Below are 104829 nucleotides of genomic sequence, written 5' to 3'. Positions count from 1 at the left end.
GAGAGTTTGTAACACCCGAAGTCGGTGGGGTAACCTTTATGGAGCCAGCCGCCTAAGGTGGGACAGATGATTGGGGTGAAGTCGTAACAAGGTAGCCGTATCGGAAGGTGCGGCTGGATCACCTCCTTTCTATGGAGAATTGATGAACGCAGTTCATCAATAAACGTTGACTTGTTTTGTTTCGTTCAGTTTTGAGAGAACTATCTCTCAAGTTTAAATGTATGTTCTTTGAAAACTAGATAACAGTGTAGCTCATATTTTTTTAATTTTAGTTTGGTTAAGTTAGAAAGGGCGCACGGTGGATGCCTTGACACTAGGAGTCGATGAAGGACGGGACTAACGCCGATATGCTTCGGGGAGCTGTAAGTAAGCTTTGATCCGAAGATTTCCGAATGGGGAAACCCACTATACGTAATGGTATGGTATCCTTACCTGAATACATAGGGTATGGAAGACAGACCCAGGGAACTGAAACATCTAAGTACCTGGAGGAAGAGAAAGCAAATGCGATTTCCTGAGTAGCGGCGAGCGAAACGGAATCTAGCCCAAACCAAGAGGCTTGCCTCTTGGGGTTGTAGGACATTCTATACGGAGTTACAAAGGAACGAGGTAGACGAAGCGACCTGGAAAGGTCCGTCACAGAGGGTAATAACCCCGTAGTCGAAACTTCGTTCTCTCTTGAATGTATCCTGAGTACGGCGGAACACGTGAAATTCCGTCGGAATCTGGGAGGACCATCTCCCAAGGCTAAATACTCCCTAGTGATCGATAGTGAACCAGTACCGTGAGGGAAAGGTGAAAAGCACCCCGGAAGGGGAGTGAAAGAGATCCTGAAACCGTGTGCCTACAAATAGTCAGAGCCCGTTAATGGGTGATGGCGTGCCTTTTGTAGAATGAACCGGCGAGTTACGATCCCGTGCGAGGTTAAGCTGAAGAGGCGGAGCCGCAGCGAAAGCGAGTCTGAATAGGGCGTTTAGTACGTGGTCGTAGACCCGAAACCAGGTGATCTACCCATGTCCAGGGTGAAGTTCAGGTAACACTGAATGGAGGCCCGAACCCACGCACGTTGAAAAGTGCGGGGATGAGGTGTGGGTAGCGGAGAAATTCCAATCGAACCTGGAGATAGCTGGTTCTCCCCGAAATAGCTTTAGGGCTAGCCTTAAGTGTAAGAGTCTTGGAGGTAGAGCACTGATTGAACTAGGGGTCCTCATCGGATTACCGAATTCAGTCAAACTCCGAATGCCAATGACTTATCCTTAGGAGTCAGACTGCGAGTGATAAGATCCGTAGTCAAGAGGGAAACAGCCCAGATCGCCAGCTAAGGTCCCAAAGTGTGTATTAAGTGGAAAAGGATGTGGAGTTGCTTAGACAACTAGGATGTTGGCTCAGAAGCAGCCACCATTTAAAGAGTGCGTAATAGCTCACTAGTCGAGTGACTCTGCGCCGAAAATGTACCGGGGCTAAATACACCACCGAAGCTGCGAATTGATACCAATGGTATCAGTGGTAGGGGAGCGTTCTAAGTGCAGTGAAGTCAGACCGGAAGGACTGGTGGAGCGCTTAGAAGTGAGAATGCCGGTATGAGTAGCGAAAGACGGGTGAGAATCCCGTCCACCGAATGCCTAAGGTTTCCTGAGGAAGGCTCGTCCGCTCAGGGTTAGTCAGGACCTAAGCCGAGGCCGACAGGCGTAGGCGATGGACAACAGGTTGATATTCCTGTACCACCTCTTTATCGTTTGAGCAATGGAGGGACGCAGAAGGATAGAAGAAGCGTGCGATTGGTTGTGCACGTCCAAGCAGTTAGGCTGATAAGTAGGCAAATCCGCTTATCGTGAAGGCTGAGCTGTGATGGGGAAGCTCCTTATGGAGCGAAGTCTTTGATTCCCCGCTGCCAAGAAAAGCTTCTAGCGAGATAAAAGGTGCCTGTACCGCAAACCGACACAGGTAGGCGAGGAGAGAATCCTAAGGTGTGCGAGAGAACTCTGGTTAAGGAACTCGGCAAAATGACCCCGTAACTTCGGGAGAAGGGGTGCTTTCTTAACGGAAAGCCGCAGTGAATAGGCCCAAGCGACTGTTTAGCAAAAACACAGGTCTCTGCGAAGCCGTAAGGCGAAGTATAGGGGCTGACACCTGCCCGGTGCTGGAAGGTTAAGGAGAGGGGTTAGCGTAAGCGAAGCTCTGAACTGAAGCCCCAGTAAACGGCGGCCGTAACTATAACGGTCCTAAGGTAGCGAAATTCCTTGTCGGGTAAGTTCCGACCCGCACGAAAGGTGTAACGATTTGGGCACTGTCTCAACCAGAGACTCGGTGAAATTATAGTACCTGTGAAGATGCAGGTTACCCGCGACAGGACGGAAAGACCCCGTGGAGCTTTACTGTAGCCTGATATTGAATTTTGGTACAGTTTGTACAGGATAGGCGGGAGCCATTGAAACCGGAGCGCTAGCTTCGGTGGAGGCGCTGGTGGGATACCGCCCTGACTGTATTGAAATTCTAACCTACGGGTCTCATCGACCCGGGAGACAGTGTCAGGTGGGCAGTTTGACTGGGGCGGTCGCCTCCTAAAGTGTAACGGAGGCGCCCAAAGGTTCCCTCAGAATGGTTGGAAATCATTCGTAGAGTGCAAAGGCATAAGGGAGCTTGACTGCGAGACCTACAAGTCGAGCAGGGACGAAAGTCGGGCTTAGTGATCCGGTGGTTCCGCATGGAAGGGCCATCGCTCAACGGATAAAAGCTACCCCGGGGATAACAGGCTTATCTCCCCCAAGAGTCCACATCGACGGGGAGGTTTGGCACCTCGATGTCGGCTCATCGCATCCTGGGGCTGTAGTCGGTCCCAAGGGTTGGGCTGTTCGCCCATTAAAGCGGTACGCGAGCTGGGTTCAGAACGTCGTGAGACAGTTCGGTCCCTATCCGTCGTGGGCGCAGGAAATTTGAGAGGAGCTGTCCTTAGTACGAGAGGACCGGGATGGACGCACCGCTGGTGTACCAGTTGTTCTGCCAAGGGCATAGCTGGGTAGCTATGTGCGGAAGGGATAAGTGCTGAAAGCATCTAAGCATGAAGCCCCCCTCAAGATGAGATTTCCCATAGCGTAAGCTAGTAAGATCCCTGAAAGATGATCAGGTTGATAGGTTCGAGGTGGAAGCATGGTGACATGTGGAGCTGACGAATACTAATAGATCGAGGACTTAACCATATAATATGAAGCGCTGTTATCTAGTTTTGAAAGAATATAAAAAACTTATTGACTTTCAAAAGTAAATAAGTTATAATAATTCTTGTCTTAAATGAATACAGTCTGGTAATGATGGCAGAGAGGCCACACCCGTTCCCATACCGAACACGGAAGTTAAGCTCTCTAGCGCCGATGGTAGTTGGGACCTTGTCCCTGTGAGAGTAGGACGTTGCCAGGCAATTCGGAGGATTAGCTCAGCTGGGAGAGCACCTGCCTTACAAGCAGGGGGTCGGCGGTTCGATCCCGTCATCCTCCACCATTTAGCCGACTTAGCTCAATTGGTAGAGCAACTGACTTGTAATCAGTAGGTTGGGGGTTCAAGTCCTCTAGTCGGCACCAGTTTTTATTGCAAGAGCCATTAGCTCAGTTGGTAGAGCATCTGACTTTTAATCAGAGGGTCGAAGGTTCGAATCCTTCATGGCTCACCATTTTAATGGAATATGCGGGTGTGGCGGAATTGGCAGACGCACTAGACTTAGGATCTAGCGCCTTTGGCGTGGGGGTTCGACTCCCTTCACCCGCACTTTTAATAAAATAACTCAAACATGTCTTGCGGAAGTAGTTCAGTGGTAGAATACAACCTTGCCAAGGTTGGGGTCGCGGGTTCGAATCCCGTCTTCCGCTCCAATTTTCAGTATGACATGCCGGGGTGGCGGAACAGGCAGACGCACAGGACTTAAAATCCTGCGGTGGGTGACCACCGTGCGGGTTCGACCCCCGCCCTCGGCACCATATGCGCCCGTAGCTCAATTGGATAGAGCGTTTGACTACGGATCAAGAGGTTAGGGGTTCGACTCCTCTCGGGCGCGTTTTCTTTCGGGAAGTGGCTCAGCTTGGTAGAGCACCTGGTTTGGGACCAGGGGGTCGCAGGTTCAAATCCTGTCTTCCCGATACTTGTTTGGGGCCTTAGCTCAGCTGGGAGAGCGCCTGCCTTGCACGCAGGAGGTCAGCGGTTCGATCCCGCTAGGCTCCACCAAAAAAGTTCTTTGAAAACTGAACGAAACAAACAACGTAAACGTCAATTTTTATTTTTAGATGCTAGACAAACTAACTTTATTGGAGAGTTTGATCCTGGCTCAGGATGAACGCTGGCGGCGTGCCTAATACATGCAAGTCGAGCGAATGGATTAAGAGCTTGCTCTTATGAAGTTAGCGGCGGACGGGTGAGTAACACGTGGGTAACCTACCCATAAGACTGGGATAACTCCGGGAAACCGGGGCTAATACCGGATAATATTTTGAACTGCATAGTTCGAAATTGAAAGGCGGCTTCGGCTGTCACTTATGGATGGACCCGCGTCGCATTAGCTAGTTGGTGAGGTAACGGCTCACCAAGGCGACGATGCGTAGCCGACCTGAGAGGGTGATCGGCCACACTGGGACTGAGACACGGCCCAGACTCCTACGGGAGGCAGCAGTAGGGAATCTTCCGCAATGGACGAAAGTCTGACGGAGCAACGCCGCGTGAGTGATGAAGGCTTTCGGGTCGTAAAACTCTGTTGTTAGGGAAGAACAAGTGCTAGTTGAATAAGCTGGCACCTTGACGGTACCTAACCAGAAAGCCACGGCTAACTACGTGCCAGCAGCCGCGGTAATACGTAGGTGGCAAGCGTTATCCGGAATTATTGGGCGTAAAGCGCGCGCAGGTGGTTTCTTAAGTCTGATGTGAAAGCCCACGGCTCAACCGTGGAGGGTCATTGGAAACTGGGAGACTTGAGTGCAGAAGAGGAAAGTGGAATTCCATGTGTAGCGGTGAAATGCGTAGAGATATGGAGGAACACCAGTGGCGAAGGCGACTTTCTGGTCTGTAACTGACACTGAGGCGCGAAAGCGTGGGGAGCAAACAGGATTAGATACCCTGGTAGTCCACGCCGTAAACGATGAGTGCTAAGTGTTAGAGGGTTTCCGCCCTTTAGTGCTGAAGTTAACGCATTAAGCACTCCGCCTGGGGAGTACGGCCGCAAGGCTGAAACTCAAAGGAATTGACGGGGGCCCGCACAAGCGGTGGAGCATGTGGTTTAATTCGAAGCAACGCGAAGAACCTTACCAGGTCTTGACATCCTCTGAAAACTCTAGAGATAGAGCTTCTCCTTCGGGAGCAGAGTGACAGGTGGTGCATGGTTGTCGTCAGCTCGTGTCGTGAGATGTTGGGTTAAGTCCCGCAACGAGCGCAACCCTTGATCTTAGTTGCCATCATTAAGTTGGGCACTCTAAGGTGACTGCCGGTGACAAACCGGAGGAAGGTGGGGATGACGTCAAATCATCATGCCCCTTATGACCTGGGCTACACACGTGCTACAATGGACGGTACAAAGAGCTGCAAGACCGCGAGGTGGAGCTAATCTCATAAAACCGTTCTCAGTTCGGATTGTAGGCTGCAACTCGCCTACATGAAGCTGGAATCGCTAGTAATCGCGGATCAGCATGCCGCGGTGAATACGTTCCCGGGCCTTGTACACACCGCCCGTCACACCACGAGAGTTTGTAACACCCGAAGTCGGTGGGGTAACCTTTATGGAGCCAGCCGCCTAAGGTGGGACAGATGATTGGGGTGAAGTCGTAACAAGGTAGCCGTATCGGAAGGTGCGGCTGGATCACCTCCTTTCTATGGAGAATTGATGAACGCAGTTCATCAATAAACGTTGACTTGTTTTGTTTCGTTCAGTTTTGAGAGAACTATCTCTCAAGTTTAAATGTATGTTCTTTGAAAACTAGATAACAGTGTAGCTCATATTTTTTTAATTTTAGTTTGGTTAAGTTAGAAAGGGCGCACGGTGGATGCCTTGACACTAGGAGTCGATGAAGGACGGGACTAACGCCGATATGCTTCGGGGAGCTGTAAGTAAGCTTTGATCCGAAGATTTCCGAATGGGGAAACCCACTATACGTAATGGTATGGTATCCTTACCTGAATACATAGGGTATGGAAGACAGACCCAGGGAACTGAAACATCTAAGTACCTGGAGGAAGAGAAAGCAAATGCGATTTCCTGAGTAGCGGCGAGCGAAACGGAATCTAGCCCAAACCAAGAGGCTTGCCTCTTGGGGTTGTAGGACATTCTATACGGAGTTACAAAGGAACGAGGTAGACGAAGCGACCTGGAAAGGTCCGTCACAGAGGGTAATAACCCCGTAGTCGAAACTTCGTTCTCTCTTGAATGTATCCTGAGTACGGCGGAACACGTGAAATTCCGTCGGAATCTGGGAGGACCATCTCCCAAGGCTAAATACTCCCTAGTGATCGATAGTGAACCAGTACCGTGAGGGAAAGGTGAAAAGCACCCCGGAAGGGGAGTGAAAGAGATCCTGAAACCGTGTGCCTACAAATAGTCAGAGCCCGTTAATGGGTGATGGCGTGCCTTTTGTAGAATGAACCGGCGAGTTACGATCCCGTGCGAGGTTAAGCTGAAGAGGCGGAGCCGCAGCGAAAGCGAGTCTGAATAGGGCGTTTAGTACGTGGTCGTAGACCCGAAACCAGGTGATCTACCCATGTCCAGGGTGAAGTTCAGGTAACACTGAATGGAGGCCCGAACCCACGCACGTTGAAAAGTGCGGGGATGAGGTGTGGGTAGCGGAGAAATTCCAATCGAACCTGGAGATAGCTGGTTCTCCCCGAAATAGCTTTAGGGCTAGCCTTAAGTGTAAGAGTCTTGGAGGTAGAGCACTGATTGAACTAGGGGTCCTCATCGGATTACCGAATTCAGTCAAACTCCGAATGCCAATGACTTATCCTTAGGAGTCAGACTGCGAGTGATAAGATCCGTAGTCAAGAGGGAAACAGCCCAGATCGCCAGCTAAGGTCCCAAAGTGTGTATTAAGTGGAAAAGGATGTGGAGTTGCTTAGACAACTAGGATGTTGGCTCAGAAGCAGCCACCATTTAAAGAGTGCGTAATAGCTCACTAGTCGAGTGACTCTGCGCCGAAAATGTACCGGGGCTAAATACACCACCGAAGCTGCGAATTGATACCAATGGTATCAGTGGTAGGGGAGCGTTCTAAGTGCAGTGAAGTCAGACCGGAAGGACTGGTGGAGCGCTTAGAAGTGAGAATGCCGGTATGAGTAGCGAAAGACGGGTGAGAATCCCGTCCACCGAATGCCTAAGGTTTCCTGAGGAAGGCTCGTCCGCTCAGGGTTAGTCAGGACCTAAGCCGAGGCCGACAGGCGTAGGCGATGGACAACAGGTTGATATTCCTGTACCACCTCTTTATCGTTTGAGCAATGGAGGGACGCAGAAGGATAGAAGAAGCGTGCGATTGGTTGTGCACGTCCAAGCAGTTAGGCTGATAAGTAGGCAAATCCGCTTATCGTGAAGGCTGAGCTGTGATGGGGAAGCTCCTTATGGAGCGAAGTCTTTGATTCCCCGCTGCCAAGAAAAGCTTCTAGCGAGATAAAAGGTGCCTGTACCGCAAACCGACACAGGTAGGCGAGGAGAGAATCCTAAGGTGTGCGAGAGAACTCTGGTTAAGGAACTCGGCAAAATGACCCCGTAACTTCGGGAGAAGGGGTGCTTTCTTAACGGAAAGCCGCAGTGAATAGGCCCAAGCGACTGTTTAGCAAAAACACAGGTCTCTGCGAAGCCGTAAGGCGAAGTATAGGGGCTGACACCTGCCCGGTGCTGGAAGGTTAAGGAGAGGGGTTAGCGTAAGCGAAGCTCTGAACTGAAGCCCCAGTAAACGGCGGCCGTAACTATAACGGTCCTAAGGTAGCGAAATTCCTTGTCGGGTAAGTTCCGACCCGCACGAAAGGTGTAACGATTTGGGCACTGTCTCAACCAGAGACTCGGTGAAATTATAGTACCTGTGAAGATGCAGGTTACCCGCGACAGGACGGAAAGACCCCGTGGAGCTTTACTGTAGCCTGATATTGAATTTTGGTACAGTTTGTACAGGATAGGCGGGAGCCATTGAAACCGGAGCGCTAGCTTCGGTGGAGGCGCTGGTGGGATACCGCCCTGACTGTATTGAAATTCTAACCTACGGGTCTCATCGACCCGGGAGACAGTGTCAGGTGGGCAGTTTGACTGGGGCGGTCGCCTCCTAAAGTGTAACGGAGGCGCCCAAAGGTTCCCTCAGAATGGTTGGAAATCATTCGTAGAGTGCAAAGGCATAAGGGAGCTTGACTGCGAGACCTACAAGTCGAGCAGGGACGAAAGTCGGGCTTAGTGATCCGGTGGTTCCGCATGGAAGGGCCATCGCTCAACGGATAAAAGCTACCCCGGGGATAACAGGCTTATCTCCCCCAAGAGTCCACATCGACGGGGAGGTTTGGCACCTCGATGTCGGCTCATCGCATCCTGGGGCTGTAGTCGGTCCCAAGGGTTGGGCTGTTCGCCCATTAAAGCGGTACGCGAGCTGGGTTCAGAACGTCGTGAGACAGTTCGGTCCCTATCCGTCGTGGGCGCAGGAAATTTGAGAGGAGCTGTCCTTAGTACGAGAGGACCGGGATGGACGCACCGCTGGTGTACCAGTTGTTCTGCCAAGGGCATAGCTGGGTAGCTATGTGCGGAAGGGATAAGTGCTGAAAGCATCTAAGCATGAAGCCCCCCTCAAGATGAGATTTCCCATAGCGTAAGCTAGTAAGATCCCTGAAAGATGATCAGGTTGATAGGTTCGAGGTGGAAGCATGGTGACATGTGGAGCTGACGAATACTAATAGATCGAGGACTTAACCATATAATATGAAGCTAATGTTATCTAGTTTTGAAGGAATATACCTTCATCAGTTTGGTGATGATGGCAGAGAGGTCACACCCGTTCCCATACCGAACACGGAAGTTAAGCTCTCTAGCGCCGATGGTAGTTGGGACCTTGTCCCTGTGAGAGTAGGACGTCGCCAAGCAAAATAAAAACACAAGTCTTTTGACTTGTGTTTTTTCGTGTTTCTTTTTACAATTCATAGTAATTTAAAAAATCTTTACTTAAAGAATCGTCCTTTTGATTAAAGACAGGGAAATGTGGCTAGGATAGTGAATAAGCAAAAGAGTTGCAAATTTTTTTAATACGTATATAATTAAAGTCAAAGATAGTCAAAGTCAATAAAGGTGGCGGATAAATGAGAAATATATCTGATATCATTGAGAAATATCTAAAGCAAGTTATTGACTTAAGCAATAATAATGCGATTGAAATCAAGAGGAATGAGGTCGCTGATCGATTCGATTGTGTGCCGTCTCAAATCAACTATGTAATCAATACCCGTTTTACGTTAGAAAGAGGATTCGTAGTAGAAAGTAAACGAGGTGGAGGAGGTTACATTCGCATTATAAAAGTCAAACTGCATGATGATATAGACATTATTGATCAAATGCTTCATATGATTGATCATAGCGTTGCACAAGGAAATGCAGAAAGCATGATTATACGTTTAATAGAAGAGGGTATTATAACAAATCGTGAAGCTAAACTTATGTTAAGCGTACTAGATCGTTCTGTATTATTAATGGATGTTCCTTCTCGAGATGAACTTAGGGCTCGAATATTATGCGCAATGTTAAGAACACTGAAATATAAATAAATATAACTTTTGTTAAGAATGATAGCTAAGATAATGCAGTTTAATATTGTAGGGATTTTGAAAGATGACATGTGCTTTTACTAAATGGATTAAGGAAAGAGAACAATCTAGTAATGTATGAAAAGTATCATGAGATAGATCGTTCCTGTTGTAAAGGTGGGGGATAGCGATGACTTGTCAAAACTGTAATATAAGACCAGCAACTTTACATTATACAAAAGTAATCAACGGAAAAAAGGCGGAAGTTCATCTTTGCGAGCAATGTGCAGAACAAAGTGGCTATACGTCTTTCTTTCAATCACCGCAGTCTAATTTTTCATTCCATGACCTATTAGCCGGATTATTGCATAGTGAACCGGCAATGTTTGAAGAAGGGCAAGATGCATTTTCAAATACAAATATATCAAGATGTCCGAATTGTAAGATGACATATGAACAATTTACAAAAGTGGGACGCTTTGGATGTGCTTCTTGTTACGATACATTTAAGGGGCATTTAAAACCGTTGTTAAAACGTCTTCACGGTGGGCATACGGATCATTGTGGAAAAATTCCTGAACGTATAGAAGGAAATATCTACTTAAAGAAAGAATTAGATGAACTAAAACTCAATCTGAAACAATATGTACAGAAAGAGGAATTTGAGAAAGCGGCTGAAGTACGAGATAAAATTCGAGGTCTTGTAAATCAGCTTAGTGAGCATAGAGAGGGGGAATAGTTCTATGTCACTGGACAGAATCATGAATGAAGCGATTAGTCCATGGATGAAGGGAGATGGCCCTGATTCTGATATTGTTTTAAGTAGTCGAATTCGTTTGGCTCGTAATTTTAAAAAATATCAATTCTCTACTATGCAAAACGAGGAAGAAGCTAAGCAGATTCATGAGTTATTTAAGAAGAAGTTTATAAAAAAACCTGTAGAACCTTTTGGGGAGTTTGAACTATTAAAAATGAATGAATTAAATCCTCTTCAAAGGAGAGTTTTAGTTGAGAAGCATTTAATTAGTCCAAATCTTGCAGGAACAGAATACGGAGCATGCCTACTATCAGAAAGTGAACATATAAGTATCATGCTTAATGAAGAGGATCATGTTAGGATTCAGTGCCTATTTTCAGGTTTACAGTTATCAGAGGCGATTCAAAGTGCCAATCAAATAGATAATTGGATCGAGGAGCAGGTTGAATATGCTTTTGATGAATCGCTTGGATATATTACGAGTTGCCCCACTAACGTCGGTACAGGATTAAGGGCTTCGGTAATGATTCATTTGCCGGGACTGGTTTTAACGAAAAGAATTAACCGTATTATACAAGTAATTCAAAAATTAGGGTTAGTAGTAAGAGGAATATACGGTGAAGGTAGCGAAGCGTTAGGTAATATATTTCAAGTGTCAAATCAAATGACACTAGGGAAATCAGAAGAAGATATTATTGCAGATTTAAAGAGTGTCATTCAACAAATCATCCATCAAGAAAAAACGGCTAGAGAATTAATTGTACAAAATTCAAGCATTGAGCTTGAAGATAAAGTATATCGTTCTTACGGAATACTAGCTAACAGTCGTTTAATTCAATCTGCAGAAGCAGCCACTTGCTTATCAGATGTACGGCTTGGTATTGACTTAGGATATATACAAGGTATATCGAGAAATATTTTAACTGAGTTAATGGTTCTTACTCAGCCAGGCATTTTGCAACAATATGCAGGAGGACCTTTAGGACCAGAAGAAAGAGATTATCGAAGAGCAACCTTAATCCGTGAGCGATTACGAATTGAACAAAATTAAGCGCAAGTAGGAGGCGATTTCTATGATGTTTGGAAGATTTACAGAACGAGCACAGAAAGTATTAGCTTTATCTCAAGAGGAAGCAATTCGCATTGGGCATAATAATATTGGAACAGAACATATTTTACTTGGGCTTGTACGCGAAGGTGAAGGAATTGCAGCAAAAGCGTTAATTGCTCTTGGATTAAGTCCAGAGAAAGTTCAAAAAGAGGTAGAAGCATTAATTGGACGTGGAACGGAAGCTTCTCAAACAGTACATTACACACCTCGTGCTAAAAAAGTTATTGAGTTGTCTATGGACGAAGCTCGTAAGCTAGGCCATTCCTACGTTGGAACAGAACATATTTTACTTGGTTTAATCCGTGAAGGTGAAGGTGTAGCAGCACGCGTTTTAAATAATTTAGGTGTAAGCCTAAATAAAGCAAGACAACAAGTGTTACAACTCCTTGGAAGTAATGAAGCTAGTTCAGGTCACCAGGGTGGTTCATCAACAAATGCGAATACACCTACACTTGACAGTCTAGCACGTGATTTAACAGTTGTTGCACGTGAAAATCGTTTAGATCCTGTTATTGGACGTAGTAAAGAAATTCAACGTGTAATTGAAGTGTTAAGCCGTAGAACAAAAAACAATCCAGTATTAATTGGAGAACCTGGTGTAGGTAAGACAGCAATTGCGGAAGGATTAGCACAGCAAATTGTAAATAATGAAGTTCCTGAAACTTTAAGAGATAAGCGTGTTATGACATTAGATATGGGTACAGTTGTTGCTGGAACAAAATATCGTGGTGAATTTGAGGATCGTTTAAAGAAAGTGATGGATGAGATTCGCCAAGCTGGTAACATCATTCTATTTATTGATGAGCTTCATACGTTAATTGGTGCAGGCGGGGCGGAAGGTGCAATTGATGCATCGAATATTTTAAAACCATCTTTAGCACGTGGTGAATTACAATGTATTGGTGCAACAACTTTAGACGAATATCGTAAATATATTGAAAAGGATGCGGCATTAGAAAGACGTTTCCAACCAATTCATGTTGATGAACCAAACTTAGAAGAATCAGTTCAAATTTTAAAAGGTTTACGTGACCGTTATGAGGCGCATCACCGCGTATCTATTACAGATGATGCAATCGATGCGGCTGTAAAACTTTCAGATCGTTACATTACAGACCGTTTTTTACCTGATAAAGCAATCGATTTAATTGATGAGGCTGCATCAAAAGTGCGCTTACGTTCTTATACAACACCGCCAAACTTAAAAGAGCTTGAAGTGAAGCTTGAGGAAATTAGAAAAGAAAAAGATGCAGCTGTACAAAGCCAAGAATTTGAAAAAGCTGCTTCCTTACGTGATATGGAACAACGTTTACGTGAAAAGTTAGAAGATACAAAGCGTCAGTGGAAAGAGAAACAAGGACAAGAAAACTCAGAAGTAACAGTAGAAGATATTGCAAATGTCGTTTCCACATGGACACGTATTCCAGTTTCTAAACTTGCACAAACAGAGACAGATAAATTATTAAACTTGGAATCAATTTTACATGATCGTTTAATTGGGCAGGATGAAGCAGTTGTAGCTGTGGCAAAAGCTGTTCGTCGTGCGAGAGCGGGATTAAAAGATCCGAAACGTCCAATTGGCTCATTTATTTTCCTAGGACCTACTGGTGTAGGTAAAACAGAACTAGCAAGGGCATTAGCAGAATCTATGTTCGGTGATGAGGATGCAATGATCCGCATCGATATGTCTGAGTACATGGAAAAGCATTCTACTTCTCGTTTAGTTGGATCTCCTCCAGGATATGTTGGATATGAAGAAGGTGGACAATTAACAGAGAAAGTTCGTCGTAAGCCATATTCAGTTGTCTTATTAGATGAAGTAGAGAAAGCTCATCCTGATGTGTTTAATATTTTACTACAAGTATTAGAAGATGGCCGTTTAACAGATTCTAAAGGACGTACAGTTGATTTCCGTAATACAATTGTTATTATGACGTCTAATGTTGGTGCAGACGCATTAAAACGTAATAAACATCTTGGATTTAACGTACAAGATGAGAGCCGTGATTATTCAGATATGAAAGGTAAAGTAATGGATGAATTGAAAAAAGCATTTCGTCCAGAATTCTTAAACCGTATTGATGAAATTATCGTGTTCCATATGCTTGAGAAAAAACATATTCAAGAAATTGTAACTCTTATGGTGAATCAGTTAGTGAAACGCTTAAAAGAACAAGAGATTGAATTGCACTTAACAGAAGGAGCAATTTCAGCAATTGCTGATAAAGGATTTGATCGAGAGTACGGTGCTCGTCCGCTTCGTAGAGCAATTCAAAAACATGTAGAAGATAGACTATCAGAAGAACTGTTAAAAGGTGCTATTGAGAAAGGACAAAAAGTTATCTTTGATATAGAAGGAGAATCATTTGTCATTCATAGTGCGGAAAAGGTAAAATAAGTATAGACAAACAAAGAGGGCTACGCGATAGCCCTCTTTCTTGTACGAGAAGGATAAACGTTTGTAGATGAAAGTGAAGTGAACTATAAAAGATATGGCTAAAAAGAAAACAAAATTTACATGTCAAGAATGTGGTTATCAGTCGCCAAAATATATGGGGAAATGTCCTGGATGTGGTCAATGGAATACGCTTGTTGAAGAGATGGAACCAGTTGTATCATCAAGACGCCTTAATTATGCCAATGCAATTCAATCAGAAGTAACAAAACCAAGACGCTTAACAGAGGTAGAAACAAAGTCTGAGGCGCGTATTGAAACGAAATTTCAAGAGTTTAACCGTGTACTTGGTGGCGGGATTGTAGATGGATCTTTAGTACTTATTGGTGGAGACCCTGGGATTGGGAAATCAACATTGTTATTACAAATTTCATCGCAATTAGCAGATTCTTCATATGATGTACTATACATATCAGGTGAGGAGTCAGCAAAGCAGATCAAACTTCGTGCAGATCGTTTGCATGTAAAGGGTAGTAATCTATTTGTTGTAGCAGAGACTGATTTACAGAGAATTGCAGCGCACATTGAAGAGATGAATCCAGCTTTTGTTGTTATTGACTCCATTCAGACGATACATTTACCTGAAGTGACGTCAGCCCCAGGGAGTGTAACGCAAGTACGTGAATGTACAGCGGAATTAATGAAACTTGCAAAGACGAAAGGGATTCCTATTTTTATCGTCGGACATGTGACAAAAGAAGGGGCAATTGCAGGACCACGTATGCTAGAACATATGGTTGATGCAGTTCTTTACTTTGAAGGAGATCGTCACCATACATATCGTATTTTGCGAGCTGTGAAGAACCGTTTTGGTTCCACAAATGAAATGGGTATCTTTGAAATGAAGGAACTAGGTCTTGCAGAAGTACTAAATCCTTCTGAAATTTTCCTTGAGGAACGTCCAGTTGGAGTTGCAGGATCCACAGTGGTTGCTTCAATGGAAGGAACAAGACCGGTTTTAGTAGAAATACAAGCATTAATCTCCCCTACTAGTTTTGGAAATCCTCGAAGAATGGCGACGGGAATTGATCATAACCGCGTTTCACTTATTATGGCAGTGCTAGAAAAAAGAACAGGTTTATTGTTGCAAAATCAAGACGCATATTTAAAAGTTGCGGGTGGCTTGAAATTAGATGAACCAGCAATCGATCTAGCTGTCGCCTTAAGTATTGCTTCAAGTTTCAGAGATAAAGCTACTGCACCAGCCGATGCGGTAATAGGAGAAGTAGGCCTAACTGGAGAAATAAGAAGAGTATCAAGAATTGAACAACGTGTACAAGAAGCAGCGAAATTAGGATTTCAACGTGCTATTATTCCTAGAAAAAATTTGGGAGGATGGACAATTCCAGATGGGATTGAGGTAGTAGGTGTTTCTAATTTAGGAGAAGCGCTTCGTTTGACATTAGGAGGCTAGGCTATGGAGGAAAACAAGCAACGTGTCAAAAGTATGATTAATATTCTACAGCTTGTTGCCCCAGGAACACCACTACGCGAAGGGATAGATAACGTACTTCGTGCGCAAACTGGAGGGCTAATTGTTCTTGGGTATAATGAGCAGATTAAAAGTATTGTTGATGGAGGATTTCACATTAATTGTGCATTCTCACCGGCTAGTTTATATGAATTAGCAAAAATGGATGGGGCACTTATTTTAAATGAAACTGGGAGCAAAATTTTAATTGCAAATGCACAATTAGTTCCAGATCCATCCATTGATTCTATTGAAACAGGTATGCGTCACCGAACGGCAGAGCGTGTAGCAAAGCAGACGGCTAGCCTTGTTGTGGCTATTTCACAAAGACGTAACGTAATTACACTATATCAAGGGAACTTACGTTATACACTAAAAGATATAGGTGTAATTTTAACAAAGGCAAACCAAGCTATTCAAACGTTAGAAAAATATAAAGCTGTATGGAATGATGGGATTACGAATTTGGGCATTCTAGAATTTGAAGAGGTCGTTACAATGTCCGAGGTAGTTCACGTTTTACATAGTGTTGAAATGGTACTGCGTATTAAAAATGAAATAGTGAGCTACATTCATGAGTTAGGAACGGAAGGAAGGTTAATTCGTTTACAACTTACAGAATTACTAGCCGACTTAGAAGCAGAGGCAGCGTTATTAATTAAGGATTATTATCAAGAAAAAACGCAGGATCACCATCAAATTTTGAAAAAGTTACAAGATCTTGCAAATACACAGCTTTTAGAGGATAGCGATTTAGTTAAATTGCTCGGCTATCCAGGGCAAATGAGCTTAGAAGAAAGCGTGACACCGAGGGGATACCGAATCGCAAGCAAAATTTCTCGTGTTCCACCACTTATCATTGAAAATTTAATTAATCGATTTAAAACATTGCAAGGTGTTTGTCGTGCAACTATTAATGAATTGGATGATGTGGAAGGAATTGGGGAAGTTAGGGCGAAGAAAATACGAGAGGGCCTAAAAAGAATTCAAGAGCATCTCTATATGAGTAGACACAATTAAGAATATTACATTGATTCCATAATATAACGACACTAGAACATTTTTGTTATATGATATGGTATATTGGTAAATAAAACTATTTACAAAAAAACACGTCCGCTTTTGCATTCGGCGTTTTGATTAGCAAAACAATGGTTAATAATGAGTAGGAGGTGGTTGGATGTTAAAAAGGATCGTACAGCTCTTCTTTTTAGTGATCGGGGGAGCGTTAGGGATTTTTCTAATCCCAAAAGTTATTAATGTATTGGACGTTGGTGCTGTTCCTTTGCTTGAGGGATCGTACGTTCGTGCAATTATTGGTGCAATTATTTTATTTTTAACAACATTTTGGCTTGTGGATTATATTGTTCAACTTATTAAACATATCGAAGAAGCCCTTGTAAAGGCACCGGTAGCGGATGTTTTATTTGGTACATTAGGGTTGATCTCTGGTCTTATTGTTGCATATTTAATTTTGATACCAATTCGTGAATTCACGATTCCAGTCATTAGTACAGTATTACAAGTGTTCTTTACTCTTTTACTTGGTTATTTAGGATTCCAAGTAGGATTTAAAAAGAGAAATGAATTGCTAGGATTATTTACATTACCCCAGCGTGGAGGTAAGAAGAAAAACAATAGCGAGAACGAAGAGGTAGAGGTAGAAAAATCTACAACTCATTGGAAAATTCTCGATACAAGCGTAATTATTGATGGACGTATTGCGGATATTTGCCAAACGAAGTTTTTAGAAGGAACAATTGTGATTCCACAATTCGTATTAGAAGAGCTTCAGCATATTGCCGATTCTTCTGATGCTTTAAAGCGTAATCGTGGTCGCAGAGGATTAGACATTTTAAATCGTATTCAAAAAGAGCTACCAATTCCGGTGGAAATTTATGAAGGCGATTTTGAGGATATCCAAGAGGTGGATAGCAAGCTTGTAAAGTTAGCTAAAATCACTGGTGGAACTGTTGTAACAAATGATTTCAACTTAAACAAAGTTTCTGAATTACAAGGAGTAACAGTATTAAACATTAACGATTTAGCAAATGCAATTAAACCAGTCGTACTCCCTGGCGAAGAATTAAGTGTTTATGTTGTGAAAGATGGTAAAGAACAAAATCAAGGTGTGGCATATTTAGATGATGGCACGATGATTGTAGTAGAAGACGGTAGAGAATATGTCGGTTCGCAACTTAATGTACTAGTTACAAGTGTGTTGCAAACATCGGCTGGTCGTATGATTTTCGCAAAACGTAAATTATTAGAAAAAGCATTATAAGTAGAGGATTATTAATATGTATACGTTAATTATTCCAGCAGCGGGTCAAGGGAAACGGATGGGTGCTGGCAAAAACAAGTTGTTCTTACTTATAAATGGAGTACCTATCATTGTGCATACATTACGTGCTTTTGAAAAAGATAAAGCATGTAAACGTATTATCATGGCAATTAACGAAGAGGAACGCCCTTATTTTGAGGAGTTAATGCAGAAGTACCCGGTTGAAAAGCAGGTGCAATTTATTCAAGGCGGGGCCGAAAGACAAGATAGTGTGTATAATGCGCTTCAGTATGTGAGTGGTGTTGAATATGTTCTCGTACACGATGGTGCGCGCCCGTTCGTAACGAATAAGATGATGCAAGATGTATTAACTGCAGCAGAGAAATATGGTGCTTCCATTTGTGCGGTGCCAGTGAAGGATACCATTAAGAAAGTAGAACAGGGTGTTGTTGTTGAAACGGTAGAACGTTCTCAGCTTAAAGCGGTTCAAACGCCGCAAGGATTTTCTGTTCCTCTTTTATTAGAAGCTCATAGAAGTGCAAAGCAAAGTTGTTTTCTTGGTACAGATGACGCAAGTCTCGTAGAACGTGTAGGGAAGAAAGTAGGCGTAGTAGAGGGGAGTTACTATAATATTAAAGTGACGACTCCAGAGGACTTACTAATTGCTGAAAGTTTCCTTCATGTTCAGAAGAAATAGAAGTGATGGTATTATAGTAAAGAAAAGCTCGGCAGTTGCCGGGCTTTTCTTTATAGAGATAGCAATATAATATAGAATTCATAAAGTAGTTTAGATTGAGGAGGATGTAAAGAATGTTTCGAATTGGACAAGGTTTTGATGTACATGAATTTGCGGAAGGTAGACCGTTAATTATCGGTGGAATTACAATTCCTCATGAAAAAGGATTAATCGGTCACTCGGATGCAGATGTATTGTTACATACGATTGCTGACGCATGTCTAGGAGCAATTGCAGCAGGAGATATTGGAAAACATTTTCCCGATACAGATCCTGCCTTCAAAGATGCGGATTCAGCTGTATTGTTACAAAAGGTTTGGGAATTTGTGCGTGAACAAGGTTATGAGCTAGGGAACCTAGATTGTACAATTATTGCCCAAAAGCCAAAAATGGCACCGCATATTGAAAGCATGCGTAAACGCATTAGTGAACTATTAGAAACGTCTATTGATAATATTAATGTAAAGGCAACAACAACAGAAAAATTAGGATTTACAGGTAGAGAAGAAGGGATTGCTTCTCAAGCGGTTGTTTTATTACAGAAAAAATAGTGGTTTTTAATTCGTAAGATGGATAATCACGTTTTTTTGGTGTACAATTATAGAATGTGTTGACATTAAGATTGGAAGGTGTACCAACTATGGAAAAGCAAGTGAGAGTGCGCTATGCGCCAAGTCCAACAGGACACTTACATATCGGAAATGCGCGTACGGCATTATTTAATTATTTATTTGCTCGTCATCAAGATGGTAAGTTTATTATTCGTATTGAAGATACTGATGTGAAACGTAATGTTGCTGGTGGAGAAGAAAGCCAATTAAAATACTTGAAATGGCTCGGTATGGACTGGGATGAAGGTGTTGATGTTGGTGGTGAATTTGGACCATATCGTCAAACAGAGCGTTTAGATATTTATAAAAAATTATATAAAGATTTATTAGAGCGTGATTTAGCTTACAAATGTTATATGACAGAAGAAGAGCTAGAAGCAGAGCGTGAAGGTCAAATCGCTCGTGGTGAAACACCGCGTTATGCAGGAAACCACCGTGATTTAACTGAGGAGCAAATTAAAGGATTTGAGGCTGAAGGCCGTATTCCAAGTATTCGCTTCCGTGTGCCGGCTGATAGCGACTACACGTTTAAAGATCTCGTAAAAGATGAAGTTGCATTCCATTCAAATGATTTTGGTGATTTCGTTATCGTGAAAAAAGATGGAATTCCAACTTATAACTTTGCGGTAGCGGTAGATGATCACTTAATGGAGATTACACACGTACTTCGTGGTGATGATCATATTTCAAACACGCCAAAACAAATGATGATTTACGAAGCTTTCGGTTGGGATATCCCGAAGTTCGGTCATATGACTTTAATTGTAAACGAAAGCCGTAAAAAGCTAAGTAAGCGTGACGAATCTATTATTCAATTTATTGAGCAATATAAAGAGCTTGGATATCTTCCAGAAGCAATCTTTAACTTTATTGCATTACTAGGTTGGTCACCAGTAGGTGAAGAAGAAGTCTTCTCTCAAGATGAGTTCATCAAAATGTTTGATGCAGCTCGTTTATCAAAATCACCTGCATTATTTGATTCCCAAAAACTAAAATGGATGAACAACCAATATATGAAAAAACAAGATTTAGATACGGTTGTTGAACTAAGCTTACCGCATTTAGTGAAAGCGGGTCGCGTAGGTGAAAACTTAAGCGAACAAGAACAAGCGTGGGTTCGTGATGTAATTGCTTTATATCATGACCAAATGAGCTTTGGAGCTGAAATTGTAGAGCTTTCTGAAATGTTCTTTAAAGATCATGTTGATCATGAAGAAGAGGGACAAGAAGTATTGAAAGGTGAACAAGTACCTGAAGTACTTCGTGCATTTGCCGATCAATTAGAAGCTTTAGAAGCAATGGAGCCAGCGGCAGTTAAGGCGGCTATTAAAGCAGTTCAAAAAGAAACAGGACATAAAGGTAAAAACCTATTTATGCCAATCCGTGTTGCTACTACTGGACAAACACATGGTCCAGAGCTTCCTAACGCTATTGCTCTTCTTGGAAAAGAAAAAGTTTTAAATCGTATTCAAAAAGTAATTGGTTAACATTTTCTAGGTTTAGCAATATAATAAGTATATCTAAAATCTAATAAGGAAAAGCGACGAGAAGGAGAAGTAGAAAATCAGGCTTTTTACAGAGAGAACCACCCTTAGGCTGGAAGTGGTTTATAAGCGGATTTTTGAAATGCCCCTTCGAGTCTTCTGTTGAACAGCGAAGTATTTCGCGGAACGTCTTAGGGCGCAAAGTAAACAGAAGCGGTGTAAACCGTTATCATGGATGAGTTTGAGGCTTCTTTAGCCTAAACAGAGTGGAACCGCGCTTATAAGGCGTCTCTGTCTATATGACAGAGGCGTCTTTTTTTTATACCATGTAAATGGTGTGAGTATAAGTTTTATCCCCTTGTATAAAGATTTAGGGGGAAGTGGGGAGTTAGTTCACTCGAAAAAAGCAGCCCATAAAGGGGAGGGAACATCGATGTTTAAGAGGCTTCGGGAAGATATTGAAGTCGTTTTTGAACAGGATCCAGCGGCAAGAAGTTATTTCGAAGTCATTTTAACTTACTCTGGATTACATGCAGTTTGGGCCCATCGAATTGCACATGCTTTTTATAAAAGGAATTTTTTCTTTATGGCACGTTGGATTTCGCAAGTTAGCCGTTTTTTTACTGGCATTGAGATTCATCCAGGAGCAACTATTGGTCGTCGTTTTTTCATTGATCATGGAATGGGGGTTGTAATTGGAGAAACGTGTGAAATTGGCGAAAACGTAACCATTTATCAAGGTGTCACATTAGGTGGTACAGGTAAAGAAAAAGGAAAGAGGCACCCTACAATTCAGGATAATGTATTAATTGCAACAGGTGCTAAAGTACTAGGTTCTATTACTATTGGAGAGAATTCTAAAATTGGAGCAGGATCTGTCGTGTTAAAGGAAGTTCCTGCGCATTCTACAGTTGTAGGTATACCTGGCCGAGTCGTTATTCAAAATGGAGTAAAAATTGGTCAAGAATTAAATCATTCTGATCTTCCGGATCCGATTTTTGATAAATTAAAGGTTATGGAAGTAGAACTTGATAAATTGAGAAAGCAACTTGAAGTAAAGGTAGGAAGGAAGGATAAAAATGACTATTCACATTTATAATACGTTAACGCGTCAAAAAGAAGAGTTTATGCCATTAGAAGAAAATAAGGTAAAGATGTATGTGTGTGGACCTACAGTGTATAACTACATTCACATTGGGAATGCAAGACCACCTATGGTGTTTGATACAGTACGTCGTTACTTAGAATATAAAGGATATGATGTGCAGTATGTATCTAACTTTACTGACGTGGATGATAAATTAATTAAGGCGGCAAACGAATTAGGTGAAGATGTGCCAACAATTGCAGATCGTTTTGTTGAAGCTTACTTTGAAGATGTAACGGCACTAGGTTGCAAACATGCAACGGTTCATCCACGTGTAACGGAAAATATGGATATCATTATTGAATTTATTCAAGAACTTGTGAATAAAGGGTATGCATATGAATCAGAAGGTGATGTGTACTTTAAAACGAAAGAATTCGAAGGTTACGGTAAATTATCACATCAACCGATTGCAGACTTACGTCACGGTGCACGTATTGAAGTAGGAGAAAAGAAACAAGACCCTCTTGATTTTGCTTTATGGAAAGCTGCGAAAGAAGGAGAAATCTTCTGGGAAAGCCCTTGGGGGAAAGGACGCCCAGGGTGGCATATTGAATGCTCAGCAATGGCGCGTAAATATTTAGGGGATACAATTGATATTCATGCTGGTGGTCAAGATTTAGCATTTCCTCATCATGAAAATGAAATTGCGCAGTCTGAGGCGTTGACAGGAAAAACATTTGCACGTTATTGGATGCATAACGGATATATTAATATTAATAACGAGAAGATGTCTAAGTCGCTTGGAAACTTCATTTTAGTTCACGATATCATTAAACAATATGATCCACAGTTAATCAGGTTCTTTATGCTATCGGTACATTACCGTCACCCAATTAACTTTAGCGAGGATTTATTGCAAAGTACTAATAATGGACTAGAAAGAATTAAAACAGCTTACGGTAACTTAAAGCATCGTATGGAAAGTAGTACGGATTTAACGGACCATAATGAAAAATGGTTAGCTGAAATGGAAAAGTTCCAGGTTGCATTCGAAGAAGCGATGGATGATGATTTCAATACGGCTAATGCGATTACTGAATTATATAACGTAGCAAATCACGCAAATCAATATTTGTTAGAAGAACATACTTCTAAAGTTGTAATTGAAGCGTATGTAAAACAACTTGAAACATTATTTAGTATTTTAGGATTAGAATTAGCACAAGAAGAGTTGCTTGATGAAGAAATTGAAGCACTAATCCAAAAGCGTATTGAAGCTCGTCAAAATCGTGACTTCGCACTATCTGATCAAATTCGCGATGATTTAAAAGGACGTAATATTATTTTAGAAGATACCGCTCAAGGTACAAGATGGAAAAGAGGATAAGAATGATTGATGCAAAGCAATTGAACAGCTTAGCTTTAGCATATATGGGTGATGCGGTATATGAGCAATATATCCGCTATCACCTCCTTCAAAAGGGGACAGTTCGCCCTAATCAATTACATCGCTTAGGGACGGGCTTTGTTTCGGCAAAAGCACAGGCGAAAGTTGTTTATCATTTATTAGAAACGGCATTTTTGACAGAAGAGGAAGAGGCGGTATTAAGAAGAGGGCGTAATGCGAATTCGGGTACTGTTCCAAAAAATACAGATGTACAAACATATCGACACAGTACAGCCTTTGAAGCACTAATCGGTTATCATCACTTGTTGAATAATCGTGAAAGATTGGACGAGATTGTATATAAGGCGATTGACGTTTTGGAAGAAAAGGAAGGGAGCACATCATCATGAGTAGTGAATATATTATCGGACGTAACCCTGTAATTGAAGCTTTAAGAGCGGGGAGAGATATTAATAAAATTTTGGTAGCGGAAGGTGCTGCCAAAGGACAAGTGCAAATTGTACTAGCATTAGCAAAAGAGAATAAGGTTATTTTGCAACACGCACCAAAGAAGAAATTAGATCAATTGGTTGAGGGTAATCATCAAGGTGTAATTGCTCAAGTAGCTGCATATCAATATGCTGAGTTAGAGGATTTGTTTAAATTAGCAGAAAAACGCAATGAAGATCCGTTCTTCTTGATTTTAGATGAAATTGAAGACCCGCATAACTTAGGCTCTATTATGCGTACTGCGGATGCAACAGGGGCTCATGGGGTTATTATTCCAAAAAGAAGGGCTGTGGGGCTTACAGCGTCAGTTGCGAAAGCGTCGACTGGGGCAATTGAATATATTCCTGTTGCACGTGTAACAAATTTATCGCGTACAATTGATGAATTAAAAGAACGTGGACTTTGGATTGCTGGTACAGATGCCAAAGGGAAAACAGATTACCGTAATTTAGATGGTAATATGCCAATCGGACTAGTAATTGGTAGTGAAGGAAAAGGTATGAGTCGTATTATTGGTGAAAAGTGTGATTTCCTAATTACTTTACCGATGGTCGGTAAAGTTACATCCTTAAATGCTTCAGTAGCCGCAAGTTTGTTAATGTATGAGGTATATCGTAAACGTCACGAAATTGGTAAATAAAAAATGAACGATATTTTAATCGTTGACGGTTACAACATTATCGGGGCTTGGGGAGACTTGAAGAAACTGCGGGATGTAGATTTACAGTCATCAAGAGACGCACTTATTGATAAGATGGCGGATTATCAAGGGTATACAGGCACAAAGGTAATGATTGTCTTTGATGCCTATACAGTCTATGGTATTGAAAAAAAGATGAAACAATCACGGGTGGAAGTAATATTCACGAGAAAAAATCAAACTGCAGATGAAAAGATAGAACAACTTGCGATTGAGCTTAGAAATATAAATACACAAATATACGTTGCAACTTCGGATTATACGGAGCAATGGATTATATTTGCGCAAGGTGCACTTCGAAAATCTGCGCGTGAATTAGAGTTAGAAGTGCAAGCGATGGAACAACAAGTAAGAAGGTGTACAAAAGACACGAAAGAAAAGCAACCCGCCATGCGAAAGATATTTAGTGAAGATATTACAGAAAAATTAGAAAAATTAAGAAGAGGAGAGCGTTGAAGCATTGACGCTCTTTATCTTTTTACTGTATAATATTGCTAAATATATAGCGGTCGGAGGGATCAGGGTGGAAGCAGGCTTCGTAAGTGTAGGCGACGTTACATTTCGTGATTTAGAGGATGAGGCAATCGTTGAGTTAGTTCGAAAAGGTAATACTGACGCTCTAGAATATTTAATTCACAAATATAAGAACTTTGTTCGCGCGAAATCAAGATCTTATTTCTTGGTGGGTGCCGATCGAGAAGATATTGTTCAAGAAGGCATGATTGGATTGTTTAAAGCTATTCGTGATTATAAAGGGGACAAGCTGTCTTCGTTCAAAGCATTTGCTGAACTGTGTATCACTCGACAAATTATTACCGCTATTAAAACAGCAACAAGGCAAAAACATATTCCGTTAAATTCGTATGTGTCTTTAGATAAGCCAATTTACGATGAGGAATCTGATCGAACATTATTAGATGTTATTTCGGAATCGAAAGTAACTGATCCAGAAGAGATGATTATAAGTCAGGAAGAATATACAGACATAGAATCTAAAATATCTGAATTATTAAGCGATTTAGAAAGAAAAGTGCTCTCTTTATACTTAGATGGTCGTTCCTATCAAGAAATTTCAGAACAGTTAAACAGGCACGTGAAATCTATTGATAACGCATTGCAGCGTGTAAAAAGGAAATTAGAAAGATATATGGAGATGAGAGAGAGCACAACTTTAAATTCATAGCAAGTGCCGCAGGTGTAAAATAATTCACCTGTTTTCTTTTTGTTAAGAGAGTGAAAGTCATGACATTGACATTGTCTTTTGTTGTATGATACATTTTTAGGGACAATGTTACAAGGTTGGTGTAACTAATGAGGAAAAAAGTTGTACTCTCATGTGAAGAGTGTAAAAATCGAAACTACTCTACGATGAAAGATACGAGCTCAGTAGAGCGACTTGAGATAAAGAAGTTTTGTAAAACATGCAATAAGCATACAGTTCACAAAGAAACAAAATAAATAATTGAAATAATAAACTGGAGGTCCCGTAGATGCGTTTAACGAACTTTTTCGGCGATGTAGGTCGCGAAATGAAAAAAGTAAGTTGGCCTAAAAAAGATGAATTACTCCGATCAACAACGACTGTTATCGCGACAGTTGTGTTCTTTGCGATTTTCTTCGCAGTGGTTGATATGGGCATTTCTTCTTTAATTCGGTTAATTCTTGGTTAATTCTTGAATAAGAAGCACTTATCCATGATATAATGTTATTTATAAGAACTGTGTAAAAGCCCGGTGAACGGGTTTTTTCATTTGCGCAAAAAAATGTACGTCAGGGAGGGAAGGACGCTCGTCCTAAATGAATGGAAAAAAGTTGGTATGTTGTCCATACTTATTCTGGATATGAAAATAAAGTAAAAGCAAACCTAGAGAAACGTGTAGAATCAATGGGTATGCAAGATAAAATTTTCCGTGTTGTTGTCCCGGAAGAAGTAGAAGTAGAAATGAAAAATGGTAAAGAAAAAATAACGAAAAGAAAAGTGTTCCCAGGTTACGTATTAGTAGAACTAATCATGACTGATGATTCTTGGTATGTTGTTCGTAATACGCCAGGTGTAACAGGCTTTGTCGGTTCTTCTGGTTCAGGATCTAAACCATCGCCTCTATTAGAAGAGGAAGTTGTTACCATCATGAAGCATATGGGAATGGACAATGAAGTGGTTGATTTCGAATTTGAACTTCATGAAACAGTGCGTGTAAATGAGGGGCCATTCGCGGATTATACAGGTGCGATTGAAGAAATTGATGTGGAAAAGAAAAAAGTTAGCGTGCTTGTAGACATGTTCGGTCGCGAGACTCCGGTTGAACTTGATTTCCATCAAATTGAAAAATTATAAAATGAAACTTGAAATGAATTGTAAAAAGTGATAATATCTTTTAAGTCAGTACGTCTTCGGTAACGGAGACGTTTTTTGAAAAAGATTTTATCATTATGATAAAATATGAAGTGGGAGGGCAAATCACTGCCCAATTGACCACATCACGGACTTAAGGAGGTGTGTCTCGTGGCTAAAAAGGTAATTAAAATGGTAAAACTTCAGATTCCTGCAGGTAAAGCTAATCCAGCTCCGCCGGTTGGTCCAGCATTAGGACAAGCAGGTGTTAACATCATGGGCTTCTGTAAAGAGTTTAACGCTCGTACAGCTGATCAAGCTGGTCTTATCATCCCTGTTGAAATTACGGTATTTGAGGACCGTTCATTCACTTTCATTACTAAAACTCCTCCTGCTGCTGTTCTTCTTAAGAAAGTAGCTGGTATTGAGTCTGGTTCTGGTGAACCAAATCGTAATAAAGTGGCAACTGTTAAGCGTGATAAAGTACGCGAAATCGCTGAAACTAAAATGCCTGACCTAAACGCTGCTAGCGTAGAAGCTGCAATGCGTATGGTTGAAGGTACTGCGCGCAGTATGGGCATCGTTATCGAAGACTAATTCGATTTGTTTTTTGTAAAAAAGGTTGCGGGTCTGGAATTCCAATTCGCAACCTTTATTATCGTAAATGATCATCATTTTTAAATAAATGGATGGGCGCACATCCTCGGGGGTTCCCGGAATGAAGGCGTAAACGTGGGAGGTTATTCCGCTAAAACCACATTCAAGGAGGAAACAAACATGGCTAAAAGAGGTAAAAAGTACGTTGAAGCTGCGAAGCTTGTTGATCGTGCATCTGCTTACTCTGCAACAGAAGCAGTAGAATTAGTAAAGAAAACAAACACAGCTAAATTTGATGCAACTGTAGAAGCTGCATTCCGTTTAGGTGTTGACCCTAAGAAAGCTGACCAACAAATTCGTGGTGCAGTTGTTCTTCCACACGGTACTGGTAAAGTACAACGTGTATTAGTATTCGCTAAAGGCGAAAAAGCAAAAGAAGCTGAAGCTGCTGGCGCTGAATTCGTAGGCGATGCTGATTACATCGGTAAAATCCAAAAAGGTTGGTTTGATTTCGATGTAGTAGTAGCAACTCCTGACATGATGGGTGAAGTTGGTAAACTTGGTCGTGTATTAGGACCTAAAGGTTTAATGCCAAACCCTAAAACTGGAACAGTTACTTTCGATGTAACTAAAGCTGTTAACGAAATCAAAGCTGGTAAAGTTGAATACCGCGTTGATAAAGCTGGTAACATCCACGTTCCAATCGGTAAAGTATCTTTCGAAGATGCTAAATTAGTAGAAAACTTCAAAACAATTGCTGACACGCTACAAAAAGCTAAGCCAGCTGCTGCAAAAGGTACTTACATGAAGAACGCAACTGTTGCTTCTACAATGGGACCTGGCGTACGCGTAGACGTTTCTACACTTGCGTAAAAATTGGAAGTTGACTTCATAAAGAAGTTTTAATATAATCATTTATGTTGTGAATTTTAATAGTGTACCGTAGACAGTAGGAGTCGATTCGACTTAATTTCCTACCTAGGTGTTAATATACGAAGCGGAATCTTTTTTCTGTGACTATATGCCTCCATGTCTACAAGTTGGGCATGGAGGTTTTTAGTGCACTTTCGGTACATCTTCTATATAATCTACAGGAGGTGTAATAACATGAGCAAAGTAATCGAAACTAAACAACAAGTTGTAACTGAAATCGCTGAAAAACTTCGCGCGAGTAAATCTACAATTGTTGTTGACTACCGTGGTTTAACAGTTTCTGAAGCAACAGAATTACGTAAAAACTTACGTGAAGCTGGCGTTGAGTTCAAAGTTTACAAAAACTCTTTAACTCGTCGTGCTGCAGAGTCTGCTGAAATGGCTGAGTTAAACGAATTCTTAACAGGACCAAACGCAATCGCGTTCAGTAACGAGGATGTAGTTGCTCCTGCGAAAGTATTAAACGACTTCGCTAAAAATCATGAAGCTTTAGAAATTAAAGCGGGCGTAATCGAAGGTAAACTTGTAACACTTGATGAGGTTAAAGCTATCGCTACTCTTCCATCACGTGAAGGCTTACTTTCTATGCTTCTTAGCGTTCTTCAAGCTCCAATCCGTAACCTTGCACTTGCTACTAAAGCAGTTGCAGATCAAAAGGAAGAGCAAGGCGCTTAATTTTTTAAAAGATAATTACTTGTTATCTATAAAACAATACAAACCTATTTAAGGGAGGATATTTACAATGACTAAAGAACAAATCATTGAAGCAGTTAAATCTATGACTGTATTAGAACTTAACGACTTAGTAAAAGCTATCGAGGAAGAATTCGGCGTAACTGCTGCTGCTCCTGTAGCTGTAGCTGGTGGCGCTGGTGAAGCTGCTGCTGAGCAAACTGAATTTGACGTAGTACTTGCAAGTGCTGGCGCTCAAAAAATCAAAGTTATCAAAGCTGTACGTGAAATCACTGGTCTTGGCTTAAAAGAAGCTAAAGAATTAGTTGACAACACTCCAAAAGCAATCAAAGAAGGCGTTACTAAAGAGGAAGCTGAAGAAATGAAAGCTAAACTTGAAGAAGTTGGCGCTGCTGTAGAAGTTAAGTAATTAACTTTTGGTGCTTTAAAAAAAGCTCGCTCTTATGCGAGCTTTTTTTTTAACTGTAAAGAAAAGAGGTGGCCATATGGCAGACCATTATTTTTCTAACGACCCTTCTAGTAAAAGTGATCGTAAACGATGGGAAGTTACACTTCGTGAATCTCGATTTACTTTTTTATCTGACCATGGGGTGTTCTCGAAAAACGAAGTGGACTTTGGTTCTCGTCTTTTAATTGAAGCGTTTCAAATGCCAGATGTTAAAGGTAATGTGTTAGACGTAGGATGTGGGTACGGTCCAATCGGTTTGTCGTTAGCGAAAGAGTTTCAAAATCGTGAAATTCACATGGTGGATGTGAATGAAAGGGCCTTGGGACTTGCAAAAGAAAATGCCGCTAATAACAGAATTGAAAATATACGTATTTTGCAAAGTAGTGTCTATGAAAATGTAGATGGCAAGTATGCTGTTATTCTATCTAATCCTCCAATTCGTGCTGGTAAAGATATCGTGCATGAGATTTTAGAAAAGGCTGTGGAGTATTTAGTTTCAGGTGGAGAATTGTGGATTGTTATTCAAAAGAAACAAGGTGCGCCATCTGCGATGAAAAAACTAGAAGAAGTATTTTCTGAAGTTGAAGTTGTAGAAAAGAAAAAAGGATATTATATCATAAAATCAAAAAAGCGTTGACGGTTATTTTTGGCTATGTTAACATTATACAATGCCAATATATGATTTTCTGCGTTGAGAAAGATGTATATTTTTGCTTCTCTTGGAAAAGATAGTAAAATCAGCAGATTATGAAACAGAATGATGGTTTTCTTATAGAAGCCATTTTTCTTTTTTGAGCAGGTAGAAAGACTCAACGTATCTATCTTTAAGAGAAAAAAACTACGCTAATAGCAGTAGTTGTATTTATTTGTGATTTTGCACAAATTTTTTTGTGCATTTATAATACTCATGATTTGAGGGGTGAAGCAGTTGACAGGTCAACTAGTTCAATACGGACGCCACCGCCAACGAAGAAGTTATGCCCGTATTAGTGAAGTATTAGAGTTACCAAATCTTATCGAAATTCAAACCTCTTCTTATCAGTGGTTTCTTGATGAGGGTTTGCGAGAAATGTTCCAAGACATTTCTCCGATCGAAGACTTTACGGGAAATCTATCGCTTGAATTTATCGACTACAGCTTGGGTGAACCTAAATACTCTGTAGAAGAATGCAAAGAGCGTGATGTGACGTATGCAGCACCACTTCGTGTAAAAGTGCGTCTAATCAACAAGGAAACTGGTGAAGTAAAAGAACAAGATGTGTTCATGGGAGATTTCCCACTCATGACAGAGACTGGAACATTCGTAATTAACGGTGCAGAACGTGTTATCGTTTCCCAGTTAGTTCGCTCTCCAAGCGTATACTATAGTGGCAAAGTGGATAAAAACGGAAAACGTGGTTTTACTGCTACTGTAATTCCAAACCGCGGAGCTTGGTTAGAGTATGAAACAGATGCTAAGGATGTTGTATATGTGCGTATTGACCGTACGCGTAAACTTCCTGTAACTGTTTTGTTACGCGCATTAGGGTTTGGCTCTGATCAAGAAATCACCGAGCTTTTAGGTGATAACGAATACTTAAGCAATACGTTAGAAAAAGACAACACAGATAGCACAGAGAAAGCATTGCTTGAAATTTATGAGCGTCTACGCCCTGGTGAACCACCAACAGTAGAAAATGCAAAGAGCTTACTTGTGTCTCGTTTCTTTGATCCGAAGCGCTATGATTTAGCAAATGTAGGTCGCTATAAGATCAACAAAAAGCTACACATTAAAAACAGATTGTTTAACCAACGTTTAGCTGAAACACTGGTGGATCCAGAAACTGGTGAAATTTTAGCGGCAGAAGGAACAGTCTTAGATCGTCGTACACTGGATCGCATTCTACCTTACTTAGAGAAAAACATTGGATTCAAAACAGCGAAACCAATGGGTGGAGTGGTAGCAGGCGATGTTGAGCTGCAATCTATTAAGATTTATGCTCCAGAATCAGAAGGCGAACGATCTATAAACGTAATTGGGAATGCAAATATTACTCGTGATATAAAACACATCACACCAGGTGATATTCTTGCTTCTATTAGCTACTTCTTTAACTTGCTATATAAAGTAGGGGATACAGATGATATTGACCACTTAGGAAATCGTCGTCTGCGTTCTGTAGGAGAGTTACTACAAAACCAATTCCGTATCGGTCTTTCTCGTATGGAACGTGTTGTTCGTGAGAGAATGTCGATTCAAGATACAAATGCAATTACACCACAAGCGTTAATTAACATTCGCCCGGTTATTGCATCTATTAAAGAGTTCTTCGGAAGTTCTCAGTTATCTCAGTTCATGGATCAAACAAACCCATTAGCAGAGTTAACTCACAAACGAAGACTATCTGCATTAGGACCCGGTGGTTTAACGCGTGAGCGCGCAGGCTTTGAAGTACGTGACGTTCACTACTCTCACTATGGTCGTATGTGTCCAATTGAAACGCCAGAGGGACCAAACATCGGTTTGATTAACTCATTATCTTCGTTTGCGAAAGTAAATGAGTTTGGTTTCATTGAAACGCCATACCGTCGTGTTGACCCAGAAACTGGTCTTGTAACAGGGCAGGTTGATTATTTAACAGCAGATGAAGAAGATAACTATGTTGTAGCCCAAGCGAATATGAAATTATCTGAAGTAGGGGAATTCCTTGATGAAGATATCGTAGCTCGTTTCCGTGGTGAAAACATTGTCACAAATAAAGAACGCATCGACTACATGGATGTATCTCCAAAACAAGTAGTGTCGGCAGCGACAGCTTGTATTCCGTTCTTAGAAAACGATGACTCTAACCGCGCACTTATGGGAGCGAACATGCAACGTCAGGCGGTTCCGTTAATAAATCCGGAATCTCCGATTGTAGGTACAGGTATGGAGTACGTATCAGCAAAAGACTCAGGTGCTGCAGTAATCTGTAAACAGCCTGGTGTTGTTGAGCGCGTAGAAGCACGTGAAGTTTGGGTACGTCGCTATGTAGACGTTGACGGTCAAACAGTAAAAGGCGACTTAGATCGCTACAAAATGCAAAAATTCATTCGTTCTAACCAAGGAACTTGCTACAACCAACGTCCAATCGTAAGTGTTGGAGACCAAGTTGTAAAAGGTGAAATCCTTGCGGATGGTCCTTCTATGGAACTAGGTGAACTGGCGCTTGGACGTAACGTGCTTGTTGGCTTTATGACATGGGACGGTTATAACTATGAGGATGCGATCATCATGAGTGAGCGCCTTGTAAAAGATGATGTGTACACTTCTATCCATATTGAAGAATATGAATCAGAAGCTCGTGATACGAAGCTTGGACCAGAAGAAATTACACGTGATATCCCGAATGTTGGGGAAGATGCACTTCGTAATCTTGACGAGCGCGGTATTATTCGCGTCGGTGCTGAAGTAAAAGATGGAGATCTACTTGTTGGTAAAGTAACGCCAAAAGGTGTAACAGAATTAACGGCAGAAGAACGTCTATTACATGCAATCTTCGGTGAAAAAGCACGTGAGGTACGTGATACATCACTACGTGTACCACACGGTGGTGGCGGTATTATCTTAGACGTAAAAGTGTTTAACCGTGAAGATGGCGATGAATTGCCACCAGGCGTGAATCAACTTGTACGTGCATATATCGTTCAAAAGCGTAAAATTTCTGAAGGTGACAAAATGGCCGGTCGTCATGGTAACAAAGGTGTTATCTCCCGTATTTTACCGGAAGAAGATATGCCTTACTTACCAGATGGTACGCCAATCGATATCATGTTAAACCCATTAGGGGTACCATCTCGTATGAATATCGGTCAGGTATTAGAGCTTCATCTTGGTATGGCAGCAAGATACCTTGGTATTCACATTGCAACACCGGTATTCGATGGTGCTCGTGAGGAAGATGTATGGGGCACAATTGAAGAAGCTGGTATGGCAAATGACGCGAAAACAATCCTGTATGACGGACGTACTGGTGAGCCATTCGATAACCGTGTATCTGTTGGTGTCATGTATATGATCAAACTTGCGCACATGGTTGACGATAAACTTCATGCTCGTTCTACTGGACCATACTCACTTGTAACGCAGCAACCTCTTGGAGGTAAAGCTCAGTTCGGTGGACAGCGTTTCGGTGAGATGGAGGTTTGGGCACTTGAAGCTTATGGTGCTGCTTATACTCTTCAAGAAATCTTAACAGTGAAGTCTGATGATGTTATTGGACGTGTTAAGACGTATGAAGCAATTGTTAAAGGTGAAAATGTTCCAGAACCAGGCGTTCCTGAATCATTCAAAGTATTGATTAAAGAACTGCAAAGTTTAGGTATGGACGTTAAAATGATGTCTATCAACGATACAGAAATTGAAATGCGTGATACGGAAGATGACGATGATCATCAATCAGCAGATAAATTGAATGTTGAAGTTGAGACAACTAAGGAATAATTGGGATAACCTGTAGACTAAAAGGGAGGTAGGCCCCTTGATAGATGTAAATAACTTTGAATATATGAAGATTGGACTTGCTTCACCTGACAAGATTCGTTCTTGGTCATACGGTGAAGTTAAGAAACCAGAAACAATTAACTATCGTACGTTAAAGCCTGAAAAAGATGGCTTGTTCTGTGAGCGTATTTTCGGACCACAAAAGGACTGGGAATGTCATTGCGGGAAATATAAACGTGTACGTTATAAAGGTGTAGTTTGTGATCGATGTGGCGTTGAAGTAACGCGTGCAAAAGTTCGTCGTGAACGTATGGGTCATATCGAATTAGCTGCTCCTGTATCTCATATTTGGTATTTCAAAGGTATCCCGAGCCGCATGGGACTTGTCTTAGACATGTCCCCTCGCGCGCTTGAAGAAGTAATTTATTTCGCTTCTTATGTTGTAACAGAGAGTGGAGATACACCACTTGATAAGAAGCAATTACTTTCTGAAAAAGAATACCGTGCATATCGTGATCGATATGGCAGTACATTCCATGCTGCTATGGGTGCAGAAGCGATTAAAAAATTACTGCAAGACATCGATTTAGATAAAGAAGTAGACTTCTTAAAAGAAGAATTAAAAACAGCACAAGGACAACGCCGTACTCGTGCTATTAAACGTCTAGAAGTATTAGAAGCATTCCGTAACTCTGGAAATCACCCATCTTGGATGATCTTAGAGGTTCTTCCAGTTATCCCACCAGAACTACGCCCGATGGTACAGTTAGATGGTGGACGTTTTGCTACTTCTGACTTAAACGACTTATATCGTCGTGTAATTAACCGTAACAACCGTTTAAAACGTCTATTGGACTTAGGTGCACCAAGCATTATCGTTCAAAACGAAAAACGTATGTTACAAGAAGCTGTAGACGCATTAATCGATAATGGTCGCCGTGGCCGTCCAGTTACTGGACCAGGTAACCGTCCATTAAAATCACTATCTCACATGCTTAAAGGTAAACAAGGACGTTTCCGTCAAAACTTATTAGGTAAACGTGTTGACTACTCTGGCCGTTCTGTAATCGTTGTAGGACCGAACTTAAAGATGTACCAATGTGGATTGCCGAAAGAAATGGCACTTGAATTGTTTAAACCTTTCGTTATGAAAGAGTTAGTTGGAAAAGGATTAGCACACAACATTAAGAGTGCTAAACGTAAAATCGAGCGTGTACACCCTGAAGTTTGGGACGTTTTAGAATCTGTGATCAAAGAGCATCCAGTACTTCTAAACCGCGCGCCAACACTTCATCGTCTTGGTATCCAGGCGTTTGAACCTACACTAGTAGAAGGTCGTGCAATCCGTCTTCACCCACTTGTATGTACTGCATACAACGCGGACTTTGACGGTGACCAAATGGCGGTTCACGTTCCGTTATCATCAGAGGCACAAGCAGAAGCTCGTATCCTTATGTTAGCGGCACAAAACATCTTGAATCCAAAAGACGGAAAACCAGTTGTTACTCCATCTCAGGATATGGTATTAGGTAACTATTACTTAACACTTGAGCGCGAAGGTGCAATCGGTGAGGGTATGGTCTTCAAAGATGCAAACGAAGCAATACTTGCATACCAAAATGGATATGTACATCTGCACACACGTGTTGCAGTTGCTGCGAGTTCGGTAAATAATGTAACGTTTACTGAAGAGCAAAAGAGTAAGCTTCTATTAACAACAGTTGGTAAATTAATATTTAACGAAATCTTACCAGAGTCGTTCCCTTATATTAATGAACCAACAAACTCAAACCTTGAAAAAGAAACACCAGCGGAATATTTCGTTGAAAAAGGTGCGAACATTAAAGAAATTATTGCTAGTCGCGAAGAAGTGGCACCATTTAGCAAGAAAATCCTTGGTAATATTATTGCGGAAGTATTCAAACGTTTCCAAATTACAGAAACGTCTCGCATGCTTGACCGTATGAAAAACTTAGGATTTAAATACTCTACAAAAGCTGGTATTACAGTTGGGGTATCAGATATTCTTGTATTAGGTGAAAAAGATGAAATTCTCCATGAAGCACAAGCAAAGGTAGATAATGTAATTAAACAATTCCGTCGCGGTTTAATCACGGAAGAAGAACGTTACGATCGCGTTATCTCTATTTGGAGTAATGCAAAAGATGTTATCCAAGGAAAGCTGATGAAATCCTTGAATAAACGCAACCCAATCTTCATGATGAGTGATTCCGGTGCCCGTGGTAACGCATCGAACTTTACTCAGCTTGCTGGTATGCGTGGTCTGATGGCCAATCCATCTGGTCGTATCATTGAGCTTCCGATCAAATCGAGTTTCCGTGAAGGTTTAACAGTACTTGAGTACTTCATCTCTACGCATGGTGCGCGTAAAGGTCTTGCCGATACAGCACTTAAAACTGCCGATTCTGGTTACTTAACACGTCGTCTTGTAGACGTTGCACAAGATGTAATTGTTCGTCAAGATGATTGTGGAACAGATCGCGGTTTACTAATTGGTGCGATTAAAGAGGGTAATGAAGTTATTGAGTCACTATATGATCGTCTTGTTGGACGTTTTGCAAGAAAAACTGTAAAACATCCTGAAACAGGTGAAGTATTAGTTGTTGAAAATCAATTAATTACTGAAGATATTGCTCATATCGTTGAAAAGTCGGGTGTTGAAACTGTAAACATTCGTTCAGCGTTTACGTGTAATACTCGCCATGGTGTATGTAAGAAGTGTTACGGTCGTAACTTAGCAACTGGTACAGACGTAGAAGTAGGAGAAGCGGTAGGTATTATCGCAGCTCAATCTATCGGTGAGCCAGGTACACAGTTAACGATGCGTACGTTCCATACAGGTGGGGTTGCCGGGGATGATATCACACAAGGTTTACCTCGTATCCAAGAGATCTTCGAAGCTCGTAATCCGAAGGGTCAGGCAGTTATCAGTGAAATTGACGGTGTTATCGCAGCGATCAACGATGTTAAAGATCGCCAAGAAGTAGTTGTACAGGGTGAAGTTGAAGCTCGTACGTATGCTATTCCTTACGGTGCTCGTCTGAAAGTAACTCTAGGACAGCCAATTAGCCACGGTAAAGAGTTAACAGAAGGTTCTATTGATCCGAAGGAATTACTAAAAGTAACGGACATTACAGCAGTTCAAGAATACTTATTACGTGAAGTTCAAAAAGTATACCGTATGCAAGGGGTAGAAATTGGTGACAAACACGTAGAAGTAATGGTACGTCAAATGCTACGTAAAGTTCGTGTAAGTGATGCGGGTGAAACAGATGTATTACCAGGAACATTACTAGATATCCATCAGTTTACTGATGCGAATGCGAAGGTGTTACTGAAAGGTAAACAACCAGCAACGGCTAGACCAGTTCTACTTGGTATTACAAAAGCTTCACTTGAGACAGATTCGTTCTTATCTGCGGCGTCATTCCAAGAAACAACTCGTGTTCTAACAGATGCAGCAATTAAGGGTAAACGCGATGAGCTTCTAGGATTGAAAGAGAATGTTATTATCGGTAAGCTTGTTCCTGCTGGAACAGGTATGAATCGTTATCGCAAAGTGGATCTTGTAAAAACAACACAAGATAACATGAATGTAGAAAACGATGAAGTTTATGTGGAACAGTAAAATTTTCCGTCGTAAATTTTGTATAAAAACAGCTGATCCTAGTTGACATTGTATGAGACAAAATGTTACTATAATCAAGGTTGCTCCTGAATGATGCTTTGGAGGATATTTAAATGTCTTATCAAAAAGTGTCAAATGCTGAAAATGTAGTCGTTGGTCATAAACGAACATTGGAAGCAATCAAAAATGGTATAGTTAAAGAAGTTGTTATTGCGGAAGATGCTGATGTGCGGTTAACCCATGTTATCATTCGTACTGCCTTGCAACATAACATACCCATAACCAAAGTTGAATCAGTTCGTAAGCTTGGAAAAGTTTCGGGGATTCAAGTGGGAGCTTCAGCAATAGGAATAATAAGTTAAAACTGTTTTTGTGAGGAGAGAGCATTTGCTCTTCCTTGCAAAAACTTTGTTTTCAACTAATAATGAACCACCTGGATATGTGGTCATACAAACATGCGAAGGGAGGATAATCAAATGCCTACTATTAACCAATTAGTGAGAAATGGTCGTACTGATAAAGTATGGAAGTCTAAATCACCTGCGTTAAACAAAGGTTTTAATTCTTTAAAGAAAAAATCAACTGATATCTCTGCACCTCAAAAACGTGGTGTGTGTACTCGTGTTGGTACAATGACTCCGAAGAAACCGAACTCAGCGTTACGTAAATACGCTCGTGTACGTTTAACAAACGGTATTGAAGTTACAGCTTACATCCCAGGTATCGGTCATAACCTACAAGAGCATAGCGTAGTATTAATTCGCGGTGGTCGAGTAAAGGATTTACCAGGGGTACGTTACCACATCGTTCGTGGTGCGCTTGATACAGCTGGTGTTGACAAACGTATGCAAGGACGTTCTAAATATGGTACTAAGCGACCAAAACCTGCTAAAAAATAATAAACTTATAATGAAAGGAGGAACTCAATATGCCTCGTAAAGGACCTGTTGCGAAACGTGACGTGTTACCAGATCCAATGTACAATTCTAAACTTGTAACACGCCTAATCAACAAAATGATGGTTGACGGTAAAAAAGGTAAATCTCAAACAATTCTTTATAACGCTTTCGATATCGTTCGTGAACGTTCAGATAAAGAACCAATGGAAGTATTCGAGCAAGCTCTTAAGAACATCATGCCTGTTCTTGAAGTACGCGCTCGTCGTGTTGGTGGTGCTAACTACCAAGTTCCAGTTGAGGTTCGTCCAGAACGCCGTACAACTTTAGGTCTTCGCTGGTTAGTAAACTATGCTCGTCTTCGTGGTGAAAAAACTATGGAAGAGCGTCTAGCTTACGAAATCTTAGATGCAGCTAACAACGCTGGTGCATCTGTTAAGAAACGTGAAGACACTCATAAAATGGCAGAAGCTAACAAAGCATTTGCTCATTACCGTTGGTAGGATTCAACGTAAAATAAATGTAAGCATAAACCGCTTTATTTGTCGCTTATGGAAGTGTGGAGAGGGAGAATGCCTCTCCCTTTCGTTGGGCGCTCGTTTTACATAATGAGGGTACTGGACACTGGCATATGTAACAATATAAAGTGGCTTTTTTGCTACTTAAAATAAAATAATCCAATCCATATATGGAAGGAGCAAGACACCAAATGACTAGAGAGTTCTCTTTAGAAAACACTCGTAATATTGGTATCATGGCTCACATCGATGCTGGTAAAACAACAGCAACTGAGCGTATTCTGTATTACACAGGACGTATTCATAAAATCGGTGAAACTCATGAAGGTGCATCTCAGATGGACTGGATGGAGCAAGAGCAAGAACGTGGTATCACAATTACTTCTGCTGCAACTACAGCACAATGGAAAGGTCACCGTGTAAATATCATTGACACTCCAGGACACGTAGATTTCACAGTAGAAGTAGAACGTTCTTTACGCGTACTTGATGGCGCAGTAGCAGTACTTGATGCACAATCTGGTGTAGAACCACAAACAGAAACTGTTTGGCGTCAGGCTACTACTTATGGTGTACCTCGTATCGTATTCGTTAACAAAATGGATAAGATTGGTGCAGATTTCTTATACTCTGTAGGAACGATCCACGATCGTTTACAAGCAAACGCACATCCAATTCAGTTACCAATCGGTGCTGAAGATGAGTTCAATGGTATCATTGACCTTGTTGAAGAGTGTGCTTACATGTACGCTAACGATTTAGGAACAGACATCGAGCGTGTCGAAATTCCTGAAGAGCATAAAGAATTAGCTGAAGAATACCGTGGAAAACTTATTGAAGCGGTAGCTGAGCTTGATGAAGAAATGATGATGAAGTACCTAGAAGGTGAAGAAATCACTGTAGAAGAGCTTAAAGCTGGTATCCGTAAGGCTACAACTTCTGTAGAATTCTTCCCAGTAATCTGTGGTTCTGCATTCAAAAATAAAGGTGTTCAAATTCTGTTAGACGCAGTTATCGACTACCTACCATCTCCATTAGATGTACCTGCTATTAAAGGTACTCTTCCGGATACAGATGAAGCTATCGAGCGTAAGTCTAGCGATGAAGAACCATTCGCAGCTTTAGCATTCAAAATCATGACTGATCCTTATGTTGGTAAGTTAACGTTCTTCCGTGTGTACTCTGGTGTGTTAAACTCTGGATCATACGTGAAAAACTCAACTAAAGGTAAGCGTGAGCGTGTAGGTCGTATCCTACAAATGCACGCTAACAGCCGTGAAGAGATTTCAACAGTTTACGCTGGTGATATCGCTGCTGCTGTAGGTTTAAAAGATACTACTACTGGTGATACTCTTTGTGACGAGAAGAGCCTTGTTATCCTTGAGTCTATGGAATTCCCAGAACCAGTTATCTCTGTAGCTATCGAACCAAAATCTAAAGCTGACCAAGATAAAATGGGTACAGCATTATCTAAGCTTTCTGAAGAAGATCCAACATTCCGTGCTCACACTGACCAAGAAACTGGCCAAACAATCATCGCTGGTATGGGTGAACTTCACCTTGATATCATCGTTGACCGTATGCGCCGTGAATTCAAAGTGGAAGCAAACGTTGGTGCTCCTCAGGTAGCATACCGTGAGACTTTCCGCGCTGCTGCGAAAGTTGAAGGTAAGTTCGCTCGTCAATCTGGTGGTCGTGGACAATTCGGTCACGTTTGGATTGAGTTTGAACCTAATGAAGAAGGTAAAGGTTTTGAATTCCAAAACAAAATCGTCGGCGGTGTAGTTCCACGTGAATACATCCCAGCTGTTGGAGCGGGTCTTGAAGACTCACTTAAAAATGGTGTACTAGCTGGTTACCCACTAGTTGACATCAAAGCTGCGTTAGTTGACGGATCTTACCATGATGTCGATTCATCTGAGATGGCGTTCAAAATCGCTGCATCTATGGCGCTTAAAGCTGCGGTTTCTAAATGTAGCCCAGTAATTCTTGAGCCAATGATGAAAGTTGAAGTTGTAATTCCTGAAGAGTACATGGGTGACATTATGGGCGACGTAACATCTCGTCGTGGACGTGTAGAAGGTATGGAAGCTCGCGGTAACGCTCAAGTTGTTCGCGCTATGGTTCCACTTTCTGAAATGTTCGGTTATGCAACGGCATTACGTTCTAACACTCAAGGACGCGGAACATTCTCAATGACATTTGATCATTATGAAGAAGTACCGAAGTCTGTTTCTGAAGAAATTATTAAAAAAAATAAAGGTGAATAATTGATTTTTATCGATTGTTCAAGTATAACTACTTATGTAAGCTTAGAAAGTGAGACGTAAGTTTCACTTTCTAGTCTAAATATAAAATAACCCATATAAACTAAGGAGGAATTTAGAATGGCTAAAGCTAAATTCGAACGTTCTAAACCCCATGTTAACATCGGTACAATCGGCCACGTTGACCATGGTAAAACTACATTAACTGCTGCGATCACTACAGTTCTTGCAAAAGCTGGTGGTGCTGAAGCACGCGGATACGATCAAATCGACGCTGCTCCAGAAGAAAGAGAGCGCGGAATCACAATCTCAACTGCACACGTTGAGTACGAAACTGAAACTCGTCACTATGCACACGTTGACTGCCCAGGTCATGCTGACTATGTTAAAAACATGATCACTGGTGCTGCTCAAATGGACGGCGGTATCTTAGTAGTATCTGCTGCTGATGGTCCAATGCCTCAAACACGTGAGCACATCCTTCTTTCTCGTCAAGTAGGTGTTCCTTACATCGTTGTATTCTTAAACAAATGCGACATGGTAGATGACGAAGAATTATTAGAATTAGTAGAAATGGAAGTTCGCGACCTATTATCTGAATACGGATTCCCAGGCGACGATATTCCTGTAATTAAAGGTTCTGCTCTTAAAGCTCTTCAAGGAGAAGCTGAGTGGGAAGAAAAAATCATCGAATTAATGACTGAAGTTGATGCTTACATCCCAACTCCAGAACGTGAAACTGACAAACCATTCTTAATGCCTATCGAGGATGTATTCTCTATCACAGGTCGTGGTACAGTTGCAACTGGTCGTGTTGAGCGTGGAATCGTTAAAGTTGGTGACGTAGTAGAAATCATCGGTCTTGCTGAAGAGAATGCTACTACAACTGTAACTGGTGTAGAAATGTTCCGTAAGCTTCTTGACCAAGCTCAAGCTGGAGACAACATCGGTGCTCTACTTCGTGGGGTTGCTCGTGAAGACATCCAACGTGGACAAGTTCTTGCTAAAACTGGCTCTGTAAAAGCACACGCTAAATTCAAAGCTGAGGTTTTCGTATTATCTAAAGAAGAAGGTGGACGTCATACTCCATTCTTCGCTAACTACCGTCCACAGTTCTACTTCCGTACAACTGACGTAACTGGAATCATCCAATTACCAGAAGGTACTGAAATGGTAATGCCTGGTGACAACATCGAAATGACTATCGAACTTATCGCTCCAATCGCTATCGAAGAGGGAACTAAATTCTCTATTCGTGAAGGTGGACGTACAGTAGGTTACGGTGTAGTTGCTACAATCGTTGCTGAGTAGTCTTTAATTAGATTATTAAAAACTCAAGGGATTCTCCCTTGAGTTTTTTTATTGCTTATTACTATAGAAGAAAGAGGTGTATTTTCTATTTTTGGATGAGTTTCTTCTATAGTATATAAAACGAAAATAACACCCAAAAACTGTAAGTTGAATAAGAGTAGATGAAAACTTGATATTCTTTAAAGTGCCATGTATAATAGCAAAAGTAGAGAAAAGCAGATGCGAACAAAAAGATGCTTGCATCTAGACGAATAACATTGTATAATAGACAATGTTGGTCTTTGACTGCGATGAAGTGGAAGGTTGCTGACACACCCGGCCGCTTTGCCATGGCATGGTGTGGGGAAATTTCCATGGAGAAGGTCTATTTTAGAAATAGGCGAACGAAGGAGGGAAAATAATGGCAAAAGAAAAAATTCGTATCCGTTTAAAAGCTTATGATCACCGTATTCTTGATCAATCAGCTGAGAAAATTGTAGAAACAGCTAAGCGTTCTGGGGCAACAGTTTCTGGTCCGATCCCATTACCAACTGAGAAGACTATTTACACAATTCTTCGTGCTGTTCATAAGTACAAAGATTCTCGTGAACAATTCGAAATGCGCACACACAAACGTCTAATCGACATCGTGAGTCCTACTCCGCAAACAGTAGATTCATTAATGCGTTTAGATTTACCATCTGGTGTAGATATCGAAATCAAACTATAATTCATATAACTTAAAAATGTAGGAGGTGTAACTCATGACCAAAGGAATCTTAGGAAGAAAGATCGGTATGACTCAAGTATTTGCTGAGAACGGTGAGTTAATCCCAGTAACGGTAATCGCTGCTAATCCAAACGTTGTTCTTCAAAAGAAAACAACTGAAACTGATGGCTACAACGCAATTCAGTTAGGATTTGAAGATAAACGTGAAAAGTTAACTAACAAACCTGAACAAGGCCACACTGCTAAAGCATCTACAACTCCTAAGCGCTTCATTCGCGAAATCCGCGATGCAGACGTGGACGGATTAGAGGTTGGTCAAGAGGTAAAAGTTGAAGTTTTCGCTGCAGGTGAAATCGTTGACGTAACAGGAATTTCTAAAGGTAAAGGTTTCCAAGGTGTTATTAAACGCCACGGACAATCTCGCGGACCTATGTCTCATGGTTCTCGCTATCACCGTCGTCCAGGTTCAATGGGGCCAGTTGCTCCGAACCGTGTATTCAAAGGCAAAAAACTTGCTGGACGTATGGGTGGAGACCAAGTTACTATCCAAAACTTAGAAATCGTTCAAGTTGACACTGAGCGCAACTTATTACTAGTAAAAGGTAACGTTCCAGGTGCTAAGAAATCTCTTGTAGTTGTTCAAGGCGCTGTGAAGGTTAGCAAATAATTCACAATAGGAAGGAGGAATTCCAATGCCAAAAGTTACTGTATATAACCAAACTGGTTCACAGGTTGGTGAAATCGAATTAGCTGAAGCTATTTTCGGTATCGAACCAAATGAAGCTGTACTATTTGAAGCTGTAATGATGCAACGTGCATCTTTACGTCAAGGTACACACAAAGTAAAAACTCGTTCTGAAGTTCGTGGTGGTGGTCGTAAACCATGGCGTCAAAAAGGAACTGGACGTGCTCGTCAAGGTTCTATCCGCTCTCCTCAATGGCGTGGTGGTGGTACGGTATTCGGACCTACACCAAGAAGCTATGCGTACAAACTTCCTAAGAAAGTTCGTCGTTTAGCAATCAAATCTGCATTAGCTACTAAAGTAGTTGAGAACAACATTGTAGTTCTTGAGGACCTAGTGTTAAATGCACCAAAAACAAAAGACATGGTAGCAGTACTTAAAGGATTAACTGTTGAGAAGAAAGCTCTTATCGTAACTGCTGATGCAAACGAATCTGTAGAGTTATCTGCTCGCAATATCCCTGGAGTAACAGTAATCACTGCTGATGGCGTAAACGTGCTAGATGTGCTTCATCATGATAAGCTAATCATGACAAAAGCGGCAGTGGAAAAAGTAGAGGAGGTGCTTGCATAATGAGAGATCCTCGTGATATCATTAAGCGCCCAGTTATCACTGAACGTTCTATGGAAATGATGGCTGAAAAAAAATACACGTTCGACGTGGACGTTAAATCTAATAAAACAGAGGTTAAAGACGCTATAGAAGCGATCTTTGGTGTTAATGTAGACAAAGTAAATATCATGAACTACAAGCCGAAAGCAAAACGTGTTGGTCGTCACGCTGGTTTTACTAGCCGTCGTCGTAAAGCAATCGTTAAGCTAACTGCTGACAGCAAAGAAATCGAAATCTTCCAAGGCGTTTAATTCTTACTAAAGAAGGAGGGAAATTGAGATGGGAATTAAAAAGTATAATCCAACTACTAACGGTCGTCGTAACATGACTACGAATGATTTCGCTGAAATCACGACTGACAGACCAGAAAAGTCTTTACTTGCTCCTTTAAGCAAAAAGGCTGGTCGTAATAACCAAGGTAAAATTACTGTACGTCATCAAGGTGGCGGACATAAGCGTCAATACCGTATCATCGACTTTAAGCGTAACAAAGATGGAATTCCAGGACGCGTTGCTACGATCGAATACGATCCAAACCGCTCTGCGAATATCGCATTAATTAACTACGTTGACGGTGAAAAACGTTACATTCTTGCTCCTAAAACTTTAGAAGTAGGTATGGAAGTTATGTCTGGCCCTGAAGCTGACATTAAAATCGGTAACGCATTACCATTAATCAACATTCCAGTAGGTACTGTTGTTCATAATATCGAGCTTAAGCCTGGTCGTGGAGGACAATTAGTCCGTTCTGCTGGTACGTCTGCTCAAGTACTTGGTAAAGAAGGAAAATACGTACTTGTACGTTTAACTTCTGGTGAAGTACGTTTAGTATTATCTGCTTGTCGCGCTTCAATCGGTCAAGTTGGTAACGAACAACACGAACTTATCAAAATCGGTAAAGCAGGTCGCTCTCGCTGGTTAGGTAAGCGCCCAACAGTTCGTGGTTCTGTAATGAACCCGGTTGATCACCCACACGGTGGTGGTGAAGGACGCTCTCCAATCGGACGTAAGTCTCCAATGTCTCCATGGGGTAAACCAACTCTTGGATTCAAGACTCGTAAGAAAAACAAAGCGTCTGATAAATTTATCGTTCGTCGTCGTAAAAAATAATGGGATTGTAGTACGGTTCATTTCAAGAACCGTACGCCAATCACGAAGGGAGGCACCAAAATGGCTCGTAGCTTAAAAAAAGGACCATTTGTCGATGATCACTTAATGAACAAAATGGAAAAATTAGTTGCATCTGAGCAAAAACAAGTTGTTAAAACTTGGTCTCGCCGTTCAACAATCTTCCCTCAGTTCATCGGACATACAATTGCTGTATATGATGGTCGTAAACACGTACCTGTGTACATCACTGAGGATATGGTTGGCCATAAGTTAGGTGAATTCGCACCAACTCGTACGTATAAAGGTCACCTTGCTGACGATAAGAAAACTAGAAGATAATGAGAGGAGGCACTTCAATGCAAGCTAAAGCAGTAGTGAGAACAGTTCGTATTGCTCCTCGTAAGGTTCGTTTAGTAGTAGACTTAATCCGAGGTAAGCAAGTGGGTGAAGCGATTGCTATCCTTAACCACACACCAAAAACTGCTTCTCCAGTTGTAGAAAAAGTTTTAAAATCTGCAATCGCAAATGCAGAGCACAATTATGAGATGGATATTAACAACCTAGTTGTTGAAAAAGTCTTCGTTGACGAAGGTCCAACGTTGAAACGTTTCCGTCCACGTGCAATGGGTCGTGCAAGCCAAATTAACAAACGCACAAGCCACATCACAGTTGTGGTATCAGAAAAGAAGGAGGGATAATCGATGGGTCAGAAGGTTAATCCAATTGGTCTTCGTGTCGGTATTATCCGCGACTGGGAATCTCGTTGGTTCGCTGAGAAAGATTATGCTACGTTATTACATGAAGACATCAAAATCCGTGAGTACATTACTGTACGCTTAAAAGATTCTGCTGTTGCTAAAGTAGAAATCGAACGTGCAGCAAATCGTGTAAATGTTACAATTCACACTGCAAAACCTGGTATGGTAATTGGTAAAGGTGGTACTGAAGTTGAAGCACTTCGTAAAGCTCTTAACCAATTAACAGGCAAGCGTGTACACATTAACATTTTAGAAGTTAAGAGAGCTGATCTTAACGCTAAATTAGTGGGCGAAAACATCGCTCGTCAATTAGAAAACCGTGTATCATTCCGTCGTGCACAAAAGCAAGTTATTCAACGTGCTATGCGTGCAGGAGCAAAAGGTATTAAAACACAGGTTTCTGGTCGTCTTGGCGGGGCTGATATCGCTCGTGCAGAATCTTACAGTGAAGGAACTGTTCCACTTCATACACTTCGCGCTGATATTGACTATGCAGCAGTTGAAGCTGATACAACATACGGTAAATTAGGCGTAAAAGTATGGATCTACCGTGGAGAAGTCCTTCCTACAAAAAAGAAAGCTTCTGAGGAAGGAGGAAAATAATATGTTAATGCCAAAACGCGTAAAATATCGTAGAGAGCATCGTGGTAAAATGCGTGGTCGTGCAAAAGGTGGAACTGAAATTGCTTTCGGTGAATTCGGTTTACAAGCACAAGCTGCTTCATGGATTACAAACCGTCAAATCGAAGCTGCTCGTCGTGCAATGACTCGTTACATGAAACGTGGCGGTAAAGTATGGATTAAAATTTTCCCTTCTAAACCTTACACTGCAAAACCTCTAGAAGTACGTATGGGTTCCGGTAAAGGGGCACCAGAAGGCTGGGTAGCAGTAGTAAAACCTGGGAAAATTATGTTTGAAATCGCGGGTGTATCTGAAGAGGTAGCACGCGAAGCATTACGTCTTGCAGCTCACAAACTACCTGTGAAATGTAAGTTCGTAAAACGTGAAGAAAATGGTGGTGAATCTAATGAAAACTAATGATATTCGTGAATTAACCACTGCCGAAATCGAAACAAAAGTTAAAGCTTTAAAGGAAGAATTGTTCAATCTTCGCTTCCAACTTGCTACAGGACAATTAGAGAATCCAACTCGCATCCGTGAAGTGCGTAAAGCGATTGCTCGTATGAAAACTGTAGTTTGTGAAAGAGAGATCGGAATTAATCGATAAATTGAGGGGAGGTTTGCATAGTGAGCGAACGTAACCAACGCAAAGTTTATACTGGTCGTGTTGTGTCTGATAAAATGGACAAAACGATTACAGTTTTAGTTGAAACTTACAAAACTCATTCCTTGTACGGAAAACGTGTTAAGTATTCTAAAAAGTACAAAGCCCATGATGAGCAAAACCAAGCAAAACTTGGCGATATCGTTAAAATCATGGAAACTCGCCCGCTTTCTGCTACTAAGCGTTTCCGTTTAGTTGAAATCGTTGAAGAAGCGGTTGTTATCTAAATAGACGAATCGGAATTTTTAGTCCGAAGGGAGGTTTCATAACATGATCCAACAAGAATCTCGTTTGAAAGTTGCTGACAACTCTGGTGCACGTGAACTTTTAACAATTAAAGTATTAGGCGGCTCTGGTCGTAAATATGCTAATATTGGTGATATTATCGTTGCTACGGTAAAACAAGCAACACCAGGTGGCGTTGTTAAAAAAGGTGACGTTGTTAAGGCAGTAGTGGTACGTACGAAGAGCGGAGCTCGTCGTCCGGACGGTTCTTATATTAAATTTGATGAAAACGCAGCGGTTATCATCAAAGACGATAAGAGCCCACGTGGTACTCGTATCTTCGGACCAGTAGCTCGTGAATTACGTGATAGCAACTTCATGAAGATCGTTTCTTTAGCTCCAGAAGTTCTATAATTTAAGGTATTGCCTTGCTAAGGAGGTGCAGAATTAAGATGCATGTAAAAAAAGGTGATAAAGTTCAGGTAATCACTGGTAAAGACAAAGGAAAACAAGGCGTTATCCTTGTGGCTTTCCCAAAGCAAAACCGTGTTATCGTTGAGGGTGTTAACATCGTTAAAAAACACTCTAAGCCATCTCAATTAAATCCACAAGGTGGAATTATTACGAAAGAAGCACCTATTCACGTTTCTAATGTTATGGTATTAGATCCGAAAACAGGCGAACCTACTCGCGTAGGCTTCAAAGTAGAAGATGGTAAAAAAGTTCGTATTGCAAAAAAATCTGGTGAATTATTAGATAAATAATTTTCTTAAGAAAGGAGGTCACTTCATTGAATCGCCTTAAAGAGAAGTTCCAAAAGGAAATTACTCCTGCTCTAATGAGCAAGTTTAACTATAAATCTGTGATGGAAGTACCGAAAATCGAAAAGATCGTAATCAACACTGGTGTTGGTGACGCGGTATCTAACTCAAAAGCTTTAGACAATGCAGTAGAAGAATTAACGCAAATCGCAGGTCAAAAACCTGTTGTAACTCGCGCTAAAAAATCAATCGCTGGTTTCCGTCTTCGTGAAGGTATGCCAATCGGTGCGAAAGTAACTTTACGCGGACAACAAATGTATGAGTTCTTCGACAAATTAGTATCAGTTTCTTTACCACGTGTACGTGATTTCCGTGGTGTTTCTAAGAAATCATTCGATGGTCGTGGGAACTACACATTAGGTGTTAAAGAGCAACTAATTTTCCCTGAGATTGATTATGATAAAGTAAGTAAAGTCCGCGGTATGGACATCGTAATCGTTACTACAGCGAAAACTGATGAAGAAGCTCGTGAACTTTTAACACAATTCGGTATGCCATTCCAAAAATAATGGAAGCCAACGCTAAGTAGAGGAGGCGAAAACGTGGCTAAAAAATCTATGATCGCGAAACAAAAGCGTACTCCTAAGTTTAAAGTACAAGAGTATACACGTTGCGAACGCTGCGGTCGTCCGCATTCTGTATACCGCAAATTTAAGCTTTGCCGTATTTGTTTCCGTGAACTTGCATATAAAGGTCAAATTCCTGGTGTTAAAAAAGCTAGTTGGTAAAACCCACAAATGGGAAGGAGGTAAAACACATGGTGATGACAGATCCAATTGCAGACATGCTTACTCGCATCCGTAATGCGAACATGGTACGTCATGAGAAATTAGAGGTTCCTGCTTCTAAAATCAAAAAAGAGATCGCTGAACTTTTAAAACGTGAAGGTTTCATTCGTGATGTAGAATACATTGGGGATAACAAACAAGGTATCCTTCGTATTTTCCTGAAATATGGTGCAAACAATGAACGTGTAATCACTGGATTAAAACGTATCAGTAAACCTGGCTTACGCGTTTACGCAAAAGCTGATGAAGTACCACGTGTACTTAACGGATTAGGTATCGCTCTTGTTTCTACATCTAAGGGAGTAATGACAGACAAAGACGCTCGTCAATTACAAACTGGTGGAGAAGTAGTAGCATACGTTTGGTAATATATATTTAAAACGAACGGAGGTGTGACCACATGTCTCGTATTGGTAAAAAGATTCTTGAAATCCCTGCAGGTGTTACTATTACAGTTGCAGAAGACAATACTGTAACAGTAAAAGGCCCTAAAGGTGAATTAACTCGTACTTTCAAAACTGATATGTCTATCAAAATTGAAGAAAATACACTAACAGTTGAGCGTCCATCTGAACAGAAGGAACACCGTGCATTACACGGTACAACTCGTGCTTTAATCGGAAACATGGTTGAAGGTGTAACTACAGGTTTCGTACGCGGACTTGAATTAGTCGGTGTTGGTTACCGTGCTCAAAAACAAGGAGATAAACTTGTTTTAAGCGTAGGTTATTCTCATCCAGTAGAAATGACTCCAGAAGCAGGACTTGAAGTTGAAGTACCTGTACCAACTAAAATCGTAATTAAAGGTATCGACAAGCAACGTGTTGGCGAATTTGCTGCTAACATCCGCGCTGTACGTGCTCCTGAACCATATAAAGGTAAAGGTATTCGTTACGAAGGCGAAGTTGTTCGTCGTAAAGAAGGTAAAACTGCTAAGTAAACCCGTTAGGTGAAAGAAAGGAGTGACAAGAATGATCACTAAAGCTGCTAAAAATGCGACTCGTAAGAAAAGACATGCACGTGTACGTGCTAAACTTACTGGTACTGCAGAACGTCCACGTTTAAACGTGTACCGTTCTAACCAACATATTTACGCTCAAGTTATTGATGATGTAAATGGTGTAACATTAGTAAGTGCATCTACTCTTGATAAAGACCTTGCTCTTAACGGTACTAGCAATACTGAAGCTGCTACGAAAGTTGGAGAATCAGTTGCTAAGCGTGCTGTAGAGAAAGGCGTTAAAGAAGTAGTATTTGATCGCGGTGGTTACTTATACCATGGCCGTGTTAAAGCTCTAGCTGAAGCTGCTCGTGAGGCTGGATTACAATTTTAATGGTCAAAGGAGGGAAAATTGATGCAACGCATTGACCCAAGTAAATTAGAACTTGAAGAACGTGTAGTTACGATAAATCGTGTCGCGAAAGTTGTTAAGGGTGGTCGTCGTTTCCGCTTTGCTGCACTAGTTGTAGTTGGCGATAAAAACGGTCATGTTGGATTCGGTACTGGTAAAGCACAAGAGGTACCAGACGCAATCCGTAAAGCTATCGAAGACGCTAAGAAAAACCTAATCGCTGTACCATTAGTTGGTACAACAATTCCTCACACAATCAACGGTCATTTTGGAGCTGGTGAAGTATTCTTAAAACCTGCTGCTGAGGGTACTGGTGTTATTGCTGGTGGACCTGTTCGTGCGGTACTAGAATTAGCTGGTGTACAAGATATTCTTTCGAAATCTCTTGGTTCTAACACACCAATCAACATGATTCGCGCTACTGTGAACGGATTAAGCGAACTTAAGCGCGCTGAAGATGTTGCAAAATTACGCGGTAAATCTGTAGAAGAGCTACTAGGTTAAGGAGGGAAAACAAATGGCGAAAAAGTTAGAAATTACCCTCACTCGTAGTGTAATTGGTCGTCCACAAGATCAACGTGCGACGGTAGAAGCTTTAGGTCTTAAAAAGTTGAATTCAACTGTAGTTAAGGAAGAAACTCCTGCTATTCTTGGTATGATCAACAAAGTTTCTCACCTTATCTCTGTAAAAGAAGCTTAAGGATAACTCATTAATATAAGGAGGTGCCTGGGAATGAAACTTCATGAATTAAAACCTGCAGAAGGTTCTCGTAAAGTACGTAACCGTGTCGGTCGTGGTATCGGTTCTGGTAACGGTAAAACTGCTGGTAGAGGTCATAAAGGACAAAACGCACGTTCTGGCGGCGGTGTTCGTCTTGGCTTCGAAGGTGGTCAAACTCCACTATTCCGTCGTTTACCAAAACGCGGCTTCACAAACATTAACCGTAAAGAGTTTACTATTGTAAACTTATCAACGTTAAATCGTTTTGAAGATGGTACAGAAGTAACACCTGAATTATTGCTGGAAACTGGCGTTATCAGCAAATTAAACGACGGTGTTAAAATTCTTGCAAGCGGAGCAGTAGAGAAAAAATTAACTGTTAAAGCGCACAAGTTCTCTTCAAGTGCTAAAGAAGCAATTGAAGCAGCTGGCGGATCAGTTGAGGTGATCTAATGTTTCGTACAATCTCCAACTTTATGCGCGTTGCTGAGATAAGACGTAAAATATTATTCACTTTAGCGATGTTAGTCGTATTCAGGATTGGCACGTTTATCCCAGTGCCATTTACAAATGGAGACGTACTGAAAGCACAAGATCAATTAAATGCCTTAGGTATCCTAAATACATTTGGCGGTGGCGCCTTGAAAAACTTCTCCATCTTCGCGATGGGAATCATGCCGTATATTACAGCATCCATCATCGTGCAATTATTGCAGATGGATGTTGTTCCTAAATTTTCGGAATGGTCGAAGCAAGGCGAAATGGGCCGTCGTAAACTAACGCAATTCACGCGTTACTTTACAATTGTTCTTGCGTTTATTCAGGGGTTTGGTATGTCAATCGGTTTTAACGGTATGGTAGGTGGGCAATTAATTTTGAATCCAGGTTGGAGCACTTATTTATACATTGCTACGGTACTGACTGCTGGTACTGCATTTTTAATGTGGTTAGGTGAACAGATTACAGCTAAAGGTGTAGGTAATGGTATTTCCATTCTTATCTTTGGCGGTATTGCCGCAGCGATCCCAAGTGTTATATCTCAAGTGTATCAACAACAGTTTCAAAATATCGGAGATCAATTGTTCATGAGTATCGTTAAAGTTGCATTGATTTTACTAGCTGTGCTAGCGGTTATTGTTGGTGTTATTTTCATTCAACAGGCTGTTAGAAAGATCCCAATTCAATACGCGAAGCGTGTAACAGGAGGGAATGGGAATCATGCTGGAGCACAAAACACTCATTTACCACTTAAGGTAAATAGTGCGGGTGTTATTCCAGTCATTTTTGCTGTTTCATTCTTAATTACGCCTCCAACTATTGCACAGTTCTTCCCGAAACATGATGTGTCGCAGTGGATTATTGCAAACTTTAACTATTCTCACCCAGTGGGAATGATCATATATGTTGCGCTCATTGTAGCCTTCACATATTTCTATGCATTTGTTCAGGTTAATCCAGAGCAAATGTCAGAGAATCTAAACAAACAAGGTGGATATGTTCCAGGTATTCGTCCGGGTAAGAATACAGAACAATATCTAACAAAAATCTTGTATCGTTTGACCTTTGTGGGATCAATTTTCCTAGCAGCGATTGCAATCTTACCAGTTATCTTTACGAAATTGGGAAATCTTCCTCCATCTGCACAGATTGGTGGAACGAGTATGTTAATCGTTGTCGGCGTTGCTTTAGAAACAATGAAGCAGCTAGAAAGCCAATTGGTAAAACGCCATTACAAAGGGTTTATCAAGCAGTGAGTAAGTGGGAAGAACTGTCTTCCCTACATGCTCATGTACTGAGGGGGAACAAGGATGAACTTGATTTTAATGGGGCTTCCTGGTGCTGGTAAAGGTACACAAGCCGAACAGATTATTGCCAAGTATAACATCCCTCACATCTCAACAGGAGATATGTTCCGTGCAGCTATGAAGGCTGAAACTGAACTTGGTTTACAAGCAAAATCTTTTATTGATAAAGGTGCGCTTGTTCCAGATGAAGTTACAATTGGAATTGTTCGTGAACGTTTAAGCCAAGAAGACTGTATTAAAGGCTTCTTATTAGATGGTTTCCCACGAACTGTTGCACAAGCATCAGCTCTTGAAGAGATTATGAAAGATCTTGGCAAAAAAATCGACTATGTTTTAAACATTAATGTGGATTCAGGGTTGTTATTAAAACGCCTTACAGGCCGTCGCATTTGTAAAGAATGCGGTGCGACTTACCACTTAGAATTCAATCCGCCAGCAAAAGCTGATGTGTGCGATAAATGTGGTGGCGAATTATATCAACGCTCTGATGACAATGAAGAAACTGTAGCAAATCGTTTAGATGTAAATATTAAGCAAACAAAACCTTTGCTTGATTTCTACGAGGAGCTTGGCTACTTACAAAGCATTAATGGTGAGCAAGATATCAATAAAGTATTTGCTGATATCGATGTTCTCATCGGAGACTTAGCGTAATGATCATCTGCAAAACTCCTCGCGAGATAGAAATCATGCGAGAAGCTGGCAGGATCGTTGCTTTAACTCATCAAGAGTTGAAACAACATATTACTCCAGGAATTACAACGAAAGAGCTCGATCAAATAGCGGAAAAGACGATTCGAAAATATGGTGCTACGCCATCTTTTAAAGGATACAACGGATTTCCGGGGAGCATTTGTGCTTCTGTAAATGAAGAGCTTGTACACGGGATTCCAGGGAAGCGTAAGCTCGAAGAGGGCGATATCATCAGTATCGATATTGGTGCGAAATACAATGGGTACCATGGTGATTCTGCATGGACGTATCCAGTTGGAAACATTTCTGAATCTGTTCAAAAGCTACTTGATGTCACAGAAAAATCGTTGTATCTTGGTCTAGAACAAGTAAAACCAGGCGAAAGATTATCAAATATCTCGCATGCGGTTCAAACGCATGCTGAAGAGAATGGGTTCTCGATCGTTAGGGAGTATGTTGGTCACGGAATCGGGCAAGACTTACATGAGGACCCTCAAATCCCGCACTATGGTCCACCAAATAGAGGCCCTAGATTAAAGCCGGGAATGGTCATCTGTGTTGAGCCGATGGTGAATCAAGGAAGACGATATGTAAAAACACTATCTGATGACTGGACAGTGGTAACGGTAGATGGTAAATGGTGTGCCCATTTTGAGCACACGATTGCTCTTACAGAAGCAGGATACGAAATCCTTACCACTTTATAAGTAGCTGGCTCTCCGGGATTTCAGAGCAGTGTAAAATGTTACTGATTTGAAGAAGGGAGAACTATTGAATGGCTAAAGATGATGTAATTGAAGTCGAAGGTACCGTTCTTGAAACGTTGCCAAATGCTATGTTCAAAGTAGAATTAGAGAATGGGCATGTCGTATTGGCTCACGTTTCTGGTAAAATCCGTATGAACTTCATTCGTATTTTACCAGGAGACAAAGTTACGGTAGAATTATCTCCGTACGATTTAAATCGTGGTCGTATTACGTACCGTTTTAAATAATATAGCACTCCGTAATCTTTAAGGAGGTTCGAGACATGAAAGTAAGACCGTCAGTTAAACCAATCTGCGAAAAATGTAAAGTTATTCGTAGACGTGGAAAAGTAATGGTTATTTGTGAAAACCCTAAACATAAACAAAAACAAGGTTAATCAGAAGGAGGTGCATTCAAAATGGCACGTATCGCAGGTGTAGATATTCCTCGTGACAAGCGCGTTGTTATTTCTTTAACTTACGTATTCGGCATTGGTCGCACAACTGCTGAAAAAATTCTTACAGAAGCTGGTATTTCTTCGGAAACACGAGTTCGTGATTTATCGGAAGATGAATTAGGACGTATCCGTGATATCATCGATCGTATTAAAGTTGAGGGAGACCTTCGTCGTGAAGTATCTCTTAACATTAAACGTCTAATGGAGATCGGTTCTTACCGTGGTCTTCGTCACCGTCGTGGTTTACCAGTTCGTGGTCAAAACTCTAAAAACAATGCTCGTACACGTAAAGGTCCACGTCGTACAGTAGCAAATAAAAAGAAATAATAAGTAAAGGAGGTTGAACTAACAATGGCACGTAAAACAAACACTCGTAAAAAACGTGTGAAAAAGAATATTGAAGCTGGTATAGCTCATATTCGTTCTACTTTCAACAACACAATCGTAACACTTACAGATACTCATGGTAACGCACTTTCTTGGTCTAGTGCTGGTGCACTTGGTTTCCGTGGATCTCGTAAATCTACTCCATTCGCTGCGCAAATGGCTGCTGAAGCTGCTTCTAAAGTTGCAATGGAGCATGGTTTAAAAACTTTAGAGGTTACTGTTAAAGGTCCTGGTGCTGGTCGTGAAGCTGCAATTCGTGCTCTTCAAGCGGCAGGTCTAGAAGTAACAGCAATTAGAGATGTTACTCCAGTTCCTCATAATGGATGTCGTCCACCAAAACGTCGTCGTGTGTAATTTTTCTGTATAGAATTTTCCCTTTTGTCTATAATGGATATGATGCATTATCGAGAAATTTCGTACAGAAACATCGCTTGTTGTGCACAATCGGGAACTGCCTAAGGGGGACTTTCGGTTAAACAGAGGTTCTTCCTTTGTTTAACCGGGGTTTCGACGTTTTGAAGGAGGGTTTAGTTAATGATTGAAATCGAAAAACCGAAAATCGAAACGGTTGAACTTAACGAAGATGCTAAGTATGGCAAATTCGTGATTGAACCGCTTGAGCGTGGATATGGTACTACTTTGGGTAACTCCTTACGTCGTATTCTTTTATCCTCACTCCCTGGTGCCGCTGTAACTGCTATCCAAATCGATGGCGTTTTACACGAATTTTCAACAGTTGAGGGCGTAGTAGAAGACGTTACGACGATGATCTTAAACTTGAAAAAGTTAGCTCTTAAAATCTACTCTGATGAAGAGAAGACGTTGGAAATCGATGTACAGGGCGAAGGTATTGTCACAGCTGCTGATATTACTCACGATAGTGATGTTGAAATCTTAAATCCAGATTTACACATTGCGACGTTAGCAAAAAATGCGCATTTCCGCATGCGTTTAACTGCAAAGCGTGGCCGTGGGTATACGCCAGCTGATGCAAATAAAAGCGAAGATCAACCAATAGGAGTAATTCCTATTGATTCTATTTATACTCCAGTATCACGTGTGACTTACCAAGTGGAAAAGACACGTGTCGGACAAGTGGCTAATTATGATAAGCTTACGCTTGATGTATGGACGGATGGAAGCATCGGGCCAAAAGAAGCTATCTCTTTAGGTGCCAAAATCTTAACTGAGCATTTAAATATCTTTGTTGGTTTAACTGACGAAGCACAAAATGCTGAGATTATGGTCGAGAAGGAAGAAGATCAAAAAGAAAAAGTTCTTGAGATGACTATCGAAGAACTAGATCTTTCTGTTCGTTCTTATAATTGCCTAAAACGTGCAGGAATTAATACTGTACAAGAGCTTGCGAACAAAACAGAAGAAGATATGATGAAAGTTCGTAACTTAGGACGTAAATCCTTAGAAGAAGTTAAACATAAACTTGAGGAATTAGGTTTAGGTTTACGTAAAGACGACTGAGGATTTAAACCCATCAACAAAGGAGGGAACTACGAATGGCATACAGAAAATTAGGCCGTACAAGTGCGCAACGTAAAGCTATGTTACGTGATTTAGCTACTGATTTAATTATCAACGAGCGCATCCAAACGACAGAAACTCGTGCAAAAGAACTTCGTTCTGTAGTGGAAAAAATGATCACTTTAGGTAAACGCGGAGATCTTCATGCTCGTCGTCAAGCAGCAGCTTTCATCCGTAATGAGGTTGCTAACGCTGAGACTGGTCAAGATGCACTTCAAAAATTATTCGCTGATGTAGCTCCACGCTATGCTGAGCGCCAAGGCGGATACACTCGTATTGCAAAAATTGGTCCACGTCGCGGAGACGCAGCACCAATGGTAATTATCGAGTTAGTATAATGATGATTAAAAGGGCAGGACAGTTCTTTTCAAGTAACTGGTCATGGCCCTTTTTTTTTAAGTATAAAAATAGGCTAACTTGACGAAAGAAAGGGTGCCTTGTATTGAAAAAAGAGAAACTTCGGACAGAAAATATATCATTTCAATATCCTGGGGCAGCCTCTTATGCATTAAAAGATGTTTCGTTTTCCTTATATGAAGGAGAATGGGTATCTGTTATTGGACAAAATGGTTCAGGGAAGTCTACACTTGCAAAATTATTGAATGGCTTATTTTTACCGGAATCAGGGAAAATTACTTTAAATGATACAATGATTTTATCAGAGGAAACAGTATGGGATGTTCGAAAGCAAATTGGCATGGTATTTCAAAATCCAGATAATCAATTTGTTGGAACGACAGTACAAGATGACGTTGTATTCGGCCTAGAGAACATCGGAATGCCAAGGGAGCAGATGATAGAAAGACTAGAACAAGCTCTGCAACTTGTCCGTATGGAAGATTTTTTAAATGAAGAACCCCATTCGTTATCTGGTGGACAAAAGCAGCGAGTCGCAATAGCAGGTGTTTTAGCACTTCAACCATCTATTTTAATACTAGATGAAGCAACTTCAATGTTAGACCCTCAGGGGAGACGTGAAGTAGTAGAAACGGTCAGACAACTTGTTGATCAAAAGGGTATTACGGTGTTATCGATTACGCACGATTTAGAAGAAGCGGCACAGTCAGACCGTATTATTATTTTGAACAAGGGAGAAATATTAGAGGAAGGTACTCCAGAGCAAATTTTCAAATCCTCTCATATGCTCCAAGAGATTGGATTAGATGTACCTTTTTCGGTGAAAATAGCAGAATTATTAAAAAGAAATGAAATTCACTTGCAAAATACGCATCTTACAATGGAAAGCTTGGTGAACGAACTTTGGAGATTACATTCCAAAAAGTAGAACATCGTTATCAATATAAAACTCCATTTGAAAGACGCGCACTTTATGATGTAGACGTGTCGTTTCCAAGTGGGGGCTATTATGCCATTATCGGTCATACTGGTTCAGGTAAGTCGACGATGATTCAACATTTAAATGGTTTATTGCAGCCGACAAATGGTACGGTTCAAATTGGTGAACATTTAATTTCAGCAGGGAAGAAAGAGAAAAAGCTTAAGCCGCTACGAAAAAAAGTAGGGGTTGTCTTTCAGTTTCCAGAACATCAACTATTTGAAGAAACAGTTGAAAAGGATATTTGTTTTGGACCGACTAATTTTGGTGTATCTGAAGAAGAGGCAAAACAAAAGGCGAAAGATGCAATCCAGCTTGTTGGATTGGACATAGAGTTATTAGCACGTTCTCCGTTTGAATTAAGCGGTGGGCAAATGAGGCGTGTTGCAATAGCAGGCGTACTAGCGATGGAACCCGAAGTGCTTGTATTAGATGAACCTACAGCAGGGCTTGATCCAAAAGGACAGCACGAGCTCATGGAGATGTTTTACAATTTGCATAAGGAACAGGGGCTTACAGTCATTCTTGTTACCCATAATATGGAGGATGCCGCTAAGTATGCAGATCAAATAGTGGTCATGCATAAAGGAACGGTCTTTTTGCAAGGAAGAGCAGAGGAAGTATTTTCATATGCTGATGAATTAGAACAAATCGGTGTGGATCTTCCAATGTCTTTAAAGTATAAACGTGCAATTGAAGAGAAGTTTGGTATTTCAATTTCGAAGGCTACCTTATCTTTAGAGGATCTTACTCATGAAGTTGTACAGGTGTTACGAAAAGGTGGTCATGAATCATGCAGCAGTTGATTATTGGGAGATATATTCCAGGTCAGTCACTCATTCATCAACTTGATCCTCGTACGAAGCTGTTGATTGTCTTTTTATATGTATTTGTTGTTTTCTTAGCAAATAATGCGATTTCATATGGATTTTTATTTTTATATGCACTCATTGCTTTATTTTTTGCAAAAGTGCCGATTCGTTATGTACTTTCGGGCTTAAAACCAATTCTGTGGATTTTTCTTTTTACATTTTTCCTGCATATTTTTACAAATAAAGAAGGGGAAGTACTATTCCAGCTTGGTTGGTTTTCGATACATGAAAAAGGATTAGAGCAAGGGATATACATTTCTATACGATTCTTCGTTATTATTTTAATGACGACATTATTAACGTTAACGACGACACCTATTGAAATTACAGATGGGTTGGAGACGTTATTAAAGCCGTTCAAGCGTATAAAAGTTCCTGTTCATGAAATCGCATTAATGATGTCAATTTCACTACGTTTTATCCCGACATTAATGGATGAAACGAGTAAAATTATGAAAGCACAAGCGTCACGTGGCATTGATTTCGCCGGGGGACCGATAAAAGATAGGATGAAAGCTATTATCTCACTACTCGTTCCATTATTTATCAGTGCTTTTAAGCGTGCAGAGGACTTAGCGATTGCGATGGAATCTCGTGGATATAAAAGTGGCGAAGGACGTACTAAATTTAGGCAACTACGCTGGAAAATAAGTGATACAGTAACAATTGTAAGCTTACTTTGTTTAGCTTGTATTTTGGCATGGGTGCGGTCGTAATGGAGAATAGAGAAATGGAAAGAATAAAATGTACAGTTGCATATGATGGCATTCATTTTTGTGGTTACCAAATTCAACCACAGCATCGGACTGTTCAACAAGAAATAGAGAAAGCATTGCAGAAGTTGCATAAAGGAGAACTTGTTCGTGTGCAGGCATCAGGCAGAACGGATTCTACCGTTCACGCCAAAGGACAAGTGATACACTTTGATACACCTTTGTCTCTTGAAGAGTGGCAATGGAGTAATGCTTTAAATACAATGTTGCCGGATGATATTATTATCAGGCAGGTAGAGAAGAAAACAGAAGAATTTCATGCACGTTACGGTGTCGAGAAAAAAGAATATCGCTATCGTGTATTATTATCAAAGACTGCGGATGTATTCCGTAGAAATTACGTATATCAATATCCATATCCGCTCGAAATAAACTCTATAAGAAAAGCGATTCTTTATTTTATTGGAACGCATGACTTTACTTCTTTTTGTTCGGCAAAAACTGACAAAAAAGATAAAGTACGAACAATTTATGAAATCGAATTAATTGAGCAAGACGATGAATTAATTTTTCGCTTTGTAGGTAATGGATTTTTATATAATATGGTCAGAATTATTGTTGGTACGTTACTTAGCGTAGGTCAAGGAAAGCTTGATCCGGATAGTATTCCAGAGATTTTAGCGAAACAAAATCGCCAGTTTGCTGGAAAGATGGCTCCAGGTCATGGACTTTACTTATGGCAGGTAAACTATAACAACTAATCCTGGTGTAACATTTGCTTGACATTAGAAACTCAAAAGTATATCATAACATATGGTATTGTTTCTAAAACCACGATTAGCCCCGGAAGGAAATCGTGTTTAAGATAAACAATAGATTTTTTCTATGGAAAAGATAACGAGGAGGGAAACACATGCGTACGACTTTTATGGCAAAAGCTAACGAAGTTGAGCGTAAATGGTATGTGGTTGATGCTGAAGGTCAAACTTTAGGTCGCCTATCTACTGAAGTAGCATCCATTTTACGTGGTAAACACAAACCAACATTTACACCACACGTTGACACGGGTGATCATGTAATTATTATTAACGCTGAGAAAATTCATTTAACAGGTAATAAATTAAACGATAAAATTTACTACCGTCACACTAACCACCCAGGTGGACTTAAGCAAAGAACAGCTCTAGAAATGCGTACAAACTACCCTGTACAAATGTTAGAGCTTGCAATTAAAGGCATGCTTCCAAAAGGACGTTTAGGACGTCAAGTGTCTAAGAAATTAAACGTGTATGCTGGAGCAGAGCATCCACACCAAGCACAACAACCAGAAGTTTACGAACTTCGCGGATAATTAATTAAAGGAGGGCTTACTTTGGCACAGGTTCAATACTATGGCACTGGACGTCGTAAGAGTTCAGTAGCGCGCGTACGCCTAGTTCCAGGCGAAGGACGCGTTATTATTAACGGTCGTGATTTTGAAAACTATATCCCATTTGCTGCATTACGTGAAGTAGTGAAACAACCTCTAGTTGCAACAGAAACTTTAGGTAACTACAATGTACTTGTAAACGTAAATGGTGGTGGATACACTGGTCAAGCTGGTGCTATTCGTCACGGTATTTCTCGCGCTTTATTAAAAGCTGATCCAGAATACCGTCTAACATTAAAACGTGCGGGTCTATTAACTCGTGACGCACGTATGAAAGAGCGTAAAAAATACGGTCTTAAAGGCGCACGTCGTGCACCTCAGTTCTCAAAACGTTAATTTTTGCGAACTACAAACCCCAACCATTTTGGTTGGGGTTTTTTTATGTTTAATTCTTCTTTTGTAATTTTTTTAGCTTGGAATATTTTAGTGCTACCGTCCTACGTATGCTTCTTCTTTAGAAGTTTAGACTAATACGTATTAGGGAGGTTTATAAGTACTATGAATGTCATTGTCAGCTTACAAGAAAAACAAAAAGAAAAGCAGTTAAAATACGAGCGGAAGATGCTGCGAGAATTATCATTAAAAACATTGCGTTTAAATATTCGTGATGCCTTTCAAATGCAAGAACTTCATCGTCAGTATGAAGATTATTGCATTGAACTAGGGATAGAATCTTATTTATTAGGAGCGAGATACAGTAAATTTGGTTATCATGGCGAATCATTCTTTGATGTGAAATATAGGGCTTTAGAAGAAGAACAACAATTAACTGAAACGTTATTTCAATTTTTAACGAGTATGACTATACGTGAAATTAAGTTGCAAGACGAGGAATTGCTTTTTGAATCTTGCCAGCAGTTTATCGGCTTGTGGTGGCAGGAAGGCTATGAAAAAGGCGAAAGAAGATATCGATTAAAGCTACACTAAGACAAGCATAAACTTTCCTCTTGTCCCATATAAGTAATTAGAGGGACTAGCTGGAGGAGGAAAGGTATGAAGAGAATTCGAATTATCTCTTTTGCGCTCGCTGCGGTTGTTTTGTTTTTTTTAGTTAAACAAGAATTTCAAATTACAAAATCGTGGCGAGCTTGGAATTTACCCTTATCAGGGAAAGTGATTGTACTAGATGCTGGGCATGGTGGACCAGACGGAGGGGCTGTTGGTGGAAAGGATATTGTAGAAAAAGATATTACACTTGAGATTACAAAAAAGGTACAAGATTATTTACAAGAACAAGGTGCTTTAGTTATTTTAACGCGTGAAGGAGATTATGATTTAGCTAATAAAGATACAAAGTCATATAGTAGACGTAAAGCAGAGGATTTAAAAAAGCGTGTTGAGATCATTAATAAGCCTGATGTAGACTTTTTTGCGAGTATTCATTTAAATGCCCTAACTAGTAGTGGATCTAAGGGCGCACAAACGTTCTACTATCGTTCTTCTATTGAAAATGAACGGGCTGCGAAATTTATACAAGCTGAATTGAGAACAAGCTTAGAAAATACGAATCGTTCTGCTAAAACAATTCCTCACGTGTATTTATTGAAGTATGCCAAAACACCAGGTGCTTTAATTGAGGCTGGCTTTTTATCGAATGTGAATGAAAGATATATGTTAAATTCGGAGAAATACCAACAAAAAGTAGCTGCTGCAATATATCGTGGTATATTACGTTATTTTACGGAAAAAGGAAATCCTCCAGAATAAGGAGGATTTTTTCGAGTTTCTCTCGTTAACGAAGTTTTCCGAAAATATGTTATACTGGAAATGTAAACGCATTTATTTCAAAAATAAAGAGAGATAAATTTAATTAACAATACGTTATTTTTCATACAGGGGGCTGGGCTAATTATGGTAACAAAAGAGCAGGTAGTGGAAGCATTGGAAGGGATTGTAGATCCGTTTATACATAAAACGTTAAAAGAAACAAATGCAATTAAAGAGGTGACAGTCAAGCCTGAGAAGGAACATGTAAGTGTTAAAATTGCAATTGTAAAGACGGGTACAGCGGAACAAATGCAGTTGCAGTCTGGAATTGTAAAGTTAGTAAAAGAACTTGGAGCAACAACAGTGGGACTTCGTTTTGCAGAATTTACAGAAGAGGAATTAGCTCAGTTTGCACCACCGCAAGAGGAAGAGAAAAGTGAATCCTTATTATCACCGAACTCAAATACAACATTTTTAGCAGTGGCAAGTGGAAAAGGTGGAGTAGGGAAATCAACTGTTTCTGTTAACCTTGCAATTGCTTTAGCTCGTTTAGGCAAAAAAGTTGGTATCATCGACGCGGATATTTACGGTTTTAGTGTACCGGATATGATGGGTATAGAAAAACGTCCAATCGTAAGAGGTGATAAGATAATACCAGTGGAGCGTCTAGGCGTGAAAGTAATCTCAATGGGATTCTTTGTAGAAGATAACGCACCTGTTATTTGGAGAGGACCGATGCTTGGGAAAATGTTAAATCACTTTTTCACAGAAGTAGAGTGGGGTGATTTAGATTACTTAGTATTGGACCTACCACCAGGTACGGGTGATGTTGCTTTAGATGTACATTCGATGTTGCCGGCTTGTAAAGAGATTATTGTAACAACGCCGCATCCAACAGCGGCATTTGTAGCAGCGCGCGCTGGAGCCATGGCTTTACGTACAGAACATAGTATTCTTGGTGTTGTTGAAAATATGGCGTATTTTGAAAGTAAAGCAACTGGTGAAAAAGAGTATGTGTTTGGAAGAGGTGGAGGAGATAAATTGGCTACGGAACTCCAAACGGATATACTTGGCCGAATTCCACTTCAACAACCTGATTGGAATAAAGAGGACTTTGCGCCGTCAGTATATGAAGATACACATACAACGGGTCTCATTTATCGTACGATAGCTGAGACAGTTATTGATAAAACAGCTGTCGCGCAAAATTAAAGTAGTAATGAGTGGACAATATATACATTGTCCACTCAGTGCTATAATTTTTATTATTGTTCTTTGTTCCCATCTTGAGAACCGCCTTCACCACCTGCGCCTTTCTTATCAGACCCACCTTTTTCGGCTTTTTGTACACCTTTACTAATGATGTCAATCATCTTAGCTTGGAAGAGAGGACTTTCGGCAGTTTCAGTTAGTACTTGCTGTAAATATTGACGATATTCTTTACTCTTCATTGTTTGTAACATAATTTTCTCTACTTCAGGATTTTTCATAATCTCTATAACACCTGATTGGTATTCAGGATCTTTTAGTAAAGTTTTCATTAAGTTTGTTTGTTCTTTTCCCATACTTTTAGCAAATTTCGATGAGAACTCAGGGTCTTTAAAGAGCTTTTCCCAGAATTGTTGCCCTTTTTCAGATACCAGTGCATCTTCAATCGTTTTCTTTACTACTGTTTCATCTAGTATGAGTGCTTGTTTCATTTTTTCATCAGTTAATACATCTTGGATCGCTTTTTTTCCTTGATCGGTTTTTAAAATATCAACAATCATTTTTTTTGTTTGATCATAATCAAGTTCGGATTTTGCTTCTTTTTCTTGTGCACATGCCGCTAGTGCTATAAATAGAAAAGAAGAAATCAAAACGAGCAGCATCCGTTTCATAAGTTGGAGCTCCTTTCAGCAAAGTTCTCTTTTTTTAATATAAATCTCTTTAAGGAATTTATACATTAACATGGCTAGCTTTTTGAAATTGTCATTGTTACAATTTAATTAGAAATATAAGAATAATGGGGGATGTGTTGTGAATAGCCGCAAGTGGGTACGACTATTTTTTACGACGTTGTTTCTTGGTGGGATTAGCACAGTCTTTATTGGTTTTGTTTTAGAGTGGGACAAGTACGCTAAATTTTTTCAAAATTTCGACGGAAAAGAGATTTTAGCAATTTCCTTTTGGTTGATGGGCGTAGGATTTATTTTTAGTGTTATAAGTCAAATGGGATTCTTTGCGTATTTAACGATCCATCGTTTTGGATTAGGGATGTTTCGGTCATCTTCTTTATGGAATACAGTGCAACTGTTCTTTATTGCGTTCGTATTGTTTGATTTCGTTTATTTAAGGTCAGTACTTGTTGCAAATGGGGAAGTTTCATTAGGGAATAACATACTTGTTGCTGGGATGTTATTTATGTTTGGGGCAATTGTCGCTTATATAAAGAGTAAAGAAACGAATAAAAAAGCATTTGTTCCCGCTCTGTTCTTTATGGTTGTTGTAACAATTCTTGAATGGGTACCAGCGCTCCGGATTAATGATACAGATTGGTTATATTTAATGGTGATACCACTTTTATTATGTAATTCATATCAGTTACTTGTATTGCATCGTTTAATTGGACAAAAGAGTAAGTCAGCTTAATGAGGAGAGTGGATTTTTAATTATCCAGATTCTTATCGTCTGTAAATGCTAGGATAAAAAAGCTCTGCTATCTTAACAAAAGATAGCAGAGCTTTTTATGTGTGAAGAACCGTGTAGAAAGGAACTACTTAATATCTTCACTTTTTGTACTTGTGTTGGAAATAAGTTGTGATACAGATGTTTGTTCATATCCGTCGCTCTTTAATTTTTGTAAGAGTAATGGTAAAGCCTTATTTGTTTGAAGGGCAGAATCAGAAGCATGTAATAAGACGATATCTCCACCCTTTAAATTGCTAGAGACTGTGGAAATGATTTTATTTACGCCGGGATTTTTCCAGTCATTTGAATTGTTACTCCAATGAACGATGGTGTATCCGAGTGATTCCGCTATTTTAAGAGTTGTTTTGTTAAAATCGCCACTAGGTGGACGTAATAGCTTGACTTGTTTTACGCCAAGTTTCGTAAAAACATCTTGTGCCCGCAAAAGATCTCGTCGTATTTCATTTGCTTCTAGTGAAGTGTAGGATGTGTAATTATAGCCCATACTACCAATCTCATGTCCATCTTTCATGATGCGTTCGACAATATCAGGGTGTCTTTCAGCCCATGCAGCAGAGAGAAAGAAGGTTGCATTCTTAATTTCTCTTTCTTTGAGTGTATTAAGGATTGGAATAGCTTTTTTGTCCCCCCAACTAATGTCAAACGTGAATGCAACTTGTTTTTTTGCAGTGTCCCCTTTGTAAATCACTTTAGGGCCAGTAGCAGTTGAAAAAGCAGATTCATGTGAATATGTTTTTAAAAAGAGTAGCCATGCTGTAAATAAGGAAAGTACGATTATTAAGCTAATGTGTTTAAATGTTCTTTTACTCGTAATAAAAAAGAAAAACATAATATTACGCCCCTTTGTCCAATCCTTTTCAGTTACATATATGCTTTAAATTAAAAAAAGAGAACAAGGGATTAATATCGTAAGTGGTGGATATAATGAGTGATAGAATTTTGTTTTTTGATGATACAGTATTGATAATTGAAAATGAGTGGGGCGTTTATCGGTACACGTAAGGAGTTATTGGGGTGATAATTTGCTTGGGATTATGTTGACGAAGGAAGAGAAAAAAGAAATTGAATACATACTGAAGAGAGAGTTAGAGGAACTTTTATTTGATTTTGAAGATGAGCGTATACATAGCGTTGTAAAAAAGGCGATGGAAGAAAGGTATAAAATCATTTTTTGTTTATTTCGGAGAGTTGCTAATAGGGAAGAATGTATTCGTTATGTAAGAAAAAGAATTTTTTATTAAAAAGTGTTGACGCTAAGAGTAAGGATATGATAAATTAATAAACGTCGCTGATGCAGAAACGCAGAAAACGACAAAAAAGAAATTAAAAAACTTAGTTGACATCGAAAAATGAAGATGTTAACATAAGGAAGTCGCAAATGAGCGACTAAGTAGTTCTTTGAAAACTGAACGAAACAAACAACGTGAACGTCAATTTTTATTTTTAGATGCTAGACAAACTAACTTTATTGGAGAGTTTGATCCTGGCTCAGGATGAACGCTGGCGGCGTGCCTAATACATGCAAGTCGAGCGAATGGATTAAGAGCTTGCTCTTATGAAGTTAGCGGCGGACGGGTGAGTAACACGTGGGTAACCTACCCATAAGACTGGGATAACTCCGGGAAACCGGGGCTAATACCGGATAATATTTTGAACTGCATAGTTCGAAATTGAAAGGCGGCTTCGGCTGTCACTTATGGATGGACCCGCGTCGCATTAGCTAGTTGGTGAGGTAACGGCTCACCAAGGCGACGATGCGTAGCCGACCTGAGAGGGTGATCGGCCACACTGGGACTGAGACACGGCCCAGACTCCTACGGGAGGCAGCAGTAGGGAATCTTCCGCAATGGACGAAAGTCTGACGGAGCAACGCCGCGTGAGTGATGAAGGCTTTCGGGTCGTAAAACTCTGTTGTTAGGGAAGAACAAGTGCTAGTTGAATAAGCTGGCACCTTGACGGTACCTAACCAGAAAGCCACGGCTAACTACGTGCCAGCAGCCGCGGTAATACGTAGGTGGCAAGCGTTATCCGGAATTATTGGGCGTAAAGCGCGCGCAGGTGGTTTCTTAAGTCTGATGTGAAAGCCCACGGCTCAACCGTGGAGGGTCATTGGAAACTGGGAGACTTGAGTGCAGAAGAGGAAAGTGGAATTCCATGTGTAGCGGTGAAATGCGTAGAGATATGGAGGAACACCAGTGGCGAAGGCGACTTTCTGGTCTGTAACTGACACTGAGGCGCGAAAGCGTGGGGAGCAAACAGGATTAGATACCCTGGTAGTCCACGCCGTAAACGATGAGTGCTAAGTGTTAGAGGGTTTCCGCCCTTTAGTGCTGAAGTTAACGCATTAAGCACTCCGCCTGGGGAGTACGGCCGCAAGGCTGAAACTCAAAGGAATTGACGGGGGCCCGCACAAGCGGTGGAGCATGTGGTTTAATTCGAAGCAACGCGAAGAACCTTACCAGGTCTTGACATCCTCTGAAAACTCTAGAGATAGAGCTTCTCCTTCGGGAGCAGAGTGACAGGTGGTGCATGGTTGTCGTCAGCTCGTGTCGTGAGATGTTGGGTTAAGTCCCGCAACGAGCGCAACCCTTGATCTTAGTTGCCATCATTAAGTTGGGCACTCTAAGGTGACTGCCGGTGACAAACCGGAGGAAGGTGGGGATGACGTCAAATCATCATGCCCCTTATGACCTGGGCTACACACGTGCTACAATGGACGGTACAAAGAGCTGCAAGACCGCGAGGTGGAGCTAATCTCATAAAACCGTTCTCAGTTCGGATTGTAGGCTGCAACTCGCCTACATGAAGCTGGAATCGCTAGTAATCGCGGATCAGCATGCCGCGGTGAATACGTTCCCGGGCCTTGTACACACCGCCCGTCACACCACGAGAGTTTGTAACACCCGAAGTCGGTGGGGTAACCTTTATGGAGCCAGCCGCCTAAGGTGGGACAGATGATTGGGGTGAAGTCGTAACAAGGTAGCCGTATCGGAAGGTGCGGCTGGATCACCTCCTTTCTATGGAGAATTGATGAACGCAGTTCATCAATAAACGTTGACTTGTTTTGTTTCGTTCAGTTTTGAGAGAACTATCTCTCAAGTTTAAATGTATGTTCTTTGAAAACTAGATAACAGTGTAGCTCATATTTTTTTAATTTTAGTTTGGTTAAGTTAGAAAGGGCGCACGGTGGATGCCTTGACACTAGGAGTCGATGAAGGACGGGACTAACGCCGATATGCTTCGGGGAGCTGTAAGTAAGCTTTGATCCGAAGATTTCCGAATGGGGAAACCCACTATACGTAATGGTATGGTATCCTTACCTGAATACATAGGGTATGGAAGACAGACCCAGGGAACTGAAACATCTAAGTACCTGGAGGAAGAGAAAGCAAATGCGATTTCCTGAGTAGCGGCGAGCGAAACGGAATCTAGCCCAAACCAAGAGGCTTGCCTCTTGGGGTTGTAGGACATTCTATACGGAGTTACAAAGGAACGAGGTAGACGAAGCGACCTGGAAAGGTCCGTCACAGAGGGTAATAACCCCGTAGTCGAAACTTCGTTCTCTCTTGAATGTATCCTGAGTACGGCGGAACACGTGAAATTCCGTCGGAATCTGGGAGGACCATCTCCCAAGGCTAAATACTCCCTAGTGATCGATAGTGAACCAGTACCGTGAGGGAAAGGTGAAAAGCACCCCGGAAGGGGAGTGAAAGAGATCCTGAAACCGTGTGCCTACAAATAGTCAGAGCCCGTTAATGGGTGATGGCGTGCCTTTTGTAGAATGAACCGGCGAGTTACGATCCCGTGCGAGGTTAAGCTGAAGAGGCGGAGCCGCAGCGAAAGCGAGTCTGAATAGGGCGTTTAGTACGTGGTCGTAGACCCGAAACCAGGTGATCTACCCATGTCCAGGGTGAAGTTCAGGTAACACTGAATGGAGGCCCGAACCCACGCACGTTGAAAAGTGCGGGGATGAGGTGTGGGTAGCGGAGAAATTCCAATCGAACCTGGAGATAGCTGGTTCTCCCCGAAATAGCTTTAGGGCTAGCCTTAAGTGTAAGAGTCTTGGAGGTAGAGCACTGATTGAACTAGGGGTCCTCATCGGATTACCGAATTCAGTCAAACTCCGAATGCCAATGACTTATCCTTAGGAGTCAGACTGCGAGTGATAAGATCCGTAGTCAAGAGGGAAACAGCCCAGATCGCCAGCTAAGGTCCCAAAGTGTGTATTAAGTGGAAAAGGATGTGGAGTTGCTTAGACAACTAGGATGTTGGCTCAGAAGCAGCCACCATTTAAAGAGTGCGTAATAGCTCACTAGTCGAGTGACTCTGCGCCGAAAATGTACCGGGGCTAAATACACCACCGAAGCTGCGAATTGATACCAATGGTATCAGTGGTAGGGGAGCGTTCTAAGTGCAGTGAAGTCAGACCGGAAGGACTGGTGGAGCGCTTAGAAGTGAGAATGCCGGTATGAGTAGCGAAAGACGGGTGAGAATCCCGTCCACCGAATGCCTAAGGTTTCCTGAGGAAGGCTCGTCCGCTCAGGGTTAGTCAGGACCTAAGCCGAGGCCGACAGGCGTAGGCGATGGACAACAGGTTGATATTCCTGTACCACCTCTTTATCGTTTGAGCAATGGAGGGACGCAGAAGGATAGAAGAAGCGTGCGATTGGTTGTGCACGTCCAAGCAGTTAGGCTGATAAGTAGGCAAATCCGCTTATCGTGAAGGCTGAGCTGTGATGGGGAAGCTCCTTATGGAGCGAAGTCTTTGATTCCCCGCTGCCAAGAAAAGCTTCTAGCGAGATAAAAGGTGCCTGTACCGCAAACCGACACAGGTAGGCGAGGAGAGAATCCTAAGGTGTGCGAGAGAACTCTGGTTAAGGAACTCGGCAAAATGACCCCGTAACTTCGGGAGAAGGGGTGCTTTCTTAACGGAAAGCCGCAGTGAATAGGCCCAAGCGACTGTTTAGCAAAAACACAGGTCTCTGCGAAGCCGTAAGGCGAAGTATAGGGGCTGACACCTGCCCGGTGCTGGAAGGTTAAGGAGAGGGGTTAGCGTAAGCGAAGCTCTGAACTGAAGCCCCAGTAAACGGCGGCCGTAACTATAACGGTCCTAAGGTAGCGAAATTCCTTGTCGGGTAAGTTCCGACCCGCACGAAAGGTGTAACGATTTGGGCACTGTCTCAACCAGAGACTCGGTGAAATTATAGTACCTGTGAAGATGCAGGTTACCCGCGACAGGACGGAAAGACCCCGTGGAGCTTTACTGTAGCCTGATATTGAATTTTGGTACAGTTTGTACAGGATAGGCGGGAGCCATTGAAACCGGAGCGCTAGCTTCGGTGGAGGCGCTGGTGGGATACCGCCCTGACTGTATTGAAATTCTAACCTACGGGTCTCATCGACCCGGGAGACAGTGTCAGGTGGGCAGTTTGACTGGGGCGGTCGCCTCCTAAAGTGTAACGGAGGCGCCCAAAGGTTCCCTCAGAATGGTTGGAAATCATTCGTAGAGTGCAAAGGCATAAGGGAGCTTGACTGCGAGACCTACAAGTCGAGCAGGGACGAAAGTCGGGCTTAGTGATCCGGTGGTTCCGCATGGAAGGGCCATCGCTCAACGGATAAAAGCTACCCCGGGGATAACAGGCTTATCTCCCCCAAGAGTCCACATCGACGGGGAGGTTTGGCACCTCGATGTCGGCTCATCGCATCCTGGGGCTGTAGTCGGTCCCAAGGGTTGGGCTGTTCGCCCATTAAAGCGGTACGCGAGCTGGGTTCAGAACGTCGTGAGACAGTTCGGTCCCTATCCGTCGTGGGCGCAGGAAATTTGAGAGGAGCTGTCCTTAGTACGAGAGGACCGGGATGGACGCACCGCTGGTGTACCAGTTGTTCTGCCAAGGGCATAGCTGGGTAGCTATGTGCGGAAGGGATAAGTGCTGAAAGCATCTAAGCATGAAGCCCCCCTCAAGATGAGATTTCCCATAGCGTAAGCTAGTAAGATCCCTGAAAGATGATCAGGTTGATAGGTTCGAGGTGGAAGCATGGTGACATGTGGAGCTGACGAATACTAATAGATCGAGGACTTAACCATATAATATGAAGCAATGTTATCTAGTTTTGAAGGAATATATATTTAAAATTCCTTTGGACATTCTCAAAAGAATGTGTATAATGATAAAAGTCTGGTAATGATGGCAGAGAGGTCACACCCGTTCCCATACCGAACACGGAAGTTAAGCTCTCTAGCGCCGATGGTAGTTGGGACCTTGTCCCTGTGAGAGTAGGACGTTGCCAGGCTTATATTATTCCGCAGTAGCTCAGCGGTAGAGCTATCGGCTGTTAACCGATCGGTCGTAGGTTCGATTCCTACCTGCGGAGCCATTATGCTTCCATAGCTCAGCTGGTAGAGTACTTCCATGGTAAGGAAGAGGTCACCGGTTCAAGCCCGGTTGGAAGCTTGGGAAAAGTTTTGTTTTTTTTGGCCCGTTGGTCAAGTGGTTAAGACACCGCCCTTTCACGGCGGTAACACGGGTTCGAATCCCGTACGGGTCACCACTTTTGGAGGATTAGCTCAGCTGGGAGAGCACCTGCCTTACAAGCAGGGGGTCGGCGGTTCGATCCCGTCATCCTCCACCATATATTTTTAAATGTCGGAGGGGTAGCGAAGTGGCTAAACGCGGCGGACTGTAAATCCGCTCCTTTGGGTTCGGCAGTTCGAATCTGCCCCCCTCCACCATTTTCTTTAAAATAACCTGAGAGGGTTTATTTTTTTGAAAAGATAACCATACTAGTAAATATTAATGGGCTATAGCCAAGCGGTAAGGCAACGGACTTTGACTCCGTCATGCGCTGGTTCGAATCCAGCTAGCCCAGCCATTTACGAGCCATTAGCTCAGTTGGTAGAGCATCTGACTTTTAATCAGAGGGTCGAAGGTTCGAATCCTTCATGGCTCACCATTTTCGCGGAAGTAGTTCAGTGGTAGAATACAACCTTGCCAAGGTTGGGGTCGCGGGTTCGAATCCCGTCTTCCGCTTAATTACTAAGGGGCCTTAGCTCAGCTGGGAGAGCGCCTGCCTTGCACGCAGGAGGTCAGCGGTTCGATCCCGCTAGGCTCCATATAAATAGGAAAAGCTTACATCAAATGATGTAAGCTTTTTTTGTGTTTAAATTCCACTCAAAAAGGAAACTTTTCCGTATATCGTTTAAAATGAAAAAAAGGGATTGAATAAGGGGGGATAATTATGAAAGTTGTCATTGCATCGGATTCATATAAAGAAAGCCTGAAAGCTATAGAGGTATGTGAAGCTATTGAAAGGGGCTTTGCAGCAGTTTTTCCTAAAGCAGAGTACGTTAAAGTACCAATTGGAGATGGAGGTGAAGGAACGGTCGAATCTCTTGTTGGTGCTACAATGGGGGGAATTATATCACTTACTGTGACAGGGCCGCTTGGGGAGAGTGTGCAAGCCTATTATGGTATGTCTAAGGATAAGGAGACAGCATTTATTGAAATGGCGGCAGCATCAGGATTACAACACGTTCCAATTGAAAAGAGAAACCCACTTATTACAACGACAAAAGGGACAGGTGAACTGATATTACATGCATTAGATCAAGGAGCTAAACACATTATTTTAGGGCTTGGAGGAAGTGCTACAAATGATGGTGGGGCAGGTATGTTGTCTGCTTTAGGCGTAGAGTTTATTAATAGGAAAGGTGAAGTAATTGAGCCCTCTGGAGGAACATTACATTTGATTACTGCTCTTAACCTTTCTCGTATGGATACACGTTTGAAGGATATAAAGCTAGAAGCAGCATGTGATGTCGACAATCCATTAGTTGGACCAAAGGGAGCGTCTTTTGTATTTGGGAGACAAAAGGGTGCGAATGTAGAGATGATGAAAGAGCTAGACGGGAATTTAAAACATTATGCTAATATACTTAAACAGTACGTATCTTTTGATGTGTCCCTAATACCTGGTGCAGGGGCAGCTGGAGGAATGGGAGCCGCTGTCGTTGCAGTACTAAAGGGACAGCTAAGAAAAGGGATTGAAATTGTATTAGATTATACAAATTTTGATAAGTGTATAGAGGGTGCCGATCTTATTGTAACTGGTGAGGGAAGGATAGATGAACAAACAGCTTATGGAAAAGCTCCTGTTGGTGTCGCGAAGCGGGCGAAATGCCGTCATATTCCTGTAATTGCTATTGGTGGATCTGTATCTCCGAACTATACAATTGTTTATGAAAAGGGAATTGATGCAGTATTTAGTATTACAGCAAGTCCAATGACATTAGAAGAGGCATATAAAAGGGCAGAAGAGAATATAGAAATGACAGCGAGAAATATTGCAGCAGTGTGGAAACTAGCATCAGAAAAACGCTTCTAAGTGTAGAAGTGTTTTTTAAATTCAGTTATTTGAGGATATTTTGTGTAATTCTAGGTATTGATGGAGAAAGGCACGGATAAAAATATTAGCTGATAGAAAAGTTAGTTGGTTCATTAAGTTAACTTTATACATAGAATAGTTTGAAAATCGGGAGTCCAACGTAAATATAAGTGAATAAAATGTATATCCATGCAGAAAAATGTCGAGTTGAGTCAGACTATATAAAAGATTTAAAATATTTAGTGAAGGCATAAAAGGGGGATACTATCTATGAAAAAAGAAATCTCAGTTATTGGAGTTCCAATGGATTTAGGACAGATGCGTCGCGGGGTTGATATGGGACCAAGCGCGATCCGTTATGCAGGGGTAGTTGAAAGAATTGAACAAATTGGATATGACGTAAAAGATATGGGAGATATATGTATAGAGAGAGAAAAAGAAGTAGATGAAAATACAAAGTTACGAAACCTTACTCAAGTTGCAACTGTATGTAATGAACTAGCGACTAAGGTTGATCATATTATAGAAGAAGGTCGTTTTCCACTTGTATTAGGTGGTGATCATAGTATTGCTATCGGTACGCTAGCTGGTGTGGCGAAACATTATAAAAATTTAGGTGTTATTTGGTATGATGCACACGGTGATTTAAATACAGAAGAAACATCACCATCTGGAAATATTCACGGTATGTCACTTGCTGCAAGTTTAGGTTATGGACATTCTTCACTTGTAGATTTATACGGGGCATACCCGAAAGTAAAAAAAGAGAACGTTGTAATTATAGGTGCACGTGCATTAGATGAAGGAGAAAAGGACTTTATTCGTGAAGAAGGCATTAAAGTATTCTCAATGCATGAAATTGATCGTATGGGTATGACGGCTGTTATGGAAGAAACAATTGCGTATTTATCTCATACTGACGGTGTTCATTTATCATTAGATTTAGATGGGCTTGATCCTCATGACGCACCAGGAGTTGGAACACCTGTAATTGGTGGTCTATCTTATCGTGAAAGCCACTTAGCGATGGAGATGTTAGCAGAAGCTGATATTGTTACATCTGCTGAATTTGTTGAAGTAAATACGATTTTAGATGAGAGAAACAGAACAGCAACAACAGCGGTTGCTTTAATGGGTTCTTTGTTCGGTGAAAAACTAAAATAAATGTAAGAAAAGCAACTGAGAAGTTGCTTTTTTTATTTGAAAATAGGCGTATAATAATGACTTATATTATACTGTAGGATAATAAAGTTTGACATCTTACCAATTTAAGCTAAAGGGGGGCGTTTGTAATTGTCGTTTGGTTCATGTATGGTATAATTAACTAGTTGTTGGAAATACATACAGATAGAGCATAAAATAATATTTCAATATATGGATAGAATTGCTCGTAAGTAGGAGGAAGGGTTAGCATGCCTTTTGAAGATACGACCATTTTGAAATATCTTAGTACGGCATTAGATATTGCTGTTGTATGGTTTATTATATATAAGCTAATTCTTATAATTCGGGGCACGAAGGCTGTGCAACTTTTAAAAGGTATTACAGTTATTATTGTCGTCCGGATGATTAGTATTTTACTTGAATTGCATACGCTATATTGGCTAACGGAACAAGTATTAACGTGGGGATTTTTAGCCGTTATTATTATCTTCCAGCCAGAATTGAGAAGAGCACTTGAGCAGCTAGGACGGGGTAGCTTATTTTCGCGTGTGGGAAATCAGGGGGAAGATGAACCTGAAATTGTTGCAACAGCGATAGCTAAAGCAACGGAATATATGGGAAAACGTAGAATTGGTGCACTAATTACTTTGTCAAAAGAGACTGGGATGGATGATTATGTAGAAACGGGTATTCCGCTAAATGCAAATGTATCATCGGAATTACTCATTAATATTTTTATCCCTAATACCCCTCTTCATGATGGAGCAGTAATTATGCAGGGAAGTACAATTAAAGCAGCAGCATGTTACCTTCCGTTATCAGAAAGCCCATTTATTTCTAAGGAGTTAGGAACTAGGCATCGCGCTGCAATGGGAGTTAGTGAAGTCACTGATAGTATTACAGTAGTTGTGTCGGAAGAAACAGGCCAAATTTCTTTAACGAAAAACGGTAAGTTACATCGTGATTTGAAGACAGAACAGCTGAAGGACATGTTGTTAGCAGAATTTAGTGGGAACGAAAAAACGACTTCTTCGTCTTTATGGAATTGGAGGAGAAAGCGTCATGGATAAGTTAATGGAGAATCATTGGTTTTTAAAAGGAATCTCATTACTATTGGCGTGTATGCTTTTCATGTCAGCAACTTTAACTGAAAAAAATACGACATCGAGTATATTACCTTTCGTAAATGAAACGAAAGAAACATTAACTGATTATCCTATTACCCTGAAGTATGATGAAGAGAAATATATTGTAAGTGGTATTCCATCAGGTGGAGTTAAGGTGAAGTTGGAAGGTCCAAAATCAGCAGTTGCTACAGCGAAAGCAAAAAAACAATTTGATATATCAGTTGATTTGCGAGATAGTCAAAAAGGAACTTATGAAGTTTCTTTAAAAGCGAATGGGCTTCCAGATGATGTGAAAGGAACAGTCCAACCAGCAACAATCAAAGTTACTCTTCATGAAAAAGCGAGAAAATATGTTCATGTAGACTTAAAATTATCAAATGAGGATCAGATGCCAGCGGGTGCTACTCTCGAAAAATCAAACATTAAACCTGATACTGTTGAGGTAGTTGGGACGAAAGAAGAAATCGAAAGTATTTCATCTGCTAAGGCGTATATTGATTTAAAAGGTGTTAATAAAACTGTTACAAAAACAGCCGAAGTTACATTATACAATAAAGAAGGAAAACGTTTAAATGTAAGAACGAGTCCATCTAAAATTAGTGTAACATTGAATGTGGCGACGCAAGCTACGGCCAATAATACTGAAAAAACTGTTCCTGTGACGTATACGAAAAAGGGGAGTTTGCCAGAAGGATTGACTGTTACAAATATTAGCGTTGAGCCGAGAGAAGTAACGATAGCAGGTCCAAAAGACATTTTGGATAATATACAATCTATAGAGGGGGTCGAGGTAGATTTTAGTCAATTGACGGATTCTACAACATTCGATGCCTCTGTTTTATTGCCAAAAGGTGTAACAAGTGCAAAACCAAATCAAGTGAAGGTTTCCGTAGGGGTACAAAAGGTAAAACAAACGAAAAGTAAAACTATTGATGGTATCCCGATTCAAAAAAGTGGAATTCCGAATGATGTTACTGCGCAGCTACTTTCGCCACAAGATGGAAAGATAAGCGTTGATATTTCAGGAGAAGCAAGTATAGTAGATAAAATAACAGCTGCTCAAATAACAGCGGCGATTAATCTTCAAAATGTATCTCCGGGGACGAAAGATGTTTCTATTCAAGTGAGTGGTCCTGGTAATATTTCGATAGAAGCAAAACAAAAAAGTGCTAAAGTCACAATTGTGAAGAAAGAAAAGCCGGATAAAGAAGTACAGGGTAATATTGAACAACCAGATTCAAAAAACAATCAAGAAAATCAAACTGAAAAACCAAAAAATCCTGAACCAGATCCAGAAAAGGATCAGGAAAAAGAAAAAGAAAAAGAAAAAGACAAAGAAAAAGAAAAAGACAAAGAAAAAGAAAAAGAAAAAGAAAATGGCCAAGAAACGAGCCAAGAACCAACAGTAGATAATCAAAAAGAGCACGAAAAAGGAGCGAATAATAATGGGTAAATATTTTGGTACAGACGGAGTACGCGGGGTTGCAAATAAGGAATTAACACCTGAATTAGCTTTTAAAATAGGACGTTTTGGTGGCTATGTATTAACAAAAGATACAGATCGTCCAAAAGTAATTATTGGCCGTGATACACGTGTATCTGGACATATGCTAGAAGGAGCTTTAGTAGCAGGCCTATTATCAACTGGAGCGGAAGTAATGCGCCTTGGTGTTATTTCTACACCAGGTGTGGCTTATTTAACAAAAGCTTTAGGGGCGCAAGCAGGTGTTATGATCTCTGCATCTCATAACCCAGTACAAGATAATGGAATTAAGTTCTTCGGTTCAGATGGATTTAAATTAACAGATGAGCAAGAAGCAGAAATTGAAGCGTTATTAGACAAAGAAGTTGATGAGCTACCACGTCCAACAGGTACTAACCTTGGACAAGTGAGTGATTACTTTGAAGGTGGACAAAAATATTTACAATACATTAAACAAACTGTAGAGGAAGATTTCTCTGGTTTACATATTGCTTTAGATTGTGCACATGGTGCTACATCTTCTTTAGCTCCATATTTATTTGCAGATTTAGAAGCTGATATTTCAACAATGGGAACTTCACCGAACGGTATGAATATTAACGCTGGAGTAGGTTCTACGCATCCAGAAGTGTTAGCTGAATTAGTAAAAGAAAAAGGTGCTGACATTGGTCTTGCTTTTGATGGTGACGGAGACCGTTTAATCGCAGTAGACGAAAAAGGAAACATCGTTGATGGCGATCAAATTATGTTTATTTGCGCGAAGTATATGAAAGAAACTGGTCAATTGAAACATAATACAGTTGTTTCAACAGTTATGAGTAACTTAGGTTTCTACAAAGCGCTTGAAGCAAACAATATTACAAGTGATAAAACAGCAGTTGGTGATCGCTACGTAATGGAAGAGATGAAACGTGGTGGATATAACCTGGGCGGAGAACAATCAGGTCATATTATCTTACTTGATTACATTACAACTGGTGATGGAATGTTAAGTGCACTTCAACTTGTAAACATCATGAAAATGACGAAAAAGCCATTATCTGAGCTTGCAGGCGAGATGACAAAATTCCCACAATTACTAGTAAACGTTCGTGTAACAGATAAAAAACTAGCATTAGAAAATGAGAAAATTAAAGAAATTATTCGTGTTGTAGAGGAAGAAATGAACGGAGACGGTCGTATTCTTGTTCGTCCATCTGGAACAGAACCGCTTATTCGTGTAATGGCAGAAGCACCGACACAAGAAATTTGTGATGGGTATGTACATCGTATTGTAGAAGTTGTGAAAGCGGAAGTTGGAGCTGAATAATTTACCAAATTTGTTTTAAAAGGAGCACAAGAAGTGCTCCTTTTTCATATGTTTTATAGACAATGAAAAAAATTTCATTGACGATTTATATTGTTTGTTATACGATGGTCTTGTTCTTTTTCTCAAAGGAAATATTGTAAATTATAAAAGCGCCAGAACTACAAGTAGTGTAGTTGACGAGGTGGAGTTTATCGAGATTTCGGCGGATGACTCCCGGTTGTTCATCACAACCGCAATCTTTTACTTAAAACATTAAGGTGACTTAGTGGACAAAGGTGAAAGTGTGATGAGAGAAAAGGAACGGATGAATACTAGCTGTATAAGTATATACGGACTTTAACCCAATCGAGAGGAAGGTGAAAGCCGTTACAAGCTTACAGGGCTAGCAATATGTAATCCGTTTTTTTAATATAAATAAATGGTATCGGACTATGTCGTTACATGTTCGCAAAGCAGTGTAAGCATTTGTAACGGCGACTAAACATGTGTGGAATCGTAGGATTTATTGGAGAGCAAGATGCAAAGGAAATTTTATTAAAAGGTTTAGAAAAGCTAGAATATCGCGGATATGATTCAGCAGGTATTGCAGTACAAGCAGAGAACGGTGTTGTTGTATACAAAGAAAAAGGCCGTATTGCAAAACTTCGCGAAGTCGTAGAAGAGAACGTAGCAGCAAGCGTGGGAATCGGTCACACACGCTGGGCTACACACGGTGTTCCAAGCAAACTAAACGCGCATCCGCATCAAAGTACATCAAAACGCTTTACACTAGTTCATAACGGTGTAATTGAAAACTATGAGTTAGTGAAAAAGGAATATTTACAAGATGTAACGTTCGTAAGTGAAACAGATACAGAAATTATCGTGCAACTTATGGAACAACAAGTGAGCACAGGACTAAGTGTAGAAGAAGCGTTCCGTAATACGCTATCTCTTTTACATGGCTCTTATGCAATCGGATTACTTGATGCTGAAAATCCAAACATGATTTATGTTGCTAAAAACAAAAGCCCGCTATTAGTAGGTGTTGGTGACAACTTTAATGTTGTGGCGAGCGACGCTATGGCGATGTTACAAGTTACAGATCAATTTATTGAGTTAATGGATAAAGAAATCGTAATCGTAACGAAAGAAAGTATTACAATTAAAAACTTACAAGGTGAAACGATTGAACGTGCACCGTTTACAGCGGAATTAGACGCAAGTGATATTGAAAAAGGAACATACCCTCATTTCATGCTTAAAGAAATCGATGAGCAACCACTTGTAATCCGTAATATAATTCAAAAGTACCAAGATGAAAATGGCGAGATTGAACTGAATGAAGATATCCGTAACGCAATTTTAGATAGCGATCGTATTTACATCATTGCATGTGGAACAAGTTATCATGCAGGTCTTGTTGGAAAACAATTTATCGAGAAGTTTGCAAAAATGCCAGTTGAAGTGCATGTAGCAAGTGAATTTTCTTATAACATGCCATTATTAACAGAGAGACCATTCTTCATTTACATTTCACAAAGTGGTGAAACAGCTGATAGCCGTGCAGTACTTGTACAAACGAATGAAATGGGTCATAAAGCATTAACGATTACAAACGTACCTGGTTCTACGCTTTCTCGTGAAGCTGATTATACACTTCCGTTATACGCGGGACCAGAAATCGCAGTTGCATCAACGAAAGCTTACACAGCACAGCTTGCGGTACTTTCAATTTTAGCTGCGGACATTGCTAAAGCAAAAGGCGAAGTTCTTGATTTTGATTTAACACACGAATTAGGACTTGTAGCAAATGCAATGATAGAACTTTGTGATCAAAAAGAAGAAATGGACGCATTAGCAAAACAATTTTTAGCAACAACGCGTAACTGCTTCTTCATCGGACGTAGCGTAGACTTCTTCGTAGGTTTAGAAGGTGCGTTAAAACTAAAAGAAATCTCTTACATCCAAGCAGAAGGATTTGCTGGAGGAGAATTAAAACACGGTACAATTGCCTTAATCGAAAACGGTACACCAGTTATCGCACTTGCTACACAAGAGCACGTAAACCTTGGAATTCGTGGTAACGTGAAAGAAGTAGTAGCACGCGGAGCTAACCCATGTATCATCTCAATGAAAGGCTTAGAAATGGAAGGTGACAGCTTCGTATTACCAGCTGTACACGAAGCACTAGCACCGCTAGTAGCAGTTATTCCATTCCAACTTATCTCATACTACGCAGCACTTCACCGCGAATGTGACGTTGATAAGCCACGTAACTTAGCTAAATCTGTTACTGTTGAGTAGGAGATTGGTAGAGTAACTAGATTATTGTAAATTTAAAATAAAGTCACGACGTTTATAAAAAAGTTGTGAAGCTTTGCCCCTTTGGATATGATTATCTAAAGGGGCATTTTTGTGTCGAAAAAAAGAACATCTAAAATCGATAAGTGGATTAAAGAGGGGCAAGGAACTGGCAGTGGGAGAGATTATCAGCCTTGTCTTGAAATTCAAGATGATCCCTCATTAGATCGGTCAGTGGGATTTAAAAAGTATAAAAACCGGCAGACAACATGAGGTTTTATTGAATTTGGGATGGAATTACTTTCATTTAACTGAATTTTCTGTTGTTATTTCAGATATTCGTTGATGGAAAAAAACCACTGATTAGAGTTTCACTTTATTGAACAAATTAGATTACTAGACATTACGAAGGGGTTTATTAATGAAAATGAATGAAAAAACATATCTAAGTATAGAAGAGATTATTTCATTACCAACCTTATCAGGTACAAACATAAGTGACGATGGAAAAAATGTAGCATTTGTAAAGAAGACAGCTAACTGGGAAGACAATACGTATAGAAATTATGTATGGATATATGAAAAGGATAAAGAGCAGAGTTACCCACTAACAGATGGGGATATAGATAGTACACATCCATTATGGTCTCCAGATTCTAAGACTATTGCATACCTTAGTCCAGGCGGTGACGGAGCTAATACAAATCAGATCTTTGTTAAGTCAATAGATGGTGGTAGTAAGGTTCAAATTACGGATGAGAAGGAAGGAGTTAATACATTCAAAAGGGAGCCTACTGGTAAAGGTTTTTATTATGTTGCCCAGTCAAAAGAATGTGAGGAAATAAAGAAGCGTAAGGAACGATATGGAGATTTCCACCATGTAGGTAAGGAACATCGGAATAATTGTTTATACTACGTTGAAATAGAAAAAGGGATACAAAATGATAAAGGGGAACGGAAGGTTAGCAGTGTTTATCAACTAACGAATGGTAAGGATTTTTATATACATAACTTTGATATTTCAAATGATGGGACAAAGGTTGTATTTATGGCTACACCAAGCCTAAACGATCATATGAATGGTGATCTATACATATTAGATGTTGAAGCTGAGGAACTACAAAAGATGAATGTAGATAAGTTGTTGGGCGGGAGCGTTTGCTTTTCTCCTGAGGGCAGCAAAATATGTTACTCAGCAAGCATAAGGGAGAAGGAGTACTATAGAAACCATATACAAGAAAGTACATTAGAGATATATGATATGAATACTGGAGAGGTAATTCAGCCTCTAACAAACTTTGATAGTACGGTTATGCCATTACAGTGGACAGATAAGGGGATTTTAATTAGATGGCAGGATAAAACTAATTATCTCATTGGGTTGCTATGTGAAGATGGCACTGTGGAAATGTTAAGTGAAAAAGTAGATGGCTTTATAATGGATGCTTCTATAACAAGGGATGGACGTCATATATCCTATAGTAAGGCCATAACAAATGAAACCTTTGAAATCTATTTAGACGATAAAAAAATAACGGATGAAAATAGCTTTTTTAAAGGGAAGCTGAAAAGTAACAGGGAAATAATCTCATGGAAAAGTAGTGATGGTTTTGAAATAAAGGGTGTTTTATCAACCCCAGTAGATTTTGATGCCAACAAAAAATATCCCTTATTAGTAGTAATCCATGGTGGTCCGGCTTGGGCATCTTTTCCGATATTCTCAGACTGTTTTAATGAGAAATATCCGATTGAGCAGTTTATCGAAAAAGGCTTTATAGTTTTAGAGCCAAACTATAGAGGAAGTTCTGGCTATGGTAATGAGTTCTTAAAAGCCAACTATAGAAAACAGGGAATTGCTGACTACGATGATGTTATATCTGGAGTGGATAAACTAGTTGAGCAAGGGATTGCAGATAAAGATAGAGTAGGGGTTATGGGATGGAGCAACGGGGGATATATATCAGCTTTCTGTTCTACATTTAGTAATAGATTTAAAGCTATTTCAGTTGGAGGTGGAATTACTAACTGGAGTACCCATTATGTGAATACAGATATACCTTACTTTATTAGGATGTATTTAGGAAATACTCCATGGAATGATCCAGAGATATATACGAAAACATCACCAATGACGTATATTAAATCAGCCTGTACGCCTACCTTAATCCAACATGGCGAAAAGGATGCAAGGATTCCAACTTCCAATGCATATGAGCTATATCAAGGGTTAAGGGATATGGAAGTTGATACAGAATTAATTATTTTTAAAGGAATGGCATATAGTTCTGATCAGCCAGGAATTAATGTGGCTATTATGAAACAGAATTTGATGTGGTTTTCACACTATATTCTTGGAGAAAGTATGAAAGGTTTTAGGGTTTTATAATGGCTTGTTTTAGTCTTTAAGCTTTTTAGGTGCTTGAAATAAAGTCGTACACATTTATCCGGTTATATATGATTGAGTTTAACATTTCGGATAAGGCAAACTGTGAAATATTTTGGTGTAAATGAGAAAAGAGCCTGAATGTAGGCTCTTTCCTTATTTATATTTAAAAGATGAACTATTCTTATGCAGTTTTACTTAATTTATATGCTTCACGGTTATTTTTTTTGAAAAGTTTTGGGAAAACATAACCATCTAATCCAATACGTCCAGCATTATGTCCTGCAACTAAAATGAACATAGTTAAAATAAGTAGGTTTGGGTTTACACTAACAGTTCCGCTTAATAAAAATGAAAGGTTCATTATGATGCCGAAAAATGCAGCTGTTTTTGTTAATCCACCTAAAATCAAACCTAGACCTACTAAAATTTCTCCCCATTGAACTAAAAAGCTAAATAGGTCTGCGTTTGGAAGAACAAAATGTTGAAGAAAATCTGCCCACCAACCTTGTACTGCAGGGTGGTCACCTGATGCTTGAGCGATAGCTCCTTTTAGAAAACCACTTGCATCAAAAGACTGTCCAAAAACTTTTCCTATTCCAGCAGCGAGCCATGCATATCCTATGTAAAGTCGTAAAAATAATAATATGAAAGTAGCGCGTTTATCAGTTCTTAAAAAATTGATAACCATTGAAATCCCTCCAATGTATTGTATTTACATGTTTATTATATATCCATTGTGAATAAATTCACAATGGATAAAGTGTGAACAAAAATGGTGTTTTTATAAAATAAAAAAGGCATATAACAATCATATGTTATATGCCTTTTCTAATATATACTTAGTAATTTATTTAGGTAATGTAAATTTAACTTTTTCACCTTGTGAAATATCTTTAGCTTCTTTATTTCTCATAGGTCCTAACTCAATCTCAAAGCTTTTTTCTTTCCAAATCTTTTCGTACTGCTCTTGATCTAAAATATATACTTGCAGCAATTCTCCAGATGTTCCAGTTTTAACTGCAGCGTTATAGTCGTAATTTAATAGCATACCTTCATTAATCGTATATTGTGTACCATCATTCACTCTTAATGTAGAGCTTATAGGAGATAGTGAAACGTCTTGAGCATCTTTGTTATCAAGCTTGAATTTTACTGTTAACAGAACAAGACCGTTTTTAAAATTTGCAAAGCGTGGAGCTTCGACGGAATTTGGTGTGAATTGAGTGAATTGGTATCCGTCTAATGTAACATTAACAGCGCCTAATTCTTGGCTGTTATTAATACTTGATTTCTCTTTTAACATTTTTTTATCGCCCATGTTATTAGCTGTAGCTTTATCTTGGTAGAAAGTGTTATCTGTTGCAACCTTTTCAGCACCTTGTTTGTTTAAACTTAATGAAAAGCTTCCAGGACTTCCGATTGGAGCATCAAATTTTCCTTTATTAGCTTGTGCAGTTGGGACTGTGACTGAGACCGTTGAGAGATTTGAAATTTTTGCTAGATCATCTTTTCCGAATGGATAAGCGATATAACCAGAAATAGTTTCTCCTGCTTTTACTAAGTAATCATTCGTTGGAGCAAGCTTAGTTGGTAGCTGATCTTCTGTTGGAATTAAATCTCTATAGTTACTATATGCTTTCTGAGCACCAGTAAATGACATGTCCAATGCTGGCATATAATAAATATCTTTAGCTGAACTATTTTTTACGCTGTAGTTCACAAGAATAACTCCGCCCTCTGTTTGACGATTAAACGGAATGTCGAAGTTTGTATGGAATCCATTTAATTCAACTAATGTATAACCATTCATTGTTACTGAAACATCTTCAGCTTTATACACTTGTGGTTCCTTATTTTCAAAAAGAACTTTTGTTTTACCACCTGTTTCTTTTTCCATATAGGAAATCAGCTTAGAGTAATCGCTTGAGCTAGTAGCTGTATTTTCAGGCTTTTTATCTTCAGCTTTTTTATCTTCGGATTTTTTTTCTTTCGTTGTATCCGTTTTTTCTGTTTTGTTTTCTTGCGTTACATCTTCTTTTTGTTCTTTATTTGTCGTATCGCTTTGACCACAGCCAGTTATTACAAAAGCTGCTACGATTAGTGTAGAAAATAAAGAAAGTAATTTTTTTGACATGTTTCTTCCCCCTATTTGTTTAAAACCAGTTGGGTCTGTATAATCAGACCCTTTATATCTCTCACATTAGCCCCACGTTTTATTATAAGAAAGTGAACCAGTATTTACCAGTGTTTTTCTGATTGTTTTTATTATTTTGATATCTTAATGGTTATTTTTAATAGAAACATAGTTAAAGCTTATATAGGTAATTACAATATTTTTCCGCCAAAAGAGAGAGAAGATTATCTTTTCTATTTTAAATATTGAATCTTTTTGTTAGAGTAAATAATAGAGATATATTGAAAGGGGACAAAGACTCGATATGTGGATGAACTTGTAATGATTAGAAATTAGATAGATGAATTTTTCTCTCATAAGTGAGGGTTTATTTAGCTATCTGTAAATCATTCAAGGACTGCATATTTAGCTTGTACATCCCCTTTGTAAGGGTAGATGCCTATGTGGGGAAATTTATATCTCCTATATAAAATATGCGTCCTTTAAAATTGGAGGAGTATATGATGAATCAATTAAAAAATAAAATAGCTGTTGTTACAGGTGTAAGTCGTCTAGACGGTATAGGAGCAGCTATTTGTACGGAGTTAGCAGAGGCTGGATACGATATATTTTTTACGTATTGGACAGAATACGATAAAGAGATGCCTTGGGGCGTTGATAAAAATGAACAAATACAATTAAAAGAAAAGTTGATACAAAACGGTGTCAAAGTATCGAGCATGGAGTTAGATCTAACTCAGAATGATGCATCAAATCAGCTTATAAATAAAGTTACTGAACAATTAGGGTACCCTCATATATTAATTAATAATGCAGCATATTCTACAAATAATGATTTCTCTAATTTGACTGCTGAAGAACTAGATAAGCACTACATGGTAAATGTTCGTGCGACTACATTGTTAAGTAGTCAATTTGCCCAAGGTTTTGATAAGAAATCTGGTGGTAGAATTGTGAATATGACGTCGGGACAATTTAAAGGACCTATGGCAGGAGAATTAGCGTATGCAACAACGAAGGGAGCAATTGACGCTCTTACTAGTACGTTGTCAGCGGAAGTGGCCCATTTAGGGATAACAGTGAATGCAATTAATCCAGGTCCAACTAGTACAGGATGGATGACTGAGGAGATAAAGCAAGGATTAAGACCGATGTTTCCTTTCGGCAGAATTGGTGAGCCAAAGGATGCAGCAAGACTTATTAAGTTTTTAGTGAGCGAAGAAGCCGAATGGATTACAGGGCAAGTTATTCATTCAGAAGGTGGATTTAAGAGATAATTTTATAATTAAAAAGAAGGTATCTCATTTCAATGAGATACCTTCTTTTTAATCTTTCTTCAATCTTCGTGCAACACCATTCCCTAAAGACTGTAATCCTTGAACGAGGATAATCAAAATAAAGACTGTTGCATACATTACTTCAGGTTCGTAGCGTAAATGTCCGAATCGATATGCTAAATCACCAAGGCCGCCAGCACCGACAAGTCCAGCCATTGCTGTTGCACCGATTAAGCCGATCGTTGCGATTGTTAATCCAAGTACGAGAGACGGGCGAGCTTCTTTAACCATAACGTGCCAAATGATTTTTAAAGTAGAGACTCCCATTGCTTGATATGCTTCAATGACACCGCGATCCACTTCTAATAAAGCAGTTTCCATTAAACGGGCAATGTAAGGGGCTGTGAAGACAACAAGTGGTACGATAACACCTTGCACGCCAATGGACGTTCCCATTAGAAACTTTGTAAAAGGTAAAATGAAGAATAATAGAATGATAAATGGAAGAGAACGAATGATATTAATAACTGTATTAAGAATAGGATAGATAATTTTATTTTCTCGCTGTCCACCAGGTCTCGTTAAAACAAGTGTGACGCCGAGTGGTAATGCAATAAGAATAGAGATAAGTAGTGAAATAGATGTCATTTGAAATGTTTGAATTGTTGCTTCCCATATTACGTTACCCCACTCATCCAAAAAGGACTTGTTTCCCATAATCTGTTCTACCTCCTTCTACGATGATCCCTTGTTCTTGTAAAAATGATAAGGCACGGTGTACTTCACTTTTTTCACCTTGCATATGAACGGTCAGTTTCCCATATGCCTCATGTTTTAACTGCGTAATATTGCCTGATAAAATATTCGGATATACGTGGAAACGTTTTGTAGCGATAGCTAACGCTGGTTCTCCTGAAGCGGTTCCTATAAATGAAAGTGTTACGATTTCCCCGGTGCTTTGTAGTTCTTTCTGCACATCTTCTGGAATTTTAGCTGCAAACGCGCTATTTACAAATTTCTTCGTTGTTACATGTTGTGGGTTTGTGAAAATATCTTTTACGGTTCCACTTTCGACTACCGCCCCATGTTCCATTACAGCAACTTGGTCACAAATACGCTGGATGACATTCATTTCGTGTGTAATTAGCAAAATCGTAATTCCGATTTCTTCGTTGATCTTTAATAATAAATCAAGAATAGAATCGGTCGTTTCCGGATCTAATGCGCTCGTTGCTTCATCACTTAATAAAACTTCAGGCTCATGAGATAGTGCGCGAGCGATCGCTACACGTTGTTTTTGACCACCAGATAATTCACTTGGATAGGCATCTTTTTTATTAAAGAGATCAACAATGCGTAAATACTTTTCTACCCTTTTTTCAATTTCATTTTTGGGAAGACCAGATAGACGTAAGGGTAGTGCGATATTTTCATAAACGGTAACGGTTTTAAGTAAATTGAATCCTTGAAAAATCATGCCGATCTTTTTTCTCGCCTTTGCGAGTTCTTTTGTCGATAAGGTTGTTAACTCTTGTTCATTTACAATGATATCTCCTGTCGTTGGTTTTTCTAATAAATTTACACAACGGATTAATGTACTTTTACCAGCGCCACTATATCCGATGATTCCAAATACTTCGCCCTTTTTTACTTTAAGGGAAGTTGATTTAAGAGCCTCAACATTCCCTTTTTTTGTTGTAAATACTTTGGAGACATTTTTTAATTCAATCATTATAGTCAGCTCCTACCAAGACGGTAAAACAGAACCATCGAATTTTTTCTCAATGAAATCTTTTACTTCTTTAGATTGATAAGCTTTCTTTAATTTATTAACAACAGCATCATCTTTATTTTCAGTACGAACAACGACCCAATTCACATATGGTGAATCTTTTCCTTCGCGGAAAATAGAATCTTTCGCTGGGCTTAATTTTGCACCTAATGCAAAGTTTGTATTAATTGCAGCTGCCTTTACTTCACTTAGCTGTGTTGGTAATTGAGATGCCTCTAATTCAACAATCTTTAAATTTTTCGGGTTTTCAATTACATCTTTTGCAGTCGCTTTTTCTGTAGCTTTTGGATCAACCTTTAAAACACCTGCTTTTTCAAATAGCTTTAAAGCACGAAGCTCATTTGTTGGATCATTTGGGACAGCGATTGCATCGCCCTCTTTTAATTCTTTTACATCTTTTAAGCTTTTAGAATATACACCCATAGGGAATGTTACTGTGGAAAATACTTCAGTTAATTTCATGTTGCGTTCAGCTTTAAATACGTCTAAATAAGATTTAGTTTGATAGCTATTTACATCGAGGCTTTTTTCATCTAAAGATACGTTTGGTGCTACATAATCATTAAATACCTTTACATCAATTTCGAGACCATCTTTTGCTGCCACTTCTTTTACCTTTTCAAAAATTTGTTCATGCGGTCCGCCTGTTACACCGACAGTAATCTTTTTCTCATCTAATGCTTTTACCTCTTTATCAGAATTAGCACCACACGCACCTAACAATAATACAGCTCCGCTTACAATACTTAATAATACCTTTTTCATCTATAATTCCCCCTTAATATACGTTCCAAAATAAAAAGCACCTCTCAAAAATAAGAGAGGTGCTGAATAGACGAAATAGGTTCCTCTCTTATCTTCCAAAACGAAAATCGTTCTGCAGGAATTAGCACCTTAGCTTATACGTTCTAAGCTCGGTTGCCGGGCATCATCGGGCCAGTCCCTCCGCCACTCTTGATAAGAGTATGTGTATGTAGTTTTTAAATATGGTACTAATAGTAAATCTTACAAAAAGAATTGTCAATATTATTTTCTGAATATATTTTATTTTAAGGTAATCGAAACGTTCCCTTTTTTATGTCCCTTTTCCACATACATATGAGCTTCAGCAATTTCTTCTAATCGGTAAGTTCTATCAATAACGGGCTTTAGTTTTTCCGTTTCGACTAGTTTTTTTAATAGAATCATATCCTCTTTACTTACCTTGGCCATCATTCCATTAACAGATACATATTTTCCATTGGGTGTTAATGTATTTGTACAAAGGGATTTTTTATACTTCCCAACTGCATCAAATATAATATCGTAGCATTTGCCTTGCTTAGTAAAATCTTCTTTCGTATAATCAATTACTTTATCAGCTCCTAAAGATTGCACGAGTTCAAAATTTGAATTACTACAAACAGCCGTAACGGTCGCGCCGAAATATTTAGCAAGTTGTACAGCAGCTGTTCCTACTGATCCGGAGGCACCATATATGAGCACTTGTTGCCCTTTTTTTATACGGCCCTTTCTCAGGAAATGTAATGCTGAAGTTCCACCAAAAGGAATAACTGCCGCTTCTTCATACGTCACATTGGTAGGTTTTAATGTTATTAATCCACTTTCATGTACGCATGTGTACTCGGCATAACCACCGAGGTTTAGTTCTGTTAATGCAAAAATTGGATCACCTTTTTTAAATTGAGTTACATCTGTTCCTACTTCTTCGATTTCACCGGATAACTCTACGCCGAGTACAGGTTTTCTCGGTTTTCTGAAACCTAATATGATCCGCATAGGAATCCAAAATAAGAGGGGGCTATTAAAGCCGCGTATTCTACAATCTCCAGTCGTTACACTTGTTGCGTGAATTTTAATTAATACTTCGTTCTTTTTAGGTGTAGGTTTCTCTATATTTTGAAGCTGAAGAACGTTAGGTGGTCCATACTGTGTGCAAATAATCGCCTTCATAATGACCTCCTGAAATGAGTTGTTGTTATTTACATCATATTTAAAACTCTCATCAAACATGTTGCTATATAGCGAATAAAGGTTAAAAATTATATAGATTTCGTAGGAAAAGAGGTGATATTATTTTGAGAAAGGGGGCGACATTATGAAAAAAACTATTTTTATTTCAAGTTTAGTGCTTGCAATCAGTCTGGGGGTAGGGTGTAGCAATGAGAAAACAACAAAGACTGATGAACCGAAAAAAGAAGCTATGCAAAAAGAAAAGGAATTAGCAGCGAAGGATGTTTTCAAGAAAACGAACGAAGCTTTTAAAAATGAAGAAAATGTAACGATGACATATGATGTAGGGATAAAAGCTGAGGGAACAGAGATGGATATATTAAAGGCTAAGATGCAATTAGAGCCAAAGACAAAGAATTCTCGTTCTGAAATGAATATTTCTGGTACAGATGTTGTAGTGTATACAGTGGATGGTAAAGTTGCTGGTGAGGTGAAAAACCCTAATACAGGAGAAGTTATAACCGTACCAGAGGAGCAATTAAACGCTGGTGGAATGAAAGCGACTCAAGATATTATAGATAAGTTAGAAGTACCAGCAGTAGTTTTAGATAAAATGAAGATGGAGAAAAGCGGAGATAAATATAAACTGAAATTTACATTAAAAGGGCAAGAAACAGAAAGTATGTTAACTAGCATGGATGAAACGCAGAAGAAAATGCTACAAGCACAAAACGCAAAGATAGAAGAAGTGGATGCAGAATATATCATTACAAAAGATTTTAAATATGAATCAGCGAAGATAGATATGATTATGAGTAGTAATGGTAAGGATAAGGCACACATTATTACGAATGCAAAATATACATCGTACGAAAAGTTTGAGCCAATACAGCTGCCAGCAGCAAAGTAACAGTCTTGATGAGGGAGGGACCTAAAATAAAGGGTCTCTCTCTTTTTTGTTAATACCTTCTTCGTAGGAAAGTAGGTACAATATGAAGAGGAAGAACGTTAGAAGAGGAGAGTGCCATTTGAAAAAAAGAAAGATAGCAGTTGTTATTGTAGCGTATACAGTGTTGCTCGCGACATCTGTATATACATACAAAGGGCAACTGGATCATCCTATTATGAGTGATGTAGGGAAGTTGCTTCCAACGAAAATTAAACGTGTTGAAAATGCTGAGGATGAACGTTCATTAAAACAGTTAGTGCAAGATGCAAATGTTTCTGGAGAGAAGATTTCTATTGCAGGTATGCAACATAGCCAAGGCGGACAGACGTATTATCCGAACGGTACGATGCTTGATATGAAAGGATATAATGAAATATTAGAATTCGATCCGGAGAAGAAGAGGATTAGGGTGCAAAGCGGTGTCACATGGAATGACATTCAAAAGAAAATCAATCCATATGGTCTTGCAGTTCAAGTGATGCAATCTCAAAATATTTTTACTGTTGGTGGTTCATTAAGTGTAAATGTACATGGGCGTGATATTCGTCATGAAGCATTAATTGATACAGTAGAGTCGTTCAGATTGTTAATGGCAGATGGTACGGTGCGTAATGTAAATAGAGAAGAAAATGCTGACTTGTTTCCATATGTAATTGGGGGATATGGATTATTTGGTGTGATTTTAGATGTGACGCTACAGTTAACAAACGATGAATTGTATGAAACGCATACGAAAGTACTAGATTATAAAGAATACTCTTCATACTTTAAGAATAAAGTGCGAAGGGATGAGAATATACGTATGCATTTAGCACGTATTTCTGTTGCCCCAAATTCATTTTTAAAAGAAATGTATGTAACAGATTATGTACTGGCAGAAGATCAACAGAAGCTGGGAGAGTACAGCAAATTAAAAGAAGAAAATATTATAGCTGCACCGAAATTTTTACTTGGGTTATCACGTTATAGTGACTGGGGAAAGGGCGCATTTTGGGATATACAAAGAAGTTATTTTGAACGTACAGATGGTAAGTACGAAACTCGAAATAACGTAATGAGATCTGATAGTGCTTTTATGGAATACGATAATCCAAACTTGACCGAAGTTTTACAAGAGTACTTTGTACCGATAGATGGTTTTGCAGAGTATATAGATGATTTGCGAAGCGTTTTAAATGAAGAGGAATTAAACCTTCTTAACATTACAATCCGCTATGTAGAAAAGAATGAGAATGCGGTGCTATCTTATGCGAAAGATGATATGTTTGCGCTTGTGCTTCTAATTAATCAAGGGCGTTCTGAAGATGAAATAAAGAAAACAAAAGTGGTCATTCAAAAGATGATTGATGTTACGTTAAAGCATAATGGAAGTTATTATTTACCGTATTATTCTTATCCGGAAAAGGAGCAACTAAAGAAAGCGTATCCTCGCATAGAAGAATTCCTTCAGAAGAAAAAGGAAGTAGACCCAGAGGAAAGGTTTGTGAATTTATTTTATAAGGAGTATAGCAAATGACATATAGAAGATTTGTAGCCTCACAAAGCATTATTATGATGGCAGGTAGTATGGTATTTCCTTTTTATATACTATTGCTTCGAAATGTAGGAAATAGTTTCTCGCAATTTGGCTGGGCGTACGGCTTATTTGCCTTAACTTCAGCTCTAGTATATCCGTTAGTTGGAAGAATCTCTGATAGGGTAGGTGATAGAAAGTTATTAATTATATACGCATGGTCCATGGCTATATTAATGCTTTTTTTCCCTATTGCAACAGAAGTTTGGCATGTATACATTCTCCAAATTTTAATGGGTATTTTAGGTGCTGTGCAGCGTAATACGGAGAAGACATCGTTAGCACGAAAGGTAGAACAGAAAAAAGCTGGTTATGAGATTGGAAAATATCATGTGTGGACATCGGTTGGAGGAGCAGTAGCAGTTATTGCAACGGGATATTTAGTAGATTTCTTTACGATTGGCACCATTTTTTATATAGCATCTATTTTATATGCAGTGAGTGGAATTGTATTAAGTAGCAAAAAAATATAATCATACCCATTTTTACCTGATTACCCTTTATTTGTTATACTTATGGAGAAGACAAAAGAAAAGGGGACATTGCCTTTGATGAAATTTATAGTTTTAGCTATTCTCACTTTGTTTTTGATTCCATGGACTAGAAGCGGTAATAAAATTCGCGCGGTGGATAAAGGAGGAAATGAGAAAGTTGTAAAGGGTAAGAAATCATCTATTTTAGTTATTCCTGTTTTATTTTGGATAGGTATTGCAATCTATGAATATTTCTGGCTAATTGATGATCGAGCAGATTCTATTCTTACTCATTATTCTGTTGCAGTAGCGATTTTAATTGGGCTTGTTTTATTCTCACAAGAGCAGGTAGGGAAATTAGAAGGTACGTTAAAGGGACTTCTAATGTTTGTCTTACTCGCAAGTTACGGCTATTTTGGTTATTTGCACGATATAGTAATCACGCAAAAAAAATATGATTCTGTTGTGAAGATCGAGAAAGATATTTCAGAGCCATTTACTGAAAATGATCAGCCGTTTACAGTGCCGCCAAAGACAGCGGAGAATAAGATGAAAAAAGTATTTGGGGATATTCCGAAAGTAGCTTATTTTGAGCTAGGAGAATTAACGCCACAAATGGTAAATGGCGAGGCCTTATATGTAGCACCAATTGAAGTTTCAGGATTTTTTAAAGCACGTAAAGCTGAGACAATTCCAGGGTACGTAACGATGTCAGGTACGAATCCCGATGCGGAAGCGAAACTGCACCTTGGTTATAAAATGAAATATGTGCCAAGCATGTTTTTCGGTAATAAATTAGAACGTGTCGTTCGAAAAGCAGAGCCAGATTTAGTTTTTAAAGGGAAACCAAAATTTGAAGTTGATGATAAAGGGAAACCGTATTATACAATGACGTATGGTGAATTTATTTCAGGAAGATCTGGATTTGAAGTAGAAGGTGTTGTAGTAGTAGACGCACAAACAGGTGAAGTGAAAAGATACGACAAAGGAAAGGCACCTAAATTCGTTGATGGCGTATTAAATCACGAGACTGCATCTACATTAAATACGTATTTCGGTAAATATATTCACGGATTTTGGAATACAAAATTCTCACAAACGGATATGAAGATTCCGACTGAGTGGGGAACGAAAGAAGGAGTTACACCAATCTTCGGTAAGGATGGAACGTTATATTATTTTACTGATTTCACCTCTCCGAAAGAAGGAGTAGATTCTGCACTAGGCTATTCGCTTATTGATGCGCGTACAGGTAAGTTGTATTACTATAACGGAAAAGAAGTAAAGGGAATTATGGATGGTTCGGCTGCTACAGAAGTAGTGGATAATTCCTTTAAGAGAGAGAAATGGCATGGAACAATGCCGGTTATTTATAACGTATATGGTAAACCTTCTTGGATTGTACCGGTTATTGATGACGGCGGATTAGTACGTGCTCATACTGTCATATATGCTTCTAATGCAAAAGTGTTTGCAACAGGTTCAACGCAAAAAGAAGCACTTGAGAATTATAAAAATGCGCTGAGCGGAAGTGGTGATTCATTTAGACCGACTTCAAATGGGAAAGAAGCGCAAAAAGAAGGTACTGTACAACGTGTGTATAAAGAAAAATCAGGTGAAAATACGATTGTGTACGTACTATTAGAAAACGAGCAAAAAGTATTCATGGTACCGGCGAAGAAATTCCCATATGCAATGTTTACAGAAGTAGGAGATCCAATTCAAATCACATATTTAGACACAGGAGAAATGATGGCATCTGTATCTAAATTTACAAATAGTAATTTGAAAAAGTAAAGCGATAGAGATTCTATCGCTTTTTTTACATTATTAAACAGGAAAATACGGTATACTTGACGTATATTCATGTTGTAACTATAATTGTTACGATTAAGTGTTTATATGAAAGGGTGAATGGAAAAAGTGAATGGAGTTAATCACGAAATATATAAACCTGTAAAGACAAACAGGTTATGGATGATTCTTGTATTAGGGACACTTACGGCAATTGGGCCATTATCTATTGATATGTATTTGCCTTCTTTACCAAAGTTAACGGATGATTTACAAACGGGTGCATCCCTCGCGCAGCTTACATTAACTGCTTGTCTGCTTGGGCTTTCAGTAGGGCAGTTATTTATTGGTTCAATTAGTGACATTTACGGAAGACGCAAACCTCTTATTATCGCTCTTATTATTTATGTTGCTTCTTCTTTACTTTGTGCTGTTGCACCATCGATTTGGAGTTTAGTGCTTTTACGTTTCTTACAAGGTGCTTCAGGATCTGCTGGTATCGTTATATCACGTGCAATGGTACGTGATATGTATTCAGGTTCTGAAATGACGAAATTTTTCTCACTGCTTATGTTAGTAAACGGAGCAGCGCCTATTTTGGCACCGATTATCGGGGGACAATTATTACAGTTCACATCATGGCGCGGCGTTTTTATCGTTCTTGGAGCAATTAGTGTATTCATGCTAATATCAGCTACTTTCGTATTACGTGAAACATTACCTCCTGAAGAAAGAGAGACAGGTGGATTATCAGGAACGCTTGCAACATACGGAAAGCTTCTGAAAGATCGTTTATTTATGGGGTATGCATTGTCGCAAGGATTAGTAACAGCTGCAATGTTTGCTTATATTTCTGGTTCACCGTTTGTGTTGCAGAACATATACGGAGCATCACCACAGCAATTTAGCTTATTCTTTGCGATTAACGGTATTGGTATTATTATTGCTAGCCAAGTTACTGGCCGCTTAGCAGGGAAAGTTAATGAGAAAACTTTATTTGTTGCTGGTATTATTATTGCGGCTGTTGGCGGTCTATCATTACTACTTACAATCGCACTTGGAATAGGGCTAATCGGTGTTTTATGCTCGCTATTTCTTGTTGTATCAAGTGTTGGGGTTGTATCAACAACTGGCTTCTCGTTAGCGATGAGAAATCAGAAACAGGCTGCAGGAACGGCATCGGCTTTATTAGGTTTATTACAGTTCATTTCAGGAGCACTTGTTGCACCATTAGTAGGTATTGGCGGAAGCAATACCGCATTACCGATGGGGGTTGTTATAGCTCTTTGTGAAATTGGTGCTGTGTTATGCTATCTATTTATGGCCAGAAGAAGTGAGAAGCAGTTTGAACTGCAACAAAGACAAAATTTAGAGGCTTAATTTATAAAAAAGAGCTGATTCAAACATGTGTTGAATCAGCTCTTTTTTCATTTCTTTGAAATAACTTATACAGTGCTGTAAGGTGATGCAAAAGTTATTTGCATAAAGTGACGATACTGTGACAAAAATGTTGGTGTGTATATTAAGATCTCGTCTTAAGTGTAAAAAGTAGGGTGTTCTCGGTATAATAACAAGTGGAGATAAAAGAAACTATAATGAGTAATAGCTGTAGATAAAAGGAGAAGAAGAGATGAAGAAGGTTTTCGGTATTGCTGTAATGGGAAGTATACTCCTTCTAGCAGGGTGTAATGGAAATAAAGATACGAAAGAACCGAAAGAAAAGGTAGAGCAATCTACTGAACAAACAGAAGAGATGAAAGTGTATCGCGAAATACATGAAAAATATGATATGAAGATGAACAAAGAAATTAATAAAGCATTACAGTTATGGGAAGTGGCAAAAGAAAAGGGCGGTAAGGAAATAACGAATGCTAAATATAAAGAAGACGTGCAGAAGGTAACGACGGGCATGTTAGAAGATATTGATCATATGCGTAAAGAAATTCGTGTGCCGAAGTCGAAAGAGGACGAGCATGAACTATATGTTGGTTTCTTAAATGAAGCAGAACAAGCGATGAAAAAATTACAGAAGTTAGCTAAAGAAGAAGATTCATCGTTGATTCGTGATATAGAAGTTAATTTTTCAACAGCATCGACATACTATAAACGCTTTCAAACAGAGGCGAAAAAATAACCTTGCGCATGCGCAAGGTTATTTTTTCTTTTTACCATCTCCGTCTTCATCCTCGGATACTAATACCTTCTGTTCTTCGTGAAATTCTGAAATTGTTTGGCCAGTAATATTATCGAATGGAGTGTAAAGAGAAGTGATGCTTTTCTTTTTAATGAAGAGTTTATAGAAGCCGATGATGACGAGTATGACGATTGTTAATGGCAATCCTATAGTAGCCAGAAGTAGTGGATCCATCTTATAACTCCTTTAATACAATTTCTTTTTATTATAAGCGAAAGATTGTAATTTCAATAACTAATATAATAGAAAACTGATTTTTCTAAATATATCCAATTTGATTGACTTTTCATTTTTTCAGAATTATAATTCAAAATATACAATTTGAACCAAATAATAATATAGCAATTTACTTATCCAGAGAGGTAGAGGGACTGGCCCTATGACACCTCAGCAGCGGGTTCTGTAACAGGAACACCGTGCTAATTCCAGCAAGCAAGTCTTGAAAGATAAGTGATGGGCCTTCGTTTATTAAGCCTTGATCTTATTTTTTAAGATCAAGGCTTTTTGTGTTTTAAGAAGTAGAGAAGGAGTAATGGCAACAAATATGTCAATAAAACAAAGTAAATTCATTTGTTTAGGGGGTTATTGAAGTGTATGTTATTAAAAAACTATCGGTTATGGTATTCACGCTATGGGTCATTACGACAGTAACATTTTTAATTATGCATATTATTCCAGGTGATCCGTTTTCATCAGATGCGAAAATCTTTCCTGAAGAAGTAATACAAAACATGAGAGCGAAGTATCACCTTGATGAACCGTTATGGAATCAGTATGTTGCTTATTTGGATGGGGTAGTTCATTTTGATTTTGGCGAATCTGTTCAATCGACAGGTCAAGGTGTATCGGAAATTATAACAACTGGTTTTGGACCATCGGCAATTATTGGTTTACAAGCACTTGTTATTTCATTGTTAGTCGGAATTGCCGCAGGTACATTTGCCGCGCTATATCATGGGAAAGTGATTGATTATAGTGTGAGCTTGCTTGCGATTCTCGGTATTTCTATTCCTAGTTTTATTTTAGCACCACTATTTATACAAGTATTCGCCATACAATTTGAATTACTACCAGTGGCGTCTTGGGGAACATTTGAGCATACTGTATTACCCTCCTTCGCATTAGCGTTAGGACCAATCGCAGTTATTACAAGATTTGTTCGCTCTAATATGATTGAAGTGTTGCAGAGTGATTATATTAAGCTAGCGAGAGCGAAAGGTATACCAATTAAGAAAATCATTATAAGACATGCTCTTCGAAATGCGATTGTTCCGGTACTTACATTTGTTGGCCCATTAATGGCTGGACTTTTAACAGGGACTTTCGTTATTGAAAAAATCTTTTCAATTCCTGGTTTAGGAAAATATTTTGTAGACAGTATTTTCAACCGAGATTATCCGGTGATTATGGGAACAACCATTTTCTATAGTGCGCTATTAATTGTATGTATTTTTATTACAGATATCATTCATCGTATTGTTGATCCGCGCATTCGTTCTATTACGTAAGGAGGGTGATGTTTAAATGGGGGCTTATGAAATTAATGACCAGTTATTAACGAATGAAGAGAAAAAAGAATTAACGATAAATAAAGATCAGCAAACGATTAGCCGGAAAAAGGAAGTGTTTCGCAAGTTTATATCAAACCCTATAGCAGTTTTAGGGGCAGTGACGTTATTACTAATTATTGTTTTCTCGCTTATTGGCGAAAGTTTAACGCCATTTACTGCGAGTGAACAAGTAAAAGAAGCAACTAATTTACCGCCTAGTAGTGAGCATTGGTTCGGAACAGACGATTTAGGGAGAGATATTTGGGCGCGTACTTGGGCTGGTGGGAAAATTTCATTAACAGTTGGATTGGTAGCAGCAGCTCTTGATATAGGGCTTGGTGTACTTATCGGTGGCTTTAGTGGATATGTGAGAGGACGTAATCGTCTTGGAACGTTAATTGATGAGTGGATTATAAGAGGGATTGAAGTGTTATACGGTATCCCATATTTACTGATTGTTATTTTACTATTAATCATTATGAAACCAGGACTTTTTACAATTATTATAGCTCTTGCGTTAACGGGATGGATTGGCATGGCACGTCTCATTCGGGCGCAAGTACTTTCATTGAAACAAAGAGAATTTGTTATTGCAGCAGAGCGATTAGGTACATCTCATATGAAAATTATATATGGGCATTTAATTCCAAACTTAACAGGGATTATTATCGTCAATTTATCATTCACAATTCCAGCAGCTATTTTCTCAGAATCATTTTTAAGTTTTATCGGACTTGGAGTACAATCACCAGCAGCGAGCTGGGGCACGATGACAAACGATGCACTCGGGACATTACTAAGCGGAGAGTGGTGGCAACTTTTCTTCCCGGCAATCATGATTGCATTCATCATGTTCGCATTTAATGCGATTGGTGATGGTTTGCAAGATGCGATTGATCCGAAAATCGTAAAACGTAATCGAAAGGAGAAAAAACATGGCACAAATCTTATCTTTAGAAAACGTAACGTTGGCCGTTGAAAAAGAGAATAGTAAGCAAGCAATTGTGAAGCATGTTTCCTTTTCTATTAACGAAGGTGAAATAGTTGCACTTGTCGGAGAAAGTGGTTCAGGGAAAAGTGTTACAGCACAATCAATTATCGGCTTAAATCAAGAATCGATTCATATTGATGATGGAAATATATCTTTCCAATCAAAGGAATTAACGGATTTACAAGAATCAGAATGGAATCAAATTCGCGGGAAAGATATTTCCTTTATCTTTCAAGACCCGCTTTCATCTTTAAATCCGACGATGAAGGTTGGAAGACAAATTACAGAAGTAATTGTGCAGCATGAAAAGAAATCGAAAAAAGAGGCAAAAGAAATTGCAATTAACTTACTAAATGATTTAGGGATACATGAAGCAGAGAAACGCTTTGAACAATACCCGTATCAGTTGAGCGGAGGTATGAGGCAGCGTATTTGTTTAGCAATTGCATTTGCTTGTCACCCGAAGCTCGTTATTGCAGATGAACCTACAACAGCATTAGATGTAACGATTCAAAAGCAAATTATGGAGTTGTTAAAAGAAAGAAAGGAAAAACAAAATACGAGTATTTTATTAATTACACATGATTTGGCACTTGTACGTGAAGTAGCTGACCGAGTAGTAGTTATGTACGGGGGACGTGTTGTTGAAAAAGGAACGATACAAGAAGTAATTGGCTCACCTAAGCACCCTTACACAAAAAGTTTATTGCAAGCAATTCCGAATATGGATGATTCAGAAAAGGTACTTAGAGCAATTGAGGGAACAACACCTTCAATTGAAACGTTAAATAGTTTTGGATGCCCGTTTGTGAATCGTTGTCCTGTAGCGATAAAAGAATGTATTCATCGATTCCCAGAGAGAACAACATATTCTGAGGAGCATAGTTCACATTGCTGGCAGCATATTCTGGAGCATAATAAAGCGAAATCAAAAGAGAGGGTGAATGCCTCATGACGACAGATTTAATTACTGTAAAGCAAGTAACGAAAACGTATGGAAGTAAAAATAAAGAAATCGCAGCGTTAAAAGGTATATCACTTTCTATCCCAAAAGGAACAACGCTTGGCATTATTGGAGAAAGTGGTTCTGGAAAGACAACACTTGGTAAGCTCATAGCTGGGATCGAGCGTCCAACGTCTGGTGAAATTGATTATAACGGTCAAGTTGTTCACAAGCTGAAGTCAGCTCATAAGCGGGATTTCTTGCAGAAAGTACAGTTCATTTTTCAAGATTCCACAGCTGCATTAAATCCGCGCTGGAAAGTACGCGATATTGTAACAGAAGGCTATATTTCATTCGGTTTAGGCGATAAAGGATTGAAAGATAAGATCGCAGGTGATGCACTAGAGCGTGTTGGATTAGATAGACGATATATTGATCGCTATCCACACGAATTTAGCGGAGGACAACGTCAACGTATTGCCATTGCAAGAGCGCTATTATGTGAGCCAGAAGTATTAATCCTTGATGAACCAATTTCAGCATTAGATGTTTCACTGCAAATCCAAATTGTACATTTACTGCAAAAGATTCAAAAGGAACAAGGCTATACATATTTATTTATCGCACATGATTTACCGATGGTTCACTATTTATGTGAAAAAGTGGCTGTCTTATACAAAGGAGAACTTGTTGAATTTGGATATACGGACGAAGTATTCCGTAATCCACAACATTCTTATACAAAAACATTATTAGCATCAACACCAAAAATTTCAGGTTAAAGGAGAATGTAGGATGAAGAAGTTTTTATTATTTGTCATTATGACTGTTTTAGCAATAACTTCTGTTGCTTGTGGTAAGAAAGAGACGCAAAAGGCGAGTGCTGGTAAGGGAGAAGGGGATCGATTAGTAACGAATATTAGCAGTGATCCGTATACCCTTGATTCTGCTATTGCGACAGATAGCACGTCAGGTTATGTAATTGGACAGTTGTTTTCAAGTTTATATACGCAAGATAGTGATGGGAAATATCAAAATGAATTGGCAGAGAAAGAAGAAGTAAATGCGGATGGAACTGAATATACAATTTATTTAAAGAAAGATATTAAATGGTCAGATGGCTCTTCTATTACAGCAAATGATTTTGAGTTCGCATGGAAGCGATTATTAAACCCGAAAACAGGTTCTATGAATGCGACAGAAATGTACTTTATTAAAGGAGCAGAGGCATATAATACTGGAAAAGGTGAAGAAGGACAAGTTGGTATTCAAGTCGTTGATCCTCAAACATTAAAGGTAACACTTGAGCACCCAGTTGCTTCTATTAAACAAAAATTAGCAAGTTCATTATTTATTCCATTATCTAAAAAATCAATTGATGATAATAATAAATTAAAAACAGATCCAAAAGAGTTAATTACGAACGGACCATTCACGTTAAAAGAATGGAAGCATAACCAAGCAATTACAGTACAAAAAAATAAAGAATACTATGATAAAAAGGTAACATTAAAAGAAATTGAGTTTCGTATTATTCCAGACTCTAAAACAGCGTATCAATTATTTAAATCAAAAGAATTAGATTTACTAAGTGGTTTACCACAAGAGATGATTGAGAAAGAAAAAGAAAATAAAGAATATAAACGTGTTGCAGGATTTTCATCTTATATTTATTCGTTTAACGTAGAAAAAGAGCCGTTTACAAATGCAAAAGTACGTAAAGCATTTTCATTAGCGGTTGATCGTAAGTTTATCGTTGAAAAACTGTATAAAAATAATGCACAAGAAGCATATGCTTTTGTTCCAGAAGGGGCAAAAACACAAGGTGGTCGTGATTTCCGTAAAGAAAAAGGCGATTACGTAAAATTTGATTCAGCAGAAGCGAAAAAATTATTAGAAGAGGGCATGAAAGAGCAAGGTTGGTCTGCATTACCTGAAGTAACATTAAAATTCACTACAGATACACAACATAAAAAAGTAGCAGAAGCAATGCAAGAAATGTTTAAGAAAAATCTTGGTGTAGATATTAAATTAGAAAATAAAGAGTGGAAGAGTTACATCGACACATATAAGCAAAGTGATTTCCAATTAGCTTATATGGGATGGGGCGGCTCTCTATTGGATCCGATTACTAAACTAGATTTATATGCAGGTGATGGTCCAAACAACTATGCAAAATGGCATAATAAAGAATTTGATGCTTTAGTAAAAGAGGCAAAAGTTGAACAAAACGAAGATAAGCGTTTTGACTTATTGCATAAAGCAGAAGACATTATGTTTGATGAAACACCATTAATCCCAATTATTTTCCCAAGCTCTTCATATTTACAAAAATCATCAGTATCTGGCGTCCAATTCATTATCGGTTCTAGTCCAGAACTAAGATACGTAAAAATTAAAAAATAAAGAAGTAGGCAACCGCCTACTTCTTTATTTTATTTCTCTTTTATATTCTTTTTTCGTTCCATCAGAGAAGACAACTTCTAAATCGAATTTTTGGTAGTCTTTATCAAGTTTGAATACATTGACTACTTGATCAATTACTTCTTGATCTGGTGTGTTTTTATCGAATTTTAATTCTTGTAGAAGAGGGCTTAATTTTGTAATAGCCTCGTCGCCTGTGAACTTTACATCTGTTTTATGGTCTTCAATCTTTGCTTCCATTTTCTTGTCCGCTGCTACATTTTTATAATCAGCTTCGTAGTCTTTCTTCGTATCTTGATAGTCTGCCTTTAAATCAAATTCATTAAAGTTTAGTTTTAAATCTGCAGGAGCCTCATTTTTTGCTTCTTCAGTCGTTTTCTTATTAGAAGTTGTATCTTCTTTTGCAGGAGCTTTACATCCTGTTAATGCAGGTACTAGCATAAGAGCTAATAAAATTGATAGTAAAATTCTCATTATAAATTCCTCCTTATGTAACTTCTTTCTATACAAGTTTTTCCTAATTTTATGTAATTATGTATAAACCTAATAAATTATTTCCTTAAGGGGGACACACATGCGCATTAATTAAATTGAAAGTAATTTGTATGTATATGGGGATTTTTAAAAAATATCTTTGCGCTTTCTAATCATTAACACAAATAAGCATCGCTGTATTTGGAAATGCAGTGATGCTTTCTAAAATATATTAAACAATCG

The 104829-nt window shown here is 39.7% G+C and carries 102 protein-coding genes, 18 tRNA genes, 9 rRNA genes, 2 pseudogenes, 2 riboswitches and 2 other annotated features (2 of these 135 cut by a window edge); of the genes and pseudogenes, 121 read left to right on the top strand and 10 right to left on the bottom strand.

Annotated features, from left to right (window positions below):
- The 85 genes from MKX66_RS19430 to MKX66_RS19010 form a co-directional block, all read left to right on the top strand.
- Positions 1-129: ribosomal RNA gene (locus MKX66_RS19430) — 16S ribosomal RNA — on the top strand (it extends 1423 nt beyond the left edge of the window).
- 146 nt (positions 130-275) lie between these two features.
- Positions 276-3197: ribosomal RNA gene (locus MKX66_RS19425) — 23S ribosomal RNA — on the top strand.
- Between the two features lie 101 nt (positions 3198-3298).
- Positions 3299-3414, top strand: a 5S ribosomal RNA gene (rrf, locus tag MKX66_RS19420).
- 5 nt (positions 3415-3419) lie between these two features.
- Positions 3420-3495: transfer RNA gene (locus MKX66_RS19415), tRNA-Val, on the top strand.
- Positions 3496-3499: 4 nt separating this feature from the next.
- Positions 3500-3575: transfer RNA gene (locus MKX66_RS19410), tRNA-Thr, on the top strand.
- 13 nt (positions 3576-3588) lie between these two features.
- Positions 3589-3664 (top strand) — tRNA-Lys (locus MKX66_RS19405).
- A 14-nt stretch (positions 3665-3678) separates the two neighbouring features.
- Positions 3679-3759, top strand: a tRNA-Leu gene (locus MKX66_RS19400).
- Between the two features lie 29 nt (positions 3760-3788).
- Positions 3789-3863: transfer RNA gene (locus tag MKX66_RS19395), tRNA-Gly, on the top strand.
- Between the two features lie 16 nt (positions 3864-3879).
- Positions 3880-3968 (top strand) — tRNA-Leu (locus tag MKX66_RS19390).
- Between the two features lie 3 nt (positions 3969-3971).
- A tRNA-Arg gene (locus tag MKX66_RS19385) sits at positions 3972-4045 on the top strand.
- Between the two features lie 8 nt (positions 4046-4053).
- Positions 4054-4127, top strand: a tRNA-Pro gene (locus tag MKX66_RS19380).
- Between the two features lie 9 nt (positions 4128-4136).
- A tRNA-Ala gene (locus MKX66_RS19375) sits at positions 4137-4212 on the top strand.
- 77 nt (positions 4213-4289) lie between these two features.
- Positions 4290-5841 (top strand): 16S ribosomal RNA (locus tag MKX66_RS19370).
- A 146-nt stretch (positions 5842-5987) separates the two neighbouring features.
- Positions 5988-8909, top strand: a 23S ribosomal RNA gene (locus MKX66_RS19365).
- A gap of 50 nt (positions 8910-8959) precedes the next feature.
- Positions 8960-9075, top strand: a 5S ribosomal RNA gene (gene rrf, locus MKX66_RS19360).
- The 16S, 23S and 5S rRNA genes sit together here with 9 tRNA genes alongside, the layout of an rRNA operon.
- 213 nt (positions 9076-9288) lie before the next feature.
- Positions 9289-9750, top strand: a complete 462-nt coding sequence (ctsR, locus tag MKX66_RS19355) for a transcriptional regulator CtsR (RefSeq protein WP_002029353.1) — start codon at positions 9289-9291, stop codon at positions 9748-9750.
- 169 nt (positions 9751-9919) lie between these two features.
- Entirely contained in the window at positions 9920-10468 is a 549-nt protein-coding gene (locus tag MKX66_RS19350; protein ID WP_002009823.1) for a UvrB/UvrC motif-containing protein, read from the top strand.
- A gap of 4 nt (positions 10469-10472) precedes the next feature.
- Positions 10473-11537 (top strand): protein arginine kinase, encoded by a 1065-nt coding sequence (locus tag MKX66_RS19345; RefSeq protein ID WP_002124680.1) that lies wholly within the window; start codon positions 10473-10475, stop codon positions 11535-11537.
- 22 nt (positions 11538-11559) lie between these two features.
- Positions 11560-13995 (top strand): ATP-dependent protease ATP-binding subunit ClpC, encoded by a 2436-nt coding sequence (gene clpC / locus MKX66_RS19340; protein WP_002009819.1) that lies wholly within the window; start codon positions 11560-11562, stop codon positions 13993-13995.
- Positions 13996-14089: 94 nt separating this feature from the next.
- A complete protein-coding gene (gene radA, locus MKX66_RS19335) occupies positions 14090-15466 on the top strand; it encodes a DNA repair protein RadA (protein WP_002009817.1) in 1377 nt (458 codons plus the stop codon).
- A gap of 3 nt (positions 15467-15469) precedes the next feature.
- The gene (gene disA / locus MKX66_RS19330; RefSeq protein WP_000392162.1) at positions 15470-16543 is read left to right on the top strand and encodes a DNA integrity scanning diadenylate cyclase DisA; all 1074 of its coding nucleotides are present in this window, start codon (positions 15470-15472) and stop codon (positions 16541-16543) included.
- Positions 16544-16703: 160 nt separating this feature from the next.
- Positions 16704-17807: a PIN/TRAM domain-containing protein gene (locus MKX66_RS19325; RefSeq protein ID WP_002063406.1), complete on the top strand. Its 1104-nt coding sequence runs from the start codon at positions 16704-16706 to the stop codon at positions 17805-17807.
- Positions 17808-17823: 16 nt separating this feature from the next.
- Positions 17824-18504 carry a 2-C-methyl-D-erythritol 4-phosphate cytidylyltransferase gene (gene ispD, locus MKX66_RS19320; RefSeq protein ID WP_002009811.1) on the top strand — a complete coding sequence of 227 codons (681 nt, stop codon included), beginning with the start codon at positions 17824-17826 and terminating at the stop codon, positions 18502-18504.
- A gap of 113 nt (positions 18505-18617) precedes the next feature.
- Positions 18618-19094 (top strand): 2-C-methyl-D-erythritol 2,4-cyclodiphosphate synthase, encoded by a 477-nt coding sequence (gene ispF, locus MKX66_RS19315; protein WP_000488386.1) that lies wholly within the window; start codon positions 18618-18620, stop codon positions 19092-19094.
- An 89-nt stretch (positions 19095-19183) separates the two neighbouring features.
- A complete protein-coding gene (gene gltX, locus MKX66_RS19310; protein WP_002091496.1) occupies positions 19184-20641 on the top strand; it encodes a glutamate--tRNA ligase in 1458 nt (485 codons plus the stop codon).
- 47 nt (positions 20642-20688) lie between these two features.
- Positions 20689-20934, top strand: a binding site (T-box leader).
- A 137-nt stretch (positions 20935-21071) separates the two neighbouring features.
- Positions 21072-21737 (top strand): serine O-acetyltransferase, encoded by a 666-nt coding sequence (cysE, locus tag MKX66_RS19305; RefSeq protein ID WP_002091498.1) that lies wholly within the window; start codon positions 21072-21074, stop codon positions 21735-21737.
- Positions 21718-23115 (top strand): cysteine--tRNA ligase, encoded by a 1398-nt coding sequence (gene cysS, locus MKX66_RS19300; RefSeq protein WP_002091500.1) that lies wholly within the window; start codon positions 21718-21720, stop codon positions 23113-23115. Before cysE ends, cysS begins: the two co-directional genes overlap by 20 nt.
- Positions 23116-23117: 2 nt before the next feature.
- Positions 23118-23525 (top strand): Mini-ribonuclease 3, encoded by a 408-nt coding sequence (locus MKX66_RS19295; RefSeq protein ID WP_002009804.1) that lies wholly within the window; start codon positions 23118-23120, stop codon positions 23523-23525.
- On the top strand, positions 23522-24265 hold the full coding sequence (gene rlmB / locus MKX66_RS19290) for a 23S rRNA (guanosine(2251)-2'-O)-methyltransferase RlmB (protein WP_002091503.1): 744 nt from the start codon (positions 23522-23524) through the stop codon (positions 24263-24265). The genes MKX66_RS19295 and rlmB overlap by 4 nt, the downstream gene beginning before the upstream one ends.
- Positions 24266-24268: 3 nt before the next feature.
- Positions 24269-24781 carry an NYN domain-containing protein gene (locus tag MKX66_RS19285; protein ID WP_002009801.1) on the top strand — a complete coding sequence of 171 codons (513 nt, stop codon included), beginning with the start codon at positions 24269-24271 and terminating at the stop codon, positions 24779-24781.
- Between the two features lie 67 nt (positions 24782-24848).
- Positions 24849-25508, top strand: a complete 660-nt coding sequence (locus MKX66_RS19280) for an RNA polymerase sporulation sigma factor SigH (RefSeq protein ID WP_002009799.1) — start codon at positions 24849-24851, stop codon at positions 25506-25508.
- Between the two features lie 128 nt (positions 25509-25636).
- Positions 25637-25783 (top strand): 50S ribosomal protein L33, encoded by a 147-nt coding sequence (gene rpmG, locus MKX66_RS19275; RefSeq protein ID WP_012260172.1) that lies wholly within the window; start codon positions 25637-25639, stop codon positions 25781-25783.
- A gap of 32 nt (positions 25784-25815) precedes the next feature.
- The gene (gene secE / locus MKX66_RS19270; RefSeq protein WP_002009797.1) at positions 25816-25995 is read left to right on the top strand and encodes a preprotein translocase subunit SecE; all 180 of its coding nucleotides are present in this window, start codon (positions 25816-25818) and stop codon (positions 25993-25995) included.
- Positions 25996-26126: 131 nt separating this feature from the next.
- Complete coding sequence (gene nusG, locus MKX66_RS19265) at positions 26127-26660, top strand: transcription termination/antitermination protein NusG (protein WP_002009795.1); 534 nt, start codon at positions 26127-26129, stop codon at positions 26658-26660.
- A 168-nt stretch (positions 26661-26828) separates the two neighbouring features.
- Positions 26829-27254 (top strand): 50S ribosomal protein L11, encoded by a 426-nt coding sequence (gene rplK / locus MKX66_RS19260; RefSeq protein WP_001085872.1) that lies wholly within the window; start codon positions 26829-26831, stop codon positions 27252-27254.
- Positions 27255-27434: 180 nt separating this feature from the next.
- On the top strand, positions 27435-28127 hold the full coding sequence (gene rplA, locus MKX66_RS19255) for a 50S ribosomal protein L1 (RefSeq protein ID WP_002009792.1): 693 nt from the start codon (positions 27435-27437) through the stop codon (positions 28125-28127).
- Positions 28128-28176: 49 nt separating this feature from the next.
- Positions 28177-28322, top strand: a sequence feature (ribosomal protein L10 leader region).
- Between the two features lie 39 nt (positions 28323-28361).
- Positions 28362-28862 carry a 50S ribosomal protein L10 gene (rplJ, locus tag MKX66_RS19250; RefSeq protein ID WP_002009790.1) on the top strand — a complete coding sequence of 167 codons (501 nt, stop codon included), beginning with the start codon at positions 28362-28364 and terminating at the stop codon, positions 28860-28862.
- 67 nt (positions 28863-28929) lie between these two features.
- Positions 28930-29289 (top strand): 50S ribosomal protein L7/L12, encoded by a 360-nt coding sequence (rplL, locus tag MKX66_RS19245; RefSeq protein ID WP_002009788.1) that lies wholly within the window; start codon positions 28930-28932, stop codon positions 29287-29289.
- 76 nt (positions 29290-29365) lie between these two features.
- Positions 29366-29965 (top strand): class I SAM-dependent methyltransferase, encoded by a 600-nt coding sequence (locus MKX66_RS19240; protein WP_002124684.1) that lies wholly within the window; start codon positions 29366-29368, stop codon positions 29963-29965.
- 291 nt (positions 29966-30256) lie between these two features.
- A complete protein-coding gene (gene rpoB / locus MKX66_RS19235) occupies positions 30257-33790 on the top strand; it encodes a DNA-directed RNA polymerase subunit beta (protein ID WP_002113316.1) in 3534 nt (1177 codons plus the stop codon).
- 37 nt (positions 33791-33827) lie between these two features.
- Positions 33828-37439 carry a DNA-directed RNA polymerase subunit beta' gene (gene rpoC / locus MKX66_RS19230; protein ID WP_002009783.1) on the top strand — a complete coding sequence of 1204 codons (3612 nt, stop codon included), beginning with the start codon at positions 33828-33830 and terminating at the stop codon, positions 37437-37439.
- A 113-nt stretch (positions 37440-37552) separates the two neighbouring features.
- On the top strand, positions 37553-37801 hold the full coding sequence (locus MKX66_RS19225) for a 50S ribosomal protein L7ae-like protein (protein ID WP_000121833.1): 249 nt from the start codon (positions 37553-37555) through the stop codon (positions 37799-37801).
- A gap of 114 nt (positions 37802-37915) precedes the next feature.
- Complete coding sequence (gene rpsL, locus MKX66_RS19220) at positions 37916-38338, top strand: 30S ribosomal protein S12 (RefSeq protein WP_001142341.1); 423 nt, start codon at positions 37916-37918, stop codon at positions 38336-38338.
- Positions 38339-38367: 29 nt separating this feature from the next.
- Complete coding sequence (gene rpsG, locus MKX66_RS19215) at positions 38368-38838, top strand: 30S ribosomal protein S7 (RefSeq protein ID WP_001137492.1); 471 nt, start codon at positions 38368-38370, stop codon at positions 38836-38838.
- Between the two features lie 206 nt (positions 38839-39044).
- Positions 39045-41123, top strand: a complete 2079-nt coding sequence (gene fusA, locus MKX66_RS19210; RefSeq protein ID WP_002113318.1) for an elongation factor G — start codon at positions 39045-39047, stop codon at positions 41121-41123.
- Positions 41124-41240: 117 nt separating this feature from the next.
- Complete coding sequence (tuf, locus tag MKX66_RS19205; protein WP_002009778.1) at positions 41241-42431, top strand: elongation factor Tu; 1191 nt, start codon at positions 41241-41243, stop codon at positions 42429-42431.
- 400 nt (positions 42432-42831) lie between these two features.
- Positions 42832-43140 (top strand): 30S ribosomal protein S10, encoded by a 309-nt coding sequence (gene rpsJ, locus MKX66_RS19200; protein ID WP_001040595.1) that lies wholly within the window; start codon positions 42832-42834, stop codon positions 43138-43140.
- Between the two features lie 34 nt (positions 43141-43174).
- Positions 43175-43807, top strand: coding sequence for a 50S ribosomal protein L3 (rplC, locus tag MKX66_RS19195; RefSeq protein WP_000160209.1), 633 nt, complete (start codon positions 43175-43177; stop codon positions 43805-43807).
- A 25-nt stretch (positions 43808-43832) separates the two neighbouring features.
- Entirely contained in the window at positions 43833-44456 is a 624-nt protein-coding gene (gene rplD, locus MKX66_RS19190; protein WP_001127261.1) for a 50S ribosomal protein L4, read from the top strand.
- Entirely contained in the window at positions 44456-44746 is a 291-nt protein-coding gene (gene rplW, locus MKX66_RS19185; protein ID WP_001205557.1) for a 50S ribosomal protein L23, read from the top strand. Before rplD ends, rplW begins: the two co-directional genes overlap by 1 nt.
- Before the next feature lie 28 nt (positions 44747-44774).
- Complete coding sequence (rplB, locus tag MKX66_RS19180; protein WP_000511584.1) at positions 44775-45605, top strand: 50S ribosomal protein L2; 831 nt, start codon at positions 44775-44777, stop codon at positions 45603-45605.
- A gap of 60 nt (positions 45606-45665) precedes the next feature.
- Positions 45666-45944 (top strand): 30S ribosomal protein S19, encoded by a 279-nt coding sequence (gene rpsS / locus MKX66_RS19175; RefSeq protein WP_000124452.1) that lies wholly within the window; start codon positions 45666-45668, stop codon positions 45942-45944.
- 17 nt (positions 45945-45961) lie between these two features.
- Positions 45962-46303 (top strand): 50S ribosomal protein L22, encoded by a 342-nt coding sequence (rplV, locus tag MKX66_RS19170; RefSeq protein WP_002009773.1) that lies wholly within the window; start codon positions 45962-45964, stop codon positions 46301-46303.
- A 3-nt stretch (positions 46304-46306) separates the two neighbouring features.
- Entirely contained in the window at positions 46307-46966 is a 660-nt protein-coding gene (gene rpsC, locus MKX66_RS19165; RefSeq protein ID WP_002009771.1) for a 30S ribosomal protein S3, read from the top strand.
- 1 nt (position 46967) lies between these two features.
- On the top strand, positions 46968-47402 hold the full coding sequence (gene rplP, locus MKX66_RS19160) for a 50S ribosomal protein L16 (protein ID WP_000928969.1): 435 nt from the start codon (positions 46968-46970) through the stop codon (positions 47400-47402).
- Positions 47392-47592 (top strand): 50S ribosomal protein L29, encoded by a 201-nt coding sequence (gene rpmC, locus MKX66_RS19155; RefSeq protein WP_002091523.1) that lies wholly within the window; start codon positions 47392-47394, stop codon positions 47590-47592. Before rplP ends, rpmC begins: the two co-directional genes overlap by 11 nt.
- Positions 47593-47612: 20 nt before the next feature.
- The gene (gene rpsQ, locus MKX66_RS19150; RefSeq protein WP_002091526.1) at positions 47613-47876 is read left to right on the top strand and encodes a 30S ribosomal protein S17; all 264 of its coding nucleotides are present in this window, start codon (positions 47613-47615) and stop codon (positions 47874-47876) included.
- Between the two features lie 43 nt (positions 47877-47919).
- Positions 47920-48288, top strand: a complete 369-nt coding sequence (rplN, locus tag MKX66_RS19145) for a 50S ribosomal protein L14 (protein WP_000615912.1) — start codon at positions 47920-47922, stop codon at positions 48286-48288.
- A gap of 38 nt (positions 48289-48326) precedes the next feature.
- Positions 48327-48638: a 50S ribosomal protein L24 gene (gene rplX, locus MKX66_RS19140; protein ID WP_000558201.1), complete on the top strand. Its 312-nt coding sequence runs from the start codon at positions 48327-48329 to the stop codon at positions 48636-48638.
- A gap of 26 nt (positions 48639-48664) precedes the next feature.
- On the top strand, positions 48665-49204 hold the full coding sequence (gene rplE, locus MKX66_RS19135; RefSeq protein WP_002091528.1) for a 50S ribosomal protein L5: 540 nt from the start codon (positions 48665-48667) through the stop codon (positions 49202-49204).
- A gap of 33 nt (positions 49205-49237) precedes the next feature.
- Positions 49238-49423: a 30S ribosomal protein S14 gene (gene rpsN / locus MKX66_RS19130; RefSeq protein ID WP_001085700.1), complete on the top strand. Its 186-nt coding sequence runs from the start codon at positions 49238-49240 to the stop codon at positions 49421-49423.
- Between the two features lie 29 nt (positions 49424-49452).
- Positions 49453-49851, top strand: a complete 399-nt coding sequence (rpsH, locus tag MKX66_RS19125; protein ID WP_002009764.1) for a 30S ribosomal protein S8 — start codon at positions 49453-49455, stop codon at positions 49849-49851.
- Positions 49852-49883: 32 nt separating this feature from the next.
- On the top strand, positions 49884-50423 hold the full coding sequence (rplF, locus tag MKX66_RS19120) for a 50S ribosomal protein L6 (RefSeq protein ID WP_002009762.1): 540 nt from the start codon (positions 49884-49886) through the stop codon (positions 50421-50423).
- A gap of 31 nt (positions 50424-50454) precedes the next feature.
- Complete coding sequence (gene rplR, locus MKX66_RS19115; protein WP_002009761.1) at positions 50455-50817, top strand: 50S ribosomal protein L18; 363 nt, start codon at positions 50455-50457, stop codon at positions 50815-50817.
- Positions 50818-50838: 21 nt separating this feature from the next.
- Positions 50839-51339 carry a 30S ribosomal protein S5 gene (gene rpsE, locus MKX66_RS19110; RefSeq protein ID WP_002009759.1) on the top strand — a complete coding sequence of 167 codons (501 nt, stop codon included), beginning with the start codon at positions 50839-50841 and terminating at the stop codon, positions 51337-51339.
- A 13-nt stretch (positions 51340-51352) separates the two neighbouring features.
- On the top strand, positions 51353-51535 hold the full coding sequence (gene rpmD / locus MKX66_RS19105; protein WP_002009757.1) for a 50S ribosomal protein L30: 183 nt from the start codon (positions 51353-51355) through the stop codon (positions 51533-51535).
- A gap of 33 nt (positions 51536-51568) precedes the next feature.
- A complete protein-coding gene (gene rplO / locus MKX66_RS19100; RefSeq protein ID WP_002009754.1) occupies positions 51569-52009 on the top strand; it encodes a 50S ribosomal protein L15 in 441 nt (146 codons plus the stop codon).
- Positions 52009-53310: a preprotein translocase subunit SecY gene (gene secY, locus MKX66_RS19095; protein ID WP_002124688.1), complete on the top strand. Its 1302-nt coding sequence runs from the start codon at positions 52009-52011 to the stop codon at positions 53308-53310. Before rplO ends, secY begins: the two co-directional genes overlap by 1 nt.
- A 54-nt stretch (positions 53311-53364) precedes the next feature.
- On the top strand, positions 53365-54015 hold the full coding sequence (locus MKX66_RS19090; protein ID WP_002009751.1) for an adenylate kinase: 651 nt from the start codon (positions 53365-53367) through the stop codon (positions 54013-54015).
- Positions 54015-54761, top strand: a complete 747-nt coding sequence (gene map, locus MKX66_RS19085) for a type I methionyl aminopeptidase (protein ID WP_000582542.1) — start codon at positions 54015-54017, stop codon at positions 54759-54761. The genes MKX66_RS19090 and map overlap by 1 nt, the downstream gene beginning before the upstream one ends.
- 68 nt (positions 54762-54829) lie before the next feature.
- A complete protein-coding gene (gene infA / locus MKX66_RS19080; RefSeq protein WP_001029884.1) occupies positions 54830-55048 on the top strand; it encodes a translation initiation factor IF-1 in 219 nt (72 codons plus the stop codon).
- A 35-nt stretch (positions 55049-55083) separates the two neighbouring features.
- Entirely contained in the window at positions 55084-55197 is a 114-nt protein-coding gene (gene rpmJ / locus MKX66_RS19075; protein ID WP_000868344.1) for a 50S ribosomal protein L36, read from the top strand.
- 21 nt (positions 55198-55218) lie between these two features.
- Complete coding sequence (gene rpsM / locus MKX66_RS19070) at positions 55219-55584, top strand: 30S ribosomal protein S13 (RefSeq protein ID WP_002009746.1); 366 nt, start codon at positions 55219-55221, stop codon at positions 55582-55584.
- Between the two features lie 24 nt (positions 55585-55608).
- The gene (rpsK, locus tag MKX66_RS19065; RefSeq protein WP_002009745.1) at positions 55609-55998 is read left to right on the top strand and encodes a 30S ribosomal protein S11; all 390 of its coding nucleotides are present in this window, start codon (positions 55609-55611) and stop codon (positions 55996-55998) included.
- 180 nt (positions 55999-56178) lie between these two features.
- The gene (locus tag MKX66_RS19060; RefSeq protein WP_002029340.1) at positions 56179-57123 is read left to right on the top strand and encodes a DNA-directed RNA polymerase subunit alpha; all 945 of its coding nucleotides are present in this window, start codon (positions 56179-56181) and stop codon (positions 57121-57123) included.
- A gap of 35 nt (positions 57124-57158) precedes the next feature.
- The gene (gene rplQ / locus MKX66_RS19055) at positions 57159-57521 is read left to right on the top strand and encodes a 50S ribosomal protein L17 (protein WP_000331490.1); all 363 of its coding nucleotides are present in this window, start codon (positions 57159-57161) and stop codon (positions 57519-57521) included.
- A 104-nt stretch (positions 57522-57625) separates the two neighbouring features.
- Complete coding sequence (locus MKX66_RS19050) at positions 57626-58468, top strand: energy-coupling factor ABC transporter ATP-binding protein (RefSeq protein ID WP_002009740.1); 843 nt, start codon at positions 57626-57628, stop codon at positions 58466-58468.
- A complete protein-coding gene (locus MKX66_RS19045; RefSeq protein ID WP_002124690.1) occupies positions 58444-59325 on the top strand; it encodes an energy-coupling factor ABC transporter ATP-binding protein in 882 nt (293 codons plus the stop codon). Before MKX66_RS19050 ends, MKX66_RS19045 begins: the two co-directional genes overlap by 25 nt.
- Positions 59313-60107 carry an energy-coupling factor transporter transmembrane component T family protein gene (locus MKX66_RS19040; RefSeq protein ID WP_002124692.1) on the top strand — a complete coding sequence of 265 codons (795 nt, stop codon included), beginning with the start codon at positions 59313-59315 and terminating at the stop codon, positions 60105-60107. The genes MKX66_RS19045 and MKX66_RS19040 overlap by 13 nt, the downstream gene beginning before the upstream one ends.
- Before the next feature lie 14 nt (positions 60108-60121).
- A complete protein-coding gene (truA, locus tag MKX66_RS19035; RefSeq protein ID WP_326997437.1) occupies positions 60122-60865 on the top strand; it encodes a tRNA pseudouridine(38-40) synthase TruA in 744 nt (247 codons plus the stop codon).
- A gap of 152 nt (positions 60866-61017) precedes the next feature.
- Positions 61018-61455 (top strand): 50S ribosomal protein L13, encoded by a 438-nt coding sequence (gene rplM / locus MKX66_RS19030; RefSeq protein WP_002029337.1) that lies wholly within the window; start codon positions 61018-61020, stop codon positions 61453-61455.
- 21 nt (positions 61456-61476) lie between these two features.
- Positions 61477-61869, top strand: a complete 393-nt coding sequence (gene rpsI / locus MKX66_RS19025) for a 30S ribosomal protein S9 (RefSeq protein ID WP_002009728.1) — start codon at positions 61477-61479, stop codon at positions 61867-61869.
- A 162-nt stretch (positions 61870-62031) separates the two neighbouring features.
- On the top strand, positions 62032-62460 hold the full coding sequence (locus tag MKX66_RS19020) for a DUF2521 family protein (protein ID WP_002029335.1): 429 nt from the start codon (positions 62032-62034) through the stop codon (positions 62458-62460).
- Between the two features lie 66 nt (positions 62461-62526).
- Entirely contained in the window at positions 62527-63240 is a 714-nt protein-coding gene (cwlD, locus tag MKX66_RS19015; protein WP_002009721.1) for an N-acetylmuramoyl-L-alanine amidase CwlD, read from the top strand.
- Between the two features lie 144 nt (positions 63241-63384).
- Positions 63385-64452 (top strand): Mrp/NBP35 family ATP-binding protein, encoded by a 1068-nt coding sequence (locus MKX66_RS19010; RefSeq protein ID WP_002029334.1) that lies wholly within the window; start codon positions 63385-63387, stop codon positions 64450-64452.
- Between the two features lie 53 nt (positions 64453-64505).
- Here MKX66_RS19010 and gerD read toward each other — a convergent pair whose 3' ends face one another.
- Positions 64506-65120, bottom strand: a complete 615-nt coding sequence (gerD, locus tag MKX66_RS19005; RefSeq protein WP_002009716.1) for a spore germination lipoprotein GerD — start codon at positions 65118-65120, stop codon at positions 64506-64508.
- A gap of 139 nt (positions 65121-65259) precedes the next feature.
- Between gerD and kbaA the strand changes: the two genes are divergently transcribed.
- Entirely contained in the window at positions 65260-65871 is a 612-nt protein-coding gene (kbaA, locus tag MKX66_RS19000) for a KinB signaling pathway activation protein KbaA (protein ID WP_002091555.1), read from the top strand.
- Between the two features lie 124 nt (positions 65872-65995).
- Here kbaA and pdaB read toward each other — a convergent pair whose 3' ends face one another.
- The gene (pdaB, locus tag MKX66_RS18995; RefSeq protein ID WP_002091556.1) at positions 65996-66760 is read right to left on the bottom strand and encodes a polysaccharide deacetylase family sporulation protein PdaB; all 765 of its coding nucleotides are present in this window, start codon (positions 66758-66760) and stop codon (positions 65996-65998) included.
- 193 nt (positions 66761-66953) lie between these two features.
- On the opposite strand from pdaB, the gene MKX66_RS18990 reads away from it, so the two are divergent.
- The 22 genes and pseudogenes from MKX66_RS18990 (at position 66954) to MKX66_RS18890 (ending at position 84065) form a co-directional block, all read left to right on the top strand.
- A complete protein-coding gene (locus MKX66_RS18990; RefSeq protein WP_033708173.1) occupies positions 66954-67172 on the top strand; it encodes a hypothetical protein in 219 nt (72 codons plus the stop codon).
- A 224-nt stretch (positions 67173-67396) separates the two neighbouring features.
- A 16S ribosomal RNA gene (locus MKX66_RS18985) occupies positions 67397-68948 on the top strand.
- Positions 68949-69094: 146 nt separating this feature from the next.
- Positions 69095-72016, top strand: a 23S ribosomal RNA gene (locus MKX66_RS18980).
- A 90-nt stretch (positions 72017-72106) separates the two neighbouring features.
- Positions 72107-72222 (top strand): 5S ribosomal RNA (rrf, locus tag MKX66_RS18975).
- A gap of 9 nt (positions 72223-72231) precedes the next feature.
- Positions 72232-72306: transfer RNA gene (locus tag MKX66_RS18970), tRNA-Asn, on the top strand.
- Between the two features lie 4 nt (positions 72307-72310).
- Positions 72311-72383 (top strand) — tRNA-Thr (locus tag MKX66_RS18965).
- A gap of 22 nt (positions 72384-72405) precedes the next feature.
- Positions 72406-72480 (top strand) — tRNA-Glu (locus MKX66_RS18960).
- A 5-nt stretch (positions 72481-72485) separates the two neighbouring features.
- Positions 72486-72561 (top strand) — tRNA-Val (locus tag MKX66_RS18955).
- Between the two features lie 16 nt (positions 72562-72577).
- A tRNA-Tyr gene (locus MKX66_RS18950) sits at positions 72578-72661 on the top strand.
- A 65-nt stretch (positions 72662-72726) separates the two neighbouring features.
- Positions 72727-72801 (top strand) — tRNA-Gln (locus tag MKX66_RS18945).
- Between the two features lie 5 nt (positions 72802-72806).
- Positions 72807-72882 (top strand) — tRNA-Lys (locus tag MKX66_RS18940).
- Between the two features lie 5 nt (positions 72883-72887).
- Positions 72888-72959, top strand: a tRNA-Gly gene (locus MKX66_RS18935).
- 10 nt (positions 72960-72969) lie between these two features.
- Positions 72970-73042: transfer RNA gene (locus MKX66_RS18930), tRNA-Ala, on the top strand.
- A gap of 125 nt (positions 73043-73167) precedes the next feature.
- Positions 73168-74313 (top strand): glycerate kinase, encoded by a 1146-nt coding sequence (locus tag MKX66_RS18925; RefSeq protein ID WP_341086929.1) that lies wholly within the window; start codon positions 73168-73170, stop codon positions 74311-74313.
- A 270-nt stretch (positions 74314-74583) separates the two neighbouring features.
- Positions 74584-75477 carry an arginase gene (gene rocF, locus MKX66_RS18920; protein ID WP_002029355.1) on the top strand — a complete coding sequence of 298 codons (894 nt, stop codon included), beginning with the start codon at positions 74584-74586 and terminating at the stop codon, positions 75475-75477.
- Between the two features lie 248 nt (positions 75478-75725).
- The gene (gene cdaA / locus MKX66_RS18915; protein WP_002124707.1) at positions 75726-76547 is read left to right on the top strand and encodes a diadenylate cyclase CdaA; all 822 of its coding nucleotides are present in this window, start codon (positions 75726-75728) and stop codon (positions 76545-76547) included.
- Positions 76540-78057, top strand: coding sequence for a CdaR family protein (locus MKX66_RS18910; RefSeq protein WP_341086928.1), 1518 nt, complete (start codon positions 76540-76542; stop codon positions 78055-78057). The genes cdaA and MKX66_RS18910 overlap by 8 nt, the downstream gene beginning before the upstream one ends.
- On the top strand, positions 78050-79396 hold the full coding sequence (gene glmM / locus MKX66_RS18905) for a phosphoglucosamine mutase (RefSeq protein WP_002029377.1): 1347 nt from the start codon (positions 78050-78052) through the stop codon (positions 79394-79396). The genes MKX66_RS18910 and glmM overlap by 8 nt, the downstream gene beginning before the upstream one ends.
- A gap of 286 nt (positions 79397-79682) precedes the next feature.
- A pseudogene (locus MKX66_RS30900) lies at positions 79683-79867 on the top strand (hypothetical protein).
- Positions 79868-79879: 12 nt separating this feature from the next.
- Positions 79880-81682 carry a glutamine--fructose-6-phosphate transaminase (isomerizing) gene (gene glmS, locus MKX66_RS18900; protein WP_002029375.1) on the top strand — a complete coding sequence of 601 codons (1803 nt, stop codon included), beginning with the start codon at positions 79880-79882 and terminating at the stop codon, positions 81680-81682.
- Positions 81683-81793: 111 nt separating this feature from the next.
- Positions 81794-81952, top strand: coding sequence for a hypothetical protein (locus MKX66_RS18895; RefSeq protein WP_341086925.1), 159 nt, complete (start codon positions 81794-81796; stop codon positions 81950-81952).
- A 148-nt stretch (positions 81953-82100) separates the two neighbouring features.
- Entirely contained in the window at positions 82101-84065 is a 1965-nt protein-coding gene (locus tag MKX66_RS18890; protein ID WP_341086923.1) for a S9 family peptidase, read from the top strand.
- A gap of 181 nt (positions 84066-84246) precedes the next feature.
- Here MKX66_RS18890 and MKX66_RS18885 read toward each other — a convergent pair whose 3' ends face one another.
- Both MKX66_RS18885 and MKX66_RS18880 read right to left on the bottom strand, forming a co-directional pair.
- Positions 84247-84753: a DoxX family membrane protein gene (locus MKX66_RS18885; protein WP_002029373.1), complete on the bottom strand. Its 507-nt coding sequence runs from the start codon at positions 84751-84753 to the stop codon at positions 84247-84249.
- A 159-nt stretch (positions 84754-84912) separates the two neighbouring features.
- Positions 84913-86199, bottom strand: a complete 1287-nt coding sequence (locus MKX66_RS18880; RefSeq protein ID WP_326997252.1) for a DUF5068 domain-containing protein — start codon at positions 86197-86199, stop codon at positions 84913-84915.
- 500 nt (positions 86200-86699) lie between these two features.
- Between MKX66_RS18880 and MKX66_RS18875 the strand changes: the two genes are divergently transcribed.
- On the top strand, positions 86700-87476 hold the full coding sequence (locus MKX66_RS18875; protein WP_215553091.1) for an SDR family oxidoreductase: 777 nt from the start codon (positions 86700-86702) through the stop codon (positions 87474-87476).
- A 48-nt stretch (positions 87477-87524) separates the two neighbouring features.
- Here MKX66_RS18875 and MKX66_RS18870 read toward each other — a convergent pair whose 3' ends face one another.
- From MKX66_RS18870 to MKX66_RS18855, 4 genes are all read right to left on the bottom strand, one after another.
- On the bottom strand, positions 87525-88193 hold the full coding sequence (locus MKX66_RS18870) for a methionine ABC transporter permease (protein WP_002124718.1): 669 nt from the start codon (positions 88191-88193) through the stop codon (positions 87525-87527).
- Positions 88168-89208, bottom strand: a complete 1041-nt coding sequence (locus MKX66_RS18865) for a methionine ABC transporter ATP-binding protein (RefSeq protein ID WP_061674526.1) — start codon at positions 89206-89208, stop codon at positions 88168-88170. The genes MKX66_RS18870 and MKX66_RS18865 overlap by 26 nt, the downstream gene beginning before the upstream one ends.
- Before the next feature lie 12 nt (positions 89209-89220).
- Positions 89221-90033, bottom strand: a complete 813-nt coding sequence (locus MKX66_RS18860) for a MetQ/NlpA family ABC transporter substrate-binding protein (RefSeq protein WP_000756967.1) — start codon at positions 90031-90033, stop codon at positions 89221-89223.
- 85 nt (positions 90034-90118) lie between these two features.
- Positions 90119-90232, bottom strand: a riboswitch (SAM riboswitch).
- An 80-nt stretch (positions 90233-90312) separates the two neighbouring features.
- Positions 90313-91221, bottom strand: a complete 909-nt coding sequence (locus tag MKX66_RS18855) for an NAD(P)-dependent alcohol dehydrogenase (protein ID WP_002167148.1) — start codon at positions 91219-91221, stop codon at positions 90313-90315.
- A 145-nt stretch (positions 91222-91366) separates the two neighbouring features.
- On the opposite strand from MKX66_RS18855, the gene MKX66_RS18850 reads away from it, so the two are divergent.
- The 6 genes from MKX66_RS18850 (at position 91367) to MKX66_RS18825 (ending at position 98144) form a co-directional block, all read left to right on the top strand.
- Positions 91367-92131: a DUF6612 family protein gene (locus MKX66_RS18850; RefSeq protein WP_002191718.1), complete on the top strand. Its 765-nt coding sequence runs from the start codon at positions 91367-91369 to the stop codon at positions 92129-92131.
- A 118-nt stretch (positions 92132-92249) separates the two neighbouring features.
- Positions 92250-93686, top strand: coding sequence for an FAD-binding oxidoreductase (locus MKX66_RS18845; protein WP_002191719.1), 1437 nt, complete (start codon positions 92250-92252; stop codon positions 93684-93686).
- Positions 93683-94216 carry an MFS transporter gene (locus tag MKX66_RS18840; RefSeq protein WP_012260185.1) on the top strand — a complete coding sequence of 178 codons (534 nt, stop codon included), beginning with the start codon at positions 93683-93685 and terminating at the stop codon, positions 94214-94216. Before MKX66_RS18845 ends, MKX66_RS18840 begins: the two co-directional genes overlap by 4 nt.
- A 78-nt stretch (positions 94217-94294) precedes the next feature.
- Positions 94295-96013 carry a DUF3981 domain-containing protein gene (locus tag MKX66_RS18835; protein WP_033709756.1) on the top strand — a complete coding sequence of 573 codons (1719 nt, stop codon included), beginning with the start codon at positions 94295-94297 and terminating at the stop codon, positions 96011-96013.
- 117 nt (positions 96014-96130) lie between these two features.
- Entirely contained in the window at positions 96131-97390 is a 1260-nt protein-coding gene (locus MKX66_RS18830) for a multidrug effflux MFS transporter (protein ID WP_061689449.1), read from the top strand.
- A 250-nt stretch (positions 97391-97640) separates the two neighbouring features.
- Entirely contained in the window at positions 97641-98144 is a 504-nt protein-coding gene (locus tag MKX66_RS18825) for a hypothetical protein (protein ID WP_326997249.1), read from the top strand.
- Between the two features lie 18 nt (positions 98145-98162).
- Here the strand turns inward: MKX66_RS18825 and MKX66_RS18820 are convergent, their stop codons facing one another.
- Entirely contained in the window at positions 98163-98378 is a 216-nt protein-coding gene (locus MKX66_RS18820) for a DUF3951 domain-containing protein (RefSeq protein ID WP_326997248.1), read from the bottom strand.
- Between the two features lie 173 nt (positions 98379-98551).
- A riboswitch (SAM riboswitch) is annotated at positions 98552-98657 on the top strand.
- 137 nt (positions 98658-98794) lie between these two features.
- On the opposite strand from MKX66_RS18820, the gene MKX66_RS18815 reads away from it, so the two are divergent.
- Genes MKX66_RS18815 through MKX66_RS18795 form a run of 5 tightly spaced genes read left to right on the top strand, consistent with a single transcriptional unit; the run spans position 98795 to position 104094 of the window.
- Positions 98795-99712 carry an ABC transporter permease gene (locus MKX66_RS18815; protein ID WP_002140132.1) on the top strand — a complete coding sequence of 306 codons (918 nt, stop codon included), beginning with the start codon at positions 98795-98797 and terminating at the stop codon, positions 99710-99712.
- A 16-nt stretch (positions 99713-99728) separates the two neighbouring features.
- A complete protein-coding gene (locus tag MKX66_RS18810) occupies positions 99729-100733 on the top strand; it encodes an ABC transporter permease (RefSeq protein ID WP_002029386.1) in 1005 nt (334 codons plus the stop codon).
- Entirely contained in the window at positions 100690-101700 is a 1011-nt protein-coding gene (locus MKX66_RS18805; RefSeq protein ID WP_002091444.1) for an ABC transporter ATP-binding protein, read from the top strand. Before MKX66_RS18810 ends, MKX66_RS18805 begins: the two co-directional genes overlap by 44 nt.
- Positions 101697-102470: an ABC transporter ATP-binding protein gene (locus MKX66_RS18800; RefSeq protein ID WP_341086911.1), complete on the top strand. Its 774-nt coding sequence runs from the start codon at positions 101697-101699 to the stop codon at positions 102468-102470. Before MKX66_RS18805 ends, MKX66_RS18800 begins: the two co-directional genes overlap by 4 nt.
- Before the next feature lie 13 nt (positions 102471-102483).
- Positions 102484-104094, top strand: a complete 1611-nt coding sequence (locus tag MKX66_RS18795) for a peptide ABC transporter substrate-binding protein (protein WP_341086909.1) — start codon at positions 102484-102486, stop codon at positions 104092-104094.
- A gap of 24 nt (positions 104095-104118) precedes the next feature.
- Here the strand turns inward: MKX66_RS18795 and MKX66_RS18790 are convergent, their stop codons facing one another.
- A complete protein-coding gene (locus MKX66_RS18790; RefSeq protein WP_001221531.1) occupies positions 104119-104586 on the bottom strand; it encodes a YusW family protein in 468 nt (155 codons plus the stop codon).
- Between the two features lie 215 nt (positions 104587-104801).
- On the opposite strand from MKX66_RS18790, the pseudogene MKX66_RS18785 reads away from it, so the two are divergent.
- Positions 104802-104829, top strand: a pseudogene (locus tag MKX66_RS18785) (hypothetical protein); it runs 185 nt beyond the window's last position.

The organism is Bacillus sp. FSL R9-9530 (assembly GCF_038008145.1).
Classification (GTDB): domain Bacteria; phylum Bacillota; class Bacilli; order Bacillales; family Bacillaceae_G; genus Bacillus_A; species Bacillus_A mycoides.
This window is presented reverse-complemented; position numbering and strand designations above follow the sequence as displayed.

Coding starts and splice junctions, on each gene's coding strand:
- ctsR (WP_002029353.1), top strand. CDS start 9,289: ATGAGAAATATATCTGATATCATTGAGAAATATCTAAAGCAAGTTATT.
- MKX66_RS19350 (WP_002009823.1), top strand. CDS start 9,920: ATGACTTGTCAAAACTGTAATATAAGACCAGCAACTTTACATTATACA.
- MKX66_RS19345 (WP_002124680.1), top strand. CDS start 10,473: ATGTCACTGGACAGAATCATGAATGAAGCGATTAGTCCATGGATGAAG.
- clpC (WP_002009819.1), top strand. CDS start 11,560: ATGATGTTTGGAAGATTTACAGAACGAGCACAGAAAGTATTAGCTTTA.
- radA (WP_002009817.1), top strand. CDS start 14,090: ATGGCTAAAAAGAAAACAAAATTTACATGTCAAGAATGTGGTTATCAG.
- disA (WP_000392162.1), top strand. CDS start 15,470: ATGGAGGAAAACAAGCAACGTGTCAAAAGTATGATTAATATTCTACAG.
- MKX66_RS19325 (WP_002063406.1), top strand. CDS start 16,704: ATGTTAAAAAGGATCGTACAGCTCTTCTTTTTAGTGATCGGGGGAGCG.
- ispD (WP_002009811.1), top strand. CDS start 17,824: ATGTATACGTTAATTATTCCAGCAGCGGGTCAAGGGAAACGGATGGGT.
- ispF (WP_000488386.1), top strand. CDS start 18,618: ATGTTTCGAATTGGACAAGGTTTTGATGTACATGAATTTGCGGAAGGT.
- gltX (WP_002091496.1), top strand. CDS start 19,184: ATGGAAAAGCAAGTGAGAGTGCGCTATGCGCCAAGTCCAACAGGACAC.
- cysE (WP_002091498.1), top strand. CDS start 21,072: ATGTTTAAGAGGCTTCGGGAAGATATTGAAGTCGTTTTTGAACAGGAT.
- cysS (WP_002091500.1), top strand. CDS start 21,718: ATGACTATTCACATTTATAATACGTTAACGCGTCAAAAAGAAGAGTTT.
- MKX66_RS19295 (WP_002009804.1), top strand. CDS start 23,118: ATGATTGATGCAAAGCAATTGAACAGCTTAGCTTTAGCATATATGGGT.
- rlmB (WP_002091503.1), top strand. CDS start 23,522: ATGAGTAGTGAATATATTATCGGACGTAACCCTGTAATTGAAGCTTTA.
- MKX66_RS19285 (WP_002009801.1), top strand. CDS start 24,269: ATGAACGATATTTTAATCGTTGACGGTTACAACATTATCGGGGCTTGG.
- rpmG (WP_012260172.1), top strand. CDS start 25,637: ATGAGGAAAAAAGTTGTACTCTCATGTGAAGAGTGTAAAAATCGAAAC.
- secE (WP_002009797.1), top strand. CDS start 25,816: ATGCGTTTAACGAACTTTTTCGGCGATGTAGGTCGCGAAATGAAAAAA.
- nusG (WP_002009795.1), top strand. CDS start 26,127: ATGGAAAAAAGTTGGTATGTTGTCCATACTTATTCTGGATATGAAAAT.
- rplA (WP_002009792.1), top strand. CDS start 27,435: ATGGCTAAAAGAGGTAAAAAGTACGTTGAAGCTGCGAAGCTTGTTGAT.
- rplJ (WP_002009790.1), top strand. CDS start 28,362: ATGAGCAAAGTAATCGAAACTAAACAACAAGTTGTAACTGAAATCGCT.
- rplL (WP_002009788.1), top strand. CDS start 28,930: ATGACTAAAGAACAAATCATTGAAGCAGTTAAATCTATGACTGTATTA.
- MKX66_RS19240 (WP_002124684.1), top strand. CDS start 29,366: ATGGCAGACCATTATTTTTCTAACGACCCTTCTAGTAAAAGTGATCGT.
- MKX66_RS19225 (WP_000121833.1), top strand. CDS start 37,553: ATGTCTTATCAAAAAGTGTCAAATGCTGAAAATGTAGTCGTTGGTCAT.
- rpsL (WP_001142341.1), top strand. CDS start 37,916: ATGCCTACTATTAACCAATTAGTGAGAAATGGTCGTACTGATAAAGTA.
- rpsG (WP_001137492.1), top strand. CDS start 38,368: ATGCCTCGTAAAGGACCTGTTGCGAAACGTGACGTGTTACCAGATCCA.
- fusA (WP_002113318.1), top strand. CDS start 39,045: ATGACTAGAGAGTTCTCTTTAGAAAACACTCGTAATATTGGTATCATG.
- tuf (WP_002009778.1), top strand. CDS start 41,241: ATGGCTAAAGCTAAATTCGAACGTTCTAAACCCCATGTTAACATCGGT.
- rpsJ (WP_001040595.1), top strand. CDS start 42,832: ATGGCAAAAGAAAAAATTCGTATCCGTTTAAAAGCTTATGATCACCGT.
- rplC (WP_000160209.1), top strand. CDS start 43,175: ATGACCAAAGGAATCTTAGGAAGAAAGATCGGTATGACTCAAGTATTT.
- rplD (WP_001127261.1), top strand. CDS start 43,833: ATGCCAAAAGTTACTGTATATAACCAAACTGGTTCACAGGTTGGTGAA.
- rplW (WP_001205557.1), top strand. CDS start 44,456: ATGAGAGATCCTCGTGATATCATTAAGCGCCCAGTTATCACTGAACGT.
- rplB (WP_000511584.1), top strand. CDS start 44,775: ATGGGAATTAAAAAGTATAATCCAACTACTAACGGTCGTCGTAACATG.
- rpsS (WP_000124452.1), top strand. CDS start 45,666: ATGGCTCGTAGCTTAAAAAAAGGACCATTTGTCGATGATCACTTAATG.
- rplV (WP_002009773.1), top strand. CDS start 45,962: ATGCAAGCTAAAGCAGTAGTGAGAACAGTTCGTATTGCTCCTCGTAAG.
- rpsC (WP_002009771.1), top strand. CDS start 46,307: ATGGGTCAGAAGGTTAATCCAATTGGTCTTCGTGTCGGTATTATCCGC.
- rplP (WP_000928969.1), top strand. CDS start 46,968: ATGTTAATGCCAAAACGCGTAAAATATCGTAGAGAGCATCGTGGTAAA.
- rpmC (WP_002091523.1), top strand. CDS start 47,392: ATGAAAACTAATGATATTCGTGAATTAACCACTGCCGAAATCGAAACA.
- rplN (WP_000615912.1), top strand. CDS start 47,920: ATGATCCAACAAGAATCTCGTTTGAAAGTTGCTGACAACTCTGGTGCA.
- rplX (WP_000558201.1), top strand. CDS start 48,327: ATGCATGTAAAAAAAGGTGATAAAGTTCAGGTAATCACTGGTAAAGAC.
- rpsH (WP_002009764.1), top strand. CDS start 49,453: ATGGTGATGACAGATCCAATTGCAGACATGCTTACTCGCATCCGTAAT.
- rplF (WP_002009762.1), top strand. CDS start 49,884: ATGTCTCGTATTGGTAAAAAGATTCTTGAAATCCCTGCAGGTGTTACT.
- rplR (WP_002009761.1), top strand. CDS start 50,455: ATGATCACTAAAGCTGCTAAAAATGCGACTCGTAAGAAAAGACATGCA.
- rpsE (WP_002009759.1), top strand. CDS start 50,839: ATGCAACGCATTGACCCAAGTAAATTAGAACTTGAAGAACGTGTAGTT.
- rpmD (WP_002009757.1), top strand. CDS start 51,353: ATGGCGAAAAAGTTAGAAATTACCCTCACTCGTAGTGTAATTGGTCGT.
- rplO (WP_002009754.1), top strand. CDS start 51,569: ATGAAACTTCATGAATTAAAACCTGCAGAAGGTTCTCGTAAAGTACGT.
- secY (WP_002124688.1), top strand. CDS start 52,009: ATGTTTCGTACAATCTCCAACTTTATGCGCGTTGCTGAGATAAGACGT.
- MKX66_RS19090 (WP_002009751.1), top strand. CDS start 53,365: ATGAACTTGATTTTAATGGGGCTTCCTGGTGCTGGTAAAGGTACACAA.
- map (WP_000582542.1), top strand. CDS start 54,015: ATGATCATCTGCAAAACTCCTCGCGAGATAGAAATCATGCGAGAAGCT.
- infA (WP_001029884.1), top strand. CDS start 54,830: ATGGCTAAAGATGATGTAATTGAAGTCGAAGGTACCGTTCTTGAAACG.
- rpmJ (WP_000868344.1), top strand. CDS start 55,084: ATGAAAGTAAGACCGTCAGTTAAACCAATCTGCGAAAAATGTAAAGTT.
- rpsM (WP_002009746.1), top strand. CDS start 55,219: ATGGCACGTATCGCAGGTGTAGATATTCCTCGTGACAAGCGCGTTGTT.
- rpsK (WP_002009745.1), top strand. CDS start 55,609: ATGGCACGTAAAACAAACACTCGTAAAAAACGTGTGAAAAAGAATATT.
- MKX66_RS19060 (WP_002029340.1), top strand. CDS start 56,179: ATGATTGAAATCGAAAAACCGAAAATCGAAACGGTTGAACTTAACGAA.
- rplQ (WP_000331490.1), top strand. CDS start 57,159: ATGGCATACAGAAAATTAGGCCGTACAAGTGCGCAACGTAAAGCTATG.
- MKX66_RS19040 (WP_002124692.1), top strand. CDS start 59,313: ATGCAGCAGTTGATTATTGGGAGATATATTCCAGGTCAGTCACTCATT.
- truA (WP_326997437.1), top strand. CDS start 60,122: ATGGAAAGAATAAAATGTACAGTTGCATATGATGGCATTCATTTTTGT.
- rplM (WP_002029337.1), top strand. CDS start 61,018: ATGCGTACGACTTTTATGGCAAAAGCTAACGAAGTTGAGCGTAAATGG.
- MKX66_RS19020 (WP_002029335.1), top strand. CDS start 62,032: ATGAATGTCATTGTCAGCTTACAAGAAAAACAAAAAGAAAAGCAGTTA.
- cwlD (WP_002009721.1), top strand. CDS start 62,527: ATGAAGAGAATTCGAATTATCTCTTTTGCGCTCGCTGCGGTTGTTTTG.
- MKX66_RS19010 (WP_002029334.1), top strand. CDS start 63,385: ATGGTAACAAAAGAGCAGGTAGTGGAAGCATTGGAAGGGATTGTAGAT.
- gerD (WP_002009716.1), bottom strand. CDS start 65,120: ATGAAACGGATGCTGCTCGTTTTGATTTCTTCTTTTCTATTTATAGCA.
- pdaB (WP_002091556.1), bottom strand. CDS start 66,760: ATGTTTTTCTTTTTTATTACGAGTAAAAGAACATTTAAACACATTAGC.
- MKX66_RS18925 (WP_341086929.1), top strand. CDS start 73,168: ATGAAAGTTGTCATTGCATCGGATTCATATAAAGAAAGCCTGAAAGCT.
- rocF (WP_002029355.1), top strand. CDS start 74,584: ATGAAAAAAGAAATCTCAGTTATTGGAGTTCCAATGGATTTAGGACAG.
- cdaA (WP_002124707.1), top strand. CDS start 75,726: ATGCCTTTTGAAGATACGACCATTTTGAAATATCTTAGTACGGCATTA.
- MKX66_RS18910 (WP_341086928.1), top strand. CDS start 76,540: ATGGATAAGTTAATGGAGAATCATTGGTTTTTAAAAGGAATCTCATTA.
- glmM (WP_002029377.1), top strand. CDS start 78,050: ATGGGTAAATATTTTGGTACAGACGGAGTACGCGGGGTTGCAAATAAG.
- glmS (WP_002029375.1), top strand. CDS start 79,880: ATGTGTGGAATCGTAGGATTTATTGGAGAGCAAGATGCAAAGGAAATT.
- MKX66_RS18890 (WP_341086923.1), top strand. CDS start 82,101: ATGAAAATGAATGAAAAAACATATCTAAGTATAGAAGAGATTATTTCA.
- MKX66_RS18885 (WP_002029373.1), bottom strand. CDS start 84,753: ATGGTTATCAATTTTTTAAGAACTGATAAACGCGCTACTTTCATATTA.
- MKX66_RS18880 (WP_326997252.1), bottom strand. CDS start 86,199: ATGTCAAAAAAATTACTTTCTTTATTTTCTACACTAATCGTAGCAGCT.
- MKX66_RS18875 (WP_215553091.1), top strand. CDS start 86,700: ATGATGAATCAATTAAAAAATAAAATAGCTGTTGTTACAGGTGTAAGT.
- MKX66_RS18870 (WP_002124718.1), bottom strand. CDS start 88,193: ATGGGAAACAAGTCCTTTTTGGATGAGTGGGGTAACGTAATATGGGAA.
- MKX66_RS18865 (WP_061674526.1), bottom strand. CDS start 89,208: ATGATTGAATTAAAAAATGTCTCCAAAGTATTTACAACAAAAAAAGGG.
- MKX66_RS18860 (WP_000756967.1), bottom strand. CDS start 90,033: ATGAAAAAGGTATTATTAAGTATTGTAAGCGGAGCTGTATTATTGTTA.
- MKX66_RS18855 (WP_002167148.1), bottom strand. CDS start 91,221: ATGAAGGCGATTATTTGCACACAGTATGGACCACCTAACGTTCTTCAG.
- MKX66_RS18850 (WP_002191718.1), top strand. CDS start 91,367: ATGAAAAAAACTATTTTTATTTCAAGTTTAGTGCTTGCAATCAGTCTG.
- MKX66_RS18840 (WP_012260185.1), top strand. CDS start 93,683: ATGACATATAGAAGATTTGTAGCCTCACAAAGCATTATTATGATGGCA.
- MKX66_RS18835 (WP_033709756.1), top strand. CDS start 94,295: ATGAAATTTATAGTTTTAGCTATTCTCACTTTGTTTTTGATTCCATGG.
- MKX66_RS18830 (WP_061689449.1), top strand. CDS start 96,131: ATGGAAAAAGTGAATGGAGTTAATCACGAAATATATAAACCTGTAAAG.
- MKX66_RS18825 (WP_326997249.1), top strand. CDS start 97,641: ATGAAGAAGGTTTTCGGTATTGCTGTAATGGGAAGTATACTCCTTCTA.
- MKX66_RS18820 (WP_326997248.1), bottom strand. CDS start 98,378: ATGGATCCACTACTTCTGGCTACTATAGGATTGCCATTAACAATCGTC.
- MKX66_RS18810 (WP_002029386.1), top strand. CDS start 99,729: ATGGGGGCTTATGAAATTAATGACCAGTTATTAACGAATGAAGAGAAA.
- MKX66_RS18805 (WP_002091444.1), top strand. CDS start 100,690: ATGGCACAAATCTTATCTTTAGAAAACGTAACGTTGGCCGTTGAAAAA.
- MKX66_RS18800 (WP_341086911.1), top strand. CDS start 101,697: ATGACGACAGATTTAATTACTGTAAAGCAAGTAACGAAAACGTATGGA.
- MKX66_RS18795 (WP_341086909.1), top strand. CDS start 102,484: ATGAAGAAGTTTTTATTATTTGTCATTATGACTGTTTTAGCAATAACT.
- MKX66_RS18790 (WP_001221531.1), bottom strand. CDS start 104,586: ATGAGAATTTTACTATCAATTTTATTAGCTCTTATGCTAGTACCTGCA.